The following is a 115,343-nucleotide window of genomic DNA, read 5'->3' on the forward strand; positions in this document are numbered from 1 at the left end:
TACGTTAAGGAATTTTACGAATGACCTATACTAGCATTATGACAATCCATTAATTCATAGGGAAGGAGTTGAAGATGATGTATACATACGGACAGCAAGTGTGGGGATCGGTAGATATCAATAGGCGGATTACCATCACAGCAAGCAACAACACATTCACATTTAATGTAGATGACTCGTCATATACGATAATTATACCTGATGGTACCTACACGACCACTCGCCAAAGGCATGAATCAGAACTTGTGCAGGCCATTTCGAAGGCGGGGGCAGCCCAGAACATTCCTGTGAAGTTTATTTTGGGCGGAATGCATTATGATGAGAAGTATAATGTGTTGATTTTGGAACATACGGATACGAGCAACGAACATGTTATCGATCAATTTGCGGGAAATGCCATCGATACGTTGTTTGGTCAAGTGAAGTTTAATCTTCCGCCGAGGGATTAGTGCATGAAATGCTTTTAAATCTGCTACACATGGAGATCACTACAGATGTGGTCTCTTATTGTTATGGTTTGATGGGAGTATCCAGCGGAAAAAGGATTATTGCGAGCTGGGTGATGCCAGATTGTGTATAAGAAATTGAAATGAACAGAACACAATATGTTATTATAGTTAACATTAAAGGTGTGAAAATTGTATATTGTCAGGAAATATGTTTATATATCGCGGTATTTAACTTAAAAACCGTGGATTTTACATTTTGAAAATAGTTTATTGTCTGATTATCGGATTATATGTAATGATTAGTGACATTCACAGGTGCGACGAAATGAGATGAACAAAGTGGAGTGGCAATCATGTGAATTCATTCAGAGAGTGTGCGAAAGGGGAAAGGTCAAATGAGATTATTTCAAAGACGTAAGGCAGGCAAGGCAAGTTCAATCCTCGCAGTGGTAACAGCATTCACTCTATTATTATCTGCATGTTCGTCAGGAAGCGAATCAGCATCTTCATCAGGAGAGTCGGGTTCGGGGGAAAAAACGACTTTGAAAGTGGAAATCTTCGACCGGGGAAACACACCGGCGGGCTACACCATTTCGGACAGTTATCTGACTCGCTTCATTCAAGAGAAGTTTGGTGATCCAAACAACATCGATGTTCAATTTGTTCCGGTACCACGCTCGGAGGAAGTACAGAAACTTAACGTTCTGATGGCGAGTGGCTCTGAAGTACCTGATATCGTCTTTACCTACGATTCGGGAACATTCAACCGGTATGCAGAGCAAGGAGGTCTGACCGAACTTACGGATCTGATCAATCAAAGTGGTCCTAACCTGAAGAAGTTCCTGGGAGATGAAACGCTGGCCTACGGTCAATACGATGGACAACAGTTTGCGGTTCCAGGTAAACGTCTTGTACTTGGCAAGTACGCATCCTATGTTCGTCAGGACTGGCTGGATGCGCTCGGATTGCCTTCACCTGAGACAGCTGAGGAGCTGCATACAACACTGAAGGCCTTTAAGGAAAAAGATCCGGGTAAGGTTGGCACAGGACTTATCCCAATGGGGATGTCGATTGCCTCGGCTCAATATGAACCCCTGATCTGGTCATTCATTGAACCACTGACGGAAGAACAAAAATATACATTAACGCAACAACTGGGTTCCAATGACTATCCAACGTTGTTGCCTGGTTTCAAGGATGCCCTGAAATATATGAACACACTTTATAATGAAGGATTAATGAGCAAGGACTTTGGACTCGACAAAGACAAGAAAAAGCTGTGGGAAGATGTATCTAACGGCAAAGTTGGATTCTACACTGAGGATGCAGGGGAGATTTACATCTCCGGTACGTACAAAAACCTGCAAACCAATCAACCGGGTGCAGTGATGACACCGATTGATGCATTCAAAAACTCCGAAGGCAAATTCGCCAAACCGGCATATGCACCCAATGCGATGTATGTGATGATTCCGAAATCGAGCAAAAATGCGGAAGCAGCGATGAAGTATCTGGATTGGATGGCTTCGGGCAACAACCTGTTCGATCTGCAATTCGGTGTTGAAAACGAGAACTATGAACTTGTGGATGGGGTCCCATTGATCAAGGATGATGCTTCTCCTGAAATCGCAGGCCGTATCTATAATTCCGGTGACATTGCCATTATCGTCAATGGTAAATACGTTGGGGATGACAAGAAAAATGAAGAAGCTTATGTCGTACAGGTAGAGTCGAAGTATCGGGATGACATGCGTAAGTCGGTAGCGATCTCTAACACGGACACGATTCAACCGGTGCGCTTCTCCAAACCGATTGAGGCGGAAGCACGCTACGGTAACGGCTTGAAAGACAAATTTATGGAGTTCTTCGTAAAAACAACCATTTCCAAACCCGCTGATTTTGAAGCCACCTATGACAGCATGATGAAAGATTACATGGCGAGCGGTGGTCAAGCGATCCTGGATGAACGTACAGAAGCTTACAATGCGATGAAATAAGTAGAGTAGAGATCACATCTAATGCGTATGGCAACAAAGAACAGGGATTTCATTAAGGCGATGACAACATCGTCTTGATGAAGAAATCCTGAATGACATGGGGGGAAGTTTTATGAAAACAAGCATCTATTTCCGCAGAAACTGGCAACTATATGCGTTGCTCCTACTGCCCATGATCTACTTCATTATTTTCAAGTATGGGCCAATGTATGGCGTGCAGATTGCGTTCAAGGACTTTAATTTCTTTCAAGGTATCGCCGGTAGTGAGTGGATTGGCTTGGATGCGTTCAGAGAAGTGTTTCAAAATCAGGGTTTCTACACGGCATTACGCAACACGTTAGTACTTAACATGCTGGATCTACTGGTTTCCTTCCCGGCACCACTTATATTGGCCATCTTATTGTTCGAGCTGAAGAAGGCTTGGTTCAAAAAGTTGGCACAGACCTTACTGTACATTCCTCACTTTATTTCGTGGGTTATTATTGGAGGGATCGTACTTCAGGTATTCGGTACGCAATCCGGTTTCATTAACAATATCTTAATGAGCATGGGATTCGATCCATTGCCATTCCTTTCAGACAAAAACTATTGGCTCTTCACGTATCTTGCGGTAGGTGTGTGGCAGAGTGCAGGCTGGGGTACGATTCTGTATCTGGCATCCCTGACGGGGATTAACCGGGAACTGTATGAAGCTGCAGAAGTGGATGGAGCAAGTCGGCTACGCAGAATCTGGCACATCTCCTTGCCAGGCATCAAAACGACGATTGTTACCTTATTGATCATCAATGTCGGCAACATGATCTCCATCGGCTTTGACCGACCATTTATTATAGGGAACGTGGCTGTACGTGAATACTCGGATGTGCTCAGCACATTTGTCTATCGTGTCGGTTTACAATCTGGTCAGGTTACGCTCGCAACGGCTGTAGGTTTGTTCCAGGCATTAGTTGGACTTGTCTTCATACTCGGGGCAAACTATACGTCCAAGAAATTGACCGATGAGAGCATTATGTAGTGGATTGATTCACATATGATCTGTAAGGAGTGAGTGAGATGTCTGAAAACACGGCGAATCGAATATTCAACACGGTAAACGTCATTCTTATTATCATTACGATGGTGCTGTGTCTTGCACCATTCATTCATATTATTGCGATCTCGTTCAGCTCGAACCGGGCGATCGGTTCAGGAGAAGTTTCCTTTTTCCCCAAAGAGTTATCCTTTGAGGCGTATACCAAAGTATTTGCAGATGGATCGATGATTCGTTCCCTCATTTATACGATTTGGCTAACCGTCCTGAGTACGGTGCTAAGCATGGCGATGACCATTGCAGCAGCTTATCCACTGGCGAAAAGTAATCTGAAGGGGCGCAAGTGGTTCATGCTTGTCATTGTGGTGACGATGTTCTTCAGTGGGGGTATTATTCCCGAGTACATTCTGATCAAAAATCTGCATCTACTCGATAGCACATGGGGACTTATTCTGCCTGGATTGATTAGTCCGTTCTATATGATCATCCTCATTACCTTCTTCCGAGGGATTCCCGAAAGTCTCGAAGAAGCGGCGGGCATTGATGGAAGCAGCCACTTCGGAACCCTTATGCGTATTATTCTACCGCTATCCCTTCCGGTTATGGCGACACTGAGCCTATTTTACGCGGTAGGACGGTGGAATGGTTTCCAGGATGCACTCATGTATATTACGAAACCTGAACTATATCCTTTGCAATTGAAGTTGTATCAGATGATTCAGCAAAACCAGATTACAGAACTGATGCAGAACGAAGGAATCGGCGCCGTTCAGGTCCTGCCTGAGAGTCTGAAAGCAGCCAGCGTTATATTCTCCACGTTACCGATCCTGCTTGTGTATCCGTGGTTGCAGCGGTACTTTATCAGTGGCGTAATGGTAGGTGCTGTAAAAGGTTAACAGTCTCGGGAGGTCGCATGACATGACACAACGAATGGTAGAGAAGATGTCGAAAGAGCAACAGTATCTTGTAAATCAGTCCATGTTGATGATGGATAGCTTCTATGACAAGGAAATGGATCTGCTTCGTAGTTTCGAAGAAGAGGATTCATCGCAGCACAGCACACGAGCCAGTGCACATTATGCGCTCGGATTGTTAATTCGAAATGAGTCTGGTGATGTGGAACGCGCGATACGAGTGTTCCACAAGGTGCTCGATGTTCAATATGACGCTCCAGATGAGATCTATCACGGAACCTTCGCGACCCGACCCAATGAGTTGCATCCACCAGCGGGTCACTATGCTTGGAAATCTTTTGCGCCAGGCACGGCCTATTTCCTGGAACGCACCTTTGAGAAGGTGTCTGCGCAGTTTATCCATAAACTACAGGAAGAGGGTTCTCTGCTAACAGAGGTAGCAGACCCCAAACAATTGAAACACCTTTTTTATTCGGCAGTGAATCAGATTCTGCCACCGGTCTGGATCAGTTATGATCCCAACTGGCGCGAGTTTATCGCTTGTGTCTGTGTGGTTGTAACTGCCGAATTCGCCGAACTTATGCCGGAGACACTCATGAAGCGGATGGATCATGCAATGGAGTTGGCTGTACAAGGGTCAATAGAACGCAGGTTATCCGACGTAATCCCAATGAACACGAATATTGAGTTGATGCACATTTTCATCACCCACTACTACGGTCACCGCTTGAACCGGACAGAATGGATTCAGCATTCGGATGAACAGGCAGAAGGATTGATGAAGGAGTTTGAACAATACGACGGTACATTCGCGGAGTTCAATACTACAACCTATTATGGCGTCGATCTGTCCGTGCTTGGCATGTATCGAAAGTATGGTCTCACCGAACGTTTGGTTGAAATTGGACACCGGATCGAACACGGGTTGTGGAATAACATTGCGCTATACTACAATGCCAACCTCGAGAATCTCTCCGGCCCATTCTCTCGGGCGTACGACATGGAGATGCGAGAGCATAGTTCAATTGGTGTATTTATCTATCTTTTGCTTGGTGAAGGGTATGAGTATCTGACAGGCATCAACTGTGAGTCAGGCCATGATCCACTGATTGCTCTCCTTGGAGTAGATGTGCCCGCGGAAGCCGTGCCGTATTTCAAGGCTCATCAAAAGGATCGGCTTGTGCAGAAACAGTTCATGGAACTGTGTGAGCGCAATGATCCAACGTCTAACCGGAATCTATGTACGGCCAAAGCCTGGGTCGGTGAGGAGCGAATGATCGGGGCCATGTCGGGAAGTGTGAATACGAACGGACAGATGCATCCCGCCACGATCCACTGGCAGACAGAGACGGGGGAGCGTTATTATCTTCGCTTGATACGCCGTGAGGTAGGCGAGGGGTGGAACAGTCATCTGCGCGGAGTAACGTTTGATGCGGATCTCACACCAGATTCGTTAACCATTGATGTGGAGCTGGATACGGCGGAAGAGATCGACGTTTATTTTGAAATCAGAGGCCCCTCCCTTCGTCAGGAGGATATTACACCAGCGTTATGGCAGTTCCCTGGACTTACGTGTACCGTGAAGGCTGAGGCACCTGAACCATCCGTGTTGATGTACGTGAATCATGTGGAGATCATCTATCGTTATGTGCCTGGAACGACTGCAAACAAGATGAGATTTGAATTGACCCTCCATGAAGACAACGGTATGAGGAATAAATAGGTATATAAGATGAACTGAACATTTACACGAGATCGAAGAGTGCAGAACCGATCTGAAGAAGCGGAGCGTTCGCCTGAAAGCTTTCTGCAAGAAAGCTGCATCGGAAGCATAAGCTATCACCGGATTTTTCCCTTTGAAGAAGGGGATCAAAAAAATCTGGGGATAACAGCGATCGGAAGATGGTACTGCAATTGGAGTGATCTAGTGTAAAGTTTATTGGTTCAACTTATATAGATAGAGATAAATGGAATATGAATGGGCGATAGAATGAGAGACAGGAGGACCAATCATGTATACGGACAAACAGGAGTATTCGTTCTCAACATGTTGGAATATTAAACGTTATACGAACGGACAAGGTATGATCGAGGAGATCAAGTCTCTTGGATTCAAACAGGTTGAACTGAATTATAACGTAACGGAAGAGATGCTGCAGACGATAGAACCGATGATTGAACGGGGACAGATCGGTGTATCCAGTGTGCATAATACATTCCCGCATGTGGCTGATCCGGATTACGGGACGGATTCCGTCCTGCTTGGATTCGATGATGAGACGCGCCGCAAACGGGCGATTGAGCTGTTACTTCGCTCAGCCGAGTACGCACATCGTTATGGTGCCAAGGCTGTTGTTGTACATCCCGGTGAGGTTCCGTTTGAATACAATATAGATGAAGCATTGAAAAAGATATACCACGATCAGGGGCCGGATTCACCGGCATATCAATCTTTATGGCAAGAGATGCTGGAGAAGCGGGAAGATGGCAGCGCATATTACCTGAGCCGGATTCAGGAGAGTCTGGAAGAGGTGTGTGACTTGTCGGAGCAGCGAGGATACGGGGTGAATTTCGGTATTGAGACCCGTTCACGCTGTTATCAGATGCCGACTTTGCACGAAGCGGGAACGATTATTGGACAAATGAAGGGCGCGCCGCTTGGTCTCTGGTACGATATTGGTCACGGCATGATGATGGATCGAATGGGCCTATATGACAATGTACGTGAGGCCAACGCGTTGATTGATCACGTGGTTGGCGTGCATATTCATGAAACTGTAGGGTTGGCAGATCATTGGTGTCCATACATCCATAGTAAAGACATGACCTTTTTTGATTCATTTTTGGATATCATTGATCGTTCGCCAGTGAAAGTATATGAGCTGAAAGCCGCGTGTACACCGGAAGAAATCGATGAGAGTCATGGAATAATCACGGCTCGTATTGCTGAACGTCATGTGGCGCGTCAGCGCGGATAGGGAGCACACGCATCAAGCATGAATGCACCTTATAGGAAAGTAAACCAACAGATAGAGCGGTTCAGAACAAACCTCAGGTTGTATTACAGGGTGTTCTGCCGCTCTTTTGTTGTTCTCGTAAAAATGTTCCATGCTTTAACGTTTCTCAGGGAGTATTACGTCACCGAGAATCCCTGCCTGATAGCCTTTGACTACAGCACCAATTCTGGACTTAACACCAAATTTCTGTGTAATAGAGGTTATATGATACTCCACTGTACGTTGACTGATCGCCAGATCCTGTGCAATCTCCTTGTTGGTCATCTCCAGTGCAATGCGGTTAAGCACTTCCCGTTCAGTTGCTGTGAGGGATTCCTCCAGATTAGGGGATAACATGGTCTCTGGAATAAGCACATGACCCAACATACTTTGGTGAATGGCGTTGATAATCTGTCCAAACGTTGCTTGTTTCGACAAGTAGGCATGGACGCCCAGATCATAAGCTTTTAACTGGAATTCGTGATAGTTGTATCCGGATAGTAATATAATTTTGACGGATAACCCGTATTGATCTTTCAATCTTCTCACAACCTCGAACCCGTCAAGCTGGGGCATGCGGATATCCATCACAACAACATCTGGTCGCAACGCCTCTACTTCGGATAAAAAAAGCAATGGATCGCTGAATGTTTTCAGTACCTGTATGCCGGGTTCGCGGTTTAAGCGGTTGTTGAGACCTTCCATGACCAGGGGGTGATCATCAAGCAGTACGACTGTAATGGGTTCGCTCATTGTTCAGTTGCTCCTTTGGTTAAAGGCAAACGGATGTTGATTGAGGTTCCTTTGCCAAGGCTGGAATGTATGGTGAATTCTCCACCGAGATGCTGAATGCTGCTTTGTATGGATATCAAACCGAAGTGCCCTGTTGCAGTATCAAATGTGGTATGAACATTAAACCCCAAGCCGTCATCCTCTACTTGGAGAATCAAGTCAGTATCCCTTGTATGTACCTGAATAGAGCAGAACGACGCCTGTGCGTGCTTCATCACATTCATGATGAGTTCACGGATCGTCCGAAAGACGGTGGACTTCAGAGGTTCGTGCTTCAACTCTTCAGAGAGGGCGTTGTAGTGTAGTTCCATTCTGATGCCACTTTGTATTTGAAGTGTGCGGATGAGCCATTGCAACGCTTCCTCAAGATCACTTCGATCCATAATATGAGGGTAGAGATCATCACACAATTGACGTATATCTCTCTGGGAAGCATACAGGCACTCCAGCCAAACAGCCGTTTGATCCTTATGCGTCTCTCCGGTATCGTGTAATTCCTCCAAATCACGAGACAGGAAAATCAGGTTTTGAAGCAGTTGGTCATGAAGGAAATAAGAGGTTTTCATACGCTCTGCCTGTTGGGCTTCCATCATAATATCATTGAACTGCCGATGACGGCGTATCTGGTGTTCATGAAGAGCTGTCTGGTCTACACGGTATTCATATCGCTTCTGCAGATCGGATAAGAGTCTCCCATTGACGAGCATTCGAATTGCTTCCAGCCTGCCTTTATTAATGATATCCTGTTCCTCTGCTGAAAAAAGGGTGCGATTTTCTTTGTGACCAATGCCCAGAAATCCTATTGTCTCCGTAGTGGGTTCACCTGACAGCTCCCAAATCTGTGCCAAATCAACTTTCTGTCGTAAAACTTCAATATCCAACGCCTGGTTATCTATATTCTGAATGGAAGTAAAAATCCCTGTACCTTCCTGAGAATATCTGTGCTTATCATCAATCCATATGACAATTACACCTTCAATATCCAGCATCTTGTGGAACATCTCGGCAAACACGTGAATCATGTCCCGCATGTTTTGCTGTTCAGCCATTCGCACAGTCAACCGCAGCTGTTGGTGTTCCAACCAGTCTTTGTTAAGTTTGTTTTTCTTGCGTGAGCGGGTGAGCATGTACTGATACACCCAAGTGATCAGCAAAAACGAGACAAAGAGTAAGCTGATATGAATTAACGAATGCAGGTGAGAAGCAGCCAGAAACAGTAAAAATACGATCAAAACATATAGTCCATGAATCATCAATCTTGGCATCACCAGTTTGAGGTCAAGCATACTCCGTTGTACAAGTACATAAGTGAACATCCATGACAAAGGCAGAAATCCAATTAATGTGTACTCTACAGGCAATAATGGTTCACCTTGAAGCAGGGTTGGAATAGCAAAACAGATGATGAAGGGAATCAGGCTAACAAGTATTCCTGTTAACATGAGCAATAGCTGGTTCTGCTCCTTGCGATTGTAGCTTTTACGATTAACCCATGTCATCCAGATTAAGATCAGAAGGGTTGCACAAAGAATAAAGTTGAGCAGATTGGTTGGACCAGACGGTGCAACAGGAGTACTGACGGTAGTAATACCTTGATTGATTTGAACATCGGTCATCATCCACTGCTTGATGTACAGAAAGGCAAGGCCAGTAGAGTAGGCAACGGCAATACATCTGCTGATGATTAATAACCATCGAAAACGATGCAGACGGGTACGGAATACAAAAGACACATAAAAAGCAGTTAGACAGTAAGGTAACCATGCCGCACAAAAGGCCAAAATATAATTGGATAAAGGCAACTGGGATGTGTACATCGTCAGTATACATATGGCCATGGACAAGTTAAGGAGGTAGAACAGGCGCATCACTCGTGAACCGGGTTGGCTAAACAAGGCATAGGTTCCGGTCAACAATAGCAATAATTCTACTATGGATGAGAAGCCGATGTTGAACCATTCACGTGGTCCAGGCTTCATTGTATGTTGGGATGCCTGACCGTGAGAATTCTCAACGTCGATGGTGTAGGCTTCAGTCACTAGAAATACACCTTTTTGATGGAGTAAGCGGACTCGTCCTTTGAGTTCCAGCGAGATAACGGTGTCACCTGATCTAATCCCGGATGTATAGGCTAAACCTTGCGGATCTACATCATGTACTGCCCAAGAATTGGAGGCATTTGGTGTCAACGAAAGTCCGATATAAGGATTCATAAATGAAGAGATATGGATGTACGTGGCTGTCAGTATAAAGCACAACATCGTTACAAACCACACGAAATTAAATTTAGTTTTCATGAATCTATGTAATGAGAGTTTTAGTCGCATGGTACAATCATCCGTTCTTATAAAATGCATCATTGGTAAAATGAAGTGGAAAAACAAGCCATGTAGCAATGACATGGCTTGCCGAGCATCACTCTATGTTAATGTAGCAGAGTGCCTAACATTTTGTACATCAAAACTGATGATTCCTGCCTGAGCATAGGTTGCTTCGATCTATAATTCACAGCACCGGTGCTGGATACAGATACTTCAGGACCGTAGAGACCTAGAGCAACCACAAACTGGACACCTTCTTCAGCCCAACGATCCTGTGAACCGATGAGATCGGCAGTTACGGCAGGTGCGCCAAGGAGTTGTTGTGCCGTTCTCGATATGATCACCGCGGCCTCTTGCCTTGTTATGGCTTGGTCAGGATGGAACAATCCACGGGTATTACCTTGCACAATACCCAGTTCAAGGGCTGTTTGAATGTAGGCGGCATAGGGACTTGATTGGGTATCTTTAAATGTTGGTGATTGAGCTGAAATGGACATTCCGCTTATACCCACGACCTGTGCTACAAACTCCCCACGACTTACAGGCTTCTCTGGTTCAAATAGGGATTGATCCTGTGGATACAGGCCAATCTGGGTTAAGCGATAGATGTACGGAGCATAGGGATGGTCTTCTGGCACATCTTCATAAGGTCTGGCTTCTGGCAATTTTTCGGACCAGCTATCTGACTTGTTGTAATAGAAATATGTGATTTCACCTGACTGGTTTTTTTTGAAACCAGCGAGCTTGCCTTCCTCATCCATGAACAACATGTCCTTAACGGGGGTTAAGGTGTGAGTGCCATAAGCATCTATAACCTGAAGACCTTTCTCTGTTGCTAAAATATCATACAACCATGCAGGCAAACGGATATCCCGATATAGTCCCTCATAGGTACGGAGTGAAGACTTGGTTACGCTATAATCACTATAATGCGTCTCGTTGTTTGGATAAAAATGATCCATAAATGCTTGAAAAAGCGCTTCTCGCACATCTGGTCCATCACTGTTGGAGACGATAAATAGTCCAGTCTTCTCGTTAGGTAACAACCACAGATTGGAGTGGAATCCGTCAAGATCGCCTGCTTTACTCACGACTTTCCGTCCATGATTATACTGCGAATAGGTGGATTCGAATCCGTAACCTGTGCCAGGTATATCCGGGTGTATGGACACATCCAGGGTTTGCATCGCTTGGACGGATGACGGTTCGAGTATACGTGCACCCTGGTACGAACCTTGATTGAGCTGCGCAAGCATAAAGTGAGCCATATCCCGTCCAGTCGTAATTAATCCCCCCTCAGGAGAGCTGTCCGGTACATTGGGATATTGCGGAAGTACTTGTCCTTCAGCGCCATAAGGAGTTGCGAGTTTACTCAGCGTGTCTTTGCTTAGTGTAAAATGGCTATCCGACATATCAAGAGGGTTGAATATATGCTGTTGTACATAAGTCTCAAACGGAAGTTTGGACTGTTTCTGAACGATGTAGCCCAAGAGTGCATAACCGTAATTGTCATAACGGAAAACTTCTCCTGGATTGCGAACAACGGACGGTTTGTTGTCCTGGATGAATTGCTCAAGCGGATAAGAATGATTCAACTCCCTGGGTATAGCTGCTGCATCTGTGAAATCAAACCCGCTGGTGTGGGTCATCAGATGTTCCAATGTTAACGCTGTTCCGGTGTGGTTGGTCAGATGCAAAGCGTCTGTGTATGCGCTGATATCCTGATCAAGCTTTACGTTACCTTGCTCGGCCAATTGCATAATAGCGGTTGCTGTCAGCGTTTTGGAGATGGAGGCTACACGGAATAGAGTGGAGTCGGCGTCGACGGGGATTTGTTTTTCCACATTGGCATAACCATATCCTTTATTCAAAATGATCTGTTGATCGTGAACAACGGTGACTACCGCACCTTTCAGAGCAGACTTCATTTCAGGCTGGGCGAAGAATTGATTGATGAACGATTCAGTTTCCTGAGGGCTTACCTGAGGAAGAGGGAGACTGCTCTCTGCCGATACACTGGTCATCGTGGTGAAACTTAGAGATGCAACCAGGAGGATGTTGGCTACGGCACGTTTCCAATTAGGATTTGATTTGTAGCTGTGTTGTTGTCGAGTTGGACATGTTGCTACGTGAGATTTCATGAAATTCTCCTTTGAGTTGAGATATGTTCGTTCTCTTACATTTAAGTACATCTATAATCTATCAGTTCGAATGTAATGGCGATTCCGTAGTACGCACTTATTACGGCAGGACTTCCGCAAACCTTTTTGCGTGATCCCGCAATTGTGGAGGATGAAGATTGAGTTTTGAATGATCTTGAATATATGAAAAGAGGTATTTGTCATGATGGACCCAACGGGGATCTCGACAAATACCTCTTTTTGTTTCGTCTTTTTATTTTCCATGCAAAGCGACATCGTGCAAAGGAATTGGGAAGTAGATTTTATAAAACTACTCGTACATCCATCGTTCAAGTTCAGCATAGGCAATCGCAGGATCATCACTGGAATTATCAATATAAGCGACGGATGAAGCAGGGAGCGGCCAGGCTATTTCTTTACGGACGAGAGAAGCTGTGAAGGCATCCCAGTTGGCTAACTTCCATTCATCTAGTGGGGATTGTCTTGCAGAGATCCGTTTGTGGTACAATGCTTCATTCTCCAGATAAATATAGGCCACCCGCACATCCGTATCTTCCAAGGAACGTCCAATTCGTGCAAGTTCCTGAGCAATCCAATCGGGAGTTCCAATTTCTTTGGTGAATGGCCCCACAACGATCGTATCGATACCCAACTGTACGTTATCCAGAGCGGCGTCCATCGTAATGCGATACCCAAGATCACGGCACAGCCGTTTGTATTCCGGTGAATCCCGATCAGATGGATCAAGTCCCTGAAGGGTCATGATCGCCTCAGCCGCGGGACGAAGCAGAATATCCATATCAAAGAAAGCCGCTTTATGTTTACGGGAAAGGGCTTTGGCAAGGGTGGTCTTGCCGCTTCCGGCCCCGCCGAGAAAGAAAAGTAGTTTGCTCATGAATGTAATGCCTCCTTTAATTAGATTCAAAAAATAGGATATGTAATTGAAAAATACACGAGTATATAGAGTCATCATTAGAGTTCGTGAATGAAAGGACTTGTTTATTTTAACATAAATAAAGAAGCTTGTTGGCTAGACAGAAAAGGAAGGATAAGGTAATATCATACCTAGTTGTTCTATGCATAGGTTTCCGATGTATATAAAAAGAAGAGATTTAAAAGTGTATTTTTCAAAATCTAAAAATTCTTGCTAAATGAATTAAAAAGGAAGGAGTGAGCGCGTTGCAGGTTAACAAACAAATGATTAAAGGCAGTACCGAAACATTGATTCTGACCCTGCTTCAGGAACGACCGTTGTACGGATATGAATTAATTAAGGAATTACATCGTCAATCCGAGGGTGTGTTTAATCTGAAAGAGGGCACGTTATATCCTATTTTGCATGCTATGGAGATTGAAGGTTGGGTAGAGTCGTACTGGATGGAGGTTGAAGGCCGTAAACGGAAATATTATTCGATTCGTGACAAGGGCATGGAGGCCTTACAAAGTAAAAAAGCAGAATGGAATATGTTCCGTAGAGCTGTTGATCGGGTGCTTGGGGAAGGAGGCCTGACATGACAAATCGACATGAGCGAATTCAGCATTATCTTGATCACATGTGTGTTCAGGTTAAAGCTCGCGAAGTACATAATGACTTGCGTGATGAGTTGGGAAACCACATGGAAGAAATGATGTTGGATAAAGAACAAGAAGGTTATACAGAGGAAGAAGCAATTGCATATGCCATTGAACAGATGGGTGATCCAGCTGTCGTAGGCAAGAGTATGCACCGATTGCATCGCCATCGTATGCATTGGGGCATTGTGTCTGGAATTATTGTCTTGGCTACAATCAGTCTGATACTGATGTGGATTTTTACGACTAATACGACACAAGCAAGATATCAATATTTATACAGCTATCATGTGAAAAACACCGTTGTTGGATTGATGATGATGTCTTTCTTTATTTTCTTTGATTACCGCAAATGGAAAAAAGCTGCCTGGTGGATTTATATTTTGTTCAATGCCCTGTTGTGGATCAATCCGATGCTATCTTCAGCCTACAACGGTATAGACAGGTACTTGTCATTACCATTCGGCTTTGTACTTGATGTAACCACGGTTTCAATGTGGATATTGCCTCTCGCCATAGGTGCAATTATGCTGGATAAACTTCGAACAAGTTGTAGTATACAGTCAGTACTAAGTTACATTGCAATGGTGGCATTACCGGCAGTGCTCTTGTTTCAAATATCAGATTGGGTTCGTATGTTATTGTTTGGTATTGTATCGGTCATTCTATTTGGCTGGATTACACGAAAATGGCTTTATATGATCATCGCTGCCATAACTACTGGAAGTCTGTCACTAATATTGTTGCTTTTCATGGATGAATACAGACGTTTGGATAGATTCTCTGTCGTGTTCAACCTTCAGGATGACCCCAATGGAAATGGTTTTGTGTATAATTCGATTATGGATATCGTGCGAACAGCCGGATGGTGGGGCAATGGACTAGATACACGGTTTGACCTGATCAAAAGTAATTATTTCGATTTTCCCGGTGTAATGCTTATTGATGTGTTTGGTTGGTCTGCAGGCATACTCTTGTTGATAGGTATTTTCTGGTTTGTAAGTAGTATGGTGAAAATACTCCCTCGTATTCGGGATGATTATGGTCGCATGATCATCTTGAGTGTCACTACGATATTGTCTTTGCAGATGATTTATTCTCTTGTAGTAATTACTGGTAAGGTTCCAATCATCAGCATTGCTTTTCCTTTCATTGGATATGGTACTCATCTGATCTTTGAATATGCCATGATTGGATTACTTCTCGGTATTTACCGCCGCAAGGATACTATTTCGAAGAAAAATGAAAAAATACGGCAGAAGGTGGATGCCGACCCAATGACCAGTTCATAGGCATCCAAAATCATTACCGCATCATGAAATGAAAGTATTATTATGCTCGTTTAACGAGCATTCACGGAAACCAGATATGACGGAGGTTCACCCAGCCCTGGCTGTTGAAAGATAGACCACGCACGGAAGGCATATAAGCCGTCTCTACCGGTTTTTCAGATAAATGGAACAGTAGGTTCTGGCTTACCAAGAATTGTTCAATGCGGTCTAATTCACTAGTTCGATCCGCAGCGATGGGAGAGGCGACGATGGTTTGCAAGATCTCATGGATCGTTATACGAGTAGAATCTTCCAGATGCTCAGACAACGTGGAGTAAAGATCATACCTGCGCAGTTCTTCATCCCTGTCCCGAATCAGTGAGAAGAGAATCAGATCGGACTCCAGCCGCAGATTTCCTTTGAACTGCTCCATCGTAGCAGTACGGACGGTACAAGAGAAACCGTACTGCTCCAGTATGGACGCCAGATTTTTAGCATCCCTGCGATATTGTGGAATGGTTGCAATGTGCAGGGAGATGGGACTAGTCGAAGTGAGTCGTTTAGTAATATCTCTAAACCCTTCCGGGTCAACCATTCCGGCATTCACCGCACTAAAATCAGTCTCCACGATCTCAGAGTTATCTGCATGTCCGTCATCTCTATACATCCCAGCAAGGCATGACTGAAAGTGTGCTCTTACTTCCGGATCGTTTAACGGTCCGGTTTTTTGCGTATTACACGTGAGTAATTTATGAACCATCACACCTGCACTAATCTGTGTCCATTCTGCACCCGCAGACGAAGACGGATTATGAACAAGATGAAAGAACGGAGTTTCGATATCTTGGCTATCATCCATTTTTGCCGAGGCACTCCACGGAATTTGCAGGATATCTACCCGGTCCATATGTGCTCTACCCTGAAAATACGATGAAAAGGCTTCAAGTCTGCACAAGTGATCATCCCAGGCGGTGACCTTGAACGGTCCCGTCCCAACAGGTTTTTGCATCCCATGTACATCACCCGCATGCTTCATCTTATGTTCGTTTGTTCCTGGTGAGGGTACAATCGCCGCACGACTTGTTGTCAGGAAGGACAAAAACAATTCATGAGGATCTTTAAGCTGGAAACACACGGTTAAGGAATCGACCGCTTCAATAGATAGAATCTGTTTACTTACATCACGGTACAGTGTCCGGCGATCTGTAGATTGCAGCCGTTCAAACGTATGCACTATATCATGGGCCGTCAACAACTGACTATCGTGAAATGTAATACCTTTTCGCAAATAAAAGATCCAGGTCTTTCGGTCTCCACTGACATCCCAGGTATGAGCGAGACAGGGAAGAATCTCTCCTTGTTCACCCCGCTGAACCAACCCGTCAAAGACATGGCTGGTAACAAAGGATTCAGCTAATAGATTAATGTACAGCGGATCAAGCGCATGAAGCTGTTGGCGCAGGGGCAACCGAAGCGTATCAATCTGCTCATTATTGGTGCCGGCTTCCGTATGATGTCCTGAATATCCAAGCAACCACTGGTTTAGATGATCCTGCATGATTGTTGAACTGGAGAATGCGCTTACCTGCTCGGCAGCTTCCTGTAACTCCCGGCGATTCATGGCCTGCATCATATATTCTGCGGCGATTTGATCAGCCGGAACAAGCAAAGTCAGTGAAGAACGCCGACCCCGGCCACGCTGGGAAACCCAACGAATCCAATCATGGGCAACCATCTTTTTGACAATCGTTAACGTATTGCGGTGTGTACAATTTAGCAACTCAGCGAGATCGGCGAGTGTAAGTTCATGTTCTGTATGGTGACCGTAATGGCGATGCAACAGCAGATATTGCTGATGTAATTTCAAGTGTTGATTCCCTCCTGGAGGTGAACTCTGACGTATTCCTCTAAAATAAGAAGTTTTGTCGATTTTAATTTCTATTTATATTCCCATTTTATCATCTAGAATATAGCATAGAAAGGTTAATGGAGGTTTTTCCCATGATTGATAAAATAATGGCTTCACCGCAACGCGCTCTAATCACGCTACTGTCTGCATGGATGCTGGCGATCATTCACCAGTATTTATTCTATGGTAATGAGATTGGCGTATCGTATCCTATCTTTGTAATTCTCTTTTATGTGTTCATGTATCTGTTTGCAAGGGATCGCATGAGGTCTTTCAAGTTCATTGATGCTTTTGTAGCGGCTGTAGTGCTATTGTTGTCGCTAACGTTTCTGTTATACGACAATGAACTGCTGTATGTTCTTAATTTTCTGGTCATACCTGGCGTAGTTATCTTACATATGACGTATCTGATGGGCAGAAAACAGAAGCAGTGGTGGGAGATTGGCTTGATTGGTACGGCTATTGACCACTTGCTACCTCAAGCCATACGTCATTGGGGGACTGTTGCTGCTATTGCTGTGAGAGCAGGCGGGCGTGGCATGGGCAAATCCCAGAAAACAGTTGTTTTCAAAGTACTCATTGGTCTTGTGGCGTCCTTGCCTATCCTCATTGTAGTCGTTGCATTACTGTCCTCTGCTGACGGGGTCTTTGATCAGTATTTAGCCGGTTTTCCGGAGTGGCTGAATCAATTGGCTTTTACTCCAGGGATACCGAGAATCATCTGGATTGTCATCGCAGGTGTATTGCTGTTCGGTTATGTATGGGGATTTGTACAGCCAATGCAATATGAGGCAGAGAAGAGAGCGAACGCACATTGGAAAAATGGAGCAGTATCCACGGTTGATAAGCGTGATCACACCTATATATTCTCTCCTGTGGACCCGGCCACTGAAGGTAAGGTTACCAATAAGATTACACCCGAGCCCGAACGCACTCCGGTCCAGCGGGAACCATTCAGATTGGACCCCATCATTGTGGGGACAATGCTGATTGTCATTAACTGTGTGTACGTTTTGTTTGTACTTGTGCAGTTTTCGTATCTGTTTGGTGCAGGAGAGGGGCACCTTCCGGTAGATCTGTCTTACGCAGATTATGCGAGAAGTGGATTCGCAGAGTTAATTCTCGTCACAGGTATTAACTTCTTTATTCTTATTGTTGCTTTGCAGTATACCCGTTCGAGTGGCAAAGCGGGTTCCATCGTACATCAGGTACTTCTCCTGATTCTGGTCAGTTGTTCAGCAATTATGTTGTATTCCGCGTTTATGCGCCTAAATCTGTATGAGCAGGCATATGGATATACGTACATCCGCTTCCTGGTACACGCATTCATGATCTTCCTCGCACTCCTGTTGCTGATTGCTGGCCTTCGTATACGGTACACATCAATACCTCTGATCCGCTGGTATATTGTGCTTGCGCTCACTGCATATGTTGCTGTCAATTATGTGGGCATGGATAAACGGATTGCCGATCTGAACATAGAACGTTATCATCAGACTGGCAATATTGATGCAACCTATCTGGCAAGTCTGTCGGCAGATGCAGTTCCGTTACTTCGAGAGTTTGCTCAGGAGGAGTATCCGGATCTCAAAAGGGAAATGCTAGAACGTCAAGCCTACTTGGACGAGGATTCATCAGATCGTTCATGGCCTTCTTATAATGTAGCGAGACACAGAGCCGAGATAGAATTGTCCAAATTGAGAACAGAATAGATGAATAGTAGTTGTTTTCACGTACGGATTTATGCAAAAACAATATGTAAGTGTTATAATATAAAAACTAACCTATAAAGGGGGTGAATCCCTTGTTTGAACTGCAGGAGTTATTACCATATTTATTTTCGATTGGACTCATCTTCACCGTCAGTTATGCCTATATTGCCCATCTTCATTGTGGCATGACAGAGTACTGGATGGAAGGTGGCGCCGGTGGTGGACTTGAACCTGTACTTCCCGCCCTGTGTTTGGACAGACAGCACAGACAGGAAGACTGGAGCCGCATGATTAGACGAAGAGAAGCGCCCGATGAAGATGAACCAGATTGTCATTCCTCGTTGAACGATTGGTCAACAAATCAACGAGGAGGATATATATGGAACATAAGACGAACAAGGGATTCACTTTTACTTCGGGCAAGGGACGGATCTATGGCCTGATTGTCATTTTGTTTGCAGTCATGCTGCTTGCCGGATGCAGCAACAACGTGTCGGAGATTACTTCATCGACACCGGGATTTTTTAATCACTACATTGTATTTCCACTGTCGTATCTGATTCAGCATATTGCCACCATATTTAACGGAAGCTACGGGGTCGCGATTATCGTGATTACGCTTGTCATTCGTCTGGCACTGTTGCCCTTGATGATGCGTCAAGCCAAGTCCCAGCAGGGAACACGAGTCATCATGAATGCCATGAAACCCGAGATGGATGCGCTCAAGAAAAAATATGAAGGCAAAAATGATCCTGCTGATAAGCAAAAATTTTCTCAGGAAACGATGGAGCTATACAAGAAACATAAGTTCAATCCGCTGAATATTGGTTGCTTGCCGATGCTCATTCAGTTGCCTATACTTTCAGGTATTTACACAGCCATCCGACTTACACCGGAGTTGTCCTCCCACTCGTTCCTGTGGTTCAAACTGGGAGCGCCTGACTATGTTCTCGCTGTGGTGGTCGCGGTCATATATCTGATTCAAGCCAAGGTATCACAAGCTAATATGGCGCCTGAGCAGCGAAAACAGTTCGCCATTATGGGATATCTCTCCCCATTGATGATGGCATTCTTTTCTCTTACAGCTCCGGCAGCGATGCCGCTCTACTGGACAGTTGGGGGTTCGTTCCTGGTACTACAGACATTATTGTTCCGTAAAATGTACCCGGTGGAACACCCACAGGAGCCTGTGGTTGTGGAAGTAAGTAAGAAAAAGAATAAAAAATCTAGTTCATCTAAATCTTCTCGGAAACCTGCAAAGTCTTAATAAAGTTGGTCGCAGTTGGCTGAGGAAACATGGTGACTACGGAACCTTATTGAACACAAAAAACATAATGAAGAAGCCTGATCCACATGGATCAGGCTTTTTTTTGTACTATCGGGTATTCCTTTTTTCAGTCTTTTTACGAAAGCGGATGAACAGCATAACGTCCGCTGTCTGCTCCCCAATATCACTTAATGATGATATACTTACCTGATCAAATGTGATATTGATAATCAATATCAATTATTGAGTGATGTATACATGGGAAAAAGTGAAACGAGGAGTGCGGATAGATGCAAGAGGAAGAAGCAAGACAGGGATTTACACCAGAGATGATTGATATGATGGCCAGTATCTGGACACGCTCGATCATTACATTAATAGATGTACGCTTTCAGAATGTAGCGTCACAATACCCGTTGGAGCAATATAAAATGCCTAGTAGCATGTTTATCTATGCATATGGGGGAGAAGCGCAAATCCAACTGAATGAAACCACATTTGCAATGGAACGCTTCGGTTTAGTTCACGGCGGGAAGGGGAGTCTGCTCAGTATTACGCCTAAAGAGGAGATGGTGAAGACCTTTATGGTGTTTTATAGAGCAGAATCACCTCTCTTTTTCAAAAAACATCTGCAACAATTACTGGAGCAAGTAAATCCATTTGTTCAACAGTTTGGTTATACGCCAAGTAATCCCATCTTGCTACGCGATTGGTTCCAACGGATGATGAATGGCTGGAAACGTGGCAAGGCGATGGATCAACTGCAGGCCAAAAGTTTTTTATATCAATTGATTCATGAGGTCTACAGGGATTTGGAGGGTGGTGAGATTCGGTATCTCCAGCCAGATCCAGCCTGTTCTGCCAAGATATATCTCGATAAACATTACAGGGAGCCGATCATGTTTCAACAAATTGCCGATATGTTTGGGATCAGTGGTGGACAATTGACGCGGTTGTTCAAAAAAAGGGAAGGGGTGAACTTACAGGAGTATCTCATTCAGAGAAGAATTGAAGCTGCCTGTCATGACTTGAAACATACAGAAGCGACGGTTAAAGAAATCGCAACTGGAGCTGGTTTCGCAGATGAGAAAAATCTGTTCCGCATGTTTAAGAAGCATTACAAGATGACGCCAAGTGATTATCGGAAAATAAACGCACTATCCATGCAGGTTGATGGTATTGATAATGATTCTCATCTCCCTTACGATGAGAGGGAACTAGCGAGTCTAGTCAAGTCTTATAGAGATGGGGAATCAATGATGTTTGGAACATTAAGAAGTAAAGAAATGATTTTGGCGGCGGCGATAAGCATGATGCTCTTATTGACGGCATGTACGTCGGGGACGCCAGCGAATAATGGGGGAACGGCAAATACAACACCTGCGCAGACACAGCAAACGACACAACAGGAAGGGTCGGAGACAAAAGCTTCAGAAACAGTCTCGCAGACCAGAACGATATCCACAGTTAAGGGTGATGTTGAGGTACCTGATAACCCTCAGCGAGTTGTAGTCGATTATTTGGTTGGTGATGTGGTAGCCCTAGGTGTAACTCCTTTAGGTGTGGCTAGAGCTGCACGGGGAGAGACAGAGCCTGTATATGCTAACCAGATTACAGACTCCATAAAAGTAGCCATGGAGCCGGAAGATATCATGACGCTTGAGCCTGATCTTATCATTTTGGCATGGAGCGATGAGTCGTATGATGATTTATCCAAAATTGCCCCGACCATTTATGTTCCCTATGGTGATATGACTACAGAAGAGCGGATACAATTTATTAGCGATGTTTTGAACAAACAGGAAGAGGCTAAGGATGTTTTGAATGCTTATACCGGAAAAATTGAAGAATCAAAGCTAGCCTTTCAGAATGCGGGCCTATCCGATGTGACGATTACGGTTGGAGAATTCAGTGATAAAAGTAACTACATAGCTGGAGCCAAGCATGCCGTTGGCGAGCTTGTTTACGATGAACTTCAATTGCAGGCACCTTCAAAAGTCCAAACGGATATTATCGATGCAGATAAATATTGGGGCGATGTCTCCATGGAAGTATTACCCGCTTACTCTGGGGATTATATGATCTTCTTAGGAGATGGAAACGTTGCTTCTGATAATGCAGTGTGGAATGCCATACCTGCTGTGCAACATGATCGGATCGTAAAGGTAGATTCTTCGCTATCTTGGTCCACCGACGTAATGACTTCCAGTGCATTGATTGATTATATTGTTAGTCAACTGCTGGCATTAGCTAAATAAGAGTTAGAACGAAATTTTAATTGAGCACTCCAAATTTTCAAACATGACCAGTCGAATTTATGGACGTTAATATCCATATTCGTTTGGATTGTCAATAGGTGATGAAAGGGAAACGAGATGAAAAGCAAGCCTGAACAAAAACGCCGTGGGGCGATGAACTTCACCATGTACATGGTAGTGGGGCTTGGATTAACGGTTCTCATGTCGGCGGCATCGATTATGTTTGGCGCCGCTGATATGAGGTTAGCAACGGTATGGGAAGCTATTTTCCGATTTGATCCAATGCTCACTGAACATCAAATTATTCAAACGATGCGTCTTCCGCGTACCGTAGCTGATCTGATCGTTGGGTGCAGCCTTGCGGTATGTGGCGCTATCATGCAGGGGACGACGCGCAATCCGCTGGCCGACTCCGGGCTCATGGGGATTAGCTCTGGGGCAGCATTTGCAATTGCACTTTGCCTGGCCTTCTTGCCGGGTTATTCGTATTGGCAGATGATGTTGTTCGCTTGTCTGGGAGCAGCGATCGCTACCGGTATGACTTATTTTACCGCGTCACTGGGCAATCGTGGAATGACGCCTCAGCGGCTTGTGCTGGCAGGTCTGTCCATTTCAATGTTGTTTGGCGCACTCAGTCAGTACTTGGCGATCAATTATAACCTGGGCCGAGCATTGACATTCTGGACGGCGGGTAGTACAGCGGGTGTCAAATGGGGTGAATTGCTGATTATCTCACCGCTCTTTGTTGGTGGTATACTGCTGGCATTGGCGCTATCCCCTTCCGTTACACTGCTCAGTTTGGGAGATGATGTGGCAAGTGGACTCGGCATTCGTAGCGGACTGGTCAAGATTTTGGCGACAATTATTGTACTTGTGCTGACTGGATTGGCTGTTGTTGTGGTTGGCCCGGTTGGTTTTGTGGGTCTGATTACCCCGCATATTGTGCGATATATGGTAGGTGTCGACTATCGATACATTATTCCGGCAGCTGCGTTATATGGTGCGTTGCTGACCGTATCGGCCGATTTGGCTGGACGGTTGATCAATAAACCGTTCGAAACGCCGATTGCCATTATATTTTCTATCATTGGTGTGCCGTATTTTCTCTTCTTGGCTCGAAGACAAAGGAGGGAATATGAATGATCAAGCGGCGTTATACGATGAAACGAGGCATTATCATCAATGTAGTGCTTATGGTGCTGATCCTTGTGTTTGCGATCATTAGCATGAATTCTGGCAAGATGAATCTTTCACCGCTAGAAGTGCTGAACGTTCTCATAGGAAACGGTACCGATAAGCAAAATCTGATTGTGTTTGATTTTCGTTTGCCACGAATCGTACTTTCGATCTTGGTAGGTCTGGGGATGGGAGCGGCCGGGGTCGTGATGCAGAGTTTGCTGCGCAATGACATGGCTAGTCCGGGGACACTGGGAATTAGTTCGGGATCGGGTTTGTTTGTCCTGTTCTTCGTTGTATTCATTGCATCCACAGGAAAGAGTTCCTTTATTGCTCTGCCTCTGTTGGCTTTTGTTGGCGGACTATTGGCTGCGGGGTTGATCTTCTTATTATCGTATCGCCGCGGACGAGACATCTCGCCAATCGGTTTGATCTTGACCGGGGTCGCGCTAGGAAGCGGATATGGGGCGCTGACGACTTTCTTGACACTCAAGCTGGATGATTCGCAGATGAACTTCATGCTGTATTGGCTCGCAGGGAGCCTATGGGGCGATGATTGGGGCTATATTTCCATACTGACACCATGGGTCTTGATACTACTCGGCTATATTTTTTACAAGGCTCGCATACTGAATGCCCTCCATCTGGGCAATCAGACAGCACAGGGGCTTGGTGTTTCCGTAAAACGGCAGTTCTTGGGGTTGTCAATCGCTGCTGTTGCTTTATCCTCTGGAAGTGTAGCCGTGGGAGGCAGCTTCTTTTTCGTTGGCTTGATCGCTCCGCATATGGCGAGAAAACTGGTTGGTCCCGATCACAAATTGCTCATTCCGGCTGCCAGCTTGGCCGGAGGGCTAGTCGTGGTGTTGGCTGACACGATTACGCGCACGGTTAGCCTCGTAGGAGATGTGCCGACAGGAATCGTTATTACAGTCATTAGTGTTCCATATTTTCTTTATTTACTAGCAAAAGCCAAATAACACAATCAATGATATGGTCTGAATATTTTGTGGAAAACGGGTTGGTAGGACTGTGCGTTGCTTTTTAAAGCAGAATGCACGATATCAAAAGTTCAAAGATCGAAGTTACCCTGTATTACCGCTATGCTTCTTAATCAATAGCATATAGAAAAGGATGCCATTACGAAGATATCGTATTGGCATCTTTTGATTTTTTCTCATTATTGGATAGTCAATTTGATACTGGGAAATCACTCAGGGTTTATATGGCAGGCTCATCCGACAGCTGGAACCGGGATACGAAATACCAGATGAGCTCGCGACGTGAGGATACCTTGGTTTTGACGAAAATGGATTTTAAATGATCCTGTACGGTATAGACAGAAATGTGCATTGCAGCAGCAATTTCCTTGGACGAATAACTGCGGAGCACATATCCGAGTAGTTCCCGCTCTCGACTGGATAATCCATGGCTCTCGGCGAGCAAGGGAAGCAAATCCTGCGGCATCGCCTGCTCCAAACGGATAGCAATCTGATCCGGTCCTGTAAGCTGTTGCATGAGACTGGCATGAAGTATGAGGTAACGCCCATCCGGAAGTTGGATGCAAACTTTGGAGGGTGAGTCGGGTGCAATCTGAGTACCCACGACCAGTTCTGCCCGATACTTGCGCTGCAAGTGGGAACTCACTGCACGTACCGGACGGGGCAGAACATCAGGCCCTACATGTTCCAGCATGCGCAATTGGGACAGCCAATATTGAGCGGAGGCGTTCAGGGATAAGAGCTGGAACGTGTCTGAGGTGATCAAAATTCCGGGTTCTTCGGGACTTTCACTCGTGATCTCATCGATCAGTGTCAGGCTCGTGGACCGCAGCATCGATGCAATAGAAGCGGTCCAGGACTGAATCATCAACCGCTCCTCCTCTGTAAAGACAGCACTTTCTGTCTTACGATATAGGGTCAGATATCCCCAGCAAGCGTCTCCACTGACCAATACAGCACGCAGTTCATCACCGAACCCCGCTGGCTGAAGAATGTCGATATAACGTGGACTTTGTTCAAACTTTGAGTTCATGGAAGCATGAAGTGTAGCTGTGTGCTCACCGCTGCGAATTAATTCAGCGTATTTATGTATATCTTCTTCCATGTATTCATTAATGAATAACCGATCATGAATGGCTTCAATGCCATCTTCTGTCACGGCTCCTGTGGAGAGAAGAGTCAGAGGATCAACGGTGGTGAAACAGTATGCGTCGTAAGGTACAACCGAATGGATCTGCTTGAGAACAGCTTCCCGGTAAGTACGTGAGGTCCAGGTTCCTTTTTCAAGAGAAGTGATAAGTCTGTGGTTCCGATCAATACGTGATGTCAACAAGATTACTCCTCTCTCTGTGCGCATATCCCAATGTTCTGGGATTGTAGGCTCGCTGTATCCTTCTATAATGAAATTAGACGAACAACGAGTCAAGTCTAACTTCAATTCAAGAGGAGTGCGGTGTCCATGAATCACAATCCATCACCGATGAGCTGGGAAACAGCAGATGTTCATCGTTACGAACAATCGATAGCCTTGAAAATTCCGGGTTATTCTCATATGCATGATCTAATGGAACGGCTGCTTTCAGCATCTTTTGCGAATAACAACGATATTCATATCCTTGTTGCCGGAGCGGGAGGGGGAAAAGAGATTGCTCTGCTCGGATCACGTCATGCCGGTTGGACATTGACTGGAGTAGATCCTTCACAGCCCATGCTGCAACTTGCTGAGAAACGAGTCGCGGAAGCAGGCATCGGTTCCAGAGTGAAGCTGCAACCTGTCACGGTTGAAGAATTGCCTAAGGATATTGTATATGATGGGGCGACAAGCATGCTCATGTTACATTTCCTTCAGGGGATGGAGGCCAAGAGAACGTTTCTTACCAGCCTCGCAGCGAGACTTAAACCGGGTGCACCACTGGTCATTGCGGCTGTAAATGCTGATCTTCGTTCACCCGCACATCCAATCATGATGCAAGCTTGGAAGGATCACATGTTGAGTGTGGGCGTGCTTCCTGAAGAGTGGGAGCGCTTTGCTGCTTCCTTGGGCCGTGAATCCGATCCAATATGCTCTGAAGAGATGACTCAGCTACTGACCGAATGCGGTTTCTCACATATTACACGTTACTTCGGGGCGTTCTGGGTGGAGGGGTATTATGCAATTCGAAACTAACGTAAAACCTATGAAAGATCAGATCTGGGTGGTTGGCGGTTATGGTCAAGTGGGACAGATGATATGTACTCAACTGGGGAAATTGTTCCCGGGTAAAGTATGGGCTGCGGGTACACGCATGAACCGTGCGGAAGAGTTCAGCAGGTCTACAGGTGGTGCTGTGCTACCACTTCAACTGGATGTAACACGACCTGTAGAGCCATCCATGTTAAGGCCTGTGAAGCTGGTCATCATGTGTGTTGACCAGAGCGATACCCGGTTCGTTGAAGCCTGCGCACAAGCCGGAACCGACTATATTGATATTTCTGCAAAATATGATTTTCTCGCCCAGGTTGAACAATTGCACACCAAAATGCAACGTTCCAAATCAACTGCGTTACTCAGCGTAGGACTATCACCAGGAGTAACGAACTTGCTTGTACGCGAAGCGACCATGCATATGGATCAGGTGGAGGAAGCAGACATTACCGTAATGCTGGGACTTGGAGAGAAGCACGGAAAAGCTGCCGTGGAGTGGACCGTTGATCAGATGAATGCCACCTACCAAGTGATGCAAAAGGGCAAACCTGCTGAGGTACAAAGTTTCGGAGATGGCAAAAGGATTGATTTTGGAGCAAAACTGGGGCAGCGGAAGGCGTATCGATTTAACTTTTCGGATCAGCATGTGGTTGCTCGGACGTTACGTATTCCAACCGTATCTACCAGACTCTGTCTGGACTCCCGCTGGATCACAAAATCCATGGCAATCTCCAAACGTGCAGGGTTGTTTTCGTTGCTGCGTATCCCGTCTATTCGGAGTGGAACGGTAAAGGCATTTGGCCTTATTCCTGGAGGAGAGCCGATGTATGCAGTCAAGGTCGATGCCGTAGGATGGGAAAATGGTGAGCAAATCCGCGTCGAACAACTACTGGTTGGCACAAAGGAAGCAGATGCAACAGCAGCGGTAGCTGCAGCCGTGGCTGAACGTGTGTATAGAACAGCGTTGCCACATGGTGTATTTCATATTGAACAGTGTCTCTCTTTGCAGGACATTCAAGATGCACTTCATACGCCACTAAAGGTGACGACCAAGATCACGTAGTTTCATGTTCTTTTGCTGGGACCCTCCGATCTGCTATGATGGAACAATAATCATGGCATGAATGGGGGGAGATCATGAACTGCGTTGCTGTATTACCTTATTACAAAGTACTGAGAGAAGTGACGGGTCTCGCCCAAGAGATTGAGATGAATGCCCGTTCCATGATTCTGTATTCAGATAAAATCGTGACCAAATACCGCGAGTTCAATATCACGGAAGTGTTTGACATGTCATTTCGACGAATGGGCGATGAAGGTGGATTTTTCTATCTGCACACAAGTACAGGCGTGTATCCATACATGGTCGAAATCGATCCCAAGCCCTTTATACAAAGTTTCAGAAAGATGACGATCCAAAAATTAAAATGACTTGACCTTACCGTTACGTGAAGGCTTACCCTCGGATATGGAAGGAACGATAACCAATCCAGAGGAGCCGTGAATAACATGAGCATATTGATTCAGCAAGCGACCATTCTAACGATGAAAGATACTGATGCCCCCTTCACGGGGGATATTCGTGTTGAGGGCGATCGCATTACGCAGATTGCTGAACACATTTTGCCTCAACCTCAAGATGAGATTATTGATGGTCGCAATAAGGTTGCCATGCCAGGACTGATTAATGCCCACCAACATACACCGATGAGCCTGCTCCGGGGATTCTCGGATGATCTGAAGCTAATGGACTGGCTCGAACGTAAAATGCTGCCTGCCGAAGCGCGGATGAACCCGGAAGACATCTATTGGGGTGCCAAGTTATCCATCGCCGAGATGATCCGTTCGGGTACCACTGCCTTTGCGGATATGTATATCCATATGAATGAGATTGCAGAAGCGGTTAAGCAAACGGGTATGCGGGCATCGCTTACACGCGGGATGGTATTCCTGGAGGATGATGGTGGACGCAGGTTGCAGGAGGCAATCGATCTTGTAGAGCGCTGGTCTGGAGCGGCCGAGGGACGGATTACAACCATGTATGGACCGCACTCACCCTACACCTGTCCCGTGGAGCCGCTCCGTGAAGTCATTGCTCTAGCTGTCACTGAGGATATTCCTCTGCACATTCATCTGGCTGAAACGAAGGAAGAAGTCATGAAAATTCGTGAGCGCTATGGCATGACGCCGACAGAGTATTTGGAAGAGGCGGGGATGTTCGAACAGGCACATGTGTTGCTTGCGCATGGTGTACACCTTAATCGAAGAGACATCGGCAGATTGAAGGGCATGCGTGGCGGTGTAGCACATAATCCGGTCAGCAATCTGAAGTTGGGGTGTGGAATTGCTCCAATTACCGAGATGTTGGCCCAGGGAATTAACGTGGGAATCGGAACGGATGGAGCGGGAAGTGCCACCACCGTGGATATGTTCGAGGAGATCAAAGCCGCGACCTGGCTGCAAAAGCTGGACTATGGTGATCCCACTCGCTTGCCAGCCAAGGACGTACTAAGCATGGCTACACGCGGAAGTGCTAGTCTGCTGGGTCTACAAAATGAGGTGGGTATCCTTGAGGTGGGGCACAAAGCTGATCTGATCCTGATCGATCTGGCGAAACCACATCTTCAACCGGTACATGAGGTAGAATCGTTACTGGCTTACAGCGTAAATGGGGCGGACGTGGACACCACGATCGTGAATGGTCAGATTCTCATGAGAGGCAGAAAGCTGCTCACGATCGATGAGGATGAACTTTACCGTGAGGTGAAGGTTAGAGCCAAAAGGATTGTTGAAGGAATTTAATTTTAGGTGAATATGATCCGAACTGGAAAATAATTTGTGTTCAAAACGCTATGGAGGCTTACTCCATGGCGTTTTTTGTCGAATTACAACTGGGAATAGTTCCATGGTCCTGTTCAGAATTGGTTCAGAATGACTCGTTATACTGAGCATGTAGTTGTTCAAATTTGAAATGTATACGAGGAGGAACATGAATTGAAGGGGAAACAAAAAAACCGGCTTAAGCCGATATTGAAAAAAAGCATGTTGACTGCACTCGGGTTGGGTATTGCGTTGCCTATAGGTGGAACGCTTCCACAAGCTAACGCAGGAGAAATTGGCCCAGAGATTAACATTTCACGGCCTGTGCTCAACGACGGCATCCATTGGTTAAATTATTCATCGGAACAAAACGATCCTTCTTTTGTGTCCGGTGTACCCATCGAGGTAACGAACAATAGAGTTAGAATTGATTTGAGTACCCATTTACGATCTGATGAGTTTAGTATGCTCACAGCCAACTCGAGTGATAACAGTATAGCTAGGGTGTATGTAGAAACGATAGAAAATGAAAATACATTGGTTGTTATTCCTTACAAGAGCGGCAAGATCAATATTGAATTGAAAGCTCAATATACTGTATCTGATGTACCGGAAACGGTTACGGATAACTTTGAACTTAACATTAGTAAAAAAGGGGATGTAAATGCAGACGGAAAAGTGAATTCTGCGGATGCAGCAGAACTTTTGACTTATCTTCGTAATATGGTCAGTCGCCGCGGTTATTCTTATGTAGAGATGAACCGAATGGACGTGGATCGTAATGCGGAACCCACTTTGGGGGATATGAATGCGTTGTTAAACGGATATGCCAATAAAACACTTGGCGCGAAAAACAATGATTATGTGTTGACCTTTCAACAAGTGGACGATGCGCCGTATGTGCTGAATGGTCAATTGAAGAATTACATGGAGAACACAATTGCCACAGATTATTATTTAATGGATGTTGATGCTGATGATATTGATTACATTAATACTCCTTCTTATCAGTGGTACCGCGCAACAGACCCTTCAGGAGAAGATATGGTTCCAATAGAAGGGGAGACACGAGAACAGCATACCGTTACATCTGAGGACGAAGATTATTATCTTGTGCTCGAAGTGACTACTCATTCCACTTCGGATACGAATACGGAGCCTAGACGAGTATACATTGTTGGAAAAGAAAAAATACAACGCCCTGATTAATTCATATTTTTTAATTTAAATAACGAATAACAATATTTTTTTCTATCGTTACCATACATTCTACCAATTGATACAGACATGGAGGCTAATACATGTTTCAACCGAAAAAGAAACGTCCAAGAATCAGAAGAACAATGTCAGGTCTCATTGCACTGACGTTACTCTCGTCACTCGTATTCCCGAGTGTAGCAGGAGCAGAGCCAGCGGAACCATCACAGGTGCAGTTTGCAAATGTTAGTGTACAGGCGGGGCAGACGGTTCATGTTCCTGTTGCATTGAAAAAATCCCATTTCGGGGTGAAAGCTTATAATATGCAGATTGATTATGATACGTCTGCACTGGAAATTGTTCGGATCACGCCTAAATCTGTCAACGTCATCAGCACATCCGCAAATGAAGATGGTGTAGCAGACTTCCAGTACCAAATTAATAATGCGGAAGGCTGGGTACGGATCATCTGGGTTGATTTTACTGGGGGTGACCATTCAATTGTAGATGAAACCCAATTATTTGATATGGAGATCAAAGCCAAAAGCAATGCGACGCCTGGAACGAAACAGCTATCCGTAGATCAAACTGATTCAGAACATTGGCATTTTACCAATGTAGAATATCAGAGCTACACTGAATTGTCCGGTGGAACAATCACAATTACAGCAGCAAACTCAGGTGGCGACAATTCTGGCTCGACACCTACGCCGAATCCTGGTAACTCTTCGGGTGGAGGAGGAAGTGTATCGCCAACTACACCCGTGATTACCCCAGTTCCATCGACTCCGGCGGTAACCAAAGGCGTAGACATCTATGTGAACGGTCAGAAACAGGAACAATCTGCAACGGCCACCACATCAACGGTAAACAATCTGGTTACCACCACGGTTCACGTGGATAATGATAAAGTGATTAATCAGATTGGAAGTGGACTAAAAACGCTTTTGCTGCCTATTACAGGTACTGGCAAAGGCGCAGTAGTTGGTGAACTGAACGGCAAGCTGGTCAAAACGATGGAAGGAAGTAATGCCGAAGTTGTCATTCAGACTGACAGCGGTACGTACACACTTCCAGCTAACCAGATTCAAGTGGATCAGGTTCTGAACCAATTCGGAAGCACGGTTCCATTGGAAGATATCACAATCCAAATCGCTATTGTGCCTAGTGCCACATCTAAACAAAAAGCAATTCAGGCCGCAGCGGATAAGCTGGAGAACACAACGGTGATCGCAGCTCCGATTGATTTTGAAGTAAAAGCGATCTGGAATGGACAGCAAGTTAATGTAGATCGTTTCAACTCTTATGTAGAGCGCTCCATTACTTTGCCAGAGGGTGTCGATGGTTCAAAGATCACGACAGGAGTTGTGCTTCAGCCAGATGGAAGCCTTCTGCATGTACCGACCAAGGTTATCAAAGGTAACGTGCAAGATTCTGCTATTATTAACAGCTTGACGAACAGTACCTATGCGCTGATCTATCATCCGGCAACATTCAGCGATGTATCAAGTCACTGGAGTCGTGATGACGTACAGGATCTGGCATCCCGTCTGATCGTACAAGGTACTGGTGAGAACGTGTTTGCGCCAGACCGGAGTATTACGCGGGCAGAGTTCACGGCTGTTCTGTTAAGAGGTTTGGGGCTGCACTCCCCGCGCAGTACAGAAGCGGCATCGTTCACAGATGTGAAGACTGGCAGCTGGTATGAGGATGAGGTTCAGACGGCTGTGTCCTACGGCCTGATCTCAGGTTATGCTGACGAGAGCTTCCGTCCGAACAACGAAATTTCTCGTGCGGAAGCGCTGACCATTGTGTCACGTGCGATGAAACTGGTCGGTCTGGCTCAGGCCGACGCGTCAGAGACAACAAGTCTGCTGAGCACATACAGCGATAGCGCTAAAGTACAATCATGGGCAGCAGAGCCGGTTGCATCGGCGATTAAACAAGAGCTGGTACAAGGTGCTGATGGCAAACTGATGTCAGATGCAGACATTAGTCGTGCACAGTCGGCGGCGATTGTGAAAAGGCTGCTGGCAAAAGCGGGATTAATCTAATCAAATTTTGGACACCTACACTTACTTGAAATGATTTATTTCAAGCAAGCTGTGGGTGTTTTTTTTGCATTTCGTTCTTTTGAACAACCTCTTATAAGTGCAATGGTCCAGTTCATTATCAGTTCATACTGATTTGTTACGATATGAACATCAAATAGATAGATATCGTGCATGATCAGGAGAGGAAGAGATCCAAATGAAAATACTAGAAGTTAAAAATGTGAAGAAATCATACACCTTATATGGAAAAGAAAGAGTTCCGGTACTCCACGGTTTGAACTTAAGTTTTGAGACAGGGGAATTTGTCTCCATCCTCGGCGAATCTGGCTGTGGTAAGTCGACACTGATGAATATCATTGGTGGTATGGACTCCGACTATGAAGGGGACGTCGTTGTTCGTGGCAAGAACTTAAGTGCCATGACAGAGAAGGAAATGGATGATTATCGGAAGAATAATATCGGCTTTGTCTTTCAAAATTTCAATCTGATCCCGCATCTGTCTGTCCTCGAAAATGTAACGATTGCGATGCAAATGACGGATACCAATGAGAAGGATCGGAACCAACGTGCCGTAGATATATTAACAGAGGTGGGACTGAAGGATCATCTGAACAAACGTCCCAACCAGTTATCCGGCGGTCAGAAGCAACGCGTTTCCATCGCACGGGCTTTGTCTAACAATCCCGATATTATCCTAGCTGATGAACCGACGGGTGCTCTGGATAGGGAAAACGGAGATCAAATCCTCGCTCTGCTCGACAGTATAGCCAAAAAGGGAATGCTGGTGATTGCCGTAACTCACTCGCAGAAAGTCGCTGACTCCGGTACACGGATTGTGAAGGTTGAAGAGGGGCGCATTAGTGACGATATTCACCTGAAAGATCCTTCTACGGCTGTTTACGAGAGTGGTCAGGATTCTTCCCGGAGCCTGAGCTTGCTTGCTTCATTCAAGATGGCACTTAAAAATATGAAACTCAACGGCAAGCGTAATGTACTGGTAGCATTGGGTGGATCTATAGGTATATTAAGTGTACTCCTGATGCTCTCCTTGGGGAATGGAATAACGACGTATATGAATGACGAAATCAATTCAAGTATGGACCCTTTGCTCGTGGATATAACCAAGCCGAGTGAAGAAGCCAAGGATATGCAAGGTCCCGAGGCCTTGATGGCACCAGGTGAACCGTTCACCGAAGCTGATGTAGAGACGATTCGCAATTTTCCTAATGTGGATCATGTAGAGACAATTACGACCATTACAGGCAAATCCACTATGGTGAATGAAAAACAAAGTGTAGGACTCACACAGTTAACAACGTTAACGGATGCTTTTGATCCAGCACTGATGACAACTGGTGTTCTGCCGGTAGAAAATCAGATGTTGTTACCTCTCGATACAGCGAAACAATTAAGCGGAAATGATCAAGCTGAAACCATGATCGGCAAGTCCGTGTTTCTATATATCAATGAGATGGATGGCAATAATAAACCAGTAACTTTGGAGAAGGAAGTAACCATCTCAGGGATTTACGAAGCGGCAGATCCACGATCTCCAATGCAACAATCGCCGGGATACATTTCATCAGAAACGCTGGAGCAAATGTATGCGGACGAAGGAATAACAATCGGGCCAATTCAAGTTAACGCCTATGCAACCGATATGAAATATGTAAATGATATCAATGAAGCTGCAGTGGATGCTGGCTTCGCAGGCTCCCAAATGGCCAAGGTCATGGAGAATATCACCACATATGTAAGTATGGCTTCCATTGTACTCGCGGGTATTGCAGGCATTTCGTTGATCGTATCCGGTATTATGATACTGGTAGTACTCTACATTAGTGTCGTGGAACGGACAAAGGAGATCGGAATTCTTCGGGCGATTGGAGCAAGAAAGAAAGATATCAAGCGAATATTCTTCTCCGAATCTGCCTTATTAGGCGTATTTAGTGGTATTATTGCGGTAATCTTTGCAGTGATCATCAGTTATGTATTAAACATTCTTTTGGACAATGCGTTTGGAGCCAAACTCATTAATCTCTCGGGATATTATATCTTGTTTGGTATCGTGGTAAGTACAGCGATTAGTATTGTTGCCGGTTTGATGCCATCATCAAAAGCGGCGAAACTGGACCCGATGGAATCCTTACGATACGAATAAATATCAATTTTGGAAAGGATAATGGCTACATGAACACAATTTTGGTGGTGGACGATGATTCCCATATCCGCAAATTAATCCGAATCTATCTTGAAAAGAATCAATTCTCCGTGCTGGAAGCACCAGACGGTCAAGAGGCGTTAGATATCCTCTCGCATACGAAAGTTGATCTGGCGATTGTGGATGTGATGATGCCGCGAATAGACGGCATTGAACTGACGGAAGATATTCGGTCTTATCTGGATATTCCCATCCTGATGGTGACTGCCAAGGGAGAATCCAAGGACAAAGTCAGAGGATTTAATGCCGGATCAGACGATTATCTGGTTAAACCTTTTGATCCGGTAGAGTTAATCCTGCGTGTAAAATCGTTACTGAAACGATATAACAAAAGTTCGTCAAACATGATTCAGATCAGCGGTGTAACGATTGATTTGGGCAATCTGCTGGTCATTGCGGATGGTCAAACCATTGAATTGAAAAAGAAGGAATGTGAATTGTTATTTTCTCTCGCGAGTTCGCCAGGGAAAATATTCACACGTACACAGCTTATAGATGATCTATGGGGTATCGATTACGAAGGAGATGAGCGTACAGTTGATGTACATATCAAACGGTTAAGGGAACGTCTTGAACATGTTCCTGAGTTAGTGATCTCAACGATAAGAGGACTCGGTTATCGCCTGGAGCGGGCATGAAAATGTTAAGGAAAAGCCTGCGACTTCGCATCGTAGCTACATTTATCGGGATTGTTCTGGTGAGTTTGATTCTCTCCTTTATGATCAATAACGGGTCCCAGGAAAAGACACCGAATCGTTTTATGGTTACCTTTGCTCAAGATCTAACTACACTGATTAACCTGATTGATGATCCTGAAAAAGTGAAATCAAGCTTGGATATTTTTGCTCGCTACGGCTTAAATATCACTCCCGTAAATGAACAAAGTGAAGTGTTATCTTCTTTGCCAGAGGACAAAGTTCATTCGTTATTTGAGGCGGGTACAACGGATGCCATTTTTCTGTCCAGTAAAGATGGAATTGCGACCATAGGTGTTCCCGGAACAAACGAGGGGATTGGCACATTTCTGATTCAAAGCGATTTCTCCTCTCTTTTTCATACACTGCGAAACACGCTCTTAACCTCACTGTTAACGGTTCTGGTCATTGGCAGCTTGTTAATCCTGTTCATGTCCGGGTACATTGTAAAACCGATTAAGAGATTAACGGTTGCAGCGAAGGAGATGTCCTCAGGTGACCTTTCCGTCCGCTTGAAACATAATAATCAGGATGAGTTTGGGGAACTGATGGAGAGCTTTAATCATATGGCCAGTGAGTTGCAAAAAATTGATTCGGTTCGTGATGACTTTGTCAGCAACGTCTCTCATGAAATGCAGTCTCCGCTCACTTCAATCAGGGGATTTACCAGAGCACTACAAGATGGTGTTATTCCATTAGAAGAGCAGAAAGAGCATCTGGATATCATCTATGAGGAAACGCTGCGCTTATCGAGGCTCAGTGATAATCTGCTTCGGCTAGCCTCGCTGGATTCAGAGCATCATCCGGTTCATTTCACCACGTTCCAGGTAGATGAACAATTAAGAAGGGCGATCTTACTGGCAGAGCCGCAGTGGGCTCAGAAGGACATACAGATCGAACTGGACTTGTTGCCCTGCGAGCTCACAGTGGACAAAGATTTGTTTGATCAGGTCTGGCAAAATTTAATAAACAATGCGATCAAATACACCGGTCCACAAGGTGCCATTCATGTCGAAATTGAGACGTCATCTTCATTTGTGAAGGTATTGATTAGAGATTCTGGACAAGGAATACCTGAGGAAGCACTCCCGTATATCTTTGATCGATTCTACATGGTGGACAAAGCGCGAAGCAGCTCGCTTCGAGGGAATGGATTGGGTTTGTCCATTGTCATTAAAATATTGAAATTGCATCAATGTACAATTGATGTAGAGAGCGAAATGGGTAAAGGCACACAGTTTATTGTCACGATCCCCAGATCGACCATTACACCTTAAGGCAAGCCAGAACAGAGAGAGCAATATGGAAACAATCGGTCCCTGTGCGTTCAGGATTCAGATTGCTGCCATATTGCTTTTTTTGATATTTGTATTCACGACAAAATTTCACATATAGTTTTGTTTAGCAGTGGATCATTTGATAAAATAGAAGAGACGTTATGTGAATCTATGAACTTAATTAATTTATCATACACAGAATGGAGCCATCCAATGAAATATCGCAATATGGAAGATTGTATTAACGATCTGGAGCAGCACGGTCATTTGATTCGGGTCAAAGAAGAGGTTGATCCTCATCTGGAGATGGCAGCGATCCACATGAAAGTGCACGAGGCTAAAGGCCCGGCGTTGTTATTCGAAAATGTAAAAGGCTCAAAGTTCCAAGCTGTGTCGAATCTGTTCGGTACGGTGGAACGAAGCAAATTCATGTTCCGGGGGACGCTGGAAGGCGTACAACGGGTCATGGCAGTTCGTGACGATCCCATGAAGGCGCTTAAGACGCCATTTCAGCATGTCCGTACAGGTCTTGCTGCGTGGCAGGCGCTGCCAAAACAGAAATCTATAAGCCTACCCGTGTCGGCGCAAGAGATTCAAATCTCGGATCTGCCGCTCATCAAACATTGGCCTATGGACGGTGGGGCATTTGTGACGTTACCACAGGTTTATTCAGAAGATCCGGACAAACCAGGAATCATGAATTCAAACTTGGGGATGTACCGGGTTCAACTGGATGGCAATGATTTTGAAATGAACAAGGAAATAGGGTTACACTATCAGATTCATCGCGGAATTGGTATACATCAAGCCAAAGCTGTCAAAAAGGGAGAACCACTGAAAGTGAGTATTTTCATTGGGGGTCCACCTGCACATACACTTTCAGCGGTTATGCCTTTGCCTGAAGGACTTAGTGAGATGACATTTGCCGGTCTGCTCGCTGGACGTCGTTTCCGGTACAGTTACAAAGATGGGTATTGCATAAGTAATGATGCCGATTTTGTCATCACAGGTGATATCTATCCAGGCGAGACGAAGCCTGAAGGTCCGTTCGGTGATCATCTGGGTTATTACAGTCTGACACATGAATTCCCGCTAATGCGTGTGCATAAAGTCTATGCCAAACCGAATGCTATATGGCCGTTTACGGTTGTTGGTCGTCCGCCGCAAGAGGATACGGCGTTTGGTGATTTGATTCATGAGATTACTGGAGACGCGATCAAACAGGAGATTCCAGGTGTCAAAGAAGTGCATGCGGTCGATGCGGCAGGGGTCCATCCATTACTGTTTGCCATCGGCAGTGAACGTTACACGCCGTATCAGGCGGTGAAGCAGCCGACAGAGTTGCTTACGATTGCCAATCGTATTTTGGGTACGGGTCAGCTCAGTCTGGCGAAGTACTTGTTTATTACTGCTGAGGATCAGCGACCTCTGGATACCCACAAGGAAGTTGAATTCCTGACCTATATCTTGGAGCGCATGGATATGCAGCGGGATATTCATTTCCATACCCATACAACGATTGATACACTCGATTATTCGGGTACAGGACTGAACAGCGGAAGCAAGGTCGTTTTTGCAGCATATGGCGACAAGATTCGAGAGTTGTGTACGGAAGTTCCGGAGTCTTTGAAAAACATTCGTGGTTATGAGAATCCGCAGCTCATCATGCCGGGTATCGTTTCGATCCAGACATCGGCTTTCACGAGTTATGCGGATACAGCACAGGAGATGCAAGCATTCACGTCTCTATTGAAAGAACAAGGAGGTCTGGACTCGTGTCCGATGATCATTCTATGTGACGACAGTTCGTTCCTGAGTGCTAACCTCAGCAACTTCTTATGGGCAACCTTTACTCGCAGCAACCCTTCACATGATATGTATGGGGTTAATAGCGGATATGATCACAAGCATTGGGGTTGTGATCAGGTTATTATTGATGCACGTACCAAACCCCATCAGGCACCGCCGCTGATTCCCGATGCTTCGGTCGAGAAGAGCATTGAACGATTTTTTGTTAAAGGTGCTAGTCTGGGTTCGATCAAAATCTAATTTGAGATGTCTTGGAGAAGTTCAAACGGAGCGTTTGAACTTCTTTGGCTTACTCTGGTACGGCAATGAGGCACAAAAGTGTGTAAAAGTTTAAAACCGGGACTAATTTGGATGTTGGAGTGAGGATAAAGTCTTAGGCGTTCGTATTTACCATTGTGATTAAGGTCGTTTGAACTATGTATGAAATGAAGAATTATAACGATATAAAGAAGTATAGGTATTTTTGTGGCCCCGTTCCGTTGGGTGCTGTTACTATAATGAATTGTTCAGGGGGAATACCGATTTGAGAATCCATATTATGAACCTGCAAGACGGAGACCGTCTAACTGCGGATACATTCAGCGATGCAGGATTACACGTTCTCGGGAAGGGAACTGTGATCAAAGGTGAGGATATCACCTTGCTTATGCAGCACCGTGTAGATTATGTAGATATTGAATCACGCGAAGAGGAAATCACTGAAGCCGAATTTTTTGCAGCAGCCGCCAAGCATGCTTCCGGGTCAAGTACAAGCACGAAGGAAGAACCGCCTGAAGAAGAGCTGAAGTCCCAATTTATTCAGACTGTACATAATTATCAAAATGCTTTTCTCGAAGCTCTGACCGTTGGCAAGTTCAACGCCACCATGGTGGATGATGCACTGCAACCGATGGTTGAGGGACTGGATGAGCAGAAAGATGTCGTTCATCTCCTGATGATGCTGGAGCGGGATGACGTCAATAACTATACACATTCAATCCAGGTAGGATTGTTGTCATTCTACCTCGCGAATTGGCTTGGATATTCTCAGAAGGAGAGTTATCAGATTAGTCGCGGTGGTTATCTGCATGACATTGGAAAGTGCAAAGTTTCCCACCGGATTCGGAACAAAACAGAACCGTTGACGGCTGATGAGCAGCTTGAAATGCAGCGTCACACTATATATGGTCATGAAATTATCAAAAATTCGATGACGGATGAAGCGACAGCACTGGTTGCTCTGCAGCATCATGAACGGGAAGATGGGTCTGGTTATCCGATGCAACTTGAGAAAAGTGAAATTCATCCATATACACAGATTGTATCTGTAGCGGATATCTATATAGGCATGAGATCCGGGAACCACGGAGGAAGTAATCCAAATCTGATCAACAACCTTAGAGATATCTATGGAATGGGATTTGGCAAATTGAATGAAAAACCGGTTCAGGCATTGATGCAACATTTGCTTCCTAATTTCATCGGGAAACAGGTTCTGCTCAGCAATGGAGAAAAGGGTGTTATTGTCATGAACAATACATCTGATATTTTCAAACCACTCATCAAAGTGGAGTCTGAAGAATATCGCGATCTCTCCAAAGAGCGTACGCTTGCCATTGATGAATTGCTTATTTAATCTAAATATGATCTGTATTCCTTACTTATATTGAGAACGGGCCTCCTGTACTAAGACAGGAGACCCGTTTTTTGTTATATCATCCTAGATGTGTTGTTCGACCAAGGAAGCAAGCGTATACTTTGCAAAGACCTTATTTTTCCTGCCAAGGAGCGATCGCCATGATTGAAGTGACCACCGAGATTACGATACATGCCTCGATTGAACGGTGCTTTGACTATGCTCGGGATATTGATGTACATACTCAGACCGTCTGGCAACATACAAGAGAGCGAGCAGTTGCAGGAGTAACCACAGGAAGAATTGGAGCAGGGGATACCGTTACATTTCAGGCTACTCATTTTGGGGTCAGACAGAAGTTGAAGTCCCGAATTGTGCAGTTCGAACGACCTTTCCTCTTTGTGGATCAGATGGAGAAAGGGGCTTTCAAGAGCATGCGACATGAACATCATTTCAGCGTAATTGGGGATCAGATGACTTGCATGAGAGACACACTTCGATTCGAAGCTCCACTTGGATTGCTGGGATGGGCAACCGAACGACTTGTGCTGAAGAGATACATGCAGGCATTTCTGGAGGATCGTAATCGTAAGCTCAAAGATATGCTTGAGCAGTAGCCAGAATTGAATGGATAGAGGAGAGAAGACATTTGATGGATAATGAATATTTTGTAGGTTGGGGCACACTTGCCTTGATTAATGCCGGACTGGCTCAGGGAAAAAACAGAAGTGGTCGGAACTGGTTTCTGATTTCCCTGTTATTTGGTCCGTTGGCAACCCTCTTTATTGTGGTGTGGAATAAACTGGACTAATTCAACGATCGAGATTCCGATGCATATAACGATCGATCATCCAGAACACAAGGGCTGCTGCACTAACGCCAGCACCTAACCAGCATACGGCTGTCCAGCCCGCCCATGCATACACTTGGGTAGAAACGATGGAGCCGGTTGCACTGCCGATGGAATAAAAGATCATATAAGCTGCCGTAAGGCGGCTTTGTGCTTCGGGGCGAACTTCGTAGATCAGGCTCTGGTTGGTAACATGTACGGCCTGCACGGCAAGATCGAGCAGGATAACACCCAGGATCAGAAACCAGAGAGAATGATGGACATAACCGATGGGTAGCCAGGACAAGAGCAGAATGACAAGAGCGACACCGGTTGTTTTCTGCCCAAGGCCCCGGTCGGCAAGTTTACCAGCACGGGCAGCAGCCAATGCTCCCGCCGCTCCTGCGAGACCGAATGCACCTATGACTGTATGAGACAGGGACAGTGGAGGGCTACTTAGTGGCAGTACCATGGAAGTCCACAAGATGCTGAAGGCTGTAAAAATCAGCATGGCCAGCACACCTCGTACTCGTAACACACGCAACTCACGGTACAGTTGCAAGACGGAACCGAGTAATTGGGTATAGCTTTGTTTTACTTGTATTGATTGTTGCCTTGGGAGAACAAAAAATAAGGCGACAATTCCGAGTAATGTAAGGCTGGCGGAGAAGAGATACACCGATCTCCACCCGAGCCAATCGTTCAGCGTACCTGCAACCGTTCGTGCAAGCAAAATGCCAATGACGATTCCGCTGGTTACCAACCCGACAATGCCACCACGTTCGGAAGGGGCTGCCAAGTGTGCAGCAAAGGCAACGAGCGTTTGCGTAATGACGGCTAATAAACCAACGACAGCCATGCCCGTGAATAAAAGTGAGCTGGATTGTGCGGTTCCTACGAGAACCAGTGCAAGCACGGATAAGAGCATTTGAATGATGATCAACTTGCGGCGATTTAAGAGGTCACCAAGCGGAACGAGAAGAAACAGCCCCAAGGCATAACATATTTGAGTCACTGTGATGACAATCCCTATGGATGATGGCGAGAGACTGAATTCTTGAGCGATGGAGTCCAGCAAAGGCTGAGCATAATAAATATTGGCGACCGCAAGTCCGCTGCACACGGCAAAAAGAAGAGCAACTAACCGTGACATGGCAGGACGATCCTTATTGGATAATTGTGCATCTGGAGAAGAAGTTTGCATAAATGGATGTCACCTTTCTATTCTGTACTGATCAGTATGTTATGTTTCGGAATAACCATACTTTATTTGCGTGAATTCTGTCAACAGAGAATTGGGTGAGGGTTAAACTAAAGATTTTTACCCAGAGAATATGACGACAAAATAATTATCCGATCGCATCTATTCCAGATTTTTCGATTCATTTATAGCTAAACACTCCTTTCCGGTTATTAGGTTTTGACTTTGTAATAAGAGTGAGGTTAAAATATATAAACATACTGATCGATACATAAAGAGGTGAATTGTATGGTTAGAAAACGGGAATTTGATACGGATAAAGCACTTGATGCAGCGATGCATACGTTTTGGGACAAAGGGTTCGAAGCGGCATCTTTAAATGACTTGACGACCGCAATGGGCATACAACGTCCCAGTCTGTACGCGGCTTTTGGCGATAAAAAGGAATTATTCGAAACAGCACTTCGCAGGTATACCACTCAGCATGCGGCTCAAGTCAGAGCCAGACTTCAACAGGGCTTCTCCGTGCGGGAAGCCTTTCGTGGATTGTTTGAACATATTGGAGCAGAGGGGAGTGTGACCGAGCCTAGTCACGGCTGTTTTTGCATTAATACGATGGTTGAGCTGGCTCCACATGATCCCAAATTCGCTGTCCTTACACGGGAGCATCAGATGTACCTGGGTGTTCTTTTCAAAGAAACGATAGAACGAGGGCAACAGAGCGGGGAGTTGTCTACTGACATGAACGCGAGTGCGGTCGCACAGTCCCTGGTAGTATCCATGATTGGACTGACTGTACTGATGAAATCAGGACCAGACCGCTTATTTGTAGAGCAGAGCATCCAAGTTACGCTGTCTTTGTTACATTAATAGGGAATTATTCTGTTTAAAGTGATGCGGAGTTGCTACAATATGTTTAAGAATTGAGCAGATATAGGAGGAGATCAGAAATGAATACGAAGTTGCGCTGTGCCGTTTTGGATGATTATCAGAACGTTGCGCTGACGTCGGCGGATTGGGGTCCGTTGATGGATCAGGTGGAGATTCAGACATTTAACAACTATATGGGCTCGGAAGAAAAAGTCATTCAAGAATTGCAGATTTTTGATATTGTGGTTCTGATGCGGGAACGTACACCGTTTCCAGAGAAGGTCATTTCGCGGCTCCCTAAGCTAAAACTTCTGATTACAAGTGGTATGCGCAACGCGTCGATAGATCTCAAGGCTGCAGAGAAGAACGGGATTATTGTGTGTGGAACCGAGGGAAGCTCTAATCCGCCGACGGAGCTTACATGGGCACTGATTCTGGGGTTGTCCAGACAACTGGTTACAGAAAATAATGCACTTCGCTCCAATCGAAACTGGCAGAGCACGGTCGGGTTGGATCTGCATGGGAGAACACTTGGATTGCTTGGTTTGGGCAAGGTAGGCACTCGCATGGCTGAGATCGCACAAGCTTTTGGTATGAATGTGATGGCCTGGAGCGAGAATCTGACACAAGAAAAAGCTGAAAAACATGGTGTCATCTGGTCCGAGACCAAGGAGCAATTGCTTGCACAGAGCGACATCGTATCCATTCATCTAGTATTGAGTGATCGTACGCGGAATCTGATCGGACAAGCCGAGTTTCAACTAATGAAATCGAGTGCGCTACTCATTAATACGTCGCGAGCGGGCATTGTCGATCAGGAAGCTATGGTGGAGGCATTGCAGAGTGGTGTGATTGCTGGTGCAGGCCTGGATGTATATGAGCAGGAACCGCTACCCGTTAACCATGTGATGCGAACGTTGCCCAACGTTCTGGCAACACCGCATCTGGGTTATGTGACTCGTGGCAATTATGAGATCTATTATAATCATACCGTAGAGAATATAGCGATGTTCCTGAAGGGAACACCGATCAGGCAACTGCTTTCTTAGAATGAACGTATGCGGAGTATGACTTTGCTATAGTTATAGTTATATAGAATCAACGACAAATAAGGTGCTGTCAGGAAAGAGTTAGACCTGAGCAACACCTTTTTAGTATATCTGTGTAGCAGGACAAATAAAGGGATAGCCGTAAAATATATTCTATCCTAATGCCCATACCCCTCACCAAATTTAACTGTGTTGTCCTCGCTGGGAGGAATGAATCATGGCGACGCTTGATTCACGAACGATTAATCGCGGTTCAAATTGGATGTGTTCGTAATCGGTCATATTCATCTCCCGAATTCGTTTTAACAACAGCTCAGTAGCAAGTCTGGCAACTTCTTCGCCCATAATGGACACGGAACTAATCTGAGGAGACGTGACGGTTGTCCATTGATTGTTATCCACACCCACAACAGCCACATCTTCAGGTACACGAACGCCTAACTCCTTGAACCGATTAACCAATCCGATGGCAACCATATCATTAATGGCATAGACGGCATCTGGCATATGCGTAAGTCCATAGAAATAATCTGCAGCATTAGCACCTGTATTCAATGAAAAGTCCTCACCAAAGTAAACGAGCGAGATGTCTATGTGACCTACGGCTTGCTCATACGCACGAAAGCGTTCTTCAATAATGTCCTTCGGTGCGCCTGCATAAGCGATTCGAGTCCGGCCGATTTTGAACAGATGCTCCATCACCAGTTTGCCTTCAGGTTGAGAGAGAGAGACGATGTCCGCTTTCATACCCGGTTCCAGTTTCTTGCCGTAATTAATCATGGAGATAGGGAGCGGCGCTTTATCAATCAGTCCGGGCAACGTTTTGGGGTACGCCAGAGGCATGAAGATCAGTCCGTCCACATGCAATTTTTTAACATTACGAATGGTTTCAAGCTCCGTTCTGGCATTGCCTGCCGTATTGATCTGCACGACATGGTACCCATGTTGCTTCGCCGTTTGCTCTACAGACCAGGAGATTTCCGGAATGATGGCGTTACGTATGTCGGGTACAACAAGCGCGATCTGGTGCGTTTGCCGGATTTTCAGACTCTGTGCCGAGGTGTTGGGTACAAACCCCAGTTCTTCAATGGCCTGCATCACTTTATCTCGTGTTTTACTGCTGATGCCGTCTGAATTGTTGATGGCCCGGGATACGGTAGCGATACCCACGCCGGCACGCTCTGCAACGTCCTTGATCGTAAGTTTCTGTTCTTTCCTCAATGTACGGTTACCTCACTTTATCGGAAACGATTCCGAATTATTAGGAATATGTATGAACTTCACGATAGTTATATAACTTGATTATAACATTTGAACAATGAAGTATCCCGTGAATGGGCCAGATTTATGGCGAGGCCTGATTAAATTTCAATAGATCTGCAATATTATTTGCCATAATATATGTTAATAACAAGGATTACATCGTTTGTAATGCCGTTAAGATCACTTGAATTAAAGTACAAGCATTCTAAAGTGAGCTCGATATGATCATGAAATAGCCATATTAATGGAGAAATATGTTTGACAGCGTATCTAAAATGTGACATATTTAATTTACGGAAACGTTTCCGATTATATCACAAATTATGATCTGGGAGATGAAATGAATGAAAGCATTACGTTGGCATGGAGTCAAAGATTTACGTCTCGAAAATATTAATGAACCTCAGCCTGAAGAAGGAAAGGTCAAAATAAAAGTGGAATGGTGCGGTATCTGCGGCAGTGATTTGCACGAGTACACAGCAGGTCCAATCTTTATTCCCGCTCAAGCACCACATCCGCTAACAGGGGAACAAGCGCCTATAGTCATGGGACATGAATTCTCAGGACAGGTGGTTGAAGTAGGGGAAGGTGTTACTCGTTTCAAGGCGGGCGATCGTGTTGTGGTAGAACCCATCTATGCATGTGGACACTGCGAAGCTTGTAAACAGGGTAGATACAATCTGTGCGATCAGATGGGTTTCCTTGGACTCGCCGGAGGAGGCGGAGGATTCTCCGAGTATGTAACTGCTGCAGAAAACATGGTACATGCCATTCCGGATTCAATCTCGTATGAGCAAGGTGCGTTGGTTGAACCTTCAGCTGTAGCACTTCACGCTGTGCGCCAAAGCAAGCTGAAAGTGGGAGATACGGCAGCCGTGTTTGGCGCAGGCCCAATTGGACTACTGGTCATCGAAGCGCTTAAAGCTTCGGGAGCGTCGGATATTTATGTAGTGGAGTTATCGGATGAACGGAAAGCAAAAGCCGAAGAGCTTGGTGCCATTGTGATTGATCCAATGCAGTTTAATGTCGTGGAAGAGATCCATCAACGTACACTAGGTGGCGTTAACGTAGCCTATGAAGTAACCGGTGTTCCACGTGTTCTGCAACAAGCCATTGATTCGACACGTATTGGTGGAGAGTTGATGATCGTCAGCATTTTTGAACAGGAAGCACCGATTCACCCGAACTCAATTGTCATGAAAGAACGTACAGTTAATGGCATTATTGGTTATCGCGATGTGTTCCCGGCGGTTATCAGTCTGATGGATAAAGGTTTCTTCCCGGCTGACAAGCTGGTGACCAAACGAATTTCGTTGGATGAAGTGGTAGAGCATGGATTTGAAGCACTGTTGAAAGAGAAAAATCAGGTTAAGATTTTGGTAAAAGCAGAATAGAACTATAGGCTGTAAGAGCAAGTAGACAACACATCAATAGATGTGATTGTCTACTTTTTTTTATATAGATCGGGCGGAATTTGTTGCATGTACGGGTCGAATTACATAGTATAAAAAGATACAATTTGTATCATCTTGGTGTGAAGGTAAATATTGTGAAACTATGAAGGAGGAAGCGGACATGCAGAGACATACAAAATGGACAGCCGTAATTTTGACCATTGTCGCTGGAGTGAGCTGGATGCTAATGGGTAACTCCAAACCGAGAAACAACACGTCACCGAGTCAACCACCTGCAACTGAACACGGGCTTGCCAAGGTGTCGAATGCACCGATCAGTTCAGCGGATGTAACATCGAAGATCGAACTGCTAGGCAGACCTTTTACCAAAACACCATATGCTAATAACGTCTGGGACATGCAACTGTACAACGGCAAAATATATTTGGGCCACGGGAACAGTAGCAATCTGGGCGTAGCTCCTAATTCAGGCCCTATTCCAGTCATTTATTATGATACAGCGAATGCAAAATTTAAAACCCAGTCTGTGACTAACAGCAACCCGGGCATTTTGCCATCAACGAAGATGTATGTGGATGAGGAACAGATTGATATCTACCGAGTACTAAACGACAAGTTATATATTCCTGGCAATGATTCCGATAGTGAACAGTGGGAACTGGGCAACTTCTATCGTCTGGATGGAGAAGTGTGGACCAAATATCGCAATCTGCCGCTGGGTGTACACGTATACGATTTGGCATCTTATCAAGGCAAGATGTTTGCCGCGCTGGGTACAGAGTCCAAACCAACCATTCTAATCTCTCATAATGAAGGTGAAACTTGGCAAAAATATGCGACTATTAATACGTTTGGTTTCCGGGCTTATACCATGTTCCATCTTAATGGCAAGTTATATGCATCTGGCATGATGTATCCTGCCAATAAAATATGGAATGACAAAACTAATATTTTGGAGATTAATGAAAATCTTGAGAAACGGGATGTTGTCATCTATGGTAACAAAATGCTACCTGGACTAACCTATCAAACGGGCACGATTCCTTATAATAAAATAGGCAAAAATGTTAACTTCAATAACAAGTTGCTCTATATAGCAGGTGGCGTGTTTAATGATGGGCAGCTGCTGCCCAAATCTTTGAATGTCATGACCGACATCAATCAGGCAAGGCGAGTTAATCTCCCGGATACCAAGGCGCTCCCAACCGATGTGCTGTTGCGTGAAGGCAAGGTGTATGTGCTTACGTATACTCGCCAAAGTGCCAATCTGTATATCAATCGGGTCTACCAATCAACGGATCTGACCACATGGAATGAGATTTTACGTTTTAACCAGGACACCTATGCCAAGTCTTTCGAAGAGAACGAGGGTGACTTCTACTTTGGTCTGGGTACCGATCCGGATGTGTTATCAACTTCATCAGGGAAATTGCTTCGAGTGAACCGGAGTGATATCCCTGTGAATGCTAATTAAATTGGAAGGAAGATTATAGATTATATACTATGCTGCATCCACATTATTGGTGACCGGGAAAATACCTGTTGTATCGTAGATCGCAGGACGGATTGCTGTGGTAGTGTGATCCAACAGAGGCTGCCGTAAGGTAGCTTTCTTTTTTTTTCTATAAGAGTAGTTTGAACGCCCAACTTCGAAAATTTGAAAATAAAATTAAGAAACTATAAAATGGATAGAGAAATAATTCTAAATCAGTCAACTGGATTACACGTGTTACAATATACAAAAGCATGTCGCATTTCATGTGGATGCGGAGTTCCACACTTCCAATTGCAAAGGAGCAATGTACTATGAACGTACCTTCAGCATTATTCAAACCTTTCACCTCGGACAAGCTAACATTGTCTAATCGAATCGTTATGGCACCCATGACTCGCGGATTCTCACCAGAGGGTGTACCTGGACCAGAAGTTGCTGAATACTATCGTCGCAGAGCAGCAGGTGGAGTGGGGCTCATCATAACGGAAGGTACAGGCATTAATCATCCATCTTCGGTTAGTGGGGCGAGTATTCCATTATTCCATGGTGAAGATTCGTTGCAAGGATGGGCTAATGTAGTGAAAGCAGTACATGAAGCGGGTGGCAAAATCATGCCACAATTGTGGCATGTGGGTACAGCACGTCGTTCCGGTGACTTGCCTAACGCAGAAGCTGAGCCTGTAAGTCCGTCAGGGGTTAGCATGGCAGGTGAACCATCACGTGAACCATTAACGGAAGAGGAGATTCAAGGTCTTGTACAGGCATATGCTCAAGCGGCAGCGGATGCACAGCGAATCGGGTTTGATGGCATTGAACTGCACGGAGCCCATGGATACTTGATTGACCAATTCTTCTGGGAGCAGACGAATCGACGGACGGACAATTATGGTGGTGACTTGGTACGGCGAACCCAATTTGCGGTTGAAGTGATTGAAGCTTGTCGTGCAGCGGTTGGTCCTGATTTCCCGATTGTGCTCCGGTTCTCCCAATGGAAGATGGGGAATTATGAGGCACGTCTGGTGGAGACGCCAGAACAATTGGAGCAATTCCTGGCCCCACTTAGTGCTGCTGGCGTGGATATATTCCATTGCTCTACACGCCGGTTCTGGTTACCGGAATTCGAAGGATCTGAGCTGAATCTTGCGGGTTGGACGCAAAAAATAACGGGTAAACCAGCCATTTCGGTTGGATCGGTAGGTCTTGAAGCTGAATTTGTAGACAGAGCAACCGAGAACCAGGGAACAGGGGATGCCCATTTGGATCTATTAAATGAGAAGCTGGAGAACGATGAATTTGACTTGATCGCCTTGGGTCGTGTTCTGCTTAGTGATCCCGAATGGCCTGCCAAAGTTCGTGAAGGTCGCATATCCGAAATCATTCCATTTACAACGGAAGTGTTGCAAACACTCCATTAATAGAAGCCTAATAACGTTTGGTGAAAGGTGAACTAACGCTGAACGGCAACGATTTACAACGAAAAGTAAAACAAAAACGAACAAATAGGCCGCCTTTGGGCGGCTTTTTGATCTGCCTATACTAATAATTTCAACATATGAAAAATTCACAATAGAAAATCATTTCCTGCACCGATACTCCTTTTTATTCTCCACATACATCGCACACGCGCCTAGTCACAACACCATTAAGTTCCACATCTCAGGTTCCAGTGCAACCACTTTTTTTACCGCTTAAGTGTCTGAACAACGATTCAATCTTCAGTACGACTTATTTTGAAAATCCACCACCTTATGATAAGGTTAGGCCTGAACCCAAGGGTTGCCATGATGACATTACATAAGGAGGATGAATATCCTTGCACAATTATAGGTACAACTCGAACAATCAATGGAGAAAACCACTGCAGATGCTGTGTCTTCTGCTGGGAGTAGTCCTGCTTTTATCGGCATGTGGCCAAGCACAGAAACCTTCCTCCGCAACAGACTCGAATACCGGCTCCAACGCTGGCTCCAACTCAGGGCAATCTTCCTCATCGCCGGAGCAGAATACCGCTCCACCGCAGGAAGAAGTACCGGAAGAAGTCGATCCGGTGCAGGAGCAGCTTAGTTCATTAACGTTAGAAGAGAAGATTGGACAGATGATACTGGCCGGTGTTCAAGGGACAACGTTGGATGATCAAGCCAAACAGATGATTACCGATCAAAAGGTAGGGGGCATTATCTTCTATGCCAACAATGTATCAACACTCGAGGGAACAGCCAAGTTTGTGAAGTCCATCAAGGAAGCGAATCAGTCCAACCCGGTACCGATCTTCATGAGTGTGGATCAGGAGGGCGGCAAAGTCAGTCGTATGCCAGAGACGGTGGAATCCATTCCTTCCAGTAGAAAAGTAGGCGAGACGAAAGACAGCGCGCTTGCTGAAACGATGGGCGAATTGTTGGCGAGACAGGTTCAGCTTGCGGGTTTTAATGTGGACTTTGCTCCTGTGTTGGATGTGAATAGTAACCCGAAGAACCCGGTGATTGGAGATCGTTCATTCGGCAGCTCGGCAGAACTGGTGTCACGTATGGGGATTGCAGAGATGAAGGGATTACGTAGTGAAGGCATTATTCCGGTAGTGAAACATTTTCCGGGTCATGGTGATACGTCCGTAGACTCCCATCTCGATCTCCCTGTCGTGAATAAAACGGAAAAACAACTGGCCGAGCTTGAATGGATTCCGTTCCAGGCCGCAGTGAAGGAGCAGGTAGAGGCGGTCATGGTTGCACACATTTTGTTCCCGAAGCTGGACCCGGATCATCCGGCTTCCTTATCGGATGTCATTATAGGTGAACATCTGCGCGGGAAGTTCAAGTATGATGGTGTGGTCATCACAGATGACCTGAGTATGGGTGCAATCGCGAAGAACTACAAGTTGGACCAGGCAGCCCTAGCAACTGTCAAAGCTGGAAGTGACATTCTGTTGGTAGCTCACAGTTATGAGAGTGCCAAGACGATTTTTGATACGCTAATAAGTGCAGTAAAGTCAGGCAAAATCACCGAGTCCCGAATTGATGAAAGTGTATATCGTATCCTGGCATTGAAGCAACAATACAAGTTATCCGATGATCAGAAAGCTTCCGGAGACCTGAAGCAATTGAATGCAGATATTGTGGATTGGCGTAAGCAAATCGATGCTAGATAATAAATCCTGTGTTATGATTTTGCCAGAGGTGAGATCCAATAATGTATACCATTATGATAATAGAGGACGATCCCAAGATTGCGGGATTATTGAAATCACATATTGAACGCTACGGGGACCGGGCCGTACTGGTCGAGGATTTTGAGATGATTGTGCAACAGTTTGAGCAGGTACAGCCACATGTGGTACTTCTGGATATCAACTTGCCCAGTTACGATGGTTTCTATTGGTGCCGCCAGATTCGTACGCTGTCTACATGCCCCATTTTGTTTATCTCCGCACGGAGTGGGAAGATGGATCAGGTCATGGCACTGGAGAACGGGGCGGATGATTATATTACGAAGCCATTTGAGCATGAGATTGTTATAGCAAAAATTCGAAGTCAGCTGCGCCGGGTATATGGGGACTATGCTGCTCGTGATGAAGAACGCAAGGTGGAACTGGACGGTTTGGTCGTGTACTTGGAAAGACTGGAGATTCAGCTTGGTGATCGCAAAGTACAGCTGACGAAGAAGGAAACGATTCTGCTGGAAACGTTACTCCGCCGCAGTCCCAAGCTGGTGAGCAGAGAGACAATCTTGGAGAAGCTGTGGGATGACTCTTTTGTGGATGACAATACACTCAGCGTTAACGTTACTCGGGTACGTAAACGATTAGCCGAGCTTGGTATTACGGATGCACTGGAAACGGTCAGAGGTTCGGGTTACCGATTGAACAATACCTGGAAGGCCGCTTCACCATCATGAGATTGTTTATACGAGAACATCTCGCTTTAACGTGCTGGGTTGTTGCCATCTTGTTCACCGTTGTTGCAGTGTTCTGGTATGACGGTTACAACGATTGGGTCACGGCTGCTTATGCCGTAGCGCTGGGATTATTTTTATACATCGGATATTTGGTGTATCGTTATTATTCACATCGCTCCTTTTATACCCGGATGTCACGGTCGATGGATTCGCTGAAGGAATTTGTACCCTTGAACGAAACAAGTCCTTTATCACTGGCGCTGGAGAAGTTGTTGGATTCACAATACGGACAGTACCATGCTCATCTTCATCGGCTGGAACAACGGCAGCAAGAATATCTGACGTTCATGAACCAGTGGGTCCATCAGATGAAGACACCGTTATCCGTTATTGAGTTGACCGTGGAAGGTCAGGAAGATGATGATCCTCGGCTCGTAAGCATTCGGGAGGAAGCGGACCAGATGAGGCGAGGCTTGGAGACGGTGCTGTATGTGGCCAGGTTGGATACCTTCGAGCAGGATTTCAGTGTGGAACCTGTGATACTGAGGACCGCTGGGGAAGAGGCGATCCATGAACTCAAGCGATTCTTTATTCGCAATCATGTCTATCCAGAGATACATATAGATCCTGCGCTGGTTGTGCAATCCGATGCCAAGTGGCTTCGTTTTGTCTTGGTACAGTTACTGTCGAACGCAATCAAATACTCCGCGGGCAGCGGGCAAAAGATCTATGTGCGTGCGTATGATGCGGAACGCTCCATCATGCTGGAAGTGCAGGATCAGGGCATCGGAATTCCGAAGTCTGATCTAAACCGGGTATTCCAGCCTTTCTTCACCGGGGAGAACGGGCGACATTTCAAAGAGTCCACAGGCATGGGGCTGTATATTGCCAAAGAGGTGTTAACACGGATGAATCATCAGATTGATCTTGAATCCGTGTACGGCGAAGGAACGACTGTCCGAATTACATTCAACTCCTGAAGTGACAGGTTGAAGATAAGATTGGAACGTGAGGTCTGTATTTTTGTTGAAGAAGTGTGAGTGGAGTATATATTACAGTGTAAATATAAGTATAGACGTCTATTGCCTGATCGGGGCGAAGGCGTCTTTTTGATTTTCATGATGCAACCTTACAACATTGTCATGTTGATGAAAGGTTAAACCATAGGAGAATGGCCGAAACTTCGATAGACTATAGTCATAAGAGTACAGGAAAGGCCACGCACAATACGCATGCACACAGCATGAAAAGTAACTTGATTTTGAATTCATACATCACTAAGGAGTTGTAACCATGGAGATTTGTTCTGTGAAACAGATCAGTAAAATCTACAAAGGCATCGTATCTTATGAAGCGTTATCAGGTATTGACCTCAGTATTCAGGAAGGTGAGTTTGTTGGCATCATGGGACCATCGGGTAGTGGCAAAACAACACTGCTGAACATGATCTCAACCATTGATCACCCAACATCAGGCGAACTGCGGATTGCAGGGAAGAATCCGTTTGAATTGAATCAAGACGAACTCGCGCTGTTCCGGCGGAAAGAGCTTGGATTCGTTTTTCAATCGTTCAATCTGTTAAATACCCTGACAGTCAAGGAAAACATTGTGCTGCCACTGACTCTTGACGGTGTTTCGCTAGCAGAGATGAACACTCGTGTTGAACATCTGGCAAGCAAGCTGGGGATCGAGGGTATTCTGAATAAACGGACATATGAGATATCAGGAGGACAGGCACAGCGTACGGCCATTGCCAGAGCGCTTATCCATTCCCCGAAGCTGATTCTGGCCGATGAGCCAACAGGCAACCTGGATTCGAAGGCGGCAAGAGATGTCATGGAAATTCTCGAAACTCGCAATCAGGAGGATCAGGCTACGATGTTGCTGGTCACTCATGATGCAGTAGCTGCAAGTTATTGCAGTCGGGTTGTCTTTATCAAGGATGGCAAACTGTATAATGAAATTCACTACGGCGATAATCGCGCAGCCTTTTACCAGAAGATTATTAATGTATTATCCCTAATGGGAGGTTCAGGACATGAATTTTCGCCAGTTCGCCATTAATAACGTTGTTCGCAACAAACGAATTTATCTGGCTCATTTTCTGAGCAGTACATTTTCCGTTATGATCTTTTTTACTTACGCATTGCTCCTGTTCCATCCTGATTTGAAAGCGGGGTTAAAGGGATCAAGTGGAACGGTTACGTTGCTTGCAAATCAGGGGTTTGTGATTGCAGAGATCATTATATTCATCTTTTCATTCCTGTTCCTGCTCTACTCCGTTGGTTCATTTCTGAAAACGCGCAAGAAGGAATTTGGTATTTTCCTGATCATAGGCATGACACGTAAACAGATGAACAGACTTCTGTTTATGGAGAACATGTGTATCGGATTAGCTTCCATCATTACCGGGATTGGACTCGGAATTATTTTCGGAAAATTGATCCTGCTGATCTGTGGCTCCATGCTGGCTGTTGAGAACAGTCTTCGATTCTATTTTCCGCTAAAAAGCATTGCCCTGACCGCAGGTGCATTTCTGCTGCTGTTTGTTATCATTGCGATGTCGTCATCCTTGCTCATACGGAAAGGTTCGCTCATTGACCTTGTGAAATCAGAGGAAAAACCGAAACCGGAACCCAAAGCATCACGTCTACTCGCCTTGTTATCGGTATTGTTAATTGGCGGGGGTTATGCAGGAGTATTCACTTTTGTATGGATAAGCTTCTCCTTTCCGTTATTACTCGCAAGTGTCGTGGTTGTTATTGCAGGTACGTACTTCCTGTTCACGCAGCTCAGTGTATACATCATTCGGGCACTGAAAAGAAATCCAAGGTTGTTTTTCCGTAAAACCAATCTGCTCTTCCTATCTGAACTTACCTATCGAATGAAAGATAACGCGATCATGTTTTTCATGGTAAGTATCATTTCAGCTTCTTCATTTACGGGAATTGGCACCATGCTCGCGATTGCTGATCCAGGTTTGTCGTCCATGTCGAATCCATACGCATTCAGTTATATGAATTCATGGGATACTCCCGACTCGGAGCGACATATTCGGCAGATTGAAGAAACGTTGATTGATAATCAAGTTCCCTACGTGAAGGGCAGTTATGCTCCTATAGGTGAAAATAATAATGGCAAGATTATCAAACTGAGTGATTATAACCGTCTTGCGAAGGCACTGGGGTATGAAGAACGTACGTTGAAACAAATCGATGAGTCATTTATGACACCAAGCAATTTGGCGATTCGCAAGGAGTACCGTGAACAGGTTGAAAAAGGAACCTCGGGAGGAAAGGTCAATCTGGAGGTTGATAATCAGCACGTACCTGTCCAGCTATCGACACCTGGTACCGAGATTGTGATTCCTTTTCAATATGAAATTTATCTCTACGTCGTAACCGACGAATTGTTTAATAAGATGAGACCTGCGTACAATGAGGAAGTTGGCATGCCTGAAGGTTTCTATTCGAGTCGAACGATACAATTTATCGTGAAAGATTGGATGGGTACACGCAGCTTTGCTCCTGAATTGATCAAATCCATTCAAGATGATCATTCCGAAAAAGGTTATTACGAGGTCAGCGCGCTTGTGGTGGATTGGCTTAATTCCAAGCAGACCAATGGCATCATTCTAATTTTGAGCGGCCTGATCGGCATTGTTTTCTTCACCTTTGCAGCAAGTTTCACGTATTTTAGACTTTACGCAGATCTAGAACGGGATGAAGCGCAGTATCGCATGATTGGAAAAATGGGACTGAGTCGTCCCGAACTCCGTAAGATCGTAACAAGGCAGCTATTGCTTATGTTCTTCCTGCCGATTCTGGTGGCGGTCATCCACAGTTCGGTTGCCTTTGTGGCGTTGCAGCAACTGGTTGATTTCTCGGTCTTTGGATACAGCCTGCGCATCTTCTTGGTGTTTGCTTCCATGCAGATCTTGTATTTTGCACTCGTGCGCTGGCGGTATCTGCGTCACATGTATTCCAAATTAGTCTAAAATAGCATGGCCCAACAGACACCGGACTCATCGCTCGGTGTCTGTTGACTTTTCTAGCTAAGGCACAGTACTATTTCATTAGATACAGAATGTATCATTACATAGTTTCTCAAGCAGTTAGAAGGATGGAGTTACAGAAATGTCAGGCAGGTGCCTGAGAGGGAGGACATATCATGAGCATCACGATGTCTCGTGGACAAGCTTACGTTCAACGTTTGAATGATGAGCGGAATGTATGGCTGGACGGAGAGCGTATCCAGGTAACTGGGCATCAGGCCTTTCAGGGAACACTTCAAACCATAGAAGGATTGTTCAATCTGGTGGATGACCCGGAGACAAGGGAAACCGTGGCCTACTGGGACGAACAGACAGGAAGTTACGTGCATCGCTCCTTTCTAGTGCCTCGTTCACTTCCTGATGTAAACAGCAGGGCGGATGCTTTTCGGCTATGGGCCGATCGGACGTATGGGGTTATGAGCCGTTTGTCTGATTATGCCCGATCCAGGCTGACAGGTTGGTACGCAACACGACATGAGATGACAGCGCATGACCCGGCATTTGCAGGTAAAATATCCGCATATTTTGAACAAGCCAAGCGAAACGATGCATTCCTAACAATTGTCCAGCGTGACCCGCAGATTAATCGGTCCTTGCCTGTTGGTGAAGATGAGGATGCCATGCTGCGAATTGTCAAAAGTAATGCGGAAGGCGTAGTGATCCGCGGGGCCAAGATGGTGGCAACAGCAGCGCCTTATGCGGATGATATCATTGCTTATCCCGTTCAACGAATTCCAGGCCACCTGCCAGAGCTGGCCCATATGGTAATTGTAGCCGCGGGCAGTCCGGGCTTGCACATGATGTGTCGTGAATCTTTTGCCACAAAAGATACAGATAAATCACATCTACTCAGTGCGCAGTATGATGAGATGGATGCTGTATTATTTTTTGACGATGTATTTGTGCCCTGGGAACGTGTATTACTGCACAATAACCCTGAAGCCGTATGGCAGATTCGCTGCAATACAGCTTCGGCCAGTCTGGCCTACCATCAGAGTGTCATTCGTTTACACTCGAAACTGGAGTTTATTACAGCCGTGACCTCAGCCATTGCCAAGGAGATTGGGGTGGACTCTTTCCTGAATGTGCAGGAACAACTCGGAGAGCTGATCAGTCAGATGCAAACCATCGAGGGACTGATTATTGCTGCTGAAGCACAGTCCAAGCCGGACGCATTTGGCAACTGGCTGCCGGAATTCAAATATATTGAAACCGCACGTAATCTGGGCAATCGCTATTACCCCCGCGCGGTGGAGATTTTGAAGACCATTGCTGCGGGTGGTCTGATTCAGATTCCTTCAGGTACGTTTGAGATGAATGAAAAGATGGGTTCCATGATAGGCAAATATCTTGGTGGAGTAACGATGCAAGCCCCGGAGAAGATTCGACTCTTTCAACTCGCATGGGAGCTGACCGGAAGTCCACTCGGAGCAAGGCATGATCTATATGAACGTTTCTACGCGGGTGATCCCGTGCGCAATCGGGCGAACCAATATGTGCAGTATGACAAGGAACGTTTATTGGGGAAAGTTGAGCCGTGGCTACGACGTTCGCTTAAGGACTGATCTGATGATCTAATACAAACGGTCCCAATGAAGATTGAAAAGCCTGAATGAGGAACGAAAAGCTTGAATGTAGGCTGAAAACAGCCCTATTTTAGTTAATGCCTTGGCCTGAGCCAGGGCTCTATTTCTATTTATTTAGATTATCTTTAGAAATGATTTAGGTTGAATTAAGAGACGTAGTATATAGTAATAATGTAGAGATAGGCATAGAGTATAGGAAATGAGAGGAATAACATGAGATACACGGTATTAATTGCAGATGACGAACCAGAGATTGTTGAACTGCTTCAACTATATCTGGAGAAGGACTATACCATTAAAACTGCGGTGAATGGAGCCGAGGCATTACAATGCATACGTTCAACACAGATCGATCTGGTCATACTGGACATCATGATGCCTGTAATGGATGGATTGCAGTTGATCAAACAGATCAGAGCCACATATCACATGCCTGTACTGTTCCTATCCGCTAAAAGTCAGGATCACGATAAAATCCTTGGACTTGGACTTGGGGCAGACGATTATATAGCGAAGCCGTTCAACCCGCTTGAGATTGTCGCCAGAGTAGAGGCCTTGCTCAGAAGAGTTAATCAATTTGATGCAGCGGAGATCCCCGAAGCGAAAGAACAGAATCTGGTATTAGGTGATCTGACGCTGGATCGATCCCAATGTATCCTTTTTCGTTCAGGAAATCCTGTAACATTGACCTCTACAGAGTATAAAATTATGGAATTGTTGCTTGATCAACCTGGCCGAGTGTTCACCCGTAAAAAAATATACGAAGCGGTCTGGGGCGATTATTATGCGCACGAGGACAGCACGATTATGGTACATATCAGCAACATTCGGGAGAAGATCGAGCGTGACTCCAGACAACCGGAATATCTCAAAACGATAAGGGGACTGGGATACAAAATTGAAGCGCCCATGGAAAGCTAGAGGAAAGCGACTGTTGCAGACATCCCTGACACTGGACTTCTTGCTGTTCAACTTCTTTTTGCTGTTACTGGTATTGATTGTGTACCTTATGGTTTCACTGGATGTCGTGGATTTTCGCATTTCGGATCAGGTGGTTGATCCAGATCTGAATGTTGAAGCCCACGTGTATGTAGCAGAGCTGGAGAACGAATTTTACTCCGGTGGAGGTTCGGTGTCGAAAGGCAAAGACACAGAGATTCAACGTCTCAAGGATAGCGGCGGCTGGATTGAAATATTGGATGCGAATCGCAATGTCATTCGTCATGTGGGAGACAAGCAAGATGCGTTCACACAATACAGTGAAGCCGATCTGTATGATGGATTGGAAAATCGGAGTGACCAGGAATACTATTATTCGATCACTCCTCTCTCGATTGAAGGAGCGGTAGCGTATGTATTGCTCAAAATCCCGCGTGATCTGGTCAGCGTGCGGATTAATGATAATCAGTTGATTACTAATCTGAAACATCCATTATCCTTTTACATTATGATTGGCATCGGTTTAGTATTGTTATTGATCTTTGTATATAGCTATTGGGTCGCACGGAGAATCAAAAAACCACTCAGCATCCTCTCCTCGGGTCTTACGCAGATGATACAGGGGAATTATAGTACACGGATGTCGATTTCAGCTGAGAGAGAGTTTGTCCAGATTGGTGAGACCTTTAACTACATGGCGGATGTCATTGAGAACACCTCTGCGGAGAAACGTTACGCCGAAGAGAGCAAACAGCGACTGATTGTAGATTTATCACATGATCTGAAGACACCGATAACATCTATACAGGGATATGCGCAGGCATTGGTGGAAGGACGTGGAGAGGACAAGGACAGGCAGCAAAGATATCTGGGATACATCTATAACAAATCCGTTCAAGTTGCACGCATGATACAGAATATGCTGGAGCTGCTCAAGGTGGATTCGCCCGATTTTCGCATGCATATTCAGAGAAGAGAGATTGGAGAATTCGTGCGCGAGATTATGGCGGATACCTATGGGGAGATTGAACAGAAACAGTTTGTCCTTCATGTACTTGTTCCTGATCAGGTGATCTACGCGAGGTACGATCCGGAGCTGTTATCCAGAGTCATCCAGAATCTGATTACCAATGCTCTGTCTTATAATCCAATCGGGACCGAACTGCGCGTTGAACTCATTCCGCTTCATACCCATGTGGTGATAGAGGTGGCAGATAACGGAGTGGGCATACCACAAGAACTGTGGTCAACGATCTTTGACCCGTTTGTCCGAGGGGATGAGGCGCGTACAGCGACCGGAGGCACCGGTCTGGGATTGTCCATCGCACGACGAAATACGGAGAAAATGGGCGGACGGCTAATCCTTTCCCGGCGTGGGCGAGAAACAACCGTGTTTAGCATTGAGATTCCAAATTAAATAAGAGAAGAAATGTCCATGTGGAGGGAAATATTTTGTTCAAAGTAAATACGTTTGTTCGGTTCAGTATTGCACTGGCGTTGATATTGGTTAATATCTATTTATTATCACGTGTAAGCTTCATCTTTCAGCCGCTCGTCACCATGATCACTGTTATTACCGTGCCGATGATGTTGTCGGTGTTCTTTTATTATCTGCTAAGGCCGCTTGTGAATTATATGGAGAAGAAGAAAATAAATCGAACGCTAAGTATTTTGCTAATCTATCTGGTTATTGCTATTCTGGGAGTGTTCTTCATCATTGGTTTATGGCCATCGTTACGTGAGCAACTGTTCAATCTGGTCGATAACGCACCAAGTTTAATTAATTCATTAAGTGACCAGCTGAGAGATCTGGAGCAAAATGGTGCCATTCAGGCTTTGTTCCCTGAGGGCTCGACACCTTTCTCCCAGATCACGGAGTATATCAACAAAGGATTTAACTTTGTGACCAACTACGTAAGTGGATTTTTCTCACTTGTTTCCAGTTTTGCGATCATCTTGTTTACACTACCGATCCTTTTGTTCTATATGCTGTTACAAGGCGAGAAATTTGGCCGTAAATTGGCACATATTGCACCGAAACGTTTCCAAAATGACAGCCGTGAAGTCGTAATTGAGATTGATCAGGCGCTGAGTGGTTTTATTGTGGGAAGAGTTTTGGTCAATCTGGCGCTGGGTGTACTGATGTATATCGGTTTCTTGATCATTGGACTGCCGTACGCATTACTGCTCACGGTAATTGCGGTCATCATGAACTTTGTTCCGTTTATCGGAGCGATTGTGTCGTCCGTACCTATTGTGATCATGGGTCTCGTGGTATCACCATCGGTTGCCATCTGGTCTCTGATTATTATTCTTGTCGCTCAGCAGATTCAGGACAACCTGGTAGCACCTTATGTATTCGGCAAAAAGCTCGATATTCACCCGCTTACGACGATTATTCTGGTGTTGGGTGCAGGGGACCTGGGTGGAATTATTGCCATCCTGATTATTATTCCGGTTTATATGATCGTTAAAATTCTTTTGGTTCGAATCTATAACTTGTTCTTCAAGGACAAATGGCAGAATGCATAGAATCTAAATTATTCGAAGGAGTGGAGCACATGTCTGAAATTATCGAAAAACCATACAGTGAACCTGAATATATCGCACCTCAATCTGTTCAAATGGGTACCATTCACATCTCGAACGATGTGTTATCCAAGATCGTGGGGATGGCCGCTCAATCAACGGCTGGTGTATCCTCCATGTCCGTTGGACTGACTGAAGGCATTGCCAAGAGCATCAGCGGCAAGAGTCTGCAAAAAGGGATTGATGTACACGTCAAAGACGATCAGGCAACCATCCAACTGCGCATCAACATTCAATATGGTAACAAGATGCACGAAGTCTGCCGTGAACTTCAACATAATGTTCAACAGGCTGTAGAACAAATAGCTGGCGTTATGGTCGATGAAATCAAAGTGCAAGTTGTTGGCATATCCATGCCGGAGACGCTATAAACAAACGTATAGAATGTAAGGAATAACAATTGTAAGGATAAACGATTGGCAAAAACAGCACCTTCCCAATTAACAACTTAACTGGGAGGGTGCTGTTTTATGTTTGCGGTAGTAGGTGGGCGCTTCGCCCATCACTTTTTTGAACATTTTGGAGAAAAGCAATTGATCGGTGTAGCCCACAGAACGGGCAATATCGCCAATGGTCAGACCGGGATCAAGCGTCAGTTCGGCTGCCCTGCGCATCCGATAATGGACCAGATACGACTGAATACTGCTTCCCATCTGATCCTTGAACAGAGAGCACAGATAACTGCGCTGCAAACCGACATGGGCCGCGATGGACTGAACGGTAATGGCATTGGCATAGTTCATTTCAATGAAGTCCATTACCTGCGTAACGTACGTTTCCTTCGAATAATCCGGCATGGGTTGAAGATGCTCTGAATTAGCCTGATCAATCAAAATGGAGAAGAATTGATACAACAAACCAGTCATGCTAATCTCCCAGCCTTTGTGAGTATTGCGGGAATTGATCATTCGGTGCAGGCAGGATCGCATCTCGTCATCCTCATTACCCAGCTCAAAAATAGGGTGATGCTCGGACAGACAGGCCTGCTGTAAAAAGGAAGAACTATTGCTACCTTGGAAAGCAACCCAGCTGTATTCCCATGGATCATCCTGATCTGCTTCGTAATGAACAACAGAGTGCGGAACAATCAGAAATCCTTGTCCTTTGTGCAGTGTATACGTTTTGCCACCAACTTCGAAGGTGCCTTTGCCATTCAAAATATAATGAATTTTATAATAGTCTCGCATGGCAGGGCCAAAGTGATGACCTGGTGTACAGGCTTCCGTACCATAATGTAGGAGCTGAAGCTCCTGAAAATGATTGTTTTTGAACATATACGTAATCAAGGGTATTCACTCCTGTACGATTTCGTCTCATCTTGCATTTTAACATACTAAATAGCTGAAAAGATTAATTATTTAACATTAGTATATATAGATAACAATCATTATTCCATATGGTTATAGTGAAATGCCATATCGTTTATCCAGAAAAATGTCTAAGATGAAAAGGAATTCAACAAACCTTACAGGAAAGTGAGAATAACGATGCCCTATACTGCGAGTGAACAACGATATGATGAGATGAAATATGTACGTTCCGGCAAATCCGGAATCAGACTTCCGCAAATTGCGCTGGGTTTATGGCAGAACTTTGGTGGCAACCGTACATTGGATATTCAGGAAGAAATGATTTTGCGTGCCTTTGACCTCGGAATTAACCATTTCGATCTGGCGAATAACTATGGTCCACCTCCAGGATCAGCGGAAGAGAACTTTGGCGTGATTTACAAAAAACATCTTCGTCCTTACCGGGATGAACTGCTCATCTCCTCGAAGGCAGGTTACCATATGTGGAATGGACCTTACGGCGAGTGGGGCTCCCGCAAAAACCTGATTGCCAGTCTCGATCAAAGTCTTGGTCGGATGGGACTGGATTATGTGGACATTTTCTATCATCACCGTCCAGATCCGGATACGCCATTGGAAGAAACGATGACGGCGCTGGATCACATCGTGCGGCAAGGTAAAGCACTGTATGTGGGCTTATCCAATTATAATGCAGAACAGACGCAAGAAGCGGTAACCATTCTTCGTCGTCTGGGTACGCCATGTCTGGTTCATCAGCCTAACTACTCGATGCTGAATCGCTGGATTGAAGACGGTTTGCAAGACGTACTGGATGAGCAGGGCGTAGGTTCCATTGCGTTCTGTCCACTCGGCCGCGGTCAGTTGACGAATAAATATGTCGACAAGATCAAGGAAGAACGAGCCAATCCAACAGGAAATTTGAAAAAAGAAGCTTACACGGACGAACGGATTGCCAAGTTCGATGCACTTCAGGCGGTTGCTGAACGACGAGGTCAAACGATCTCTCAACTGGCTTTGAACTGGATCTTGCGTGGTAACCGTGTTACCTCCGCACTGATTGGTGCAAGTCGTGTGTCCCAGATCGAAGAAAACGTAGCTGCCCTCCAGGCACCGGATCTGACAACGGAAGAACTCAATGAAATTGAGAGCATTCTGGACGGAATGGGTAATTATCCGTGGTAACATCCACAGTATAGCTGTGTGAAAATTATAGTTAGGTAAAACTAATGTAATATGAATGAAGAATGAAATGGCGCCTACCTGATCAATCAGGAAGGCGTCATTTTGTATATGTCATTTTCATTATAGGATAAGATCTATTATAATAGTTCATTAATTGACCTATGTTTATTTTTTCAGAATGAACCTAGTTCATAGCACCTGGTCCTAGGATTTAGGGTATAATATATAGAAGCTATACAATTGAAATACGAAGGAGAGGCTCCATTTGAACTTTGAACAGTGGATTTCGCCTGAAAGCTATAACCTGACATCCGAGATGGAGAATCATCCATCAGACCGGATTGCACTTAGATGGCTCAGCGATCAACGAGAATTGGAAGAGATCACGTATGGTGATTTGTTCAAGCAGGCGAATCGTCTTGCTGGAGGTCTGCGTGAACTTGGACTAGAGAAGGGTGATCGGGTGTTGGTCATGGTACCACGCCGTATTATTGCCTATGTCATTTATATTGCTTGTCTGAAATTGGGGGTTGCCGTTATTCCTTCTTCCGAGATGTTACGGGCAAAAGATCTGGAATATCGTCTGCGTCACTCTGAGGCGCGGGCTGTTATTGTATGGTCCGAGACGACCTCAGAAGTACAAAAGATGGACGCGGATCTGCCGTCACTGGCACATCGCATCGTGGCATCGCCGAATGAAGAAGTTAGCGTACCTGCTGAAGGTTGGGTCAATGTGCATCAGTTAATGCAGAATCAACCCGAAGAGATGGCTGCGGTGGAAACTCACCGTGATGATACGGCTATTCTTGCTTACACTTCGGGCACAACTGGTAATCCCAAAGGAGTTGTACATAGCCACGGTTGGGGATATGCCCACCTGCGGATCGCTTCTTCATTATGGCTGGATATTCAACCTTCAGATACCGTATGGGCAACGGCTGCACCTGGCTGGCAAAAATGGATCTGGAGCCCGTTCCTGTCGGTACTCGGAAGAGGCGCGACTGGACTGGTCTACAATGGATCATTCCAGCCCAAGCGTTATCTGGAACTGATGCAGGAACATCAAATTAATGTCCTTTGCTGTACACCAACCGAATATCGGCTGATGGCCAAAGCGGATGATCTTGGACATTATGACCTGTCTCATCTGCGCAGTGCTGTTTCAGCGGGTGAACCGCTCAATCAGGAAGTCATTGAAATCTTCCAGCGTCACTTCGACCTGACTATTCGGGACGGATATGGACAGACCGAGAGCACCTTGTTAATCGGCAGTCTCAAAGATGCGCCTGTACGTATTGGCTCGATGGGTCAGTCGATTACACCTGGATTGATTGAAATTATTGACGATGAGGGACAACCTGTTCCTCCGGGTGAAGTAGGAGATATCGCGGTACACAAAGAGATGCCAGCTTTGTTCCGGTCCTATTATCAGGATGAGGGACGGAAGGAAGCGAGTCAGCGTGGCGATTATTTTGTAACAGGGGACCGTGCACGCAAAGACGAAGAAGGTTACTTCTGGTTTGAAGGGCGCAGTGATGACATTATCATCAGTTCGGGTTATACGATTGGACCATTTGAAGTGGAAGAAGCACTTATGAAACACGCCAGTGTGAAGGAATGTGCGGTGGTTGCGAGTCCAGATGAGATCCGTGGCAATATTGTCAAAGCATTTGTCGTACTGCGAGATGATTCGTTGGCTTCACCGGAACTGATGCGTGAATTGCAACATCACGTCAAAGAAATTACAGCACCTTATAAATATCCACGTAAGATCGAATTTGTTACGGATCTGCCAAAGACCAACTCTGGTAAAATCCGCCGGATCGAGTTACGTGAACAAGAAAAACGTAATGGTTAGATCATTTTGTATAGATGAAATTTTAGATATTAAGCCTGCGTAGTGAAAGAGAAGGAATCGATACTGAAGAAGCGATAGCGTTCGTATTTGTCTCCAAATTTTAACCTTTGAAAAATACGATGAAGAAAATTTGGAGACAACGACGATCTAAAGTACGATCCTTCGCTGTAACGGCCACTCAGCAGATTCCAAGACACTTGCAAACCATGTCATAATATATGAAACAGGAGTGAACACAACCATGAGTCAATTTGAACAAACCTTTGAAAAGTCATTGGAACAATACGCAGAACTAGTTGTTAAAGTTGGCGTGAATATTCAAAAAGGACAGGATCTGCTCGTTACTGCTCCCATCGAAACGCTTGAATTCACACGTCTGATTGTGCAAAAAGCCTATGCGGCTGGTGCAAACTATGTACAGGTGGACTTTGATGACGACAACATTACCCGCAGTCGTTTTGAGCATGGTTCCAATGACAGCTTTGACTATTATCCAGCGTGGAAAGCGGATATGATGGAGAAGTTTGCGGAAGCAGGCGGCGCTACCCTGACGATCAAAGTTCCAGATCCTGAACTGTATAACGGAATTGACTCCGACAGCGTTTCCCGTGCTACCAAGGCAGCTGCACACGCACGTCGCGGATATGCCAAATACACACGCAACCATGAAATTAGCTGGTGTCTGATCAAGGCCCCAACCAAAGCTTGGGCGAACAAAGTATTTGCCGACATCCCGGAAGAAGACCGAATCAACGTGATGTGGGAAACGATCTTCAAAATGAACCGTGTAGATGGCGGAGACGCCGTACAAAATTGGAGAGAACATCTGGACACATTGAATGCAATGAGTGATCGACTGAATCAGAAAAACTATAAAAGCCTGCACTACCGCGCACCAGGTACCGACTTGAAAATTGAACTGGTGAACAATCACATCTGGGGCGGTGGCGGTGGTGAGAACCAACAGGGGATTTATACGGTCGCCAATATGCCAACTGAAGAAGTATTCACCATGCCTAAGCGCAGTGGAGTGAATGGATATGTCAGCAGTACCATGCCTTTGAACCTGAACGGGCAACTGGTAGATCAGATGAGAATCACATTCAAGGATGGACAGGTTGTAGCGTTTACGGCGGCATCTGGCGAAGAGCATCTGAAGAACCTGTTTGCTACCGATGAAGGAGCGCGTTATCTGGGTGAAGTGGCACTTGTACCGCATGACTCCCCAATCTCCAACCTGAATCGCATTTTCTACAATACGGGTATTGATGAAAATGCATCTTGCCATTTGGCTGTGGGAAGTGCGTATCCATTCAATATGAAAGATGGCACAACCATGTCGAATGAAGAGTTACTGAAGCATGAGTGCAATGTGAGCTTGACTCACGTTGATTTCATGATCGGTTCCGCTGAGCTGGATATCGATGGTGAGTTACAGGATGGTTCAATCGAGCCGCTATTCCGTAAAGGCAACTGGGCATTTTAATATCTTAACAAGTCTTAACTAGCTAGTAGTAGCAGTCGTTAACAAAAAAAGTGACTTCAACCTGAAGTCACTTTTTTTGTTTCTTCATAACATGAACTACACAGGTCTTACAGGCACACATATCTCGCAATAATGCTGATTAAGCAGTTCCCAACGATATCTTTCTATAACCGGCTTGTTGTTATCCATCTGATAACCACTTGTTTGTAAATGAGGGATGATCACATTCAATGCTTGCTGAATAGCTTCTGCCGTGTGCCTCACTTTACAGATGAGATAAACTCTGCCTGATAGCTCGCCAAACTCAATAGAATCATCTTCCAGACGTTCAGATTCAGTAATAACAATACAGGCATCATATCTACATTTTTCGGGCGGTGTGGTAGTTGGGTCATCTTGTGGAATACCGAATAAAATTGCTGCTTCATTAAGCAGTTGTTTTTTGTCTGCCCATTGTTTCAGCGTATTCATCGCTTGAGCATTGGCAGGCCCATACGGGCCAACTTGTCGCACATAGGCGATACGATATGACGGGAGGTTTTCGATAACCATTTCCATGAAAATCTTCCTCTCTGTACGATTTCTCTTACATATTGGATGCTAACATGGTATAAAAGAATTTGCTTAGGTAATTGTTGAATCCCGGCGACGAAACTCATAGAATAGTGATAATATGTTGGAAAACTGCTCCAATAGAGCAAAACGAGAGGGGGAGGCGTTAGACATGGATATTACTTATGCCTTCACGGATGAACGTTTCAGGCAAGTTGTGTTGGATCGTTTTTGTGATCAGCGGGATTTCATTCAGGAGAGTGACGTTTGTGAGGTTGAGATATTAGAACTTTCAAATCACAATATTAGCAATTTTGATGGAATCAATTATTTCAGGGGTCTTCAAGAGCTGGATTGTGCCTATAATCAATTGACCGGTCTGGATCTTACTCAGAATCACAAGCTGAGGATATTACGTTGCAGAGAGAATCAGCTTCTTACACTGGACCTCCATTCCAATTTGGAATTGCAAGTGCTGGATTGCAGTTTTAATCGACTTCGCAAATTGGATCTTTCTCATAATCCTAGGCTTGTAATGGTGGAGTGTCATTGGAATATGTTATCGGAGCTGGCTTCGGAACCCCTTCAGCAGTTGGAGGAACTTAGTTGCAGTTATAATGCTCTTTTCTCACTGGAACTTGAACACAATAAGCAACTGCGGCAACTTGATTGCGCCAACAATTACATGTTGGAACTTGATGTAACAGGTTGTCCAAACTTGATTGAACTTCGTTGTAACCACAACCATATCAAACAGTTGGATTTTCGTTCAAATATGGTTTTAGAGAGTGTCCGGTGTTTTAACAATCACATTAGCGAGCTGGATATTCGCCATAACGTACAACTGAGAGAGTTGTACTGTTCCGAGAACAAATTAACCGAGTTGGATTATAGCGCTAATCCCAAGCTGGAGAGACTGCAATATGCAGATAATCTAATGTTTGAATCCAATCATGAAGTTCCGGGTATGGGGTTGTTTCAGTATGACGTCTCGATGTCCAACTATCAGATGAGCTTACTTATTCAGGATAAAGAACTGGTAGTCACTGCACAGGTTTCAACTAAGACAGAGATGGAAGCCTTATCCCCATATATGGAAGAAACGTGGAAACGGTGGGACATGCTTGGTGAGCAGGCACTTAAAACCATTGCCGAGGCTCATCCGGACGAAGATATCAATGCATTGATTTTGGCTGATGCAGAATTTCAGGGAGATCAATATTTCCGATTGGGTTATGATGCGGGGGATACACCTGCTGGTCGACTGTACATATATGCGGAGTTTGACGATGAATTTCACATGTTGGATACGTTGATCTATGAAACGTATTAAAGCCACGAGATCGTGGCTTTTTTGCTTTGTTGAACTAACGATTATTTACACTGTCACTACGATGACAGAACAACCTTCCAATCGCTGTTATCCCCAGATTTTATTCGATTCCTTTTCTAAAAGGAGAAAATCCGGGGATAAAGGCGAACGCTTCGCTTTTTCAGGTTTTTTCTGTCCTCTCCGTTATCGTGTAAATGTTAGTTCAACTTATATAATTTGTTATATTATATGTTATTCAGCGTGCATTTTGTTGAAGCTAACATATTCGTTAATTGGTTTACGGTAACCGCGTGGGCGCTGTTTGGATTCCGACTTTTTACCGATGGTGATCATCATAACGGGTACATAATGGTCGGGAATATCCAAACTCCGTTGCAGTTCTTCCGAGTCAAAACCAATCATTGGACAGGTGTCCCAACCGCGATCCTGAGCGATCAGCATCAATTGCATGGCAGACAGGCTGGCATTGCGAATCGCATCCTCACGTTGGAAAAATCTGCCGCGAGATTCGTAAAATTCGGTGACACTTTGGGATTCCTGCTCGTATTGGAACGGAGTAAGAGCGCCCAGGTTCAGCAGGCCTTCGTTAATAGTGCGGATATGATGATGCGCGTTGACGTCGCCCAATACCACGATGACTGCAGAAGCTGTTTTTACCTTATATTGCTGGGAAGCCTCATAGACTTTCTCTTTCTGTTCCTCATCTTTAATCACAAGATAGTGCGTGTGTTGCAGGTTAAAGGCAGATGGTGCAAATTTGTTCAGGGCAAACATTTCTTGCAGTTCCAAATCCGAAATTTCAATTCCTTCTTCAAAAATAACGGCCGATCTACGGTTTTTGACTAGATTCTCCAACTCACTCATGGTAGTTTCCCTCGCTTATGTATGATTTATAAACTGACTATAACACACTTAGTTACTTTATGTAAGTATTATTTTAGAATAAGACAAGGATTGTCTGCCATACGCTAAAATAAAACACTAGAGGTGATTCATGAAAGCATTGATCGCAAGGTATATGGGAGGACATGACCCTCATGAATTTCGGGTATATGTGATCCAATCTTCGACGTTAAAACGTTTTGTAGTCGTGGAGATTATTCTAGGCCCTATCGTGTACAATGTCGCACTTTATTTGTGCCATAATGTAATACTTGCTGGCGTAGGCTCTTGGGCTGGAACAGAAGGTCTGAAGAGACTGCCACTGGTCTTTAGAAAAATCGTTGGAACATGATGAAGTGTGTAAATGAGAAATTAAAGCAGAAGAGGGCCAGTTGCGGCCCCATCTTCTCCTTCAGCCATGTTATCAATAGTCACACTTCTTTTATCTATCAAATAACTGTCTAAGATTTGGGTTCAAACCTGCCTTATTTAGCACGTTCCAAATACTGCTCCAGCGTAAGTTTCTGGTTGGTAATCTCACCAGCAATATACACCCCTACATAACGTACATGCCATGGCTCATAGGAGTAACCAGTCAATTTCTCCTGGTCTTTGCCATAACGGATGATGAAGCCGTACTTGTGGGCATTGGCTTTCAGCCATTTGCCTTCTTTGGTGTTGCCAAAGCTTTGCTGAAGATCATAACCAGCCGAAGCGCTGGAGATATCCATGGCTAGACCCGTTTGATGTTCGCTTTGTCCTGGCCGAGCACTTGTTTTATTGGCAACAGCTTCACCTTTGATGCTGGCATTACGGTCAAAGATCGATTTCTGAGTCGCATACGAGCGATAGCCCGACACCGCTTTGATATCGATGCCGTCTTTTTTGGCAGCGGCAAATAATTTCTCTATCGCGGTTGCAGCCACTTTACGCATCTGTTTCTTCGGACTGGAACCTGAGAAGCTAAAAGGAATATTAGGTACAACCAAATCTTGAGGTGCATAAGTTGAAGGCAGATTTCTCTTTTTATTGACAAGCACAACTGTACTGGACACATTGGTCACGGTTGCCACATTTTTAATCGTTTTGATCGTACGACCAGGTGCATTATCATGCAGAAATTGAGTGAAGCTAGAGCTTGCCGCAGACGCGACGGGATTCAGGCTTGAAGTGATGGGAAACGTAGTAAAAGCAGAACCTGCTACAACAGAGCCTACGAGAATTGTAGATATGATGGATTTACGAGTAAAAGGTTTCATGATGTGTGTTCCTCCTCGGAATATATGAATCTATATACCGAGTATACTAGAGGATTATATCCATAGGTTCTCCAATTGTTTCCGAGTTGTAAACAAAGTTTGCTATAAAATCTAACTAGAGGATATTTACCTTGCCACTTCGATGACAGAACAACCTTCCGATCGCTGTTATCCCCAGATTTTTTTGATTCAATTTTATAATGGTGAAAATCTTAGGATAAAGGCGAACACTTCGTTTCTTCAGGTTCTTTCTGTCCTCTCCGTTTCGTGTAAATGTTTAGTTCATATTTTATAGAGTCTTCTTCTGCAACTCTCGTAGAGGCAGTATACATGAAAAAGCCGTTGCATTAGATGCAACGGCTTTTGATGTGAAGAGAGATAATGCTAGATTACTTCAAGTATGCTGGAGCCTGTATTACAACATGCAGGCGTCAGATCCACCGGAGCTTCCCGCAGTTACGGCACGGGTGTCACGAACGCGAACGTTGGCGCTGAGCACACCAGAATCACTGCTTAATTTGAAAGAAGGATAATTCTCTTCTGTATCCAGCTTCATGTGTTGTTCTAGGTTCAGCTGCTGCTTCGGATCAACATAGAACGGAACTAGATTAGTTTCAATCTGCGCGTCGAGAGCCGCAAGTTCATCAACAATGATAATAGCGATAACTCCGTTACATCCGCAACCTTCCAAGTCATAGATCACTTTGAAATATCCGGGTTGGTCATTCAGGCTTTCCGTCAATCGTTTTGCAGCCAAATCTGTAATTTGAATATACATATAGGTACACTCCTTTATATGTGGTCATGGTTGTAAGTGGTAAAAGAATTCATTCAGCTTCTATTCCCATTATACTACTTTGGCAAAAATCAAAGCATTTATTTTCTTGACTGATCAGTCTGGAAAAGGTATTCTTTATTTAATCAATAGGGAGGTGAGGTCTGAAATTGGGAAGAGCCAAGGAGTTTGACACGGAGACCGTTCTAAGAAAAGCAACGTCTGTATTTGGAGCGTACGGTTATGAAGGTACCTCTTTGAGCTTACTGTTGAGTGAACTTGGCATTGCGCGGCAAAGCTTGTATGACACCTACGGAACTAAACATGATTTATTTGTCTCTGCTCTTAAATTCTATATTCAGCAGAAGACAGAGGCGGGGATCAGACTATTAAACGAATGCACAAGTGTGAGGCAAGGCGTGACAGAGTTGTTCAACGAAGCGGTTAATGTGTTGACAGACAACGAACGTCGTAATGAATGTTTCATCATTAATAGCGCGGTTGAACAGGCACCACAAAATCACGAAATCGCCGCCTTTATTCAAACCACTAACCAACAAATGGAAGATGTTTTTTATACTGCGCTGTTACGAGGCCAGAAGAGTGGCGAATTGAGGCATGCAGAGGAAGACTTGCCCGGACTTGCCCGTTTTCTGAATTATTCCCGACTCTCATTGACCTTTACAGCAAAGAGCGGTGCAAGCGAAGAAGCGCTACGAGATTTTGTACAGATGACCCTAAGGGCTATGGATTAGCGTTTTACATGATTCGAGTAAGAATTCTTTACGTTTTTTTTAAAATGGACGCTTAGAGCGTTTATTTTTTGACTATTATAGACCGATTGGTCTGGAAAAACGCCGAACAAAACTGAAGGAGGAAGCAAACATGATCAATGATAAACCGTTGACACTTATTACAGGGGCTAATGGTAAGACAGGAAGCCGTGTTGCGGCCATACTTCAAAAGCATCATTATCCGGTGCGTTTGGCAGGAAGAACGAAACCATCTCTTTCTGGTTCTGCCGATAATTATGTCTATTTTGATTGGTATGATTCCGAGACATATGCGCTGGCGCTGAAAAATGTGAATCAGGTGTACCTTGTTGTGCCAGCAATGGATATGAACCCAGAAGACGTCATCATTCCGTTCATCAAGGAAGCATTATGGACCGGCATTAAGCGATTTGTCTTGCTTGGCAGTGCTTCAATTGATGAAGAGGGTCCTATATTTGGCAAAGTACATCAGTATATAAAAGCCCATGCTCCTGAGTGGGCTGTATTGCAGCCTTCCTATTTTATGGAGAACTTTACGGAGGGACCGCATCGGGAGACGACGAAACAACTCGGGAAAATTTACAGTGCTACGGGTGACGGGAAAATTGGATTTGTTAGTGCAGATGATATCGCGGCAGTTGCGTTCCATGCTCTGACAGATGTTGTTCCTCATAATAAGGAGCATATCATTACAGGGCCGGAGACGTTGTCCTATGGACAGGTTGCAGACGTCTTGAGCCATGTACTGGGTCAGTCCATTCAGCATGAATCTTTGTCCGATGATGAATTGAGGAACAGCATGATTCGCGCAGGAATGTCAGAAGAATATGCTGCTGCCCTCGCAGGACTGGATGTGCCTATCCGGGAGGAGGGGAGAGAAGATCAACGACGGATACGGTGACAAAAATAACGGGGAATAACCCGATTTCATTCGAGAAATTTATTCAGAATCATATGGAAGTATGGAAATAATGGAAGAAATATTTTCATATTATGAGAAGACGGTGCCTAGTGCCCGTCTTTTTGCATGTCTACCAGCATGTTGACATCGTTGATTCAGCTATGAATCTCTCCCTAGCCAGGGACACTACGGAAAGCAGTGATTATACGAACACACTTTTGGGGAAATAGATGAAGATGAATGTTAGGGCGTGTCTGAGACACGCCCTAGATAAAGGGGCGAAGAGAGAGAATGATTCAGTTCGAAAATGTATCGAAACAATATCCTGATGGAACAACGGCTTTGCGTCAGGTTAACCTCAACATTAACAAGGGAGAATTGTTCGTCATGATTGGTCCGAGTGGATGTGGCAAAACCACCATGCTCAAAATGATCAATCGCCTGATTGAACGAACAGATGGAACAGTGCGCATTAATGAACGCCCAATCGATGAATACAACATTCACGAATTGCGCTGGAATATAGGATATGTGCTGCAACAGATTGCACTATTCCCGCATATGACAATTGCCGAAAATATTGCAGTTGTTCCTGAACTCCGAAAATGGAAGTCAGATCAAATTAAGGAGCGTGTACATACGTTACTGGACATGGTGGGTTTGCACGGAGATACGTACAGTGAGCGTAAACCGTCCGAGTTATCCGGAGGACAACAGCAGAGAATTGGTGTGTTGCGTGCACTAGCTGCCGATCCCGAGATAGTTTTGATGGATGAACCGTTCAGTGCACTCGATCCAATGAGTCGGGAGAAATTACAGGACGATATTCTGGATATCCAGCGTCAGATGAAAAAAACAATTGTGTTTGTCACCCATGATATTCAGGAAGCGATGAAGCTGGGGGATCGCATCTGTATTATGAAGGATGGACAGGTTTTGCAGGTAGGCACCCCGGAAGAACTGATCCGACAGCCAGCTAATGATTTCGTACGTGAATTTGTCGGAAGTCCTAACACCGATACGAGTTCACAATCTGATTTTGATCTCGAATCCATCATGTCACCACTCTCACCAGGTCATGTGCCAAAATCAGCTAAAACTGCCGTTCCTGTATCCATTACGTTGACGGAGTTAGTTGATATCATGGCTTCCCATGACCATCTGCTGGTTGAACGTAACCGCCAGATTATTGGCGAGATCAGTCGAGTTGATCTGATGAAATACTGGTCTGGTCAGTTACAGGAACGAGGTGAAGGACATGAGTAGATTCACGGAGGTGTTCAGTGAGCGCAAAGGTCAATTGTTGTCTGCTCTGCTGGAACATATTCAGATCTCATTTATCGCATTGTTCTTTGCTGTTCTCATCGCTATTCCGCTCGGTATATACCTGACACGCAAACCAAGAGTGGCTGAACCAATTATCGGAGTTACAGCTGTGTTGCAGACGATACCGTCCTTGGCGCTTCTCGGATTGCTCATCCCGTTATTCGGCATAGGCACACTTCCTGCAATCATTGCACTGGTGGTGTATGCACTGCTTCCCGTACTCCGCAACACGTACACAGGCATATCCGAAGTTGATCCTTCCATGGTGGAAGCAGCGAATGCGATGGGCATGAATAATCGGCAACGTCTAATCAAAGTGGAACTGCCACTGGCGATGCCTGTTATTATGGCCGGAATTCGGACCGCGATGGTCCTGATTGTAGGAACGGCGACACTTGCTGCCTTGATCGGCGCAGGAGGTTTGGGTGCATTAATTTTGCTGGGCATTGATCGGAACGATACGGCATTGATCATCCTTGGAGCCATTCCGGCCGCATTGCTGGCTATTTTGTTTGATGTACTATTACGTCAGTTCCAGCGGTTATCCTTTAAGAAAACATTGGTTACCCTTGGTTCGCTGGCAATAATCGCGATACTTGTGATTACCATTCCCTTCGTGGCACGTGGTGGTCAGAAGGATCTCGTCATTTCCGGGAAATTGGGGGCGGAACCCGAAATCCTCATTAATATGTACAAATTGTTAATCGAAAAAGACACAGACCTGACCGTTGAACTAAAACCCGGATTAGGCAAAACGCCATTCCTTTTCAATGCACTCAAGTCGGGTGATATTGACATCTATCCCGAATTCACGGGGACAGCGATCTCCGAATTTATGAAGGAAACGGCTGTGAGTACGGATCGATCAGAGGTCTACGAACAAGCCAGAGACGGAATGTTAAGCCAATTCAACATGGTGCTACTGAACCCTATGGATTACAACAATACGTATACGTTGGCCGTTCCAAAGAGCATCGTAGATCAATACAATCTCAAGACCATTTCGGATCTCAAACCGGTTGAGCAGCAGATCAAAGCAGGATTCACACTTGAATTCTCGGATCGGGAAGATGGTTACCTTGGCATTCAGAAGAAGTATGGGATTGAATTCCCGAACGTTGCAACAATGGAACCGAAGCTTCGCTATGGTGCTGTTCAACGTGGCGATATCAATCTCGTTGATGCTTACTCCACAGACAGTGAGTTGAGACAGTATGAACTCGTTGTGCTGGAGGATGATCAGGAGTTATTCCCACCGTATCAAGGCGCGCCGATGCTACGTCAAGAAACGGCAGATCAATATCCACAACTGGTTGAGGTGCTGAATCAGCTTGCTGGCAAAATTACGGATGATGAGATGCGTCAGATGAACTATGACGTGAACGTAGAGGGAGAGAATCCTGAACAGGTTGCAGCAGAGTACCTTAAACAGGCTGGATTGCTGTAACTTCAGGCATCCCTGCAATAGATGTACCAAAAGGATGAGGAGGAACCATGATGACACAAGAAACGTATGACTTGATTGCGATTGGCACAGGAAGCGCGGCTAGCTCTGTAATCACCCGTTGCGCTGAAGCTGGCTGGAAAATTGCTGTAATTGATGAACGTGAGTTCGGCGGAACGTGTGCACTGCGTGGCTGTGATCCCAAGAAAGTGCTGGCTGGAGCGGCTGAGCTGATTGACTGGAATGAACGGATGCAAGGGAAAGGAATTCAGGGACAGGCGACCATCAACTGGTCTGAACTTATGGCCTTTAAACGCACCTTTACCGAGAGTATACCTAGAGCAAGTGAAGATCAATTCAAACAGGCCGGAATGGATACGTTCCATGGTAAAGCTTCATTTGTCGATGAAGACCATATTCAAGTGGGAGAAGAAGTGCTCCATGGCAAACACATCCTGATTGCTACTGGTGCAAGACCAGCGCCACTTGAGATTGAGGGCTCGGAGCATCTTATATATAGTGATGACTTTCTGGATCTGGAACAGCTGCCGGATCGATTAGTTCTGGTAGGCGGTGGATACATTGCATTTGAGTTTGCGCATATTGCGGCCAGAGCCGGGACGGAAGTCCATATCCTGCATCGGAGTGAACAGCCTCTGAAGTCGTTTGATGCGGAGCTTGTAGAATCTTTGTTGCAAAAATCAAAAGAGATCGGCATTCATGTTCACTTGAACGCGGAGGTGAAGTCCATACGGCAAGAGGGGAACGCCTATGTCGTTCATGGCACACGTAATGGTGCAGATCACCAGTGGCAGTGCGGACTTGTCGTTCATGGAGCCGGGCGTGTTCCTAATGTGGATGGGCTGGAATTGGAGAAAGCCAACGTCAGCTACAGCAAAAAGGGGATTACGGTGAACGAGTACTTGCAAAGTGAAAGTAATCCGAGAGTGTATGCTGCTGGGGATGTAACGGATACAAAAGGGTTGCATTTAACCCCGTTAGCAGGTCAGGAATCCCGGGCTGTATCGTTCCATTTGTTGGAGGGAAATCAACACAAACCTAATTATAAAGTGATGCCTTCCATTGTGTTTACTGTCCCTGCCCTTGGAGCTGTAGGTATGAGCACGGAACAAGCCAAAAAAGAGGGCTACGAGGTGCAGGTAAATGATATGTCGAAATGGTATACTTACAAGCGAACTCATGAAAAATTTGCCATGGCCAAAGTGGTGATCGACAAATCAACCGGGCGTATTCTGGGTGCGCATGTGCTCGGGAGCAAAACAGAAGAATTGATCAACCTTTTTGCAATGGCGATTCAGTTCAATCTGACTATCGATCAGTTAAACACCATGAATCTTGCATATCCTACTGCTGCATCGGATCTGGGTTCTTTAATTTAGAAGTGATGAAGTGAGGATGAACTCCCCTTTGGGACGGAAGAAAGGATGAAAACAACGATGTCATCGGATTTTATTGGGCTTCATGAAGGCAAGTGGACTAAGGAACCCGTTGCTGCACGGATGGATGGGGATCGTTTCGTTGTGGAAGCTCGGGAAGGCAGTGACTTCTGGGAGAACACATTCTACGGGTTCTGTCATCGGGATGGACATGCCATGCTTGCTCCATGGGACGGAACGGAAGCAATTGAGGTATCGTTTGATCTAAGCTCATTCACCGAATTATATGATCAGGCGGGACTAATGTTATGGTACGGAGAAGACCAATGGATCAAGGCCGGAGTTGAGGTCAATGATGGTGTGGCACATGTTGGAGCCGTCGTGACGGATACATATTCGGATTGGTCACTCTCTCCTGTGCCAGAGTGGGGTGGACGAATCGTAACAATCAGAGCCTCCTACAGTAATGATGCTGTTGTCATTCGTGCTCGCACAGATGAGCATCCTTGGCGTACGATTCGGGTTGCACGGTTTGCCTATCCGACGAACAAACACGCAGGTCCGTTTCTGTGTTCACCAAAGCGTGGAGGGTTCGAGGTAGCCTTTACCAAGTGGAGATCCACGACACCCGATCAAGACTTGCATACAGATCCGCCGATTACAGATTAAAACAAGTTAAGATGCATGATAAACAATGAAACATGACTGGCTTAGAAAGCAAAACAACAAAAACAAGCAAGTCTTCCATTGACGGAGGACTTGCTTATTTGTGTGTTTAAACTTTGGACTGTGAAAAGTCTCCAGTTACTCGTTTCATCATTCACCGGGGTCAGTGGGTTCTTTTCGCACATACAATAGAGTGCTTGCGAACTTTACTTGAGTTTAACGTTTATTTACTCGTGTCCGTATCCAGGGACTGGGTTTCGGTCTCTTTTTCAACCTCATCATCATTGGACTTATTGAACTCAAGCATACGCTCCTCGTAATCGTCCAGGAACCATAACGGGTCCATACTGTCTTCCTCACCGTTGTAATTGATCACGATTTCTTCGCCAGCTTTGATGTCTGTATAAGCGTAGAAGTCAAAGGTGTGGTTATCAAAATTGATATCATAAGTAGCGTTAGGTTCATAGGAGTGGTTGATCAGACTGCCGTAGCCGAGCAGAATGGCGGTATGATTCGCCCCATATTCGAACACGTAATCTTCCAGAATCGTTTTTTCGACATGCTCATGATCTTCATTTGGGTAAGGCACAACGGGTGCCTGATGGATAAGCGTTCCTTTGGCAATATCAACGGTAGCAAATACCCCGCGGTTAAACTCGCCACCATCACCCAACTTGGATTGTTTCACTTCAATCATAATCTTCACCTGATGCTCTTCGAAGAGCTCCATTCTATATAATAGTAATTCGTTAAGGCAAAATTTTAACCCATACTTTCATATAAGGCAAATTTCAGACAAAAAGGTGCAATAATTTTTAATATGGCGTTGAGTTGTGCAGGATATAACGCTTATAATATACAAAGAATTAAGTCTATATAGAAAAGGTGTCATGAATGAGCATATTAAATGTAGAAAAATTAAGTCACGGGTTTGGTGACCGTGCTATCTTTAACGACGTTTCATTCCGCCTGTTGAAGGGCGAACATATTGGTCTGATCGGGGCCAATGGTGAAGGTAAATCCACCTTCATGAACATTATTACAGGAAAACTTCAGCCGGATGAAGGCAAGGTGGAGTGGTCCAAACGGATGCGTGTTGGTTATCTGGACCAGCATGCTGTATTGAACAAAGGCCATTCCATCCGTGACGTACTTCGCGGCGCGTTCCAGTATTTGTTTGACATGGAACAGGAAATGAATGATATGTATGGCAAAATGGGCGATGTTACACCGGAGGAGCTTGAACAACTTCTTGAAGACGTGGGTACGATTCAGGATACGCTGACAAATCAGGATTTCTACATGATCGATGCCAAAGTGGATGAAACCGCACGTGGTCTGGGTCTGACGGATATCGGTTTGGATAAAGACGTCAATGACCTGAGTGGTGGACAGCGTACCAAAGTCCTGCTTGCCAAGCTGCTGTTGGAAAAACCCGATATTTTGCTCCTGGATGAGCCTACGAACTATCTGGATGAATTGCATATCGAATGGCTAAAACGTTATTTGCAGGAATATGAGAATGCTTTTATTCTGATCTCTCACGATATTCCGTTCCTGAACAGTGTTATCAACTTGATCTATCACATGGAGAACCAGAATCTAACTCGTTATGTGGGCGATTATGATCACTTCCAGGAAGTGCATGAGATGAGAAAACAGCAGCTGGAGTCGGCATACAAACGCCAACAACAAGAAATTGCTGACCTCAAGGATTTTGTAGCCCGGAACAAAGCAAGTGTAGCTACACGTAATATGGCGATGTCCAGACAGAAGAAACTCGACAAGATGGATGTCATTGAGATCGCCAAGGAGAAACCGAAACCGCAGTTCAACTTCCGTGATGCAAGAACATCCGGCAAGCTCATTTTCGAAACCAAAGGTCTTGTAATTGGTTACAACGAACCGTTGTCCAGACCACTGGATCTGCGTATGGAGCGCGGACAGAAGATTGCCCTTGTTGGTGCGAACGGAATCGGTAAAACAACCCTGATGCGCAGTATTCTGGGTGAAATTCAAGCTCTGGAAGGAACCGTTCAACGCGGTGAACATCTGGAGATTGGTTACTTCCAGCAAGAGATGAAGGATGCCAACTACAATACATGTATTGAAGAGATCTGGCAGGAGTTCCCTTCGTATACCCAATTCGAGGTGCGTGCTGCACTCGCAAAATGTGGTTTGACAACAAAACACATTGAGAGCAAGGTAGCTGTACTGAGTGGTGGGGAGAAAGCTAAAGTGCGTCTCTGTAAGCTGATCAATAATGAAACCAACCTGCTTGTGCTCGATGAGCCGACGAACCATCTGGACGTTGATGCCAAAGAAGAGTTGAAACGTGCGCTCAAGGCTTACAAAGGCAGTATTCTTCTGATTTCCCACGAACCGGAATTCTATCGTGATGTGGTTACGGAGACGTGGAACTGTGAGTCGTGGACAACAAAAGTATTCTAAATAGAGGTTGTTCAAAAAGTCCGCTTTTGATTACGAATCACGTGCGAGCTTGCGAACAAGCTCGAAGCGTGAGAAGAGGCGCGAATTTTGCTTGCAAAACAGGCAGAACTCGCGCCTTTTTTGCGTGGTTTTAACGAAAAATGTTTGAGCCCAATTCACAGTTGACAGCTTGAATAAGGCAATAATATAATTCAGGAAAGCGATTACATTTATATATTAAAAACCTGTTTCACTGCATAGGGGCAAAGAAAACACGGTATTCCGTATGGGTATCATTGCACTTAGAAGGGAAGACGGGTCTTTTTTTGCACTCTAATGAAACCGGTTTCATTAAAATAAGGAGGTGGACAAAAGCTCGTTACTGACCACTGGTTGCTGAGGATAGGCTGAACCACAACACCGCGCATACATGAACCATGCTTTCATCTTTCACGCCAAAGGAGAGAATGAACATTGGATAAACTCAGGAAACCCATGATATTTATGTTATCTGCAACACTTGCGCTGTCTTCCGGACCGTTGATGCTGCCGAGTAAGGCGTATGCGGATCTGAACAGTATACCCACCACGTTGTTGCAGGACGATTTTTCGGATGGGAATTACACGGAATCACCCGCGTGGAACGTAAGCTCAGGCAATTGGGAAGTACTCGCGGACCCGACAGATACGTCCAACTCTACGCTTTTCCAGAGCGATACCAATGAAGGCATCATCTCTACTGGAGACTCCATGTCGGACATGACCGTGTCCATGCGCTTTTATACAGGAGAAGGTAAAGGATTTCCGGGCATTTTGCCGCGGTTCCAAGATAAGAGCAACTTTTACTATTTTCAAATGCAGCTACCCAACAACAAACTCGTTTTCTCCAAACGGATGAACGGATCAGACACAACTTTGAACACGGTGGACTATGCGTTTGCCAAAAACACATGGTACACGCTCAAAGTGGTGCTGTCGGGTACCACCATTCGCGGGTATATCGCGGAAAACGGCTCCGATCGGTTGGTATTTGATCTGGTCGATCCTACATACGGGTCAGGTACCGTGGGCATTCGGAATAAGTGGCAGTCGGTACATGCAGATGACGTGATCATTGCCGAGCAACCGCCTGGGAACGATATTCAGCTATCCATTGCTGAGCAGACGGCGTCATCGGTTTCACTGCAATGGTCTGAAATCGTAGGTGCATCAGCCTATCGCTTGTATCGTTCCTCTACGCCTGAAGGCGGTTATTCCCTGGTAACCAATACCGGGACTTTGGGACACACAGATGAAGGATTAAGCGGGGATACGGTGTATTATTACAAGATCGCTTATGAATACGGAGGCCTAACCGAGTCACAATGGACTGCTCCGCTGGAAGTTCGGACGACTGCGGCGGCACCACAGGCTCCTGGCGAATTAAAGGCCGAGGCACTCAATGCCACAAGCGTGAAGCTATCTTGGTCCGCTGTGGACAAGTCAACTGGTTATCGCGTGGTTCGGGCCGAAGCTGGCAGTGACCAGTATGAGCAGATCTATGAAGGGAAAGGGCTCATATTCACGGATAATGCACTTGAGCCGGGCGCCAGCTACAGCTATCGTGTAACAGCCTATAACGCAGCTGGGGAGTCAGCATTCACTGTTGCAGAAGCGACGACATACTCCATTGACTCTCCAGCAGAGTTCGCTGCCACAGCTGTGACGGACACATCAATCTCTCTGGGGTGGAATGTCCTGCCTGGATCTGATGTAACGTATACACTCTCGAGGTCTACCAGTGCTACGGGTACGTATCAACAGGTCTATAGTGGCAATGAAAACACGTTTAACGATAGCGGTCTGACGATGGGCACAGGATATTTCTACATCATCCAGGCGACCGTGGACGGCGTAACTGCTCCAGCATCCGCACCGCTTGGTGTTGTCACAGTTCGTACAAGCATTACACCTGGGCAACTGTGGCCGGATCTGGACGGTAAGCCGATTGATGCGCATGGGGCTGGCTTTTTCTATGATGAACAGACAGAGACCTATTACTGGTATGGCGAATATCATAAGGGCGGCTGGCCAGCTGTTGGTGTGCGTGTGTATTCATCCAAGGATCTGATGAATTGGACCGATGATGGTATGGCTTTAACAACTCTTCAATCCATGGATGATTTTGACAATGACCCGTTGATTTCCGAATTGTATGCAGGACGCGAAGACAAGGTGGATATCTGGGCAGATATTCGCAGAGGACGGATCATTGAGCGGCCGAAGGTCATCTATAACGACAAAACGAAGAAATACGTGATGTGGGCCCACATGGACGGCGACAAAGACCCCTATAACGATAATGCGAATTACGGTAAGGCGCGGGCCGGTTATGCGATCAGCGACTCTCCAACAGGGCCTTTTGTGTATCAGAAGAGTTACCGGATGGACAGAGCTCCCGAAGGGGAGAAAGATTTCTTCCCAAGCGACCGGGGTATGGCACGTGACATGACGTTGTTCAAGGACGATGACGGCACTGGCTATCTGATCTACTCCAGTGAGGAAAACCTGACGCTCTATATCTCCAAACTGAATGAAGACTACAGTGACGTAACAGGGTGGCATAAGGAAGGACGAACGGATGACAAAGGCAATCCGGTACGAGATTCCACCTATCAGGCGGAATACGGCGTCGATTACGTGCGTGTGTTCCCGGGAGGGCAACGCGAAGCACCGGCGATGTTCAAGTATCAGGGGAAATATTATATTTTGACTTCCGGAGCTTCTGGCTGGGCCCCTAACGAAAACAAAGTGACGGTGGCGGACAACATCTTTGGCCCGTGGTCAACGCAGACCAATCCGTTCGTGCGCACGTTGCCGAGTGATCCCGATCCAGGCAAAGCATTTGGCACACAGACCACTTCCGTCATTCCGGTCGATCCGGAAAAAGGAAAATTCATCTACGTGGGGGATACGTGGAATGGTGGCAATTTCTCGAATGACGCTGCAAAATACGTGTTCTTGCCAATTGAGTTTGGAATAGGCTCTGACATCGCGATCAAGTGGTATAACAGCTGGACACCTGATCTGCTGAATTCGATGGGCAAGGTAGATATTGCTGATCCGTTGCCAGAAGCCGTGGCGCTAGGCAAAGTACCATCCCTGCCAACCACATTGAATGTGCGTGAGGGTGAAGCACTGGTATCAACGCCAGCAGTATGGACGATTGATAACCGGGCCATGACGGCAGAAGATTTTGCCAAGCCAGGACCGCTCACATTACAGGTAACGACACCGGAATATAACAACAAAAAGCAGGCAGTTCGCGTAAACGTCATTCCGGAGAATACACTCTATTTCGTGAACAGCGGAGGTTACGAAACGGCTGATTACAGTCTCATGGGTGCTTATATGAAGGGAACGCTTGCGAACCCGGGAACGGCCGATCAGATGTACGCTCCGGCTGAGGGACGCAATTGGGGTTATGTCAGCGCTGCTGCACTGGCATCCGGTTCGAATGGCGGGGATATATTCTCGACCGTACGTTACCTGAACGGTGGCAATGTCAGCAATTCTCCTAAAGGCACGGACTTAACCTATACATTTGATGTGCCAAACGGGACATACGATGTCTACGCCGGATTCAACGATCCGTGGAGCAATACATCGCGCAGAGCGAATTTCATCATCAATGGCACCAATACCGGTGCAGTTTCTTTTACACCTGCCAGCGTTAGAGCCCACAAAGACATCAGCGTGTCGGACAACAAGCTGGAGTTGACCGTGCGTAATACAGCATCGCAGGACCCGATGATTAGTTGGATTATGATCGTTAAACCTGACGCCGCGCCACCTGCAAATGATAGTGCTGGCCTTAATGCTGATGCGTTAGATTCAACGAGCGCAACGCTTCACTGGGATGCTCATCTTGGTGCAGCAAGCTACAAGCTTTACCGCTCAGATCGTGAACAAGGTGAGTATAAGGTGGTCTATAGCGGCAATGGACGGGAGTACACGGACAGTGAACTGAACCCCGGCACAGAATATTATTACAAAGTGGAAGCTTTTGAAGCAACGGGGCAATCCGTGAGAGGTGTATCTTCCGCTTATCAGGTGCACACGGCTCAGCAGAGCGCTGCCGATGTAGCTACAGGCATTACAGCATTGGAACAGCCTTCCGCAGGTGCGAAGAAACTGAAGTTACCATCCGTGCCGCAAGGTTTCACGGTGAAGATCGCTTCCAGTTCGGTACCGTCTGTCATACAAACCGATGGAACGATTGTTCCACCATCCAAGGAAACAACAGTAACCTTGGAGTTGGAAATTACTCGAAATTCTGACGACAGTAAAGCCTTGACTGTACCGTTGACAGTGAAGGTGCCGGCGTCTGTTCCTTCCCCTGGAGGCACGGAACCTGGTTCGGGCGGTAATCCAGGTGGCAATTCTGGTGGAAATCCAGGAAATGGTTCTGGTTCATCCAGCAATGGTGGACAAACAGGAAGTGGTAACCCAAGTGAAGAGAATGTGGTGCCACAACCTAAACCGGAGAAGGACCGTTCTGTTCTGGAGTTGCAGGGACAGTCTGATCAGAAGGGTGTAGTGCAGTCCAACGTGGATGTTTCAACGATTAAAGAGGCTTTTAAAGTTGCCCCCTCAATGGATGCAGGTCAGCGCTTGGTCGAACTTAGGCTGAAGCCGGTTTCGGGAGCAACGGCATATGAAGTGTCTCTGCCTGCCTCTGCGTTGATAGATCAGGGCGAGTCACATGTGTTCAACATTGTTACAGAGCTGGGAATGTTGGAGCTTCCTGCAACACTGTTAATGAAGGATGTAGTTGGTGATGGGATTGCATCAATCCGATTGGTCAGAACGGAGCTGCCAAAAACAGTCGCAGATCAGCTTGGCACGAAATATGGAGTCCAGCTTGAACTTCAACTGGATGGTCAACCATGGCCATTGGAAAGCCAGTTAATACTTCGTCTGCCTTTCCAATCCTCACAAAATGCTCAGCAGGATCGGATTGTAGCATTTGCCATTGGCGTGAACGGTGTGGCAACCCCGTTGCCGCAAAGTTACTACGATCAAAAAAGCGGGCAGCTTGTATTTTCCGTCACATCATTCACAGGAAATTATGCTGTTGTACCTGTGGAGCAGACATTCGCAGATCTTGCAGAAGTGCAGTGGGCCAAGAAAGCAATGGAGGCTTTGGCTGTCCGAGGTGTAATTGATGCTGAGGCAAGCGGTGATTCCACCCAGTTACATCCAAAACAGGAGATGACCCGCGGCCAATACATGCAATGGTTGATGACTGCGCTGGGTTTGAATGCTTCTTCCGGGAATGCGTTCTCTGATGTAAACGAAAATGCTCCGTACTACGAAGCAGTTACAGCTGCGCGTTCGCTAGGTATCACGAGTGGTACCGGTGACGGGCGCTTCTTGCCAGAGTCCACGATCACTCGTCAAGAGATGATGACGTTGACAGTGAGGGCACTTGCGGCGGCTGGACTGGTTGACTCCGAGACGGCTGTAACAGATAACCTTACTCGTTTCCGCGACGCTTCCGAGATTCGCTCCTATGCCCGGGATAGTGTGGCATTACTTGTGTATCTGGGCATCGCTCACGGATACAATGGTGAGGTGAAACCACTTGCCGAAGCGACCCGAGCCGAATCGGCTACGTTGTTATATGCGATGATGAGCAAACTGGTATGGAAGAAATGATGATACACCAGAATCGTAGCGTGTGAAAAAGAAGGCTTACTTTGACCTGGAACCCAGGTTGGAGTAAGCCTTCTTGATTGTACGCCAGCCATAGGCGAAAAGTCATTTACTCAACGAACGAGCAGCTTCCTATCGTTTTGCAGTTGTTATCTGTAATGTCTGCGAATTGTTATTTGTAATATTTGCAAATTGTTAATTGTAATGTTTGCCGATTTGATATGCTTGCTCAAGCAAGCCTTCGATATGTTCTTTGGATTCTGAAATGGTTTCATAGAGGAATTCGACTCGGGATTCCTGCATTCTTGCATAACCTGCGATCCCATTATTCAGATAATTGGAGATCATGTTGTAATAGTCGTATTTATGGAATGAAGCCTCCGTTCCTCCAGCTAGCGCAATCCACAGTGCCTTTTTGGAGTTTGCCTTGTTCAGCAGCCCCATGTTCCATACCTTGTCCAGATAAGCTTTGAGCATGGAGGGAACGTTGTACCACCAGATCGGAAAAACAAATACAATGGCATCGGCCGCAAGCACACGATCCAGCTCTTTGCGAATCACAGGGGCATGCTGTTTATCGGGATTTTGCCAGTCTCGTTCATCTTCTACACCATATAGTGGATCGAATCCGTCATGATATAGATCGAGGATATCGATTTCATGGGAATTCTCCTGCATACCTTCTATAAAACGATTCATCACTGCAAATGTTAGGGAATCCTGTCTTGGGTGAGTAACGACCAGTTTAACATGTAGGAGTAACCATCCTTTTTTCTTTTTATTTTGGTTAAACATTCTGACCAATGTTATTATAAGTTTCATGACATCTTCTTGAGAAGTACGCACCTGAGAGTGCTGTAGATACTTTGGGGTTCTTCGGTTACTTTTAATAACGGATATACATATATGTGAATTATGGGGGAGTACAAGTGGAACAAGAAATGAAAAAATATGAGAGTGGTGTGCAGGCGATGCTGGAACTGGTCGGTGGAAAATGGAGGATTCTTATTCTGCATCAGTTGATATCAGGTAAAAAACGAACAAGCGAACTTCGCAGAGCCATTCCTGGCATTACCCAGAAGGTCTTAACCCAGCAGCTGCGTGAACTGGAAAAGAATGAAATCATCCATCGGATCATTCATCCCCAGATTCCGCCCAAGGTAGAGTATGAGATGACAGAGTACGGCTTGACACTACAGGACATCATTGACCGCATATGTCTATGGGGAGAGAATCACTTGGACAAAGTATACGGAGATAAAAGCAGAGTGCTGGGAAATCATTTTAGTGACTATACTCCACTTTCAACTTCAACTTGAGCTGGCTGCCAAATTTAAAAATATAACAAAACCGTCCTTGATTTAAAAAGGAGGGTTTTTGTTGTTTTTTGTCCTTTATCAGCGAAACTGATAAATGCTATAAAATCATTGAAATTGACCCTCAACACCCGGTGTGTTAGGTTTTAGAGAGAAGAAATTAAATTAATGTGATGATTTTAGTCGGAATTAAAATCGAAGCAATGCGCGAGGTGGCAAACAGTGGAACTTCAAGTGACAAACAGCCCTTTTAATCAAGAACAAGTTGAACTGCTTAATCGTCTTATTCCTACATTGACCGATGGACAACGTACTTGGTTGAGCGGATATATTGCAGCAATTCAGGCAAGCGCGACAATAGCGGCTCCAGCTAACCTGGTACAGGCTGCACCAACTACAGGTATTGCACCTGACAGTGCTCCGCCAGTATCCCGTGAAGTTACCGTGCTTTTTGGTTCACAAACCGGGAATTCCAGTGGCCTATCGAAGAAGCTGGCCAAGAAACTTGAAGAGCAAGGTCTTCAGGTAACGTTGTCATCGATGGGAGATTTTAAACCGAACGGACTCAAGAAAATTGAAAATCTCCTAATCATCGTCAGTACACATGGCGAAGGCGAACCACCGGATAATGCGATTCCGCTGCATGAATTCCTGAACAGCAAACGGGCTCCAAAACTTGAAGGACTTCGTTACTCGGTGTTGGCTCTGGGAGATACCTCCTATGAGTTCTTTTGTCAGACAGGTAAGGACTTCGATAAACGATTGCAGGAATTGGGTGGTACAGCCCTTGTACCACGTGTGGACTGTGATGTTGATTTTGATGAAGCAGCTGCGGAGTGGATGAATGAAGTACTGGCGTCATTAAGCAGCACATCTACTGGTGCGAGTACGGTAACCACTGAGGCTGTCACAGCAGCGGTGAGCGGCGGGGAATCCGAATATGATCGCACGAATCCATTCAAGGCTGAAGTGTTGGAGAATCTCAATCTGAATGGCAGAGGATCGGACCGTGAAACACGCCACATTGAGTTGTCTTTGGAAGGCTCCAGCCTGGATTACGAGCCAGGTGACAGCCTTGGGGTATTCCCTGAGAACCATCCGCGCCTTGTGGAGGAATTGATTGCAGCCATGGGATGGAATGCCGATGAACGCGTGACTGTGAATAAAAACGGCGATCAGGCATCTGTGCAAGAAGCGTTGCTGCGTTATTTTGAAATTACAGCTGTGACGAAACCGGTCGTGGAACAACTTGCGAAACTGAATCCTGGGAGTGGCTTAACAGCGTTACTCGCAGATGATTCCGAATTCCGCACGGTCATGAATAGCTGTGATCTCCTGGATCTGGTTCATGATTATAATCTGAAAGGGATTCCTGCCGGAGAATTCGTAGCTGCTCTTCGCAAAATTCCGGCACGTCTATACTCCATAGCGAGTAGTTCGAAGTCTTTCCCGGATGAAGTTCATCTTACTGTTCGTTCGGTACGTTATGAAGCGCGTGGCAGAGAACGTTACGGTGTATGCTCGGTACATCTGGCTGAACGAATCGAAGCTGGCGACACCTTGCCTGTATATATACAGCATAACCCGAATTTTAAGCTGCCTGAGAACCCGGATACACCAATCATCATGGTTGGCCCAGGTACAGGTGTGGCGCCGTTCAGATCTTTCCTTGGTGAGCGTGAAGAAACAGGAGCAGAGGGCAAGACATGGCTGTTCTACGGAGATCAACATTTCGCCACGGACTTCTTGTACCAGACGGAATGGCAACGTTGGCTCAAAGATGGTGTGCTCACTAAGATGGATGTAGCCTTCTCACGGGATACGGAACAGAAAGTGTATGTACAACATCGCATGCTGGAACACAGCAAAGAACTGTACCAGTGGCTTCAGGAAGGTGCAAGCGTATATATCTGTGGTGACGAGAAAAAAATGGCACATGATGTGCATGCTGCGCTCACCACGATTCTTGAACAAGAAGGCGGTTTATCGCCTGAGCAGGCATCGGAATATCTGACACGGTTACAGCATGAGAAACGTTATCAGCGGGACGTCTATTAATTACCGGCCCAGCCGGATTGCACCATCCCGCAGAGACGAGAGGAGAAAGCAGCATGGTTTATAATAACTTACTTAACCCACAGCGCACGAATAGCGATGTGGAAGATATAAAGATCAAAAGTGATTACTTGCGTGGAAGTCTGACCGAAACGTTGGCTGATCGCATCACGGGGGCTATTCCAGAGGACGACAACCGTCTGATGAAACACCACGGCAGTTATATGCAGGATGACCGTGACCTGCGCAATGAGCGTCACAAATCCAAGCTGGAGCCTGCATACCAATTCATGTTGCGTGTACGTGCTTCCGGTGGGATTGTAACCCCAGAGCAGTGGTTGATGATGGATCGGGTAGCGCATAAATATGCGAATGAGACGATTCGTCTGACCACACGTCAGTCATTCCAACTGCATGGCGTACTGAAGTGGGATCTTAAGAACACCATTCGCGAAGTGAACGATTCGTTGCTAAGCACACTGGCTGCATGTGGTGACGTAAACCGTAACGTGATGTGTAACCCGAATCCGAATCAATCTGATGTGCATGCTGAAGTGTATGAGTGGGCATGTCAGGTGAGCAATCATCTGGACCCTCGCACGCGGGCTTATCATGAGCTGTGGCTAGACGGAGAGAAAGTGATTGATTCCCAGGACTCCGACGAAGAAGTTGAACCAATCTATGGCAAAGTGTATTTGCCACGGAAGTTCAAGATCGGTATTGCTGTACCACCATCCAATGATGTGGATGTCTATTCACAGGATCTTGGCTTTATTGCTATTGTGGAGAACGGCAAGCTGCAAGGCTTCAACGTTTCCGTTGGTGGTGGCATGGGGATGTCTCATGGTGACGCCAAAACCTATCCTCAGGTGTCCAAAGTCATTGGTTTCTGTACGCCGGAGCAAATGATTGATGTTGCAGAGAAAACAGTTATGATTCAGCGTGATTATGGTGATCGTGCAGTTCGTAAACATGCTCGTTTCAAATATACGCTGGATGACCGTGGTGTGGAGTGGTTTGTCGAAGAGCTGACCAGCCGTCTGGGATGGAAACTGGATGCGGCACGCCCGTATCATTTTGAGAGTAACGGAGATCGATATGGTTGGGTAAAAGGTAATAATGGAAGATGGCACTACACGCTGTTCATTCAGAATGGTCGTGTAAAAGATGTAGACGGCTATCCGCTCATGACGGGTCTGCGTGAAATTGCCAAAGTGCATACGGGTGATTTCCGTCTCACTGCGAACCAAAATCTGATCATAGGTAATATTAGCAGCCAGAAAAAGAAAAAGATTGAAGCGCTGATTCAGCAATACAATCTGACCGATGGTGCACATTACTCTGCGCTACGCAGAAGCTCGATGGCTTGTGTTGCGTTTCCGACCTGCGGCCTTGCGATGGCTGAGTCCGAACGTTACTTGCCGTCCCTGATCGACAAACTGGAGCCTGTACTGGACGAAGCCGGGCTGAGAGACAAAGAGATTGTCATTCGCATGACCGGATGCCCGAACGGATGCGCAAGACCGATGCTGGCGGAGATTTCATTTATCGGTAAAGCACCAGGGAAATACAACATGTATCTCGGTGGCAGCTTCACCGGACATCGCTTGAATAAGCTGTACAAAGAAAACATTGGCGAAACCGAGATTCTGGACACGTTAACTCCAATGGTGAATCAGTATGCCAAAGAGCGCAATGAAGGTGAACATTTCGGAGACTTTGTCATTCGTGCGGGTTACGTTCCTGAAGTGTTGGATGGTCGACAATTTCACGCTTAATTGACCGGGTAAGATGAACTGAAATTAGGACTGATTTAGGGCGGAAGCATTCCTTTATGGGGTGCTTCTTGTCTGCTATATATGGAGTGAATAGAGGTAACGTTAGTTGCTGCTGAGAGATTTATGAGAGGATAAACTGAGGTTAATCTTCAACTGGAGATGGATAATCACCTCAGTTATTCCCATTATTTCGTTCGTATTAACTTGTTGAAGTACGTTCAACAAGATATAATGGCATAGTAGAAAGCAGATTACATGTTGAAAGTGAGCGGAAACGATATGGGTCGTAAGTGGAATAATATCAAGGAAAAAAAAGCTTCAAAAGATGCAAACACGAGCCGGGTCTACGCTAAATTCGGCGTTGAGATCTATGTAGCTGCCAAGAAGGGCGAACCGGACCCGGAAGCGAACCGTGCACTGAAAGTCGTGCTGGAACGTGCCAAAACGTATAATGTACCCAAAGCCATCATTGATCGTGCGATGGAAAAAGCAAAAGGCAGCGGGGATGAGAACTATGAAGAGCTGCGTTATGAAGGCTTCGGACCGAATGGTGCGATGGTCATCGTTGATGCACTCACCAACAATGTGAATCGTACAGCGCCGGAAGTGCGCTCTGCGTTTAACAAAAACGCTGGCAACATGGGTGTCAGTGGTTCAGTTGCTTACATGTTTGATCCAACAGCGGTTATCGGTATAGAAGGCAAAAACTCCGAGGAAGTACTGGAACTTTTGCTTGAAGCAGATGTGGATGTACGTGATATCGTTGACGAAGACGATGCTGTAATTGTATATGCAGAACCGGATCAATTCCACGCTGTACAAGAAGCATTCAAAGCTGCTGGTATTACTGAGTTCACAGTAGCCGAGCTGACCATGCTTGCGCAAAACCATATTGAACTTCCAGAGGATGCACAAGCTCAGTTCGAGAAACTGATCGATGCGCTTGAGGACCTTGAAGATGTTCAACAAGTTTACCATAACGTAGAGTTCGTGTAAGATAACGAGACGATACGTGGTTTGATTGCATAAAAAGAGTGTCTGTCCAATCTGTGGGATTGGACGGACGCTCTTTTTTGTTCGTTTATGAGTCAGACTGAAGTGTTCCAGGGGACTGCTCTGATTTTTCCGATTTACTTCCACCGAACTTGAACAACACAATTCCTCCCACTATGACAAGTACACCGAGCAGCTGATTCCACGAAAAAGGGATTTGCTCCAGACCGAGCCACCCCATGGAATCAAATAATAGAGCAAAGCTCAGTTGGGATGTTAGCACGATCGAGATGGCATATGTGGGACCAAGCAGCTTCATGCCTTGCACGAGACAGAAGACCACGCCAACGCCGATGGCTCCGCTAAGCCAGTACCAGGGTTGCATATGCTGAAAGCTGAATGTATTCTTGCCCTCTACCAGAAGGGAGATAAGGAAAGAAGCAATAAACCCGGTGAAAAGCACCATCGTTGTTGTGGACCATGAACCGGTGCGTTCATTGACTTTGCTATTAAAAATCGTTTGTAGACTGACAAGTGCACCTGCCAGTAGTGCAAGCGAAATACCTGTGATTAACATAGTTGTCGAACTCCTTATTCATAAATGTTGTGACCTGCTATTTCACGTAGACCCGCCCGGTCCTTGATCATAATCAATCCTTGATGTCGTTCAATTAACCCGTCTGCACAGAGCTTCTGGATGACCCGGTTCAGGTGTCGGTAACTGGTGCCGATCAGATTCGCAATGTCGGTCAGATTGAACGCGTCCAGCTCTTCATGAACGACGTTGCCCGCTTCTTCTGTTGAGATGGAGAGCAGGTAGCTGACTAGACGAACCTCAACGGGATACATCAGGTTGAAATTGGAAAAGTTCGAGTCAATGTAAAATTTGTGAGAGATGATTTTAAGCAAAAATTTAAGTAAAGGTGCATAATCGCTGGCAAGCTCAGCGAGCCATTGATAATGAATGCGAAGCATCACCACAGGTGACACGGCCTGAACCGTATTAACAATATCGCTTTCACGGACATACTCTATGTCACCGACAACTTCAAGCGGTGTTTTGAAACAAAGCACCAGCGTTTTGTCCTGTGCGGAGGTGGTGAAAATCTTGATTTTACCTTCGACTAGCACGTACAAATATTCGGAAGTTTCCCCTTCACGACAGATCAGTTCACACTTCTCAAAGTGGCATAACGTTATATGTGTACGCAGGGGCTCGTGAAATACAGTTTCGAGTTGATATTGCTTCAGATATTGTATTAATTGTTGCTCGTTATGGATCTCTTGCACGCTGTGATTCACCCCCGACGATATGTTTCAATCCTTCTCCAAAAACTATAGTTTCATAATAATGACACCAGTCACCATTAAGGCAATGCCTAGAAATTGCGGCAGTTTCATCTTTTGTTTTACCACGCCGAACCATCCGTTACTATCCACCAGAAAAGTCAGGAACAGCTGAGCAATGAGCAGAGCCGAGATCGTGAATGTAACCCCAATTTGCTGAATGGCCGTCACTTCGCTGAAAATAATGACGGCGCCAAAAGCACCTCCAGCCAAGTACATAGGTTTTACTTGTTTGAGTCCTTGAAGATTGGTGTCTCTAACAAAGATTAGGATCAGCGCTGCTAAGATGAATCCTGTCAGTTGTGTAATCGTAGCGGCCTGCCATGTGCCCATGTCGGTGCTAATCCGAGTATTGGCAACACCTTGGAGCGTGATACACGCGCCGCCCAGTAATGCAAAAATAATTCCTCTCATATGTACGCTCCTTATTCAATCACTTCGACTTCTATTATTAAATGATAAATTAACTCTGAACGCCAAGGACAAATGTCCTGAGCTTTGAAGTCACAGCATCTAGAGTACAATAAAGAACTCGGGAAATCCAGATGGGGCATGAAGAGAGGCGTGGCATATGTGCTCAGTACTCATTTTTCATCATAATCTAACGAACCAGTGACACCTTATTGTACTGATCCGATTGAATTGAGAAATCTAACGAATCTCAGCGACGTTAAATGGGTTATGTCGGGTAGAAATAGGCGGAATGGAGGAATAGGGTGTCTACGATTCGTTACTTTTGAAAATCGGCAAATATTCGCTAAATAGAGTGTGTCAGGTTCGGTAGCTATCCAAGAACTGAAACGAGAGTCTGCAGACTCGACCCCGGAGCGTAGAAAGTATGCAAAGCTCCGGGATACGCTGGGCAACGAGATTAGAACCAATCAGCTAGAAGATCCTCTCCTTACAAATCCAATGATCCTATTAGATCACAGTGTACACAGGCTTCTCGCCTATAAAACGAACAGATAATTCAGGAAAACGTTCTGCCAACCTGTCTGCCAATAGCTTCATTCCCGAAGCCTCGCTCTCAGCATGTCCCATCATGATCAGTGCCTTAGACTTGCCTTGTTGCACGGCATCACGGATATATTCCGGTGTCTCCCATTCGAATCCTTCTCCAGCGATGATGAGATCCAATTGCTCATTCTGAATCAAGGGAATTGTCACATGTCCATTACCACGAAAACCTACCAGTACCGCTGCACGTCTACAGACTATTTCCGCATTGCCTGCAACGCGTACATAATCGATGCCCAGGGAACTTTTCACATGGTGAGCAATAGCTTGGGCGGTGCGTCCTTCCGGAAAAGAAAGGATGTCTGCTTCCGCTAGTTGTTGCTCCACATAAGAGGACCACCCCAAGGCCTGAATCAGTCCTTCGGTAATGCCATCCGGTTGGAAGCGGTGGATGATATCATGACATCGATAGATGGAAATGCCTGCTTCGTCGATCAAGCTTTTTTTAGTTTCATAAACTGGATCATTGGCTAACCAATCGGTATGACTGTGATGGTTGTAGAAGGGGGATTCATGAGCGATAATTAGATTGGCCCCACGTTGTACGGCATGTTCAATGACATGTTGAGTGGGCATAAAAGTAACAAACACACCTGTGACCGTTTGGTCGGACGAGCCAGTAATCAGCCGATCTACCGTGTTCTCCGGTAACTCTACATGGGCTGTGAGATACTGTATAATGTCTTGAATGGTTATATTCATGAACATAAGTCCTCCAAAATAATAGATTTTATAGTTATTGTATCATTTTGAAGAATAAACAGTAGGATAGAAAGGTCTTGCTTGAAGTGACAAAAGGAGTTATACTAATCAAACATAACGGAATGAACGTTCATTCCTGTATAAAGGAGGGATAGCCACATGGCTAAAAGCAGCAAAAAAGATGATATTTTTGCAGCTGCTTTAACGCTTTTTGCACAGCGGGGATTCGATGCAACAACCATGCCGATGATTGCCGATTCGGCTCAGGTGGGAGCAGGAACTATTTACCGTTATTTTACGAACAAGGAAGTATTGTTGAATGAACTTTTTCAGAAAAGTATCAGGGAGTTTCTTGATGCCTTAAAACAGGGATTTCCGAATGAGCCGATACCTGTACGTGACCAGTTTCATCATATTTTTCGTGGATTGTTCAAGTTCGCAGAGTCCGACCCGGATCGCCTAAAGTTTATTAATTCTACGGGTAATGCATTGCATTTTCACGATGAAAGCAAGGAAAGTGTCAATGAATTTATGGGGTTTCTGAATGAATGCATACATAAGGGGCAGCAGCAAGGAGCCATTCTTATACTGCCTACAGAAGCTTTAATGAATATAGTTTACGGTGCTTTCATACATTTGTTTGAACACTTTAACAAAGGTCTCCTGGAAGCGACGCCGGAGCTAATGAACCAGCTTGAGGAGTGCCTGTGGAATGCCATTAGAGTCCATTGATTCTATTGGCCTTTTTTTACAACATAAACGGAATGAATATTCATTCCTATACTAGACATAAGGTGTGTGAAGATAAATCATGAATAAACTTAGGAATCCCAGAACGATTTCCCTGATTTTTTGGATACTCATTACTCTCGTTTCTGTAGTGGCGATGCCTGATTTTGGTCAACTGGTAAAAGAAAAAGGACAGATTTCAATTCCTGAAACGGCACAAAGCCAGGTTGCTGCGACTATGTTGAGAGATATGGATAAGGATAGCGGGAATACTTATTCCATCATTGCTGTATTTAATAGTGGAGAAGATACACAAGCATTAACGAACCAGCAAAAGACGGAGATCGAATCCGTTTTATCCAACCTGAAAAATCAGAAAAAGCAACTGAATATTGAGACGATCACAAGCCATCTGGATGGTGAAGAGCAAGCTGATCGGCTTATATCCGAGGACCAAACCACGATCCTGACTCAAATCACCGTCACTAAAGATGAGAATATTCCTCTTTCGGAAGTCATTAGTCTATTAAAAGAATCTACAACCATCCCTGATGTGGATACATATCTGACGGGAGCTGACCTGATCGATGATGATTTTGGTAAATCGATTGAAGACGGTGTGCAGAAAACAGAAATTATCGCGATCATTTTCATCCTCGTTATCCTGATTATTATTTTTAGATCCCCAATCATACCTGTTATTTCACTGCTCACGGTAGGTATATCTTACGTTGTTTCATTAGCTATTGTGGGATATCTTGTAGATTGGTTTAACTTTCCGTTCTCGAACTTTACTCAGATATTTATGGTCGTTATCCTCTTTGGTATTGGGACGGATTATAATATCCTGTTATATACCAGATTCAAGGAGGAACTAAGTAGACAAGATGGCGATGTGATTCTTGCGACCAAAACGACATTTAAAACAGCAGGCAGAACCGTATTGTATAGCGGCATCGCTGTATTCATCGGGTTTCTTTCACTCCTGCTTGCCAAGTTTCAGTTATATCAGGCAACCTCTGCGGTGGCGATCGCAGTAGCGGTTCTCATTATCGTCCTCAATACGTTGAACCCGTTCTTCATGGTTGTCATGGGCAAAAAAATGTTCTGGCCATCGAAAAATTTCGAAGGCCATGCGGACAGCCGACTGTGGGGATTTTTATCCCGCCAATCGGTACGAAGACCTTTCCTGGCAATCATTCTGGTTGCGGTGATTAGTGTTCCTTTATTATTCAGTTACAGTAATCGACTAAGTTATAATGACCTGTTTGAAGTCAATAATGACTACAATTCCAAACAGGGGATTAATCTGATTATGGAGCATTATGCACCAGGATTCTCAGCGCCAACAACATTGGTTGTGCAATCCGAGCAGGCAATGGACAATCAGACATTGCTGAAGGCACTGGATGATCTGACGGATAAGATGTCCAAGGTGAAAGGTGTCTCTGAGGTTTACAGTGTCACTCGACCAACTGGAGTCCGAATTAAAGAGTTGTATATTAACGATCAAGCAGAGGAGCTTAATCAGGGTATTGGTAAAGCAAACGATGGTGTAAGCGAAATTAACGAAGGTTTGTCCTCTGCAGCTGGACAGCTTCAATCTTCAAATGATTTAAGTAACGTACAGCTGTTGATTGATGGGACAAGCCGGTTGCAAGTTGGAGTAAATGCATTGGGAGACGCCATGAATCAGGTATCTGATGGGCTGAATAATGGGGAAGAAGGGGCAGAGACGTTGAAAAACGGACTTACTACCCTTAAAGGAAAGGTTGGAGTCCTGTCTAAAGGTGCCAGTGATCTGCAAAAAGGGTATACGCAACTTGAACAGGGATTTGGTTCCTTCCGTGGTACTTTCACAAGCATTAAGACAGCCATTAAGGGAGCTCTTGATGCCTATGCTCAGATCGAAGGCAGCATGACCAGTCTAATTGTGAATCACCCTGAGTTACAACAAGAAGAAGATGCTGTACAAGTGATTAGTATTTCTCAAGCGGCTCAAACTGAACTGAACGCGTTATACACACAGTTGGACCCGTTGATGCAGCAGTACAATGGGGCTATGGATTCTTTCAAGGAAGCCAACGAGTCAATGGCTCAAATTAGTGGCGGTCTGACTCAGGTTGCTGTAGGTGTCGGTCAGCTTGAATACGGTGCTGGCGAGCTATCCAAAGGTTTGGCGACTGGAGCCAATGGAACCCAGCAGATAGCGGGTAAAACATTGGAAGTGAAGGATGGGCTGGGTCAGATTAATGAAGGACAGAGTCAATTGTTAAGCGGTCTGAACGATTTGCAGGACAAAATGGGTGAGTTGAAATCCGGATTGACCGAAAGTACAAAAGGACTCTCAGATGTGTCGAAGGGTCTTGGTGATGCCGAAGTTTATTTGGCCCATCTTGGCCAGTCTGATGCTGCGAAAAGCTTCTACATTCCAGAAGAGGTATTAAAAGGAGAAGAGTTTCTAAGTTCGCTCGACATGTATATGTCTTCGGATCGGAAGACAGCGGAAATCTCCATTATTTTGACCGATAATCCATATTCGAAAGAAGCGATGGATGTTGTTCAAAATCTTAACAAGCAGTTGGAAACGGCTTTGGTTGGCACGGATTTGAGTGAGGCGAAAGTGGCACTGGGCGGCATACCGTCACAGAACCTGGATATGAAAGAATTATCCGGAGGCGATCTGAATCGGACGTCCATGATCATGCTGATTGGAATTGGATTGATACTTTTGTTCATTATTCGTTCGTTTTGGCAGACTGTAATCATTATAGGTGCGTTATTCCTGACGTATTATGTGGCCCTTGGTCTGAATGAATTGCTGGTGGTTGGCCCGCTTGGCGTTGACTATCTGAGCTGGAACGTTCCTTTCTTCAGTCTGATCATGATTGTTACACTTGGTGTGGACTACAGTATCTTCCTCATGATGAAATATCGTGAGATTGAAGGAGATCCAATTCATAAAATTACGGAAGCTTCCCGTAATATAGGAGGGGTCGTGATCTCGGCGGCAGTGATCTTGGGAGGTACCTTCGCCGCACTAATTCCTTCCGGTGTTGTTACACTGATTGAAGTAGCTATTTCTGTCATCATCGGATTGGTTTTGCTAAGTTTTGTCATGCTTCCAATCTTGCTTCCGGCTCTAATCAGTCTATTACACAAGTTAAAAAACTGGGGTTCGGGGTCCGATCCCATAAAAAAATAAATAAATCATCTTTATATCAAGCGATTCCTGACAAACATGACGTCAGGGGTCGTTTTTTATTTTTTTATCCTATGAATTATAACTAAGTTATCATAACAATGCGGGAAATAATCTAACGTGAAACAATGACGGATTCATATAGTTTTCTCAAACAAGAATAAGTATACTTACATAGAGTCTTTGTTTGTCTTAAATGGAGCTGAGTGCAAGAAAAGCAGTTTCTATTTCAATATACTGAGAATCAGTTGAGGATCAGCATTCATTTGCAACAACAGAACAGATTGTGAAAGGGGATAACTAAGATGACTGCAACAACTATTATGGAACGTCTGAAGAGCGAGACAGCTCATTATCACAGACAAGTAGAACAGAACCCTTATGCAAAAGCCATTATGAATCAAACTGTGACTATAGAAGAATATAGAACATATTTAGAGAAATTTTATGGATTCCTGAAACCACTGGAAGATCAGGCTGTACAGCAGCCTTTCTGGGAAAGTACGGGATTGGATATCGAGATTAGAGGCAAGGCTGGACTGTTGGAAAAAGATTTACGAAATCTGGGTGCCAGTGAAGAGGAAATCAGCCAACTTCCGCTCTGTGAAGAACTGCCGGATATTTCAACATCTGCCCGTTTGTTCGGGTATCTGTATGTAATTGAGGGGTCCACGAACGGTGGACAGATTATGACCAAACGTTTGTCGCAGTTCCTGCCCATTGAAGCTGATCGTGGATTGGAATATTTCAATGCCTACGGCTCTGAGACAAGAACAAGATGGAGCGAGTTTACAGGTTTGCTGCAGCAGTCCATCAGCACTCCAGAAGATCATGACAACATGGTACACAGTGCATCAGAGACATTCCGACTATTAGATCAATGGATTAATACGTAGGGCGGACTTTTTTTCATATAATTAAAAGGAACCTATATAAGTTGAAATAATACATTTAACCTAACGGAGAGGACAGAAAAAAGCTGGAAAAGCGAAGCGTTCACCTAAAAGCTTTCTGAAAGAAAGCTACATCGGAAGCATACGCTTAAACCGGATTTTTCCCTATAGAAAAGGGAATCGATAAAATCTGGGGATAACAGCGATTGGAAGGGTATTCTGTCATCGTAGTGCAATGTAAATAATTATTAATTCAACTTATATAACATCATGATGAAAAGAGGGCAGAAATGCCTTCTTTTTTGTGTCCAGGAATGTTTAAATTTCGTCACCGCAGACACAGGACAAGTGATATAATGATCCCTATGGATACACTTGTTCGTATTCTGTCTTGGAGGAGGGTGAGATAACGTTCTATGAAAGACAACTCAAGACAATTGGAATTTATGGAGATAGATCTGAGTGAAGAACCTGAAACAGCAGCGGTTCCGGTTCCTGATCGTTCAACCATTGTGCAGTCTGCACATGATACGATGCAGCATCGTGGAGGCATATTGTCCTCAGAGAAACGTTTTGTAGAGGAAGCAAAGCAGTGGGCAGAGATGGAGGGGGATGTATCCCCATGGGTTCCCTTTATGAGTTACTGGCCAACGTATGGTGTGATGAATGAAGCCCAGCGCAAGTGGTATATGTTTTGGAGGAAGGAAGTACGTCAGGGGAGATACCCGGATACCGATCTGTCCTATCTATTTGTTCATATCTACGAGTTAATTAACGGCATTGGCTGGCAGAATCCTCAGGATGGTTATGATCAATTAAAGCAGCTATGGGTGAACTACCGTGAACGGTTGCCCCAATTAAATATATATATGCAAGAGTGGATGGTCGATTATGTGCTGGTCCATCAGATGGAAATGTCCTTATCCGAGGTCATGGGCCTTTCCTGCGGATACCTGCCAGCAGAGATGCTGGATAGGGAGCTGCAACGTATTTTACAGGATAATGTATCGGATATATCGCTGAATATGCTGCAAAGATATTATGATTACGATATTACGCTCAGTAAATTCTACAGAGATGGCGGCAAAGAAGTGATGGAGCAGTACATCCCGCGGGTCATGGCCTTGGTTGATTCGTACCTGGAACGTACGCGACAAGTTGGACTGTTGCCTGAGTGTGATCCTAACGATGAACGCACGATGGAGCGCATTCTGTTTCGCAAAGCAGTCTATGATGATTCGATCTATGGAAGATCGGTATCGTTCAGATATATGCCCATAGGTGAACAGGCTGAATTTGTGCAGATGGTTACGCGGATTTATCGATGTACTGAAAATAAACTTCGTGAACTGCTTGGATTCAGAGGCCGATTGCGAGGACAGACTCTTGAACCCGAACTTGCAAATCTGATTGAACGTTACCTGGACAAAGCATATGCGATCGAGCAGGCGGAGTCTGTGGAACAACCAATGATTCGGATTGATACAGAGAAATTGGCATCATTACAGCAGGAAAGTGAGTACGTGCGATTGGCGCTTACAATTGAGGATGATCACCCTTCTGAAGTGAAGGATGAAGAGGTTAATAGCGCAAATGTTACAAGTAATCCATTCGATGTACTGGAAGCAAGGAATGAGATCACTCCAACTGAAGGTTCTATGGAGTCGGAGCCATGCGCAGTAGAGATTGCAACAGGAGCGCAAGTAGAATCGATTAGGTTGCAGTGGGACGAGTCTGCTGAGGCTGATCTGGATGAAGAATGGCTGCTTTTTGCCAAGGAACTCTCCCCTCAACAGGTGCAAACGATTCATGTTCTACTTGGCGCAAGTCCAGATACGGAGCTGATGCGTCTGGCTGAGCAATATGGAACGATGCCTACGCTTCTGCTGGATGAAATTAATGATGTGGCTATGGAAACGATCGGTGATCTTCTGATTGATGGTGATCGGATTGTTCCTGATTATATAGATGTGTTCGAACATGTGAAGAGGTGATACGCAGTGACAGAACTTAAAATACCAAAGCGGCTGACCACCGCACTTGTAAATTCATTGACAGCTGGTGTTGTCCCGCGCATAGGACTGGAGCAGATTGCTGTTGGTCGGAAACCGGAAGTGGAAGCCATTTTGCGGGATATGGACAATATCGCTGAGGGCGGCGCAGCTTTTAAACTCATAACGGGTCGTTACGGCAGCGGTAAAAGCTTTCTTTTGCAGATGATTCGTAACTATGCGATGGATCGTGATTTTGTTGTGGCAGATGCCGATCTGTCACCAGAGCGACGATTGGTGGGAACCAAAGGCCAGGGACTTGCGACATATCGCGAACTGATGACTCGTCTGTCTACACGCACACGCCCGGATGGAGGAGCGTTGGAGCCGATTTTGCAAAAATGGATCGCAGGGCTGCAACAATCCACGATGCAGAGTCAGAACCTGCGCCCGGATGATCCCGCTCTGCCGCTTGAGGTAGAGAAACAGATCTACGCGGTGACGGGGGAGATGCAGAATCTGGTTCACGGCTTTGATTTTGCCAAGGTACTGGCTTCGTATTGGAACGGGTATAAGCTTGCTGATGATGAACAAAAACAGGCGGCACTTCGCTGGCTTCGAGGAGAATTTGCAACCAAAACGGAAGCGAAAAAAGAACTGGCTGTTGGCGTTATCATTGACGATGACAACTGGTATGACTACTTCAAATTGTGGTCTGAATTCACGGCGCGCATTGGTTACAAAGGATTATTGTTGTTCATTGATGAAGCGGTGAATCTGTACAAAATAACAAACAGTGTCTCCCGTCAAAGCAACTATGAGAAATTGCTGACCATGTTCAATGATACGATGCAGGGCAAGGCGGAGCATCTGGGCATATTTGTAGGCGGTACGCCGCAATTTGTGGAGGATGAACGGCGTGGATTATACAGCTATGAAGCGCTTCGCTCCAGGCTTATTGATGGTCGCTATGCAGCCAAAGCGTATGCGAATTATACAGGCCCGATCCTGAAACTAGCGATGTTATCACATGAAGAGATTCTGATTTTGCTCCAGAAGCTACGACAGATTCATGCCCTGCATTTTGGATACAGTGCAAGTCTGACGGATGAACAATTGGTTGATTTTATGCAAACGGCGGTGAACCGACTCGGTGCGGATGAATTGCTGACAACGCGTGAAGTGGTACGAGACTTTATGGATGTACTGCATACGTTACACCAGAATCCTGAAGTGACTTATACTCAATTACTTGGCGAGCGGGTTGCCAAACCTCAGGAAACGGGTAAAGGGGCAGATGCATCCGCGAATGCAGATGATCTGGACGACTTTCTGGCGGAGTTTGAATTATGAGTGATAACCCGTTCTATCGGTTGGCGCCGTTTGTTCAGGAATTTATATATAAAAAAAGATGGGAATCGCTTCGTCCTGCCCAGATTGAGGCCTGTAATATCTGTTTTCATACCCCGCATCATATGCTGATTGCGGCGGGAACGGCCTCCGGCAAAACGGAGGCGGCTTTTTTTCCTGCATTGACCGAGCTGTATGAACGGCCTTCCAAGTCGGTTGGCATTTTGTACATTGGGCCTCTGAAAGCTCTGATTAATGATCAATTCGAACGTCTAAAGGATCTGTTATCGGAAGGCAATATTCCGGTTTGGCATTGGCACGGGGACGTACCTCAGGCGGAGAAAACAAAACTGATGAAAAATCCGTCCGGTGTGCTCCAGATAACGCCAGAATCGTTGGAAGGTTTGCTCATGAATCGACCGAATGCAATTCCGGCGCTGTTTCATGATCTGCGATATGTCATCATCGATGAGGTGCATGCCTTTATGGGAGCGGATCGGGGCATTCAAGTACTCAGCGAGCTTGCCAGAATCGAGCGTATGGCTGGCTGTGCACCGCGAAGAGTGGGCTTGTCCGCCACACTTAGTGACTATGATGCGGCTACATCTTGGCTTGCTGCGGGAACGCAGCAGGGGGTGGATGTGGTCTCTTCCCCGGGCGGTCGCAAGTTGCGACTGCGGGTGGAACATTTCTCCTTTCCAGATGCACAGGACGAGGAGCAGGCGGAGCAGCTTCATAACGCACGTAAAGCGTACTACGACTTCATCTATGAGAGCACACATCGTAAAAAAGCGTTGATCTTCACCAACAGCCGAACGGATGCTGAAGTCACCATTCTTGAGATGCGGCGAGTCGCGGCTCGCAGGCAAGAGCGTGGTGTGTTCCATGTGCATCATGGAAGTATCTCGGCTATGCTGAGGGAAGAGACGGAAGCTGCCCTACGCACAGGATCGGGGCCCGCGGTTGCTGCGGCAACGGTCACGCTTGAACTGGGCATCGATCTGGGCGAACTGGAACGTGTGGTTCAGCTCGGTGCACCGTATAGTGCGTCCAGCTTTGTACAGCGTCTGGGACGTTCAGGGAGACGAGAGGACATGGCATCAGAGATGCTTTTTGTATGTCCGGAGGAAGAGGATGAGGAAGCGCAATTGCCAGCGCGTATGCCGTGGACGTTGATGCGTGCGATTGCTGTTATCGAACTGTATGTAAAAACGAAGTGGGTCGAGCCGCTTGAAGCCCGCAAAATGCCCATAGGTGTGCTCTATCATCAGACGATGAGCATGTTGAAAAGTATGGGGGAGGCGGAGCCGAGAGATCTTGCTGAAGCCATCCTTTCGCTGGCCCCATTTGCGTTGATCAGACCTGATCAATATCAGGTATTCCTGAATTACCTCATTGAGACGGATCATCTGCAATGGACAGAGGATCGAACATTGATCATCGGTCTGACAGGTGAGAAAATTGTGAATAATTATCGCTTCTACGCCGTGTTTAAAGACGATGAGGAACATAAAGTATTAAACGGCTCAGAAGAGATTGGTTCAATTACAACCGTGCCCCCACCTGGCTATTGCTTCTCGCTCGCAGGCAAACTGTGGAAAGTGGAAGAGGTCGATCACAAGCACAAGGCTGTGTATGTGAAGTCTGCAAAAGGTAAAGTAGATACATTATGGCTTGGCGCGGGAGGAGATATTCATACGTCGGTAGTACAGAAAATGCGTGAAGTGTTGTCCGACTCGACCATCTATCCCTATCTGTCACCACAAGCCGTCAATCGACTTGAACGGGCGCGCCGCCTAGCTCGTGAAAGCGGACTGTTGAAGCAGGTCGTGATTCCGGCAGGGGGAGATTCGATGTATGTTCTTCCTTGGGTTGGAAGTAAATCATTCCGTACATTGGAGCGCCTGATGAAGCATAATCTGTCCAAGAAACTTGCCTTGCGTTCGGTTGTGCCCATGGAGCCATATTATTTTGTAGTGTCCGGCAAGGTCGACGAACGAACATTGTTAGCCGAGATCATGAGTGAGTGTCGAACGGCTGAAGACGCATCTGCGTTACTGGCTGAAGATGAAGCGCCTTATCTGGGCAAGTATGATGAATTTGTCGCGCCGCCATTGATCCGTGAGGCTTTTGCTGTGGATGGGCTGGATCTGGATGGATTGAAGGCAGGTTTACAGCAAACATTGGAGTGGGACTCCTCAGGCTCCAATCGGACATGACGTTTTTACGTAATCAGAGTACTCGAAGCATGGTACAGCGATCGAAGCGACTCGGTGTAATAATTTAGTTCAACTTTTTATACGGAATAGGGTTGACACCATCTCACCTCCCATGTAATATATGAAAAGTCGTCACACACGAATTACATCAAATTGCATATATCATTTCGTATAACCTCGCAGGCCGAAAGTGTACATAGGGCGAGGGTCTCTACGGGAAGCCTATACTTCCTAACTACGATGCCAAGGAATCAATGTATTCCTTGCTCGTAGTTAGGATTTTTTGCATTTAGATGGTGTCTGTGACCTTGGCATGAACCAACATGCGGGCGTATTTTTCTTATCATCAGGAGGTTTATTCACAATGAAATATTATCTGTCCGTTCTCGCGGGAGCGATGAGCTATGGCATATTATCCACGATTGTGGTTCTGGCGTACGGCGAAGGGTATAAACTTGGAGAGGTTGTGGGAGCACAGCTGATCACGGGTTTTCTTCTATCCTGGATGCTGGCGCTATACACAAAATTTAGAACAAAACGTAAGTCGCAGGCAAATGGCAAAGCATCAGGAGCCGTGGCACAGGTATTCAAGCGGTTGACGTGGAAACAACGTCTGATATTGATGGCTGCTGGAACACCAACGGTAATTACAGGTCTCGTGTATTATCAGTCTTTGCGTTACATTCCGGCTTCACTTGCCATTATCCTGTTGTTCCAGTTCACTTGGATTAGTGTATTGATTCAGGCGATAAGCAAACGTCAACGTCCAGACAAAGTCACATTCCTGACGTTGATCATTCTGTTCGGCGGAACTTTGCTGGCAGCCGGTTTCCTGGAACAGGGACTGGGTGAGTTCAACGGTCTGGGTATTGCACTTGGATTAATGGCAGCCGTAAGTTATTCCCTGTTTGTATTGTTCAGCGGCAAAGCGGTTCCTTCAGCACATCCAGCCTTCCGCAGTGCGTGGATGGTTACAGGCGGATTGATCCTGCTGTGCATTTTGTTCCCACCGACATTCCTCTTTAACGGATTGATCTGGAGCCAGTTGCTTGTATTTGGATTGCTGCTTGGATTCTTTGGGGCATTCATTCCACCAGTACTGTTCGCTATCGGCGTTCCGCATATTGGTGGTGACATGGCCGGAATCCTGGGTGCAGTGGAGCTTCCAATTGCAGTTTTGTTATCCTCAATCGTGCTCCATGAGCATGTCAGCGGATTGCAATGGTTCGGAGTTATTATTGTACTCATTGGTGTAGCCCTGCCAGAGTTATATAAATTACGCATGAGACGAAGTCGGAATACACCGATCTATTCCTGAGTTATACAAAAAGGGATATTGCAAAGCATGAACGGGAATACCCGTAGATAAGCCTGAGAAATCAGGCTTTTTCTATTGAAATATTGTATATAAATTGAACTAACATTTACACAAAACGGAGAGGACAGAAATAACCTGAAGAAGCGAAGCGTGCGCCTTTATTCCCGGATTTTACCCTTTGAAAAAGGAAATCAAAAAATCTGGGGATAACAGCGATCGGAAGGTTGTTCTGTCATCGGAGTGTCCAGTGTAAATATTCTTTAGTTCCACTTATATAGCTCGACCGCAATAGCCCAGAGGGGTCATTTTCATTGTCATGCGAATCAGGTATGCTTAAAGAATACATCCGTCTGTTGATTGAATATTGATGGGACATCGAATGAGGAGTGTTTATATGAAAAGCTGGTTTGGAAAAACATGGCCTTGGTTAACGCTGGGTCTGACCGTTGTTGTACTGCTTGGATCATTTTTGGTTTATTTTATGGGCAAAGACGTATCCCCCGGATCGGGAAGTGCAGTAACAGCACAAGCCGAGACTCCGGAGGATTTGAAGGGATATGAAGTCATTGATGTGGACGTGAGCAACGATGGTTTTGGACCAGATGTTATCGAGGTGAAGGCTGGCGTACCGACCAAAATCAACTTTATTCTGACCCGGTCGGTGACACATGTCAAATCAGTCGGATCACAAAAGCTTGGCATGGATCTATACATGCAAAAGGGACCCAATTATTATACGGTCGACAAAGATCTGCCCAAGGGAGAATATGAGATCCATTGCGGCATGTACATGATATATGCAACGATTAAGGTCGTATAAGCAGAAGGAGCAAAGTTTCGGGTCACCGAGCTTTGCTCCTTTTTTTGGTGCGTGATATCATGAGGAAGTGGGTAAAATCGATCAGGAGGTGGCGAAAATGAAAGCGCTATTTATTGGAGGGACAGGCACCATCAGTACGGCCATTACGGAGATGCTTGCACAGCAAGGCTGTGAACTGTATATAATTAATCGCGGCAATCATAACGATGACTTACCTAGTGAGGTCAACATACTTCAAGCGGATATTAATGACGAGGCACGTGTAGCGGAACTGATAGCTGATCTGGAATTTGATGTTGTGGCGGATTTTATCGCTTTTGTACCGTCTCAATTGGAGCGAGATTACCGTTTGTTCAAGGATAAAACCAAGCAGTTTATTTTTATAAGTTCAGCATCGGCGTATCAGACACCTTTGGCTGATTACCGGATCACGGAAGGGACGCCCTTATCGAATCCATATTGGGAGTATTCTCGCAACAAGATTGCCTGTGAAGACTATCTGATGAAACAATACCGCGAGCATGGGTTTCCTGTGACCATCGTGCGTCCGAGCCATACGTATGGCGACAAATCGGTACCTCTCGGTGTTCATGGTGCTCAAGGCAGCTGGCAGGTTCTCAAGCGTATCCGTGAAGGCAAACCCGTTATCATCCATGGAGATGGCACCTCACTGTGGACCATTACGCACAATACTGATTTTGCCAAAGGGTTTATCGGGCTTATGGGTAATATCCATGCCATTGGTGAATCGGTACATATCACCTCGGACGAATCCGTCACCTGGAATCAGATTCATGAGATTATAGCCGGCGTGTTGGGCGTTAAGCTTCATGCGGTACATGTACCCTCCGAGTTCTTGGCAGCATGCAGTGATCAGGATCTTCGCGGCGGATTGCTGGGTGACAAAGCCAATACCGTTGTGTTTGACAACAGTAAGCTGAAACGGCTTGTTCCGGAATTTGTAGCAACGACAAGAGCCGATCAGGGCATTCGACGTACGATTGAGCACATTCTGGCGCATCCTGAATTACAGAACGAAGATCCGGAATTTGATGTATGGTGTGACAAGGTCGTTGGCGCATTGGACGAAGCGTTATTAAAGATCAGAGATGAGAAATGAGAAGTAAGGCGTTCATGATCAAGTGTTTACATTCATGCGCTTAATCGTTATAATCAAGAAAAAATGACACTTGTTAGGGGAGGCACCCCAACTTAGGACATCGTTCCTTTGTTGGGGTGCCTCCTTTTTTTGTGTTTCAAAAAGGAGAGTAGACGTTGAAGAAATCAGGAAAACGTGTGAAAAAACAAGCGGAACAGTTAACCAAAGTGGTGCTGGCATTTGCGTTATTATCACCTCAAGCCCTGTTGCTTGAATGGGGTGCAGCCACGGTAATGGCTGAAACGGTTGAAACAATCGGGATTGTATCCGATACGTCCAGCATGAAGGCTGTACAGTCATCCAAGGTGAAAGTAGAGATGAACAGTGACGGTAAATACAGAATTGTATTACTACCAAACACAAATGTATTTTACGGTGGTGATACAGGGAATGTATCTACGATTATCGACCACAACGGATCTCCCGTGAACTTCAAAACATTGCCGCTGAATTATTACCGAATTAACAATAATGTGATTGAAATGTCCCGGCAAAAGGACAATGTCGAATATATTTTGCGTGTATCTATCGTTAATGCTACCTCACAAGGTGGATACATGAAGGTTGAACTGGAAGCCATCAACCGTAGTGGATCGGCACTGAATTTGGGTGGAACATTTTATTGGGATACGATGGTGAATGGGAATGATGCTTCTCCGTTTGAAGTCATCGAGAATGGATGGCGTAATTACAGCGGCGGCGTTCAGGTCACGGCTTTTTATGCGAATACGTACAATGTTGTGAATGCAGATCGCATATACATGGGACAGTACAGTGGTCCGGACAATGCGCAGCTAACAGGGGGTTCTTCACCTTCGTCATTCACTCCAGGCCAGACCGTTACGGCTAGTGATACAGCCGCGCAATTCTGGTGGAATGCCAAAGCAACAGCGAATCAGGCTTCACGCAAATTTTCAACGATTGTGGGAATCGGCCCTCAGAACGTTCCGCCTTCATTTACACTAACGGCTCCTTCTTCGGGGCAAACGTATTACAAAGGCGAGCAACTTCAGATCTCTGGTACAACGCGAGATACGGATGTAGGCGACTTGTTGACCGTGAAATGGTCCATTGATGGTGGGTCGGAGAACATTCTGACCCAGATGACCGCGACGGGTTCCAATCAGTCTTTCAACACCAATTACACGTTGCCTGATACCCTGCCAGATGGTACGCACACGTTGCAAGTATGGGTCATGGATGACAAAGGTGGGGTGTCCTCAGCAGGAACCGTTAACTTTACAGTAAGAAGTTTTGTTGTGCCCGGAACGCCGACATATACATTGATTAATTCTAATAACTTGACGGTAAATTGGGAAAAGAAGGCGAATGATGCATCCGTTACGTATGAACTGAAGAATATGACAACGAATCAGATCGTGGATACAGGTACATCAAACAGTCGGCAGGTGACTGGACTCACTCCGAATACCAGTTATTCTTTTGCCGTACGTGCCAAAAATTCAAGTGGTTCCTATACGGGTTACTCCAGTCCATCCACCAAATATACATTGGCGAATCCACCCGCTGCTGCGGCTGTGACACAATCAGGCAACTCAGTTACAGCGAGTTGGAATAATAATAGCAACCCTGCGGGCACCCAATACAAAACGGAAATACGCAGTCCAGGCGGGCAAGTCCTTGCAGCAGGAACAACAACGTCCACACGTACAGCGTTTGCCCTGACCGGGCTCGCGGACGGAAAATATGAAGTGTTTGTGGCGGCGCTGAATGGTGAAGGGATACAGACCCCGTATATATCCGCTGGAGAGATGATTAAAGATACGACGGGTCCAACTGCACCTGCTGTTACAGTTACTCCATCCTCATGGACCAAGGAAGATGTTCTCATCACGGTTGAAGAAGGAAAGGATGCCTTGAGCGGAACTCAGAAGACTGAAGTGAAAGTTGGTCCGGCAGGAGAATGGCGTGAATACAGCGCTCCGTTTACCGTAAGCAGTGAAGGCAACACAACTGTTATGGCACGCAGTATTGATGCGTTTGGTAATACGGGACAGGAAACGGCTGTGACAGCTAGGGTAGATCGGACGGCACCAACGCCACCTGTCATCTCGCTGAATCCGCCCGATTGGACAAAAGCGGCGGTAATCGTGACATTAACGGAGGGTACGGACGAAGCAAGTGGCATTGGTCTGACACAATATAAGCTTGGAAGTGAGGGAGAATGGATCGACTATAAGGCTCCTCTTACACTAAGTGAAGAAGGGATAACCGAGATTTACGCACGAAGTGTTGATCGGGCCGCCAATGTCAGTGCTTCCACTTCGGCAACAGCCAGAATCGACAAGACTGGGCCTGAGCAACCAACGATTGCGTTAAGTGAAGAGGATTGGACGAATGAGGATGTAACTTTTGCGATAAACAGTGGTGAAGATGCGGGCAGTGGGCTTGCCAAGAGTCAATATCGACTTAACAAAGAAGGTCCTTGGATCGATTATACGGGCGAAGTGACGGTTACCGATGAGGGAGAAACGATCGTATATGCACGCTCAATTGACCGTGTAGGCAACATAAGCACGTCCGCTCAGGCTACAGTTCGAATTGACAAGACAGCTCCAACCGAGCCGGTGATTCGTTTAAGTCCTTCTGGATGGAGTAAAGAACATGTGAAATTCACTATCGCTGGAAGTGTGGATGAACAAGCGATATCCTATGAATACAGCATGAATGATGCCCCGTATATGACAGGAAGTAGCGGTACAGTAAGCACAAACGGCGCTACCACCATTCGGGCTAGAGCAAGGGATACTGTTGGCAATGTGAGCAAGGAAGTGAGTCGAATCGCCTATGTGGATCAGATGGCTCCAACGATTACATTTGCACCTAACGGACATGCTTGGACGGACATGGATATATCCACTACCATTCAGTATGCCGACGCCCACTCAGGCATTCAAGAACTGGAACGATTCTATCAAGTTACGAACAGTGCAGATTCACCGGAGCATTGGCTTGAAGCCCGCTCTGACCAGCATAAAATATCCATCGAATCGGAAGGTATATGGTACATCCATGCGAAAACCATGGACAGAGCAGGGAATACATATGAGACAACATCCTCACCTTACCATATTCAACGCAGGCCCGAGCAACCGAGTCATGTGAGAATGACACAGATCGCTGAGACATCAGCTGAACTTACAGTGGATCTTCCAACGGGGGAAAGGTATACCGATGGATATCAGTATGAGATAACGAATAAAACGACAGGACAGTCGTGGACACTGGATTATCCTAACCACAGTATAATCGATCACGCCCTAAGCGGTGGTCAGGTCTATGAATATGAAGTTAGAGTGAGAAACCATACCGGAGTAAGTGATGCAGTAAGTGCTCAAGTATTAACTACCCCGGCAGCTCCCGGAACGTTGCACGTTCGAAAAGTAGATTCACAGCCCAATTTGGCCGAGATTCAATTTGATTCAGTACGAGGAGCAGATGCTTACCGCATCATCGCGACTACTTCGGACGGTGCCACCGTATTTGATCAGACGGTATCTGATCCTGGTAGCCTTCCCTATGTCAGCAACCTCGTTCCAGGAACCATTCATAACATCTCGGTAACGGCAATGAATGAAAGTGGCGCAGGTGGTAGCAGTAGAACTGGATTTCTCACACTGCCGGCAATGCACGGTGAGTTTATGGCCGTTCAAATTCAGGAGCATGATATTTCATTAAAATGGGAGACAGTGACTTCTGCAACGTATTATGGTCTTTCACGCGATGGAACAGCCATATATGAAGGAGAACAGATGGAGTATCTGGACTCGGGTCTGGATAGCGGAACGGAGTACAGCTATACGTTAATTGCCGGAAATGAGACAGGAACAGGACCGTTGGCAGGATTACCTTTGCTCAAGACGTTACCTGGGCAGGTGTCCGGCTTACAGGTATCAGATGCTTCCACAGCGAGCCTTCGTCTGAATTGGGAAGAAGTACGAGGAGCCGATCGTTATGAGTTATGGTTGAATGGAGAGAAGTCGGGAACGATTCCTGCTGGAACCCAAGAATGGGTCTTTGCGGGACTGAGTTCAGGAACATCTTATCAACTGGATGTACAAGCAGTGAACGGAAGTGGACAGGGGATGCGCAGTTCGGTATCAGGAACAACGCTACCGGAGAGCCCTTCGGGACTTCACGTTGTTCAAGTAACTGAACAGGGAGCAATTTTGAGCTGGGAACCTGTAGCTGGGGCAACGAAATATCGGGTGGTCATCGATGGACAGAGCCATGAGATATCAGATACACAACTCGCGGTTTACCATCTGTCAAACAGTCGTGAGTATACCTATGAAGTACAGGCAGGCAATGCTGCCGGGTACGGTGCATCCACCAGTAGTACAATTCTTACGCTACCTAGCAGGCCGGAAGGACTGAATGTCACATCGACTGGTGAGACAAGTATGGGACTTGCATGGCAAGCTGTAGATACGGCGAATCTCTATATTGTGAAAATCAATGGAACAGAAGTGGGCAGAACATCAGAACTGGCCTACACGGTTGAGGGATTATTGCCAGGTACAGAGTACGCTTTGGAAGTTCAGGCTACGAATACTTCTGGTTCAGGTGAGACAGCGCAGCTCATCCGATTGTCCAAACCTGTGTCGCCTGCCGAAGTACTTGTTGATTCAGGAGTACATTATGCAAAAGTTTCCTGGTCTCTCGTGGAAGGTGCCGCTGAATACGTGATTGAGCAGCATGGCAAGGAGATCTATAGAGGAATGGAGAATGAAGCAACGATTACTGGTCTACAGGATGGGACGAGGCATCGCTATCAACTATGGGCGGTCAACAGACAGGGAACTCGTTCTGAAGCGACGGATGTATCTCTGCTGACTTTGCCTGAGAAACCCGTTAAGGTTGCAGTATATGATGTGGCAAAAAACAGCCTAGGTCTGGATTTCAGTAACACTGGTGTCCAAGGGGCAGATCATTATGTCATTGAACGGGATGGAAGAGAGATCACTCAGATGGATTCAAGTGAAACCCAATTCGTAGACAAGGATCTGTCGCCAGGAACAAAATACACTTATGTAATTCGGGCAGTCAATGCGAGTGGAACGAGTGGGCCGCTTAATTTTAGTGTAATGACTCAAACGTTGCCATTGATTGCAGAAAGTATCACAGTGAAAGCCGGAACACATGCAGTGGATCTGGCTTGGGATGTTGTTCAGGGAGCGGCTGCATATGAGATTCGTAATCGGGTAACGGGAGATGTACAGAGCGTGTCTGAACCGTCTGTACATCTCAATAGCATGCTGGATGGCACAGCGTATGAATTCGAAATTGTTGCGATTAATGAAGATGG

Annotated in this window: 88 protein-coding genes and 1 riboswitch (1 of these 89 only partly in view); of the genes, 69 read left to right on the plus strand and 19 right to left on the minus strand. The window is 45.6% G+C overall.

Annotated elements, in window-relative coordinates; genetic code table 11:
- Positions 1–74 precede the first annotated feature (74 nt).
- The 6 genes from J2Z28_RS05495 to J2Z28_RS05520 all read left to right on the plus strand — a co-directional run bounded on the left by J2Z28_RS05495 (position 75) and on the right by J2Z28_RS05520 (position 7,368).
- The gene (locus J2Z28_RS05495) at positions 75–449 is read left to right on the plus strand and encodes a hypothetical protein (RefSeq protein ID WP_211081512.1); all 375 of its coding nucleotides are present in this window, start codon (positions 75–77) and stop codon (positions 447–449) included.
- Positions 450–844: 395 nt separating this feature from the next.
- A complete protein-coding gene (locus tag J2Z28_RS05500) occupies positions 845–2,446 on the plus strand; it encodes an extracellular solute-binding protein (RefSeq protein ID WP_211081513.1) in 1,602 nt (533 codons plus the stop codon).
- A 112-nt stretch (positions 2,447–2,558) separates the two neighbouring features.
- On the plus strand, positions 2,559–3,461 hold the full coding sequence (locus J2Z28_RS05505; RefSeq protein ID WP_017688833.1) for an ABC transporter permease: 903 nt from the start codon (positions 2,559–2,561) through the stop codon (positions 3,459–3,461).
- Positions 3,462–3,499: 38 nt separating this feature from the next.
- Positions 3,500–4,372, plus strand: a complete 873-nt coding sequence (locus tag J2Z28_RS05510; protein ID WP_211081514.1) for a carbohydrate ABC transporter permease — start codon at positions 3,500–3,502, stop codon at positions 4,370–4,372.
- Between the two features lie 22 nt (positions 4,373–4,394).
- Entirely contained in the window at positions 4,395–6,113 is a 1,719-nt protein-coding gene (locus tag J2Z28_RS05515; protein WP_211081515.1) for a hypothetical protein, read from the plus strand.
- A 289-nt stretch (positions 6,114–6,402) separates the two neighbouring features.
- Entirely contained in the window at positions 6,403–7,368 is a 966-nt protein-coding gene (locus J2Z28_RS05520; protein ID WP_211081516.1) for a sugar phosphate isomerase/epimerase family protein, read from the plus strand.
- A gap of 135 nt (positions 7,369–7,503) precedes the next feature.
- Here the strand turns inward: J2Z28_RS05520 and J2Z28_RS05525 are convergent, their stop codons facing one another.
- The 4 genes from J2Z28_RS05525 to J2Z28_RS05540 form a co-directional block, all read right to left on the minus strand.
- The gene (locus J2Z28_RS05525; RefSeq protein WP_211081517.1) at positions 7,504–8,139 is read right to left on the minus strand and encodes a response regulator transcription factor; all 636 of its coding nucleotides are present in this window, start codon (positions 8,137–8,139) and stop codon (positions 7,504–7,506) included.
- On the minus strand, positions 8,136–10,439 hold the full coding sequence (locus J2Z28_RS05530; protein WP_211081518.1) for a sensor histidine kinase: 2,304 nt from the start codon (positions 10,437–10,439) through the stop codon (positions 8,136–8,138). Before J2Z28_RS05530 ends, J2Z28_RS05525 begins: the two co-directional genes overlap by 4 nt.
- A 164-nt stretch (positions 10,440–10,603) precedes the next feature.
- Entirely contained in the window at positions 10,604–12,640 is a 2,037-nt protein-coding gene (locus tag J2Z28_RS05535) for a serine hydrolase domain-containing protein (protein ID WP_211081519.1), read from the minus strand.
- Positions 12,641–12,950: 310 nt separating this feature from the next.
- A complete protein-coding gene (locus J2Z28_RS05540) occupies positions 12,951–13,535 on the minus strand; it encodes a P-loop nucleotide/nucleoside kinase family protein (RefSeq protein WP_211081520.1) in 585 nt (194 codons plus the stop codon).
- Between the two features lie 284 nt (positions 13,536–13,819).
- Here J2Z28_RS05540 and J2Z28_RS05545 point away from each other — a divergent pair, with 284 nt between their 5' ends.
- Positions 13,820–14,155: a PadR family transcriptional regulator gene (locus tag J2Z28_RS05545; protein ID WP_074094807.1), complete on the plus strand. Its 336-nt coding sequence runs from the start codon at positions 13,820–13,822 to the stop codon at positions 14,153–14,155.
- Positions 14,152–15,504 carry an FtsW/RodA/SpoVE family cell cycle protein gene (locus J2Z28_RS05550; RefSeq protein ID WP_211081521.1) on the plus strand — a complete coding sequence of 451 codons (1,353 nt, stop codon included), beginning with the start codon at positions 14,152–14,154 and terminating at the stop codon, positions 15,502–15,504. The genes J2Z28_RS05545 and J2Z28_RS05550 overlap by 4 nt, the downstream gene beginning before the upstream one ends.
- 61 nt (positions 15,505–15,565) lie before the next feature.
- Here the strand turns inward: J2Z28_RS05550 and J2Z28_RS05555 are convergent, their stop codons facing one another.
- Positions 15,566–17,350, minus strand: coding sequence for an ABC transporter substrate-binding protein (locus J2Z28_RS05555; RefSeq protein ID WP_211081522.1), 1,785 nt, complete (start codon positions 17,348–17,350; stop codon positions 15,566–15,568).
- Positions 17,351–17,484: 134 nt separating this feature from the next.
- On the opposite strand from J2Z28_RS05555, the gene J2Z28_RS05560 reads away from it, so the two are divergent.
- From J2Z28_RS05560 to J2Z28_RS05585, 6 genes are all read left to right on the plus strand, one after another.
- The gene (locus J2Z28_RS05560; protein WP_211081523.1) at positions 17,485–19,104 is read left to right on the plus strand and encodes a DUF4153 domain-containing protein; all 1,620 of its coding nucleotides are present in this window, start codon (positions 17,485–17,487) and stop codon (positions 19,102–19,104) included.
- Positions 19,105–19,196: 92 nt separating this feature from the next.
- Positions 19,197–19,547, plus strand: coding sequence for a hypothetical protein (locus J2Z28_RS05565; protein WP_244988129.1), 351 nt, complete (start codon positions 19,197–19,199; stop codon positions 19,545–19,547).
- Complete coding sequence (yidC, locus tag J2Z28_RS05570) at positions 19,484–20,371, plus strand: membrane protein insertase YidC (protein ID WP_211081524.1); 888 nt, start codon at positions 19,484–19,486, stop codon at positions 20,369–20,371. Before J2Z28_RS05565 ends, yidC begins: the two co-directional genes overlap by 64 nt.
- A 290-nt stretch (positions 20,372–20,661) precedes the next feature.
- A complete protein-coding gene (locus J2Z28_RS05575) occupies positions 20,662–22,629 on the plus strand; it encodes an AraC family transcriptional regulator (protein WP_211081525.1) in 1,968 nt (655 codons plus the stop codon).
- Between the two features lie 117 nt (positions 22,630–22,746).
- A complete protein-coding gene (locus tag J2Z28_RS05580; protein WP_211081526.1) occupies positions 22,747–23,772 on the plus strand; it encodes a FecCD family ABC transporter permease in 1,026 nt (341 codons plus the stop codon).
- A complete protein-coding gene (locus tag J2Z28_RS05585) occupies positions 23,769–24,782 on the plus strand; it encodes a FecCD family ABC transporter permease (protein ID WP_017688818.1) in 1,014 nt (337 codons plus the stop codon). The genes J2Z28_RS05580 and J2Z28_RS05585 overlap by 4 nt, the downstream gene beginning before the upstream one ends.
- Before the next feature lie 241 nt (positions 24,783–25,023).
- Here J2Z28_RS05585 and J2Z28_RS05590 read toward each other — a convergent pair whose 3' ends face one another.
- A complete protein-coding gene (locus tag J2Z28_RS05590) occupies positions 25,024–26,133 on the minus strand; it encodes a helix-turn-helix transcriptional regulator (protein WP_244988130.1) in 1,110 nt (369 codons plus the stop codon).
- A gap of 129 nt (positions 26,134–26,262) precedes the next feature.
- On the opposite strand from J2Z28_RS05590, the gene J2Z28_RS05595 reads away from it, so the two are divergent.
- The 13 genes from J2Z28_RS05595 to J2Z28_RS05655 all read left to right on the plus strand — a co-directional run bounded on the left by J2Z28_RS05595 (position 26,263) and on the right by J2Z28_RS05655 (position 41,487).
- Entirely contained in the window at positions 26,263–26,970 is a 708-nt protein-coding gene (locus J2Z28_RS05595; RefSeq protein ID WP_211081528.1) for a class I SAM-dependent methyltransferase, read from the plus strand.
- Positions 26,954–28,051: a saccharopine dehydrogenase family protein gene (locus J2Z28_RS05600; RefSeq protein WP_211081529.1), complete on the plus strand. Its 1,098-nt coding sequence runs from the start codon at positions 26,954–26,956 to the stop codon at positions 28,049–28,051. Before J2Z28_RS05595 ends, J2Z28_RS05600 begins: the two co-directional genes overlap by 17 nt.
- Before the next feature lie 74 nt (positions 28,052–28,125).
- Positions 28,126–28,419, plus strand: coding sequence for a hypothetical protein (locus tag J2Z28_RS05605; RefSeq protein ID WP_017688814.1), 294 nt, complete (start codon positions 28,126–28,128; stop codon positions 28,417–28,419).
- Between the two features lie 78 nt (positions 28,420–28,497).
- Entirely contained in the window at positions 28,498–29,790 is a 1,293-nt protein-coding gene (locus tag J2Z28_RS05610; protein ID WP_211081530.1) for an amidohydrolase, read from the plus strand.
- A gap of 192 nt (positions 29,791–29,982) precedes the next feature.
- Positions 29,983–31,017 (plus strand): dockerin type I domain-containing protein, encoded by a 1,035-nt coding sequence (locus tag J2Z28_RS05615; RefSeq protein ID WP_211081531.1) that lies wholly within the window; start codon positions 29,983–29,985, stop codon positions 31,015–31,017.
- Positions 31,018–31,109: 92 nt separating this feature from the next.
- Positions 31,110–33,059 (plus strand): S-layer homology domain-containing protein, encoded by a 1,950-nt coding sequence (locus J2Z28_RS05620; RefSeq protein WP_211081532.1) that lies wholly within the window; start codon positions 31,110–31,112, stop codon positions 33,057–33,059.
- Positions 33,060–33,255: 196 nt separating this feature from the next.
- Complete coding sequence (locus J2Z28_RS05625; protein ID WP_101313971.1) at positions 33,256–35,220, plus strand: ABC transporter ATP-binding protein/permease; 1,965 nt, start codon at positions 33,256–33,258, stop codon at positions 35,218–35,220.
- Positions 35,221–35,249: 29 nt separating this feature from the next.
- Complete coding sequence (locus tag J2Z28_RS05630; RefSeq protein ID WP_074094823.1) at positions 35,250–35,918, plus strand: response regulator transcription factor; 669 nt, start codon at positions 35,250–35,252, stop codon at positions 35,916–35,918.
- A 2-nt stretch (positions 35,919–35,920) separates the two neighbouring features.
- Positions 35,921–37,252: a sensor histidine kinase gene (locus J2Z28_RS05635; protein WP_211081533.1), complete on the plus strand. Its 1,332-nt coding sequence runs from the start codon at positions 35,921–35,923 to the stop codon at positions 37,250–37,252.
- Between the two features lie 213 nt (positions 37,253–37,465).
- Entirely contained in the window at positions 37,466–39,301 is a 1,836-nt protein-coding gene (locus J2Z28_RS05640; RefSeq protein ID WP_211081534.1) for a UbiD family decarboxylase, read from the plus strand.
- A 283-nt stretch (positions 39,302–39,584) separates the two neighbouring features.
- On the plus strand, positions 39,585–40,676 hold the full coding sequence (locus J2Z28_RS05645; protein ID WP_211081535.1) for an HD-GYP domain-containing protein: 1,092 nt from the start codon (positions 39,585–39,587) through the stop codon (positions 40,674–40,676).
- A gap of 161 nt (positions 40,677–40,837) precedes the next feature.
- On the plus strand, positions 40,838–41,293 hold the full coding sequence (locus tag J2Z28_RS05650) for an SRPBCC family protein (RefSeq protein WP_047842714.1): 456 nt from the start codon (positions 40,838–40,840) through the stop codon (positions 41,291–41,293).
- A 32-nt stretch (positions 41,294–41,325) separates the two neighbouring features.
- The gene (locus tag J2Z28_RS05655) at positions 41,326–41,487 is read left to right on the plus strand and encodes a hypothetical protein (protein WP_155985038.1); all 162 of its coding nucleotides are present in this window, start codon (positions 41,326–41,328) and stop codon (positions 41,485–41,487) included.
- Between the two features lies 1 nt (position 41,488).
- Here the strand turns inward: J2Z28_RS05655 and J2Z28_RS05660 are convergent, their stop codons facing one another.
- The gene (locus J2Z28_RS05660; RefSeq protein WP_211081536.1) at positions 41,489–42,709 is read right to left on the minus strand and encodes an MFS transporter; all 1,221 of its coding nucleotides are present in this window, start codon (positions 42,707–42,709) and stop codon (positions 41,489–41,491) included.
- Positions 42,710–42,994: 285 nt separating this feature from the next.
- On the opposite strand from J2Z28_RS05660, the gene J2Z28_RS05665 reads away from it, so the two are divergent.
- Both J2Z28_RS05665 and J2Z28_RS05670 read left to right on the plus strand, forming a co-directional pair.
- Complete coding sequence (locus J2Z28_RS05665; RefSeq protein WP_211081537.1) at positions 42,995–43,576, plus strand: TetR/AcrR family transcriptional regulator; 582 nt, start codon at positions 42,995–42,997, stop codon at positions 43,574–43,576.
- 80 nt (positions 43,577–43,656) lie between these two features.
- Positions 43,657–44,625 (plus strand): D-2-hydroxyacid dehydrogenase family protein, encoded by a 969-nt coding sequence (locus J2Z28_RS05670; protein WP_211081538.1) that lies wholly within the window; start codon positions 43,657–43,659, stop codon positions 44,623–44,625.
- Positions 44,626–44,808: 183 nt separating this feature from the next.
- Here J2Z28_RS05670 and J2Z28_RS05675 read toward each other — a convergent pair whose 3' ends face one another.
- Positions 44,809–45,846, minus strand: a complete 1,038-nt coding sequence (locus tag J2Z28_RS05675; protein ID WP_211081539.1) for a LacI family DNA-binding transcriptional regulator — start codon at positions 45,844–45,846, stop codon at positions 44,809–44,811.
- A 386-nt stretch (positions 45,847–46,232) separates the two neighbouring features.
- On the opposite strand from J2Z28_RS05675, the gene J2Z28_RS05680 reads away from it, so the two are divergent.
- From J2Z28_RS05680 to J2Z28_RS05740, 13 genes are all read left to right on the plus strand, one after another.
- Positions 46,233–47,282 (plus strand): 2,3-butanediol dehydrogenase, encoded by a 1,050-nt coding sequence (locus J2Z28_RS05680; protein WP_211081540.1) that lies wholly within the window; start codon positions 46,233–46,235, stop codon positions 47,280–47,282.
- A gap of 181 nt (positions 47,283–47,463) precedes the next feature.
- Positions 47,464–48,777 carry a hypothetical protein gene (locus J2Z28_RS05685; RefSeq protein ID WP_211081541.1) on the plus strand — a complete coding sequence of 438 codons (1,314 nt, stop codon included), beginning with the start codon at positions 47,464–47,466 and terminating at the stop codon, positions 48,775–48,777.
- Positions 48,778–49,109: 332 nt separating this feature from the next.
- Positions 49,110–50,213: an NADH:flavin oxidoreductase gene (locus J2Z28_RS05690; protein WP_211081542.1), complete on the plus strand. Its 1,104-nt coding sequence runs from the start codon at positions 49,110–49,112 to the stop codon at positions 50,211–50,213.
- A gap of 398 nt (positions 50,214–50,611) precedes the next feature.
- Positions 50,612–51,940: a beta-N-acetylhexosaminidase gene (gene nagZ / locus J2Z28_RS05695; protein WP_244988131.1), complete on the plus strand. Its 1,329-nt coding sequence runs from the start codon at positions 50,612–50,614 to the stop codon at positions 51,938–51,940.
- Positions 51,941–51,981: 41 nt separating this feature from the next.
- On the plus strand, positions 51,982–52,686 hold the full coding sequence (locus J2Z28_RS05700; protein WP_036608604.1) for a response regulator transcription factor: 705 nt from the start codon (positions 51,982–51,984) through the stop codon (positions 52,684–52,686).
- Positions 52,683–53,666 (plus strand): sensor histidine kinase, encoded by a 984-nt coding sequence (locus J2Z28_RS05705; protein ID WP_211081543.1) that lies wholly within the window; start codon positions 52,683–52,685, stop codon positions 53,664–53,666. Before J2Z28_RS05700 ends, J2Z28_RS05705 begins: the two co-directional genes overlap by 4 nt.
- Positions 53,667–53,979: 313 nt before the next feature.
- Positions 53,980–54,750 (plus strand): ABC transporter ATP-binding protein, encoded by a 771-nt coding sequence (locus tag J2Z28_RS05710; RefSeq protein WP_076318070.1) that lies wholly within the window; start codon positions 53,980–53,982, stop codon positions 54,748–54,750.
- Positions 54,725–56,683, plus strand: a complete 1,959-nt coding sequence (locus J2Z28_RS05715; protein WP_211081544.1) for an ABC transporter permease — start codon at positions 54,725–54,727, stop codon at positions 56,681–56,683. Before J2Z28_RS05710 ends, J2Z28_RS05715 begins: the two co-directional genes overlap by 26 nt.
- 173 nt (positions 56,684–56,856) lie before the next feature.
- The gene (locus tag J2Z28_RS05720; RefSeq protein WP_211081545.1) at positions 56,857–58,305 is read left to right on the plus strand and encodes a 4-hydroxyphenylacetate 3-hydroxylase family protein; all 1,449 of its coding nucleotides are present in this window, start codon (positions 56,857–56,859) and stop codon (positions 58,303–58,305) included.
- Positions 58,306–58,539: 234 nt separating this feature from the next.
- The gene (locus tag J2Z28_RS05725; protein ID WP_074094836.1) at positions 58,540–59,247 is read left to right on the plus strand and encodes a response regulator transcription factor; all 708 of its coding nucleotides are present in this window, start codon (positions 58,540–58,542) and stop codon (positions 59,245–59,247) included.
- Positions 59,225–60,682 (plus strand): sensor histidine kinase, encoded by a 1,458-nt coding sequence (locus J2Z28_RS05730; protein WP_211081546.1) that lies wholly within the window; start codon positions 59,225–59,227, stop codon positions 60,680–60,682. Before J2Z28_RS05725 ends, J2Z28_RS05730 begins: the two co-directional genes overlap by 23 nt.
- 35 nt (positions 60,683–60,717) lie before the next feature.
- A complete protein-coding gene (locus J2Z28_RS05735) occupies positions 60,718–61,797 on the plus strand; it encodes an AI-2E family transporter (protein ID WP_211081547.1) in 1,080 nt (359 codons plus the stop codon).
- Between the two features lie 29 nt (positions 61,798–61,826).
- Positions 61,827–62,225 (plus strand): Asp23/Gls24 family envelope stress response protein, encoded by a 399-nt coding sequence (locus J2Z28_RS05740; RefSeq protein ID WP_211081548.1) that lies wholly within the window; start codon positions 61,827–61,829, stop codon positions 62,223–62,225.
- 69 nt (positions 62,226–62,294) lie between these two features.
- On the opposite strand, the gene J2Z28_RS05745 is transcribed toward J2Z28_RS05740, so the two are convergent.
- Positions 62,295–63,140: an AraC family transcriptional regulator gene (locus tag J2Z28_RS05745; RefSeq protein ID WP_211081549.1), complete on the minus strand. Its 846-nt coding sequence runs from the start codon at positions 63,138–63,140 to the stop codon at positions 62,295–62,297.
- A 201-nt stretch (positions 63,141–63,341) separates the two neighbouring features.
- Here J2Z28_RS05745 and J2Z28_RS05750 point away from each other — a divergent pair, with 201 nt between their 5' ends.
- The 3 genes from J2Z28_RS05750 to J2Z28_RS05760 all read left to right on the plus strand — a co-directional run bounded on the left by J2Z28_RS05750 (position 63,342) and on the right by J2Z28_RS05760 (position 67,690).
- Positions 63,342–64,346, plus strand: a complete 1,005-nt coding sequence (locus tag J2Z28_RS05750) for an aldo/keto reductase (protein ID WP_211081550.1) — start codon at positions 63,342–63,344, stop codon at positions 64,344–64,346.
- Positions 64,347–64,611: 265 nt separating this feature from the next.
- Positions 64,612–66,204 carry an acyl-CoA synthetase MbcS gene (gene mbcS / locus J2Z28_RS05755; protein ID WP_211081551.1) on the plus strand — a complete coding sequence of 531 codons (1,593 nt, stop codon included), beginning with the start codon at positions 64,612–64,614 and terminating at the stop codon, positions 66,202–66,204.
- Positions 66,205–66,445: 241 nt separating this feature from the next.
- Positions 66,446–67,690 carry an aminopeptidase gene (locus J2Z28_RS05760; protein WP_211081552.1) on the plus strand — a complete coding sequence of 415 codons (1,245 nt, stop codon included), beginning with the start codon at positions 66,446–66,448 and terminating at the stop codon, positions 67,688–67,690.
- A gap of 96 nt (positions 67,691–67,786) precedes the next feature.
- Here the strand turns inward: J2Z28_RS05760 and J2Z28_RS05765 are convergent, their stop codons facing one another.
- A complete protein-coding gene (locus J2Z28_RS05765) occupies positions 67,787–68,248 on the minus strand; it encodes an AraC family transcriptional regulator (RefSeq protein WP_211081553.1) in 462 nt (153 codons plus the stop codon).
- Between the two features lie 166 nt (positions 68,249–68,414).
- On the opposite strand from J2Z28_RS05765, the gene J2Z28_RS05770 reads away from it, so the two are divergent.
- Positions 68,415–69,575: a leucine-rich repeat domain-containing protein gene (locus tag J2Z28_RS05770; protein WP_211081554.1), complete on the plus strand. Its 1,161-nt coding sequence runs from the start codon at positions 68,415–68,417 to the stop codon at positions 69,573–69,575.
- A gap of 231 nt (positions 69,576–69,806) precedes the next feature.
- Here the strand turns inward: J2Z28_RS05770 and J2Z28_RS05775 are convergent, their stop codons facing one another.
- Positions 69,807–70,439, minus strand: coding sequence for a nitroreductase family protein (locus J2Z28_RS05775; protein ID WP_211081555.1), 633 nt, complete (start codon positions 70,437–70,439; stop codon positions 69,807–69,809).
- A 130-nt stretch (positions 70,440–70,569) separates the two neighbouring features.
- Between J2Z28_RS05775 and J2Z28_RS05780 the strand changes: the two genes are divergently transcribed.
- Complete coding sequence (locus J2Z28_RS05780; protein WP_235193803.1) at positions 70,570–70,809, plus strand: hypothetical protein; 240 nt, start codon at positions 70,570–70,572, stop codon at positions 70,807–70,809.
- A 133-nt stretch (positions 70,810–70,942) separates the two neighbouring features.
- On the opposite strand, the gene J2Z28_RS05785 is transcribed toward J2Z28_RS05780, so the two are convergent.
- Positions 70,943–71,716 carry a M15 family metallopeptidase gene (locus tag J2Z28_RS05785; RefSeq protein WP_127545626.1) on the minus strand — a complete coding sequence of 258 codons (774 nt, stop codon included), beginning with the start codon at positions 71,714–71,716 and terminating at the stop codon, positions 70,943–70,945.
- Between the two features lie 415 nt (positions 71,717–72,131).
- Positions 72,132–72,494 carry an iron-sulfur cluster biosynthesis family protein gene (locus J2Z28_RS05790; protein ID WP_076214772.1) on the minus strand — a complete coding sequence of 121 codons (363 nt, stop codon included), beginning with the start codon at positions 72,492–72,494 and terminating at the stop codon, positions 72,132–72,134.
- Between the two features lie 167 nt (positions 72,495–72,661).
- On the opposite strand from J2Z28_RS05790, the gene J2Z28_RS05795 reads away from it, so the two are divergent.
- From J2Z28_RS05795 to J2Z28_RS05820, 6 genes are all read left to right on the plus strand, one after another.
- Positions 72,662–73,246 (plus strand): TetR/AcrR family transcriptional regulator, encoded by a 585-nt coding sequence (locus J2Z28_RS05795; RefSeq protein ID WP_211081556.1) that lies wholly within the window; start codon positions 72,662–72,664, stop codon positions 73,244–73,246.
- A 130-nt stretch (positions 73,247–73,376) separates the two neighbouring features.
- Positions 73,377–74,165 carry an NmrA family NAD(P)-binding protein gene (locus J2Z28_RS05800; protein ID WP_244988132.1) on the plus strand — a complete coding sequence of 263 codons (789 nt, stop codon included), beginning with the start codon at positions 73,377–73,379 and terminating at the stop codon, positions 74,163–74,165.
- 291 nt (positions 74,166–74,456) lie between these two features.
- Positions 74,457–75,431 (plus strand): ABC transporter ATP-binding protein, encoded by a 975-nt coding sequence (locus tag J2Z28_RS05805; RefSeq protein WP_076249515.1) that lies wholly within the window; start codon positions 74,457–74,459, stop codon positions 75,429–75,431.
- The gene (gene opuFB / locus J2Z28_RS05810; RefSeq protein WP_211081557.1) at positions 75,424–76,938 is read left to right on the plus strand and encodes an osmoprotectant update ABC transporter permease/substrate-binding subunit OpuFB; all 1,515 of its coding nucleotides are present in this window, start codon (positions 75,424–75,426) and stop codon (positions 76,936–76,938) included. The genes J2Z28_RS05805 and opuFB overlap by 8 nt, the downstream gene beginning before the upstream one ends.
- Before the next feature lie 50 nt (positions 76,939–76,988).
- The gene (locus tag J2Z28_RS05815; RefSeq protein ID WP_211081605.1) at positions 76,989–78,335 is read left to right on the plus strand and encodes a dihydrolipoyl dehydrogenase family protein; all 1,347 of its coding nucleotides are present in this window, start codon (positions 76,989–76,991) and stop codon (positions 78,333–78,335) included.
- Positions 78,336–78,380: 45 nt separating this feature from the next.
- On the plus strand, positions 78,381–79,001 hold the full coding sequence (locus tag J2Z28_RS05820; RefSeq protein WP_244988133.1) for a DUF1349 domain-containing protein: 621 nt from the start codon (positions 78,381–78,383) through the stop codon (positions 78,999–79,001).
- A 220-nt stretch (positions 79,002–79,221) separates the two neighbouring features.
- On the opposite strand, the gene J2Z28_RS05825 is transcribed toward J2Z28_RS05820, so the two are convergent.
- A complete protein-coding gene (locus J2Z28_RS05825; protein ID WP_211081558.1) occupies positions 79,222–79,695 on the minus strand; it encodes an SET domain-containing protein in 474 nt (157 codons plus the stop codon).
- A 197-nt stretch (positions 79,696–79,892) separates the two neighbouring features.
- Here J2Z28_RS05825 and J2Z28_RS05830 point away from each other — a divergent pair, with 197 nt between their 5' ends.
- A complete protein-coding gene (locus tag J2Z28_RS05830) occupies positions 79,893–81,449 on the plus strand; it encodes an ABC-F family ATP-binding cassette domain-containing protein (RefSeq protein ID WP_211081559.1) in 1,557 nt (518 codons plus the stop codon).
- A gap of 453 nt (positions 81,450–81,902) precedes the next feature.
- On the plus strand, positions 81,903–87,128 hold the full coding sequence (locus tag J2Z28_RS05835) for an S-layer homology domain-containing protein (protein ID WP_211081560.1): 5,226 nt from the start codon (positions 81,903–81,905) through the stop codon (positions 87,126–87,128).
- A gap of 192 nt (positions 87,129–87,320) precedes the next feature.
- Here J2Z28_RS05835 and J2Z28_RS05840 read toward each other — a convergent pair whose 3' ends face one another.
- On the minus strand, positions 87,321–87,947 hold the full coding sequence (locus tag J2Z28_RS05840; RefSeq protein ID WP_244988134.1) for an NAD(P)H oxidoreductase: 627 nt from the start codon (positions 87,945–87,947) through the stop codon (positions 87,321–87,323).
- Positions 87,948–88,066: 119 nt separating this feature from the next.
- Here J2Z28_RS05840 and J2Z28_RS05845 point away from each other — a divergent pair, with 119 nt between their 5' ends.
- From J2Z28_RS05845 to J2Z28_RS05860, 4 genes are all read left to right on the plus strand, one after another.
- Positions 88,067–88,444: a winged helix-turn-helix transcriptional regulator gene (locus tag J2Z28_RS05845; protein WP_051449752.1), complete on the plus strand. Its 378-nt coding sequence runs from the start codon at positions 88,067–88,069 to the stop codon at positions 88,442–88,444.
- Between the two features lie 219 nt (positions 88,445–88,663).
- A complete protein-coding gene (locus tag J2Z28_RS05850) occupies positions 88,664–90,499 on the plus strand; it encodes an assimilatory sulfite reductase (NADPH) flavoprotein subunit (protein ID WP_211081561.1) in 1,836 nt (611 codons plus the stop codon).
- Positions 90,500–90,552: 53 nt separating this feature from the next.
- Positions 90,553–92,274, plus strand: coding sequence for an assimilatory sulfite reductase (NADPH) hemoprotein subunit (cysI, locus tag J2Z28_RS05855; protein ID WP_211081562.1), 1,722 nt, complete (start codon positions 90,553–90,555; stop codon positions 92,272–92,274).
- Positions 92,275–92,553: 279 nt separating this feature from the next.
- Positions 92,554–93,270, plus strand: a complete 717-nt coding sequence (locus tag J2Z28_RS05860; protein ID WP_036608916.1) for a YebC/PmpR family DNA-binding transcriptional regulator — start codon at positions 92,554–92,556, stop codon at positions 93,268–93,270.
- An 85-nt stretch (positions 93,271–93,355) separates the two neighbouring features.
- Here the strand turns inward: J2Z28_RS05860 and J2Z28_RS05865 are convergent, their stop codons facing one another.
- The 4 genes from J2Z28_RS05865 to J2Z28_RS05880 all read right to left on the minus strand — a co-directional run bounded on the left by J2Z28_RS05865 (position 93,356) and on the right by J2Z28_RS05880 (position 96,333).
- Positions 93,356–93,844, minus strand: a complete 489-nt coding sequence (locus tag J2Z28_RS05865) for a DMT family transporter (RefSeq protein ID WP_211081563.1) — start codon at positions 93,842–93,844, stop codon at positions 93,356–93,358.
- A 14-nt stretch (positions 93,845–93,858) separates the two neighbouring features.
- Positions 93,859–94,557 (minus strand): Crp/Fnr family transcriptional regulator, encoded by a 699-nt coding sequence (locus tag J2Z28_RS05870; protein WP_211081564.1) that lies wholly within the window; start codon positions 94,555–94,557, stop codon positions 93,859–93,861.
- A 45-nt stretch (positions 94,558–94,602) separates the two neighbouring features.
- A complete protein-coding gene (locus J2Z28_RS05875; protein WP_105409482.1) occupies positions 94,603–95,028 on the minus strand; it encodes a DMT family transporter in 426 nt (141 codons plus the stop codon).
- A 507-nt stretch (positions 95,029–95,535) separates the two neighbouring features.
- Positions 95,536–96,333: a Nif3-like dinuclear metal center hexameric protein gene (locus tag J2Z28_RS05880; RefSeq protein ID WP_211081565.1), complete on the minus strand. Its 798-nt coding sequence runs from the start codon at positions 96,331–96,333 to the stop codon at positions 95,536–95,538.
- 159 nt (positions 96,334–96,492) lie between these two features.
- Between J2Z28_RS05880 and J2Z28_RS05885 the strand changes: the two genes are divergently transcribed.
- The 10 genes from J2Z28_RS05885 to J2Z28_RS05930 form a co-directional block, all read left to right on the plus strand.
- Positions 96,493–97,065, plus strand: a complete 573-nt coding sequence (locus tag J2Z28_RS05885) for a TetR/AcrR family transcriptional regulator (protein WP_017688759.1) — start codon at positions 96,493–96,495, stop codon at positions 97,063–97,065.
- A 79-nt stretch (positions 97,066–97,144) separates the two neighbouring features.
- A complete protein-coding gene (locus tag J2Z28_RS05890) occupies positions 97,145–100,267 on the plus strand; it encodes an MMPL family transporter (protein WP_211081566.1) in 3,123 nt (1,040 codons plus the stop codon).
- 302 nt (positions 100,268–100,569) lie between these two features.
- Positions 100,570–101,160: a biliverdin-producing heme oxygenase gene (locus J2Z28_RS05895; protein WP_211081567.1), complete on the plus strand. Its 591-nt coding sequence runs from the start codon at positions 100,570–100,572 to the stop codon at positions 101,158–101,160.
- Positions 101,161–101,573: 413 nt separating this feature from the next.
- A complete protein-coding gene (locus J2Z28_RS05900) occupies positions 101,574–103,151 on the plus strand; it encodes a TerB N-terminal domain-containing protein (RefSeq protein WP_211081568.1) in 1,578 nt (525 codons plus the stop codon).
- A 6-nt stretch (positions 103,152–103,157) separates the two neighbouring features.
- Positions 103,158–104,501 (plus strand): ATP-binding protein, encoded by a 1,344-nt coding sequence (locus tag J2Z28_RS05905; RefSeq protein WP_211081569.1) that lies wholly within the window; start codon positions 103,158–103,160, stop codon positions 104,499–104,501.
- A complete protein-coding gene (locus J2Z28_RS05910; protein WP_211081570.1) occupies positions 104,498–106,717 on the plus strand; it encodes a DEAD/DEAH box helicase in 2,220 nt (739 codons plus the stop codon). Before J2Z28_RS05905 ends, J2Z28_RS05910 begins: the two co-directional genes overlap by 4 nt.
- Before the next feature lie 147 nt (positions 106,718–106,864).
- A riboswitch (purine riboswitch) is annotated at positions 106,865–106,975 on the plus strand.
- A gap of 106 nt (positions 106,976–107,081) precedes the next feature.
- Positions 107,082–108,035 (plus strand): EamA family transporter, encoded by a 954-nt coding sequence (locus tag J2Z28_RS05915; protein WP_017688752.1) that lies wholly within the window; start codon positions 107,082–107,084, stop codon positions 108,033–108,035.
- Between the two features lie 394 nt (positions 108,036–108,429).
- Positions 108,430–108,855 (plus strand): cupredoxin domain-containing protein, encoded by a 426-nt coding sequence (locus tag J2Z28_RS05920; RefSeq protein ID WP_017688751.1) that lies wholly within the window; start codon positions 108,430–108,432, stop codon positions 108,853–108,855.
- Positions 108,856–108,952: 97 nt separating this feature from the next.
- Entirely contained in the window at positions 108,953–109,975 is a 1,023-nt protein-coding gene (locus tag J2Z28_RS05925) for an SDR family oxidoreductase (protein ID WP_211081571.1), read from the plus strand.
- Positions 109,976–110,130: 155 nt separating this feature from the next.
- Positions 110,131–115,343: the 5' portion of a fibronectin type III domain-containing protein gene (locus tag J2Z28_RS05930; protein WP_211081572.1), read on the plus strand. 2,290 nt of this gene lie beyond the right edge of the window; 5,213 of the gene's 7,503 nt are visible here — the first part of the coding sequence; the start codon lies at positions 110,131–110,133; its stop codon lies beyond the right edge, outside the window.

This window comes from Paenibacillus xylanexedens (assembly GCF_017874615.1).
Classification (GTDB): Bacteria; Bacillota; Bacilli; order Paenibacillales; family Paenibacillaceae; genus Paenibacillus; species Paenibacillus xylanexedens.

Coding starts and splice junctions, on each gene's coding strand:
- J2Z28_RS05840 (WP_244988134.1), bottom strand. CDS start 87,947: ATGAAACTTATAATAACATTGGTCAGAATGTTTAACCAAAATAAAAAG.
- J2Z28_RS05630 (WP_074094823.1), top strand. CDS start 35,250: ATGAACACAATTTTGGTGGTGGACGATGATTCCCATATCCGCAAATTA.
- J2Z28_RS05585 (WP_017688818.1), top strand. CDS start 23,769: ATGATCAAGCGGCGTTATACGATGAAACGAGGCATTATCATCAATGTA.
- J2Z28_RS05550 (WP_211081521.1), top strand. CDS start 14,152: ATGACAAATCGACATGAGCGAATTCAGCATTATCTTGATCACATGTGT.
- J2Z28_RS05890 (WP_211081566.1), top strand. CDS start 97,145: ATGAATAAACTTAGGAATCCCAGAACGATTTCCCTGATTTTTTGGATA.
- J2Z28_RS05540 (WP_211081520.1), bottom strand. CDS start 13,535: ATGAGCAAACTACTTTTCTTTCTCGGCGGGGCCGGAAGCGGCAAGACC.
- J2Z28_RS05580 (WP_211081526.1), top strand. CDS start 22,747: ATGAAAAGCAAGCCTGAACAAAAACGCCGTGGGGCGATGAACTTCACC.
- J2Z28_RS05710 (WP_076318070.1), top strand. CDS start 53,980: ATGGAGATTTGTTCTGTGAAACAGATCAGTAAAATCTACAAAGGCATC.
- J2Z28_RS05640 (WP_211081534.1), top strand. CDS start 37,466: ATGAAATATCGCAATATGGAAGATTGTATTAACGATCTGGAGCAGCAC.
- opuFB (WP_211081557.1), top strand. CDS start 75,424: ATGAGTAGATTCACGGAGGTGTTCAGTGAGCGCAAAGGTCAATTGTTG.
- J2Z28_RS05505 (WP_017688833.1), top strand. CDS start 2,559: ATGAAAACAAGCATCTATTTCCGCAGAAACTGGCAACTATATGCGTTG.
- J2Z28_RS05620 (WP_211081532.1), top strand. CDS start 31,110: ATGTTTCAACCGAAAAAGAAACGTCCAAGAATCAGAAGAACAATGTCA.
- J2Z28_RS05725 (WP_074094836.1), top strand. CDS start 58,540: ATGAGATACACGGTATTAATTGCAGATGACGAACCAGAGATTGTTGAA.
- J2Z28_RS05595 (WP_211081528.1), top strand. CDS start 26,263: ATGAATCACAATCCATCACCGATGAGCTGGGAAACAGCAGATGTTCAT.
- J2Z28_RS05720 (WP_211081545.1), top strand. CDS start 56,857: ATGAGCATCACGATGTCTCGTGGACAAGCTTACGTTCAACGTTTGAAT.
- J2Z28_RS05875 (WP_105409482.1), bottom strand. CDS start 95,028: ATGAGAGGAATTATTTTTGCATTACTGGGCGGCGCGTGTATCACGCTC.
- J2Z28_RS05775 (WP_211081555.1), bottom strand. CDS start 70,439: ATGAGTGAGTTGGAGAATCTAGTCAAAAACCGTAGATCGGCCGTTATT.
- J2Z28_RS05660 (WP_211081536.1), bottom strand. CDS start 42,709: ATGCAAACTTCTTCTCCAGATGCACAATTATCCAATAAGGATCGTCCT.
- J2Z28_RS05825 (WP_211081558.1), bottom strand. CDS start 79,695: ATGATTGAAGTGAAACAATCCAAGTTGGGTGATGGTGGCGAGTTTAAC.
- J2Z28_RS05800 (WP_244988132.1), top strand. CDS start 73,377: ATGATCAATGATAAACCGTTGACACTTATTACAGGGGCTAATGGTAAG.
- J2Z28_RS05670 (WP_211081538.1), top strand. CDS start 43,657: ATGAATACGAAGTTGCGCTGTGCCGTTTTGGATGATTATCAGAACGTT.
- J2Z28_RS05690 (WP_211081542.1), top strand. CDS start 49,110: ATGAACGTACCTTCAGCATTATTCAAACCTTTCACCTCGGACAAGCTA.
- J2Z28_RS05860 (WP_036608916.1), top strand. CDS start 92,554: ATGGGTCGTAAGTGGAATAATATCAAGGAAAAAAAAGCTTCAAAAGAT.
- J2Z28_RS05760 (WP_211081552.1), top strand. CDS start 66,446: ATGAGTCAATTTGAACAAACCTTTGAAAAGTCATTGGAACAATACGCA.
- J2Z28_RS05520 (WP_211081516.1), top strand. CDS start 6,403: ATGTATACGGACAAACAGGAGTATTCGTTCTCAACATGTTGGAATATT.
- J2Z28_RS05635 (WP_211081533.1), top strand. CDS start 35,921: ATGTTAAGGAAAAGCCTGCGACTTCGCATCGTAGCTACATTTATCGGG.
- J2Z28_RS05625 (WP_101313971.1), top strand. CDS start 33,256: ATGAAAATACTAGAAGTTAAAAATGTGAAGAAATCATACACCTTATAT.
- J2Z28_RS05515 (WP_211081515.1), top strand. CDS start 4,395: ATGACACAACGAATGGTAGAGAAGATGTCGAAAGAGCAACAGTATCTT.
- J2Z28_RS05685 (WP_211081541.1), top strand. CDS start 47,464: ATGCAGAGACATACAAAATGGACAGCCGTAATTTTGACCATTGTCGCT.
- J2Z28_RS05880 (WP_211081565.1), bottom strand. CDS start 96,333: ATGAATATAACCATTCAAGACATTATACAGTATCTCACAGCCCATGTA.
- J2Z28_RS05845 (WP_051449752.1), top strand. CDS start 88,067: ATGAAAAAATATGAGAGTGGTGTGCAGGCGATGCTGGAACTGGTCGGT.
- J2Z28_RS05885 (WP_017688759.1), top strand. CDS start 96,493: ATGGCTAAAAGCAGCAAAAAAGATGATATTTTTGCAGCTGCTTTAACG.
- J2Z28_RS05920 (WP_017688751.1), top strand. CDS start 108,430: ATGAAAAGCTGGTTTGGAAAAACATGGCCTTGGTTAACGCTGGGTCTG.
- J2Z28_RS05575 (WP_211081525.1), top strand. CDS start 20,662: ATGCAAGAGGAAGAAGCAAGACAGGGATTTACACCAGAGATGATTGAT.
- J2Z28_RS05790 (WP_076214772.1), bottom strand. CDS start 72,494: ATGTATATTCAAATTACAGATTTGGCTGCAAAACGATTGACGGAAAGC.
- J2Z28_RS05700 (WP_036608604.1), top strand. CDS start 51,982: ATGTATACCATTATGATAATAGAGGACGATCCCAAGATTGCGGGATTA.
- J2Z28_RS05560 (WP_211081523.1), top strand. CDS start 17,485: ATGATTGATAAAATAATGGCTTCACCGCAACGCGCTCTAATCACGCTA.
- J2Z28_RS05770 (WP_211081554.1), top strand. CDS start 68,415: ATGGATATTACTTATGCCTTCACGGATGAACGTTTCAGGCAAGTTGTG.
- J2Z28_RS05665 (WP_211081537.1), top strand. CDS start 42,995: ATGGTTAGAAAACGGGAATTTGATACGGATAAAGCACTTGATGCAGCG.
- J2Z28_RS05900 (WP_211081568.1), top strand. CDS start 101,574: ATGAAAGACAACTCAAGACAATTGGAATTTATGGAGATAGATCTGAGT.
- J2Z28_RS05500 (WP_211081513.1), top strand. CDS start 845: ATGAGATTATTTCAAAGACGTAAGGCAGGCAAGGCAAGTTCAATCCTC.
- J2Z28_RS05910 (WP_211081570.1), top strand. CDS start 104,498: ATGAGTGATAACCCGTTCTATCGGTTGGCGCCGTTTGTTCAGGAATTT.
- J2Z28_RS05765 (WP_211081553.1), bottom strand. CDS start 68,248: ATGGAAATGGTTATCGAAAACCTCCCGTCATATCGTATCGCCTATGTG.
- J2Z28_RS05715 (WP_211081544.1), top strand. CDS start 54,725: ATGAATTTTCGCCAGTTCGCCATTAATAACGTTGTTCGCAACAAACGA.
- J2Z28_RS05510 (WP_211081514.1), top strand. CDS start 3,500: ATGTCTGAAAACACGGCGAATCGAATATTCAACACGGTAAACGTCATT.
- J2Z28_RS05530 (WP_211081518.1), bottom strand. CDS start 10,439: ATGTTGTGCTTTATACTGACAGCCACGTACATCCATATCTCTTCATTT.
- J2Z28_RS05895 (WP_211081567.1), top strand. CDS start 100,570: ATGACTGCAACAACTATTATGGAACGTCTGAAGAGCGAGACAGCTCAT.
- J2Z28_RS05750 (WP_211081550.1), top strand. CDS start 63,342: ATGCCCTATACTGCGAGTGAACAACGATATGATGAGATGAAATATGTA.
- J2Z28_RS05680 (WP_211081540.1), top strand. CDS start 46,233: ATGAAAGCATTACGTTGGCATGGAGTCAAAGATTTACGTCTCGAAAAT.
- yidC (WP_211081524.1), top strand. CDS start 19,484: ATGGAACATAAGACGAACAAGGGATTCACTTTTACTTCGGGCAAGGGA.
- cysI (WP_211081562.1), top strand. CDS start 90,553: ATGGTTTATAATAACTTACTTAACCCACAGCGCACGAATAGCGATGTG.
- J2Z28_RS05600 (WP_211081529.1), top strand. CDS start 26,954: ATGCAATTCGAAACTAACGTAAAACCTATGAAAGATCAGATCTGGGTG.
- J2Z28_RS05650 (WP_047842714.1), top strand. CDS start 40,838: ATGATTGAAGTGACCACCGAGATTACGATACATGCCTCGATTGAACGG.
- J2Z28_RS05915 (WP_017688752.1), top strand. CDS start 107,082: ATGAAATATTATCTGTCCGTTCTCGCGGGAGCGATGAGCTATGGCATA.
- J2Z28_RS05805 (WP_076249515.1), top strand. CDS start 74,457: ATGATTCAGTTCGAAAATGTATCGAAACAATATCCTGATGGAACAACG.
- J2Z28_RS05780 (WP_235193803.1), top strand. CDS start 70,570: ATGAAAGCATTGATCGCAAGGTATATGGGAGGACATGACCCTCATGAA.
- J2Z28_RS05740 (WP_211081548.1), top strand. CDS start 61,827: ATGTCTGAAATTATCGAAAAACCATACAGTGAACCTGAATATATCGCA.
- J2Z28_RS05865 (WP_211081563.1), bottom strand. CDS start 93,844: ATGTTAATCACAGGTATTTCGCTTGCACTACTGGCAGGTGCACTTGTC.
- J2Z28_RS05525 (WP_211081517.1), bottom strand. CDS start 8,139: ATGAGCGAACCCATTACAGTCGTACTGCTTGATGATCACCCCCTGGTC.
- J2Z28_RS05815 (WP_211081605.1), top strand. CDS start 76,989: ATGACACAAGAAACGTATGACTTGATTGCGATTGGCACAGGAAGCGCG.
- J2Z28_RS05535 (WP_211081519.1), bottom strand. CDS start 12,640: ATGAAATCTCACGTAGCAACATGTCCAACTCGACAACAACACAGCTAC.
- J2Z28_RS05605 (WP_017688814.1), top strand. CDS start 28,126: ATGAACTGCGTTGCTGTATTACCTTATTACAAAGTACTGAGAGAAGTG.
- J2Z28_RS05495 (WP_211081512.1), top strand. CDS start 75: ATGATGTATACATACGGACAGCAAGTGTGGGGATCGGTAGATATCAAT.
- J2Z28_RS05785 (WP_127545626.1), bottom strand. CDS start 71,716: ATGAAACCTTTTACTCGTAAATCCATCATATCTACAATTCTCGTAGGC.
- J2Z28_RS05830 (WP_211081559.1), top strand. CDS start 79,893: ATGAGCATATTAAATGTAGAAAAATTAAGTCACGGGTTTGGTGACCGT.
- J2Z28_RS05705 (WP_211081543.1), top strand. CDS start 52,683: ATGAGATTGTTTATACGAGAACATCTCGCTTTAACGTGCTGGGTTGTT.
- J2Z28_RS05820 (WP_244988133.1), top strand. CDS start 78,381: ATGAAAACAACGATGTCATCGGATTTTATTGGGCTTCATGAAGGCAAG.
- J2Z28_RS05925 (WP_211081571.1), top strand. CDS start 108,953: ATGAAAGCGCTATTTATTGGAGGGACAGGCACCATCAGTACGGCCATT.
- J2Z28_RS05610 (WP_211081530.1), top strand. CDS start 28,498: ATGAGCATATTGATTCAGCAAGCGACCATTCTAACGATGAAAGATACT.